Here is an 89,168-nt window from a genome sequence, read left to right as displayed (position 1 = left end):
CGCTGGTTATGGACATACAATCACGACCGGCCACACATGGCACTCGGCGGCATTACGCCGATTCAGAAATTGGCCCTCGCCGCATAGCCTCTACTTCTGGTGCGCATCATTAATGGGGGGATTACCCCATCATCTCATCATTACAGACCATAAAGAAGCTGTTGCTTTTCTCACCGCCGAGCCTGCACAGGCCACCAAAACTATTGTTGCCGTGCGCCGTACCCACCGCGATATCGATCAAGGTTTCGCAACCCGACACCGCGCCAAGCTTTCTACTCGACAGGTCTGCGCTAAATGACTGGTTGCGCGCGTTCGAGTCCCGCATCGTCAGGAGGTTGTGACGTTCTCCATTGGAGGCATAGTCTTCCAACAAGTCGACACAAAGACCGTGACATTCTTGCAGCAGCTTGGCTCTGGTTTCATATGAGCGGCGCAGGCAGGCGACGTCATCGCACAGGCCGCGAGAAGATCTCAGCCAGGATTTTTGTTCCATAACAAGTCGCTTCTTATTGACGTCATCCAGGGAGGCAAGCGTTTTCTTGTAGCTGGCGGCCAATTCCTCGTCCCTCTTCGACAATTCGGCATCCGAGCAAATGAGTCTCTCCGTGATGGCGGCGGCGGTGCCGCAGTCAAAGCTGGCGCAGGAGGCGCCTCCCGAGAACAGAACGCAAAACAAAAATGGAAAAAATGCTTTCATCGAGAGATCCCATGGTTACGAGCGCATACCCAGGCCAAGGCTGGCTCGCCGCATGCCTGATACCGGCGCAGCGTAAGTTATCATTCTTAAACCGGGATGAACGCCAGTCCAGCCGCCTGCTCGGACGACGTGGTGACGAACTACTTCGACCATCTTTTACCGGATGGCGACCCCATTCGACGACGCCTCGCCCGCGCCCGGCCGCAGCCTGCGCAAGGCCACGCCATCGCCGCCGAAGGCATGCAGCGCGGCGGCGGGTAGGGAAAACGCCACCGCATCGCCCACCAGCAAGCCATCATCCTGTGTCTTGGCGATCAAGGTCGGCTGCCCCTCGGCCCAGTGCAGGTGCACATGGCTGTGCTCCCCCAGCGCTTCAATGTGCACGATCTTCGCCCGCCAATCGCCCTGTCCCAGCACCATGTGCTCGGGGCGGATGCCCAAGGTCAGCGCGGCGCCCGGCGCCATGCCGGCGCCATCGACGGCAGCGTCGCAGCCGCGCCCTTCCAGCGTGGCGGCGATCCCGTGCGGCGTCACGCCGGCCAGGCTGGCGGTCAGAAAGTTCATCGCCGGCGTGCCGATGAAGCGCGCCGCGAACAGGTTGGCCGGATGGTGGTACAGCTCCAGCGGCGTGCCGATCTGCGCCACGTTGGAGCGCCCCGGCGCCTCGGCGGCGGGGCGCAGCAGCACGATCTTGTCGGCCAGGGTCATCGCCTCGACCTGGTCGTGCGTCACGTAAATCATGCTGGGGGAGTCGAGGTCGCGGTGCAGGCGCGCGATCTCGAGCCGGGTCTGCGCGCGCAGCGAGGCGTCCAGGTTGGACAGCGGTTCATCGAACAAAAACACCTTGGGCTTCTTGACGATCGCGCGGCCGATCGCCACCCGCTGGCGCTGCCCGCCCGACAAGGCGCCCGGCTTGCGCGCCAGCAGCGCGTCCAGTTGCAGAATGCGCGACGCCTCCAGCACGCGCCGCTCGATCTCGGCCTTGTCCAGCCGCTGCCGCGTCAGGCCGAACGCCATGTTGTCGTAAACGGTCATATGCGGATACAGCGCGTAGCTCTGGAACACCATGGCGATGCCGCGTTCGGCCGCCGGTACGTCGTTGATGGTGCGGCCATCGATGGTCAGCGTGCCGGCGCTGACCTGCTCCAGCCCGGCGATCAGCCGCAGCAGGCTCGATTTGCCGCAGCCCGAAGGGCCGATGAACACGCAGAATTCGCCGGGAGCTATGCTCAGATTAATGTCGTTCAGCACGGGCTGGCCGTTGTAGGCCAGGCCGATGTTGTGCAGGCTCACTTGCGTCATGGGGTTTCCGTTTTTACTTGATGCCGCTGGACTGGTCGTTAATGCTCAGGAAATGCCGGTTCAAGCCGACGTACATGATCAGGATCGGCAGGATGGAGATCACCGATCCGGCCATGATCAGGTTCCACGACGACGACTTGGCGTACTGCTTGGCCACCGCGTTCAAGCCTTGCGTCAGCAAATACCGGTCGACGCTGGAGATGAACAGCAACGGTTTCATGAACTCGTTCCAGATGCCCATAAAGACGAAGATGGCCTGCGTCGCCAGCGCCGGCTTGGCCATCGGCAGCACGATGCGGAAAAATCGGTGCAACGGCCCAGAGCCGTCGAGCATGGCCGCCTCCTCGATCTCGACCGGGAAATTGATGAAAAACTGGCGCATCATGAAAATGTAGGCGATCGACACGGCCGAGGTGAGGATCACCGACAGGTGCGTGTCGACCAGGCCCATGCGCGCGACGATCACGTAGGCTGGAATCATCGTCACCTGGCTGGGCACCATCACCAGCAGCATCAAGGTCTGGAACACCAGCCCCCGGCCACGGAAGCGGAAGCGCGCCAGCGCGTAGCCGGCCATGGTGTTGAACATGACGTTGAGCAGGGTGACGGCCAGCGCCACCGTGAACGAATTCCACAGCCACTGGTACAGGGGCCCGTGCAGGATCACCTCGTAGGCCGCCAGGGTCGGCGCCTGCGGCCAGATGCCATCGGCGCCGGCGATCTCGCGGGTGCTTTTGAGCGAGGTCAGGACGGCCCACGCGAAAGGTGCCAGGGTCAACAGGCTGTAGCCGGCCAGCACGGCGTACAGGGCGCCCAGCCGCAGGCGCGCGCCGGGAGAGGATGGGCGGTTCATCGGTTGGCTCCGTCCGGCGGCACGAAGCGGTTGAGGACCAGGGTGGCGCAGAAGATGATCACCGTCAGCACCACCGCCAGCGCGCAGGCCAGGCCCATGGTGTTGTAGTTCTTGAAGGCGAAGTGGTAGATCAGCAGCGTGAAGGTTAGGGTCGCGTTCTCCGGCCCGCCCTCGCCGCCGGACAGGATGAAGGCCTGGTCGAACACCTGGAAGCAGCCGATCAGACCCATGGTGACGACATAGCAGGTGATTGGCGTCAGCTGCGGCACGCTGATCTCCCAGTGGCGGCTGACGGGGCCGGCGCCGTCGAGCAGCGCCGCCTCGTACAGCGACGCCGGGATCTCCTGCAGGCCGGCCAGGAACACCACCATGAAGCCGGGGATGGTGGAGAACACGTTCATCAACATGATGATGGCCAGCGCCCATTTGGGATCGCCGAGGAAGTTGACGCTGTGGCCGAAGTGCTGCTGCACGAACTGCACCACCACGCCGTTGTTATTGAACAGCCACATGAAGATCATCGTCATCGCCGCCGACGAGGTCAAGGTCGGCAGGAACAGCAAGGTGACGAAGCTGCGCCGGAAGCGGATGCGGCTGTTGATGGCGCAGGCCAGCGCCATCGCGATCACCGTTTGCAGTGGCACCACCACCGCCACGTAGACCATGGTGTTGCGGCAGGCGGCCCAGAACTTGTCGTCCTCGACCAGATAGACCAGGTTGCGCAGGCCGACGAAGGTGTGGTGTCCGGACACCAGGTCCATCTTCTGCACCGAGACGAACAGCGCGTAGGCGATCGGCGCCAGTGTGAACAGGCTGACCAGCAGCAGCGCCGGCAAAAGGAAGGCATAGGCGCTCATGGTGGCGGCGCGCGGCAGGCGCGAGCGCCACGGCCGCGACGACGCATCGGATGTGGACGGCTTCATCGCTGGCGCTCGATTTCCCGGTTGGAGACGGTTTCGGCCTTCTCCAGCGCCTGTTGGAGCGACTTGGTGCCGTTGAACGCGGCCAGGAACTGGTTGCCGAAATTGGTGTTAAGCACCGGCAATTCGACGCCGCGCGACCACACCGTGGCATAGGCGGCGCCGGCCACATGGGCAGCCAGCACCGGCGACGCGCGCACCCGCATGGCCGCCTCCACGCTGCGCCGCGTCGGCAAGGTACCCGAGGCGCTGGCCCATAAGCGCATGCCGGGTCCGGTCATGTAGCGCGCGAAGCGCAGGCCGGCGGCCTTGTTCCTGGCGGCGCGCGGCACCGCGTAGCCGACCACGAAGGCCATGGTCTGCTTGCGCTGGTTCACGGTCGGCATCTCGCGCGCAACAAAGGGCACGTCGCCGTAGTCGTTCTTGAGGGCCGGCTGCACCCAGTTCCCCTCCATCATCATGACGGTGCGCTGCGAGCCGAAGGCGGCGCCCGGCCAATCGGCGCCCAGGTCGTCCTTGGGCGAGTACAGGTACTTCAGCACGTGGCCGGTGACCAGTTGGTTCAGGTAGGCATAGGCGCCCGGATTGCCGGTGAAGTGGGCGCGGCCGTCGACCCCGATCAGCGCCTGGCCCGACGTTTCCAGCGCCGCCAGGTGGCGCGACAGGTCCTTCTCGACGATCATCGCCGCCATGCCGCGCGGCAGGCGCGTCTGCAGGGTTTGCGCAAAACGCATCAGGCCGTTGAAGTCGCGCGGCACGTCGTCCGGACGGTAGCCGGCCTGTTTCAGCAGGCGCGGATTCAGGTATAGCGCCAGCGTCGAATAGTCCTTGGGCAGGCCGTACAGCTGACCGCCGGGACCACGGAAGGCTTGCAGAAATTGGGGATAGAAATCGGCCTGGTCGGCCGGACCCAGCTCCATCGGTTCGAGCACCCCGCTTTGGATCAGCAACTGCGCCTCCAGGGCGTCCAGATAAAACACATCGGGCGGGTTGCCGGCGGCGAAGCGCGAGCGCAGCACGTCTGGGTACTTGTCCTCGATGACCTGCTTGCGCACCACGATGCCGGTGCTGCTGGTGAAGGCGGCCGCCGCCAGGTCGAAGGCGGCCACCTCGGCGGGCGACGAGCCCCAAACGGCGACCGTGACCGCCTCGGCCGCCCGCGCCGGCGCCGTCATCGCCATCAAGACGGTGGCGCACAACACCGCCGCGCGCCGGCGGCCTGGTCGATCGTTCATAGCTTGTCTCCTGATGCTGCGGTGGCCGTGATCGGCGCATGGTGTTCGGCGGCGTGGGGGGTTACCCGGACATTGTACTTGTGCCCGGCGGCGGCCTCACCGCCAGGTAGACGGTGCTCCACAACTGGACCGCGTTCGACTCGTCCGCGGTGGCGGCGTCGGGGCCGAACGGCCGCATGCGATAGCCGCCCGCCTCCCAGGCCCAGGACCACAACTCGGAACTGCTCTGGTCCTGGGTCGGCAGGATGACGGCCCACAGCGCGGCCTGGGCCTCGGACAGCAAGGCGCGGGTGGCGGCCGGCAAATCGGCGCGCCCCAATTGCCGCGCCAGGCCGGCCGCCAGCAACGCCTGCTGCCACGACCACACCACCGCGCCGTGATAGCGGTCCGGCCCGAACAACGGCCGCAGCGCGGCGTCGGCATAGGCGCCATTGGCCACCAGCAGGCCGACGCCGGTCATCAACCCGGCCGGGAAGGGGCGCATGATGGCAGCCAGTTCGCGCTCGATCAATGCCGGCGGTGGCCGCTGCAACAACAGCGCGAAGCCAAGATCGGAATGCAGCACCGGCACCGGCCGCCCCGTCGTGTCGAGGGCGATGCCGGCGAAGGCCAGTTCGTGCCCGTCCAGGCTGGCCAGCGCGGGCGCGGCGTCCACGCCCAGTTCGGCCGCGTAGCGCTGGACGCCGGCGCGCGCCGACTCGGCGTCGCGCACCACGGTGAAGTAACCGGGGACCTGCTCTTCCCAGATTCGCGCCAGTCCGGCGGCGTGCGCCGCGCCGCCGTCCAGATACGGCGCCAGCAATCCACTGTCGCACAGCGCGGCGATGGCGCGCAGGGCCGCCGGCACCAGGATGGCGTTGACGTTGTACGAAACGACGCCACCGCCCAGGCCATCGGCGCTGTCGCGCCAGTCGCCGGTCGGATGGCCCGGCTTCAGGTGGATCAACGCGGCGATGCCGGGCCGCTGCGCGTAAGCGCCGGCCAGTTGCAGCACCAGGCGGAAATTGCGACCCAGTGCGGCGCCACGCGCCTCCCCGCCGGCGCCAGGCTCGGCCAGCCAACGCGGCGCGCGTTCGGCGCCGCCCGGTTGCTCCAGAAGATAGGCCATGACCACCGGCGCCAGCATGAAGTCGTCGTCGACCATCTTGTAGTCGTACACGGGCGCGCCGCCACCGCCGTGCAGCAGCGCGCACTCGCCGATATCCTCCTCGTGGGCGACGGCGCCTTGCGGATCGAGGCGATCCAGCACCGACGCCAGGCCGGCTTCGATGGCCTGTGGCGTCAGCGCCGGCATCAGCAACAGCAGCGACATCAGGGTGTCGCGGCCGAAGTAGGTGTTGAAGCGCCACGAGCCGGCCAGCAACTTGTCGCGGTAGCTGAGGAAGGCCAGGCCCTGGCGTCCGCGCAGGGTGCCGGCATCCGGATCGCGCAACAGTTGGGCCGGCGGCAGCGGCTCCAGCGCCGCCTCGCCCGTCAAGGCGGACAGGCGCAGTCGCAAGGTTTGGCCGGGCGCGGCGTTCAAGGTGACGCGGCCATGGACGTCGGTGTCGACCGTTCCGTTCAGCACTTGCAGCACGATGGCGTAGCCGGCGGCGCCGTCAAGCCGGTCGCGCGACCAGCGCACGCTGTCGGCGGTGAAACGCACCAGGTTATGGACGCCGGGCGGCAGGCGGCGGTCGTATTGGTAGTCACGCAGCACCCGTGCCGAGCTGAGCACCACTCCGGCCACCGTCAAGGTGGCAAGGTCGGCGCCGATATCGGTGGCGATGCCGTACAGCGGCCGGCCATGCTCGTCGTCGCCTTGCACGGCGCGCAACCGCGCGGCCTCGCTCCATTGCAGCGGCGCGGCCACCGGCTCGAACCACAGGCCGGTGGCGCTGTTCCCGGCCGGGAAGGCGGCCAGCAGCCGCGGCGTCGCGCCGGAGCTCAGCAGCAGGTGGGCGGCGACCGGCCCCTGGCGCAGGAATTCGTTGGCGACCAGGCCCTCCGGCAGGGAAAAGCGCAATGCCGGTTCGGCGGATTCGGGCAGCGGGGTTATCTGTTGCATCGTTAAGTTCCAAAAGCAGGTAACAAGTATCTTAGGGCGGGAAAATCACGGCGACGTAAATGTCGCGCGCGCGACGCCGACGCCGCGTATTTCCAGCTTCTTCCAGCGCTTGGGCAACGGCGTCTTGCGCTGGTGGATGCCCCGGTCGTCGATAGTCAAACCGCCCAGGCCGAACAGCAACGCTTGCAAGCTCCCGCCGGCCCCGGTCGCGAAATACGGGTTGCCGCCGCCAGGATACTCCTCCAGCACGCCGAACGGCGCCAGCCGCATCCCCTGGTAGCTGTGCTGGAAAGTGGCGTAGGCCTGCTCGGCCTTGCCGGCGCGGGCGTACAGGGTGGCGACGATCGCCGCCCCCATCGCCGGCCCTTCCGGCGCCAGCCGGGGTGCATAGTAGGCCAGGTCCTGGGCCACGCGCGCCTTGTCTGTGACGATATCGAGCGGATACGCCAGCAGGTTGACGTCGGCCTGCTTGATCGGCACGCCGTCATACGTCGCGTTCTCGCGCGTGGTGCCGTCCGGGAAGCGCAGGATGGGGATGTTGGCCGCCACCAGTTCCCAATCCGGATTGGGCTCGATGCCCAGCTCGCGCGCCGCCCGCGTGGCGTAGCCCAGCACGGTGATCGCCATGCCGTTGGTGAAGGCGTTGTTGTCGATGTTCTCCTGCCACTCGTTGGCGCCGATCACATTGTTGATCTCGTAGCGGCCCGGGCCCTTGCGCTCGACGCGGCTGATCCAGAAGTCGGCCACCTCCTTGAGCATCGGATAACCGCGCTCGCGCAGCCAAACCTTGTCGTGCGTGACTTGATAGTACTTCCAGAACGCCCATCCGACGCTGCCGGTGATGTGCTGCTGGAACGGACCGGTCAGCGCCCAAACCGGCGTGACCTCGGAGCCCTCGCTGGCCGACTCCCAGGGGAACATCGCGCCCTGGAAACCGTGGTTGCGGGCGTTCTGGCGCGCCGCGTCCAGGCGCTGGAAACGGTACTCGAGCATCGACTTGACCAGCTCCGGATGAAGGGCCAGCAGCGGCGGCAGCATCCACAGCTCGGCATCCCAGAACACATGGCCGTTGTAGCCCAGGCCTGACAGCCCCATCGGCGACAGGCTGAACGCCGTGCCCTCGCGCGCGAACGAATACAGGTGGTACAGCGCCAGGCGCATGTCGCGCTGGGTTTGCGGGTCGCCTTCGATGACGACGTCGCCGGTCCACAAGGCCTCCCACGCCTTGAGGTGGGCGGCCATCAGGCGTTCGCGGCCTTCGAGCGCGGCGTACACGGTCAGGCGCTCGGCCTCGTTGTGCGGGTCGCCCAGGTGCGCCGACGTCATCATCGAGCCGACCACCGAAAAGCGCAAGGTCGCGCCGGCCTTGAGCTTGTTGGTGAACTTGGTCAGGTGGGTGTTGTAGTCGGTGTCCTCGTGCACCAGCTCGGGCTTGGCGTCCTGGTCGAAGATGAAGCTGACGGCGGCGGCGATGGTGTGCTTGCCCGACGGGCTCTTGCCGACGGAACTCATCAACGGAATGCGCACGTGCGGCCGGTCGATCTGCGCGTACAGGTTTTTGACGTCGCGCAGGATATCGGGCGCCTCGATCATGGCGGCCGGGGTGACGGCGGTGTCGCGCCGCGCCGTGATCTCCACCGTGGCCAGCGCCGTGTAGGGCAGCTGGCGCAGCGCCGCGACGCTGTGGCGCACATGGACCTTGTCGCCGACGTCGAACTCGGTGACCAGCAAGGCGCGCTTCATGTCCAGCGACTGGCGCAGGCCCGTCACGTGGGCGGCGTCGACGCGCTGGCCGTCGACGTCGAGGTTGATGTTCATGAAGTTAAATCCCTTCATGATGTTGTCGACCCGGCCGCGCCCGTAGGTGTCGAAGGCGCCGTTGAGCACGACTTCGCGGATCTTCATCGGCGCCGGCGACGACACCAGGCCGATCATGCCGTTGGCCACCGTCACGCCATGGTAGCGGGCCGGATCGATCTTCGGGGCGGCGATGGTCCACTCGTCGGCGTCCTGCGCCTGGATGGCCGAACACACCAGCAGCAAGGCCATGCTTAGGTATTTTTTCATCGATAATTTTTCTTAAAAGGCGGCGCCGCGACGCCATGCCTGGCAAAAAAACCGGCCGACAATCATGTCGACCGGCAAGGGGGGACGCACCACTTAGAAGGCCGCGGTCAGGCTCAGCTGCATGTTGCGGCCCAGGATGGCGCGCGCAAAGAAGTAGTTGCCGCCGGCAACCTCGGTGAACCCGGCGCGCGGGTTGCCCTCGGTCAGGCCGATCGTGTTGGTCAGGTTCTGCACGCTGAAATTCATCGTCAGGGTCGGCGACAACTGGTAGCTCGCGCCGGCCGCCAGCGTGTGATACGCCGGCAGCACGAAAGAGTTGGCGGCGTCGGCGTAGCGCTTGCCCACCTTGTGGTAGGACAGGTAGATCTCACCCTTGTTATCCGGCAGAAGCAGGCTCGGCGTTATGGTGAAATTCTGGTCCGGCGAGCGCTCCGGGTGCGAGCCCAAGCTGGCGGTGTCGACTGTGGCGGCCGACGGTCCGTTGACGCTGCGGATGTTCATCGTCGAATGCTGGACCACGCCCGTCAGGTTGACCCGGGCGTAGCGCACCGGCTTCCATTGCAGCTCGTACTCCAGGCCCTTGACGATGATGTCGCCGCCGACGCGGGTTTCCAAGGTGTCGCCCTCGAGCAGGCGGCTGAACTCGTAGTTCTTGAAATTGGTGCGGAACGCCGTCAGCGAGGCCGAGAAGCCGCGCTGCTGGTAGCGTGCGCCGAGCTCGCCGAAGCTGATGTTGGTTACCGGATTTTCGTTGTTGGCCTGGTAGCTGCGCGAGTAGCGGGCGTAGGCGGCCAGGTTGTCGTTGATCAGGTAGTTGCCACCCGCCGTGACCGAGCTGTGGCGGAAGCCGCCGTTATCGACATAGTCATACTGGCCGTTGAAGGCCGGCATGGTGTTGTTGACCATGATGTTGTCGGCATCCGTGCCGTCCGGCTTGCTCGAGCCCGGTATCGCCACCGTCGAGCCCTGCGGACGCCATGCGCGGTAGCTGAATTTCTCCACGCGCACGCCGGCGTCCAGGCGCAGGCGGTCGTTGAACTGGTACTCGTCATTCAGGTAGAAGTTGTTCGAGGTCAGCTTCGAGCGGCTCAGGCCGACGCCCCACGGGTTGTACTCCAGCACGCTCTTGTCGGTCAACTGGCCGACCACCTTGCCGGCGCCGTCGATGGCGACGATATCCAGGCGCGACGGATTGTTGCGCACCTCGCCGAGGAAGCGGGTGTTGCCGTCGTTGCCATTCTGCTCGTCCTGGTCGATGGTCAGCAGGCCGGCCGTCAGGCTGTTGCCCGGCGTGGTCCAGGTCACGCTGACGTCGTTGACGAAGTTCTGGCGGTAGGCGCGGTTCTTGGCCGAGATGTTGTCCGTCAGCAGGCCATTGCCGCTGACCTTGGCCAGGTCGGCGCCGGCGTAGATGGTGCCGCTGGCGACGCCGCGGATGGCCGGCGTGGTGCCGGGGAAGCGCGTCAGCATGGCCCGGATGTCGCTGTTGGTGGAGGGATCGAGGCGGTCGGCGGCCGAGCGCATGCTGTTGTTGTCGAAGGTGAAGATGGCGTTGAACTCGTTCTTGAAATCGGTGTAGCGGCCCTTGGAGCGCACCGTGAAGGCATCGTTCAGGCGCTTCTCGAAGTTGTAGCCGATCGAGGTCGACTTGGTGGCGACGCCGTCGTTCAAGTCGTTGGTCTGGATGCCGTTGGAGTTGCGGCCGGCCTGGACGCCGTTGTCGGCGCTCAGCAAGGTGCCGTAGTTGCCGTTGAAGCCGGGAACCGGTTCCGGATTGTTCGGGTTCTGGAACGGCGTCGGCAGCAGGAAGGTGTTGTGATCGTTGACCAGCTTGACGTTGACGCTGAACTCGCCGTCGCTCCATTTGCGGCCGACATAGGCGCGCACCAGGCCGCCGTGGTCGGCGGTGAAGCCGATGTCGCGCACCGAGTCGGAGCTACGGTAGAAGCCGCCGAAGCCGGCATACCAGCCGTTGCCGAGCGCGCCGCCGTAGCGCAGGTCGATGCGCTTGGTGCCGTAGTCGGAACCGGTCAGGCGCAGCGCGCCCTCCGGCTCGTCCTTCGAGCGCACCGTGATGAAGTTGACGGTGGCGCCGGCGCCGTTGACCGTCAGGATGCCGGAGGTGCCGCCGCGCACCGCCTCCATGCGGTCGATCGACAGTTCCTGCTTGAGGATGGTGTCGGCCAGGCCGGGATGGTAGAACACCGGCAGCCCGTCCTCGGACAGCTGGACGAAATTCTGGCCGCCGCCGGCCAGGCCGCGCACCGTGTAGTTGTTGGACACTTCGCCGCCGGAATCCTCGACCATCATGCCGGGGATCAGTTCGAGCGCGGCGGCGGTGCTGCGCGGCGCTTTGCGGTCGAGGTCGGCGCGGTCGGCGCTGGTGACTGCCACCGAGCTTTCGCGCACCGTGCGCTTGAGCGAGGTGCTGCCGGTGACCACCACCCGGTTGAGCTTGTCGTCGCCGTTGTCGGCGCTGACGCTGGTGGCGTCGCTTGCCGGGGTGGGGGCCGGGGCGGGCGTTGGCGCCGGGGCTGCGGGCGGGGGGGCGTCCTGGGCCCGCGCCTGCTGGATCAGCGCCAGCACTGCGAGCGTGATCGTGGATAGCAAAAAGCGTTTGCGATTCTTCATTTGGTCTCCATTTATTATCTTTTTAACTACGATTTTATCTGTGGCTGCTTGCGGAGTCACCGAATATCGCCGTGATAGCCGGTGATTTTTCGATTATCCAGCTTGCGCAACCGGTAACTCTAATTTGCGCAACCGGTTGCGCATTAAATTAATTATGCAGGCTTCAAAAATGAAATGCAATTTATTCCTATCGTGCGGCGCAATATGCAACACTTGCCGCACAACGAAAAAATGGCGGTATCATGCCGCTTTTGCATAGGTCCGCAGGGGGCCGGGAGAACCGCAGTGAAGATGACGCTGGACCAACTCGCACTGAATCTTGGCGTATCGAAGGGCACCGTCAGCCGCGCCCTGAACGGCAAGGGGCGCATGGCGGAGGAAACCCGCCAGCGCATCCTGGCCGCGATGGACGCGTCCGGATACACGCCCGATCCGACGGCGCGCGAATTGAGCCGGCGCTCGCGCCACAGCGTCGGCATCTCGCTGACCAAGGGCGGTTCCGGCCCCTACTTCGCGCTGTTCTGGCGCGCGCTGGTGCAGGAGGCCGGCGAACGCGGCACCCGCTTTGTCGAGATGAGCGCGCCGCTGGAAAGCTATGCCCGCCTGCCGGATGCGGTGCTGTTGCATAACACGGAAGAAGTGCAGGAGCGCCTGGCCTTGCTGGCGCGCCGCAAGGTGCCGGCGGTGGTGCTGGGGCATCAGCCGAACGCCGCCTTTGTCGTGCCCGACGATGTCGGCGGCGGCGCGCTCGCCACCCGCTGCCTGCTCGACCTGGGACACCGCGCGGTCGGCTTCGTCGGCATGCAAACCGCGCAACAATCCGACGTCGACCGCCGCCATGGCTACCGCATGGCGCTGGCCGAAGCGGGCATCGCGCCACGTCCGGAGCTGGAACTGGACGGACAATTCACGGTGCTGGGCGGCTACCGCGCCGTGCGCCGCGCCTGGGAGGGGGGACTGCGCTTCACCGCCCTGTTCTGCGCGAGCGACGAGATGGCGATCGGCGCCATCGGCGCGCTGGAGGACCTGGGCTTGCGGATGCCCGAACAGGTATCGGTGGTCGGCTTCGACGGCCTGCCGGGCATGCCGTACGACTTGACCACGGTGGTGCAGGACATCGAGCGCATCGCCGTCGAGGCCATCACGCTGGCCGAACAATTAATCAACGGCGGACCGCCGCGCGAGATCGTCGTGCCGGTGACGCTGCAAATGGGCGCCACCACGGCGGTCTGCGCACCGGCTTGAAATCCTTGCCGCCGCCAGCGGAAACAGCTTCCCGCGGACATTCACGCCAGCATATGCCGCCCGGCATACCCCCTCCCCCCCGGTCGGCAGATTTTGTGCCTCGACAACGTCCCCATACTGTGTTCATCGGCAGCAAATCGAATGCTGCCGACAAACCTGTCCGCACGTATGGACTCAACCGTCGCACATTTGAAGGAACCACCACTATGTTTAAATCGATCCGCACCGCCGCCCTGGTCGGCGCCCTGTTCGCCACGACCGCCACCGCCTTCGCGGCCACGGCCGACACCGCCGACACCGCCAAATACGGCACCGCCGCGCCGGCGGCCAGCGCCCACCGCCAGATCGTGATCACGGAAAAAACCAAGCACGTACGCGTGGAGAATGGCGAGACCGTGGAATTCAAGGTCAACGGCACCAGCTTCACCTGGCACTTCCTGACCTTGCACCACGAAACCTCGTTCGACCTGGCCAAGATCGCGCCGGCCGGCACCTTCAAGAAAAAGGTGACGGTGTACGTCGCCTCCAACCCGCTGTACCGCAGCTAAGCGGCGGCGCGGGCCCGGCCAGGCGGCCGGGCCCGCATTCATGCCGCCTTACATCGGACGGATCAGTGCTCGCTGATCTGCGCGCCGTTGGCGCGCGGCACGTAGTGGTAGGTGCGCAGCTTGTGCTGGATATCGATGGCGGGATTCTTCAGCAGTTTCACCATCTCGGCGCCGGCCAGCAGCACCGGACCGTAGCCGTGCATCGCGTCGACGCTGACCGGGCGGTTGTAGTAATACACCTGGTCGCTGGCGAACGTGGTGCCGACGCAGGTGCCTTCCACTTGCCCCTTGGCGTTGATGCGCGTGCTCAGGCCGATCCACCCGGCCTGGGCGATCGAGCCGTAGGTCGTCGGGCTGATCCAGCCCTCGTTGATCGCGTGCGCGTAGACGTAGACGAAGATCGCGGTGGCCGACGTTTCCAGGTAGGAGTCGTTACGGTCGAGCATCTGGTGCCACAGGCCGGTGCCCGATTGCAGCTCGGCGATGCCGCGCAGGCTGGCGCGCAGCTGGGCCAGCACCTTCGGATAGGCCGGATGGTCCTTCGGCAGCACGTCGAGCAGGTCGCTCATCGACAACACCGCCCAGCCGTTGGCGCGCGCCCAGTAGAAGCGCGGCGCGTCCGGGTTGTTGGCGTTCCAGCCGTGCGTGAACAGGCCGTTGCGCTCGTTGAACAGGTGCTTGGCCATCGTCAGCACGTTGGAGGCGGCGTCGTCGAACCAGGCCTTGTCGCCGGTCAGGTGGCCCATCTCGGCCAGCGCCGGAATGCCCATGTACATGTCGTCGGCCCACAGCGACGAGGCCTGCGGACGCTGGCGCGCGAAGGTGCCGTCGTCGAGGCGGTACTGCTTCTTCTGCACATAGCCGCTGCAGGTGTCGATCATGCCCTTGAGGTCCGGGCCGACCTTGGCGAAGCGGGCGCGCACCAGCGCGGCGCACATCGAGCCGCTGTCGTCGAGCGAGCGCGGCTCCAGGAAGCGGGTGAAGCTGTTGGCGCGGCCCAGCTTGAACCGGGCCTCCTGCGCCTGGAAGTACGGCTGCGTGTCCTTGAAGAATTGCAGGTGGCGGCGGGTGACGTCGCTGTAGCGCTTGTCGCCGGTGACCTCGGCCGCCTTGAGCAGGCCCGAGTGGATCACGCCCATCTCGTACACCATCAGCCCGAAGTCGCCCGGCGACTGCTCGAACACGGCGCCCGCGACCGGCTTGTTCAGGTCGGTGATCGGCTTGCCGGTCGCCTTGTCGACGATGCGGGTCGGCGTGATGCTGTCGATGTAGCCGCGCACGCGGTCGAGCGCGCCGACGATCTCGGCCTCGGTCGGCTTTTTGTAGGGGACCGGGTAGGTCCCCTCGCCGGCGTCGTTGGCGCTCTTGTTGTCGGGATTGCGGAACGGGCCTTCGGCGTGAACGGCGCCGGCGGCGAGGACGGCGGCGACCAACAGGGCCAATCGGCGGGGCAATTGCTTCATTATCAACCTTTCTATTTATATCGGTAAATTGAATCTCCGATACGAAGGCTAGGCAAGGTCGACCATTACGTCAAGCACTTATTAAACGTTTACCTATCAGACCACAAATTGAAGTGGTCAGACCGCCTTGGGCGGCCACGCGCCCACTTGGTTCAGCATGCCGAACCAGTCTTCCAGGTGCCAGGTGCGGGTGATGCGGTCCGCCGACAGGTGGTGGAATTCGTGGATGGCGATGGCGATCGGCTTGCCGGTCGGGGCGATGCCGAAGAACTCGCCGCTGTGCGTGCCGGTGATCCGCGCGCGCACGGCGGCGCGGCCGTCGCGGCCGAAGATGTCGAGGATCGTGATCTTCACGTCCGGGAAAGCGGCGGCGAACAGTGCGATCACCGGTTTCATGCCCGCCAGACCGGGCTGCTGGTTCGGACCGAGCGGAATATCCTCCCAGTCGACCGTCAGCGCCTGGTCGAGCAGGGCCGGATTCTTGTCGTTGAAGGCGCCGTAGAGATTTTCGATGGCTTGCTGCTGGGCCCGGGTCAGGCCGTTGTCTTGCATGGTCATGGTGTGCTTTCGTGTGGTTGAGTGACACGGCCACTGTAGCAAGGCCGATCACACAACTCCAATCGATAATGGATATGCAGTAATATCCATGCCATGGATTTACATGGAATCGACCTCAACCTCCTCGTCGCCTTCGACGCCCTGATGTGCGAGCGCAATGTGACGCGCGCCGGCGTGCGCATCGGCCGAACGCAGCCGGCCATGAGCGCGGCGCTGGGGCGCCTGCGGCTGCTGCTGAAAGACGAGCTGTTCGTGCGCGGCGCGGCCGGGCTGCAGCCGACCCCGCGCGCCCTGGAACTGGCGGCGCCGCTGGGCGAGGCGCTGGCCGTCATCCAGCGCACGCTGGACTTCACGCAGGCGTTCGATCCGCCCGCCTCGACGCTGCGCCTGACGCTGGGGCTATCGGATCATCCGGCCTTCGTCGTGCTGCCGCCGCTGCTCAAGCGGCTGGCGGGGGTGGCGCCGGGCGTCACGCTGCGGGTGCGCGCCTTCACCGCGCGCGAAGACGCGCTGGCGCTGCTCGACGCCGGCGAGGTCGACGCCGCCATCGGCGTTCTGGGCGGCAGCACGCCGCGCATTCCCACCCTGCCGCTGTTCGAGGAACGCTTCGTCTGCGTGGCGCGCAAGGGCCATCCGGTGGCGAACAACAAGATCGTCCCGCTCGACGCCTTCCTGGCACACCAGCATTTGCTGGTGTCGCCGGAGGGGGACGGCGTCGGCCACGTCGACGTGAGGCTGGCGCAGCTGGGCCGCAAGCGCACCATCGCCATCGCCCTGCCGCAGATGTACGCCGCGCCCGCGATCATCGCCGCCAGCGACGTGCTGGCCACGATGATGGAGGGCGTGGTGCGGGCCAGCGGCTTGCGCGGCGCGCTGGCGGTGCTGCCGCTGCCGACCGAACTGGACCTGGCGCCGGTGCCCTTCGTGCTGCACTGGCACCGCCGCAACGACGCCCATCCGGCCCAGCGTTGGCTGCGCGAACAGATCGCGCTGGCGTGCAGCGAGCTCCAGGGCGTCAACGGCGGCCCTTGAGCTCCTGCACACGCCAGCCCTCTTCGCGTCCGCGCAGGAAGGCCAGCATCGAATCGACCGTGACCGCGTTGATGCGGTCGGCAAAGCGCAGCGCATTGGGATGGTCGTCGAAGGCGATGTGGGCCTTGAACACGCGCCCGCCCAGCCGCGTCATCGGGCCGATGCGCATCTCGGTCGGCGTGTAGCCGGCCATCTTCAGCCACGACTGCGCCTGCTCGCGGGTGCGGATGCGGAAATCGCTGGACTCGGCCGAGGCCAGCACCTCCAGCACCCACTGATTGGAGTTCTGATACTTGGTCGAGAACGGATAGGCCACCATGTTGTAGCGGCTGCCGTGTAAACCGTGCAGCGCCGCCGGATCGCGCAGGACCTCGCCGAGCTTGGCGGCCAGTTTCGGCGGCGGCACGATCATCAGCGCATCGAGCGTAAACGGATCCTCCAGGAAGAAGTTCGCCAGGCCGTCGACCCACAACGCGGAATCGGCGGTGCCGCATTCGTTGAGCAGTTCGTACACGCGCCAGGGCTGCCCCGGCGCGCTGCGGAACGCCAGGCCGGCGTGGCTGTACTTCAAGCCGTACTTGGACAGATCCTGCCCCTGGCGCGCGACCACCGCCACGTCGCTACCGGCGGCGTCCAGCGCGGCCTGCAGGGCGTGGCCGGTGGCCAGCGCATCGGTCAGCGCGACCTGCGTCACCGGATGCTCTTCGCACGGACGCCCGGCATGCGCCGGCGCGGCGGCCAGCATGGCGACCACCGAGGCGATCAACCCCGCCGCGCCCAACCGGGTCCGCGCGCTCATTGCGGCGGCAGGCGTTTTTGCGACAACAGCGCTTCGCCCAGCGCGTTGGGAATGAAGGCCACCACCTTGCCCGATGCGACCAGCAGGGTGCCGGTGGTTTCCGACACCACCTGCACCGTCGTGCCCACCGACAGGCCGATCGCGTCAACCGTCCTGCCGGCCAGCTTGACCGACAGCTTGGCCGCCGAGCTGACCGAAGTCAGCACCACCTCGACGCCGTCCGCCACGCCCTGCCCGATGCCGCTGACGACGTAGGCGCCGCCGAGGACCAGTGCGACCGATCCGGCGGCCGGGCCGCCGGAATCGCCATGGCCGGACGCGGCCACGCTGACCACCGGCGCGGCCAGGATGGACATGGTGCCGACCGAGATTTTCTCGGACGGCGTGAAGTTGGATACGCCATTCTGCGCCAGCGCCGCCGGGCTGCCCAGCGCCAGCACCAGCGTGGTGGAGGCGGCAATGATGGTACGAACTGTTGCACTTGCTGTCATGGGGAAGCTCCCGATCTGGATTGATGTCACAATATTTCCGCAGCATAACATTAAATACGAAACAACATTCAACATCGCGCAAACCCTCCGCGAGTGGGCTACACTGTCGGTCACACCTATCCGCCTGCGCTTACATGCCCGAGAAGAACCTGCCCGAACTGATCACCCTGAAACGTCTGATCGACGAAGGCGGACGCCATCTGGAAGTGAACGCCCCTTGCACGGTGGCCATGGACGGCCGCCAGTTCCCCGTCTACACGATCGCGCTGGGCAATCCGAGCCCGGACGTGCCGGCGCTGGGCTTTTTCGGCGGCATCCACGGCCTCGAGCGGATCGGCACGCAAGTCATCCTGTCCTTCCTCGAAAGCCTGCTGGCGCGGCTGCGCTGGGACAGCACGCTGCACCAGCAACTCGAGTCGATGCGGCTGGTGTTCATGCCGTTGGTCAATCCCGGCGGCATGTGGCAGGCCACCCGCTGCAATCCGCAGGGCGTCGACCTGATGCGCAACGCGCCGCTGAGCGCGGTGGAAAAAGTGCCGTTCATGCTGGGCGGCCAGCGCTATAGCCACCATCTGCCGTGGTATCGCGGCGTGGCCGGCGCGCCGATGGAGCCGGAGAGCCAGGCCGTCTGCGACCTGGTCACGCGCGAGCTGCTGACGCGCCAGTTCAGCATGGCGCTCGACTGCCACTCGGGCTTCGGCCTGCGCGACCGCATCTGGTTCCCGCACGCCCACACGGCCACGCCGATTCCGCACCTGGCCGACATCGGCGCGCTGGAACAGTTGTTCAGCCAGAGCTATCCCAACCACAATTACGTGTTCGAGCCGCAAAGCCGCCAGTACCGCACCCATGGCGACCTGTGGGACTACCTGTACCTGAACGGCACCACCGGCAGCGACCGCGCGTTCCTGCCGCTGACGCTGGAGATGGGCTCGTGGCTGTGGGTGAAGAAAAATCCGCGCCAGATCTTCGACCGCGTCGCCTTCTTCAATCCGACGGCGGCGCACCGCTTGCAGCGGGTGCTGCGGCGCCACCTGATCTGGTTCGATTTCCTGATGCGGGCCGCTAACAGCCATGGACGCTGGATGCCGGAAGGCCTGGCGCGCAAGGTGCAACACCGGCGCGCGCTGTCGCAGTGGTATCACACATGAGCACCCACGCCGGTGCCGGCACCTGGGTCCTGTTGCGCGGCCTGATGCGCGAGCAGCGCCACTGGGGGCGCTTTCCCAACCAGTTGGCCGAGACGGTGGCGGGCGCGGAAGTCGTCACCCCCGACCTGCCCGGCAACGGCCAGCGGCACGCGCTGCGCAGCCCGACGACGGTGGCGGACATGGTGGCGTTCTGCCGCCAGGATCTGCTGGCGCGCGGCGTACGCCCGCCGTATTCGCTGCTGGCGCTGTCGCTGGGCGGCATGGTGGCGGTGGAATGGGCCAGCCGCCATCCGGGCGAGCTGACCCGCTGCGTGCTGATCAACACCAGCATGCGTCCCTACAGCCGCTTCCACGAGCGGCTGCGCTGGCAAAACTATGGCGCCATCGTCAGGCAGTTGCTCGACGGCGGCGTCGAACGGCAGGAACGGCTGATCCTGCGCCTGACCAGCCGCCACGGCGACGCCGCCGAACGCGCCGGCCTGCTGAACCGCTGGCTGGGCTACCAGCGCGAATTTCCCGTCACGCGCGCCAACGCGCTGCGCCAGCTGTGGTCGGCCGCGCGCTTCCGCGCCCCGGCCGCGCGGCCCGCCGTGCCGCTGCTGGTGTTGAGCAGCGCCGGCGACCAGCTGGTCGATCCGCGCTGCTCGCGCCGGCTGGCCGAGGCCTGGCAAGCCGAGCACCGCGAGCATCCGGACGCCGGCCACGACCTGCCCCTGGACGACGGCGCCTGGGTCGCCGGCCACATCGAGAAATGGCTGGCCGCCGGCAAAGCCGGGTAAAATACCGGCCCTATGACCTCGACCACGCCGGCGATGGCATGCCGCCCGAACTGTGGCGCCTGCTGCACCGCCCCCTCCATCTCCAGCCCCATCCCCGGTATGCCCGACGGCAAGCCGGCCGGCGTGCGTTGCATCCAGCTCCAGGACGACAACCGCTGCGGCATCTTCGGCCAACCCGAGCGCCCGGCGTGCTGCGGCGGATTGCAGCCGTCGGTGGAGATGTGCGGCGGCAGCCGCGAGCAAGCCATGCTGTGGCTCGACGAGCTGGAGCACGCCACCGCGCCCTAAGTGATTCAGATCCTGTCCAAGGAACGTAGTCCCGCGCGCGCTGTCCAATCGTAGGTGCCTTGCCGCGAGAGCAGGCTCCCTCACATGCGAGCGGCGGACCACATGGACAAGAAACACGAGCAACGCAATGACGCGAGAACCGTCTTACTGGTGGCCCCGAACGGCGACATCCTGACCTGGGACCGCGCCAGCGCCGCCGCGTTCGGGTGGCCCAACGGCCGGTTAAAAAATATCGCCGATCTGCTCGCGTCGGACGCGCGCGCAGACTGGGCGCGCGACGCCGCCGCGCTGCTGTCGGAGGGCGGCCGCCGGACCATCGGCATCGCCGCCGCCGGCGCGTGCCCGCGCCGCGCCCACATACGGCTGTGGCCGCAATACTCGCCCGACGGCCAGCTCGCCGCCTGCGCCATCGATATCGCCGCCACGGCGCGGGGCGCGCACGGCAAGGCCGAGCTGCTTGGCGCCACGCCGCTCAGCGCGATCATCAAGCTGTTTCCGGGCACCTTTTATGTGATCGACCGCGACGGCCACTTCGTCCTGTGGAACACCAATATGGAACGCGTGACCGAGATGACGCCCCGGGAACTGGAACGGGTCCACGTGCCGCACCTGTTCAGCGAGCCGGAGCGCACGCGGATCGCGGACAACCTGCGCGCGGTGCTCGACGAGGATCAGGAGGCGCTGGTCGAGGCCGACTTCGTCAGCCGCAGCGGCAAGCTGACCCGGTTTCTGATGTCCGGCACGCGCATCGAGTGCCAGGGCGAGTACTATGTCTGCGGCATGGGGCTGGACGTGACCCGGCGCCATCAACAGGAAACCCTGCTGCGCCTGCGCGAGCGCGCGCTGCACGCGGCCAGCAACGGCATCGTCATCAGCCGCTGCGCCGGCAAGGACAATCCGATCGAGTACGTCAATCCGGCCTTCGAACGCATCACCGGCTACAAGGCGCAGGAAGTGCTGGGCCGCGACTCGCGCTTCATGGCGGCGCCGGGGCTCGACCAGGACGCCCGCATGCAACTGCGCGAGGCCATCTGCGAGCGGCGCGAGGCCAACGTGATCTTCCGCAACCTGCGCAAGGACGGCGCGCTGTTCTGGAACGAGCTGACCATCACGCCGGTGCACGACGACGACGGCGTCGTCACGCACTACATCGGCGTCATCAACGACGTCACCGCCGTCAAGCAGCGCACCTCGCACCTGGAGCACCGGGTCAACCACGATCCGCTGACCGGCCTGGCCAACCGCAACCTGCTGTGGGACCGGCTGGAGCAGGCGCTGCATGTCGCCCAGCGCAACAAGACGCTGGTGGCGACGATGCTGATCGACCTGAACAAATTCAAGCTGATCAACGACACCTTCGGCCACGAGGCCGGCGACGTGGTGCTGACCTCGGTCGCCAAACGCATGGAGGCGTCGGTGCGCGACAGCGACACCGTCGCCCGGCTCAGCGGCGACGAATTCGTGCTGGTGCTGGCCAACCAGCCGTCGCTGCGCTACACCTTGCGCATGCTCGACCGCCTGCGCGACGCCCTGCAGGTGCCGGTCGCCTTCGACAGCGGCGAGATCACCATCGGCGCGGCCATCGGCGTGAGCATCTATCCGCACGACGGCGATTCGCCGGTCGACCTGGTCAAGGCGGCCGACATCGCCATGTACCACGCCAAATCGGCCGGCAAAAGCGATGTGCACTTCTATTCGGCGGACATGAAGTCGTCCTCGGACGCCAAACACAAGATGGAAGCGGACATGCGCGCGGCGATCGACAACGACGAGTTCTTTTTGCTGTTCCAGCCGCGCCTGTGCACGCGGACCGAACGCTACGGCAGCGTCGAGGCGCTGCTGCGCTGGCGCCACCCCGAGCTGGGGGTGGTGACGCCGATCTCGTTCATGGCCGAGGCCGAGGAGAACGGCATGGTGCGGGCGATCGGCGCGCGCGTGCTCGATCTCGCGGTGCAGTTCCTGCGCGCCATGCGCGACGACGGCTTCGTCGATTTGGCGGTGTCCATCAATGTCGGCTACCGCGAAATCAGCCAGCCACACTATATCGCCGATATCCATCGGCGGCTGACGGACGCCGGCTTGCCGGCCGACAGCCTGGAGCTGGAAATCAACGAAAAGAATTTGGTGCGCAACCTGCAACTGAGCCAGGACGTCGCGCGGCAAATGCACGACGCCGGCATCAAACTGTCCATCGACGAGTTCGGCAACGGCTTTACCAGCTTGAGCAACCTGCCCAAGTTCGGCCCCGCGCATCTGAAACTGAACAAGACGGCGGTCAGCGGGATTTCCCAGGACGGCGACCACGGCACTTTGGCGACCATGTTGATCGACGTCGGCCACGACCTGAAAATCCAGGTCGTCGGCACCGGCGTGGAGACGGAGCTGCAAGCGGCGTTCCTGCGCGAGAATGGCTGCGACGAACTGCAGGGCAGCTTTATCAGCCACCCGCTGGCGGCCAGCGCCCTCAAACAACTGATGGGCCCGCATTGCCGGCGCCCCTAGCGCGCCGCCATCCCCGCCAACAGTTGCATCAGCTGGGCGTGGACGCGCGCATACAGTGTCGCCCGCGACGCGGACGGCGCCGGCGCCGGCGCGCAGGCGGCCATACCGTGCTGGACCGCGTGGGGGGATGTGGTGGAATGGGACATGATGCCTCCTGATCGTATCGTTGACGCCTTTCCCATCGATAAAATCTTACTCATGGAGTTTCATCGGCGTATGGGGTATATTTTCATCCCGCATGCACGCGCGATCAAACGAGTTATTTTCGATTGATGCATAAGAAAAACTTAGCCTCAGGATGTCATGAACAAACCGTTGCGCTCCCTGTCCGGCTTGGTCGATTTCGACTGCGCGGCCCGCTGGGGCAGCTTCAAGCTGGCTGCGCAGGAACTGCACAAGACGCCGGCGGCGATCAGCCTGCAGGTCAAGCAGCTCGAGGCGGCGCTCGGCTTCGAGCTGTTCATCCGCCACCCGCGCCACATCACGCTGACGGAAAAAGGGCAGGAACTGGCCGTGACGGTGCGCCGCGTGCTCGGCGAGCTGCGCACCAAGGTCGAGGCGCTGCGCGGCGGCGACGAGGAAAAAATCCTGCGCATCTCGACCACGCACTCGCTGGCGATCAAATGGCTGGTGCAACGCATCGACCGCTTCACCAAGCTGTATCCGGAGCTCGATATCCGCATCGACTCGACCGACCGGCTGGTCGACCTCAACGATGACAACACCGACGTCGCGCTGCGCATCACGACGGTCGACGACAACGATCCCGACTTCCTGTTCCACGTGCGGCTGGTGGCGGTCTACAGCCCGGCGCTGCTGGCGCCCGGCGAGACGGCGCTGACCCCGGCCGACCTGCGGCGTTTTCCGCTGCTGTACGAGGACTCCACCGATAACTGGATCAGGCTGCTGCGCGACCACGGCCTGCTCAAGGGAAAGCACGACTTCTCGCGCTCCTACACCAACGCGGCGGTGCTGGTGCAGGCGGCGCTGGCCGGCCACGGCGTCGGCCTGACCCACTACACCATCGCCTACGAGGACATCCGCAGCGGCGCGCTGAAGATGATTCCCGGTTTCACCGCCACCTACGGGCGCGGCTACCGGCTGCTGGTCAATCCCGGCAAGCGCGGCATGGCCAAGGTCGCCCACTTCACCGCGTGGCTGCGCGCCGAGATCGCCGAGGTGGAGCGGTCGTTCGCGCGGTCGTTCGATTGACGGCGCGCGGGTAATGGGCTACCTTTTGCTAAGTTAACATCTCCGGGCGCGCCGCATGACCGCATCACTCCGTGCACTACTCCCCCTCATCGCCACCGCGCTGCTGGCGGCGCAGCCGTTGAGGGTGGCGGCGGCGGAGCCGGCCAAAGGCACGCTGCGCTTCGTGCAGAAGATCGAGGACGCGCCGGCCCAGTCGGGGCCGCGCAAGGGCGGCTTCCAGGAGGCCCTGGGCAACGCGCTGGGCAAGCAGCTTGGCATGCCGGTGCGCTTCATCGGCTTGCCGCGCAAACGCATGACGAGCGCGCTCGAATCGGGCGAAGGCGACATCGTCTGCGGCTATCTGCCGGCCTGGTTCAAAGGCGACTTCAACTGGAGCCGCACCTTCATCCCCACCTCGGAAGTGCTGATAGCCTCGAAGCGGGTGCCGGCCCCGGCGTCGCTCGAGGCCGTGCGCGGCAAAACCGTCGGCACCGTGCTCGGCTTCCATTATCCGGACATCGAACAAAAACTCGGCGCCGGCTTCGTGCGCGACGACGCGCCGTCGCTCAACCTGACGGTGCGCAAGTGGCAGGCCGGGCGCTTCGACTATTTCCTGACCACGGGCCAGTCGATCGACAAGCAATTCCCCCACGGCGAGCTGGCGGCCGGCTACAACCTGCTGGTCGTCAGCGAGGTCAAGAGCGGTTGCGCGGTCTCGCGCAAGGGCCACGTCACCGTCGAACAGGTCAGCGCCGCGCTCGACGCGCTGGATAAAAACGGCGAAATGACGCGGCTGCTGCGGCTGCGCTGACCCCGAACGTTATCTCGCAGGCATCTTCGCGATGCGCTGCAACACGCCTCCAGGCTTCCCCGAACGGCCTTTTCCAGAACGCGCGTCCGCGAAGCATGCGCCCGGCGGGCTTTTTTATGCCGCATCGCACCATCCCGGATTACGGTTGAGTTAGATTACGAAAAGACAACGCCGAACATGGTAAGCTTCGACCCCGGCGGCAAGCACTTCGCAGCACTCCCTCAAACTCCCTCGCGTAAATACTTAATTACATGGATATTGTTCTCGCACTAAAAGCCATCATCATGGGCCTCGTGGAAGGTTTCACGGAATTCCTGCCGATCTCCTCCACCGGCCACCTGATCCTCACCGAGCACCTGCTGGGCTTTCAGGGCATGGAAGAGCAAATGAATGTGTTTGAAATCGTGATCCAGGCCGGCGCCATCTTCGCCGTCTGCTGGGAGTACCGCGCCCGCATCGCCCAAGCCTTCGCCGGCGTGACCTCCGACCGCGCCCAGCAGCGCTTCGTCCTGAACATCGGCATCGCCTTCCTGCCGCTGGCCGTGCTGGGCCTGATCTTCGGCAACCTGCTCAAGACCTACCTGTTCAAGCCGGTGCCGGTGGCCGTGGCGCTGATCGTCGGCGGCATCATCATCCTGCTCGTCGAGCGCCACGCGGCCGCCAACCCGGTCAGCGTGCGAGTGCACTCGGTCGAGGACATGACGCCGCTCGATGCCTTAAAAATGGGCATCGCCCAAGCATTCGCGCTGATTCCCGGCACCAGCCGCTCCGGCGCCACCATCATCGGCGGCATGATGTTCGGCCTGTCGCGCAAGGTGGCCACGGAGTTTTCCTTCCTGCTCGGCATTCCGACCTTGCTGATCGCCTCCGTCTACTCGCTGTACAAGGCGCGCGCGCTGCTGTCGGTGTCGGACCTGCCGATGTTTACCCTCGGCACCGTGTCGGCCTTTATTTCCGCTTTCTTCTGCGTGCGCTGGCTGCTGCGTTATATCGCCACCCATACTTTCACGATATTTGCGTGGTATCGCATCGCTTTTGGCCTGCTGGTGCTCATCACAGGTTACACTGGCGTGATCGTCTGGAAGGACTAACTTTTTGAGTAGTTGCAGTGGCATCATGAATCACCAGGAAAATAACGAACGCGCCCTCGATCTGCTGCAAACCGTGTTCGGCTATCCGGCATTCCGCGGCCAGCAGGCGGAGATCGTCGGCCATGTCAGCGGCGGCGGCGACGCGCTGGTGCTGATGCCCACCGGCGGCGGCAAGTCGCTGTGCTACCAAATCCCGGCGCTGGTGCGCGACGGCGTCGGCGTGGTCATCTCGCCGCTGATCGCGCTGATGCAGGACCAGGTCGACGCGCTCGCCGAGGTCGGCGTGCGCGCCGCCTTCCTGAACTCCACCCAGACCTACGAGGAAGCCCAGCGCATCGAGCGCCTGGTGCGCACCGGCGAGATCGACCTGGTCTACGTCGCCCCCGAGCGGCTCATGACCGAGCGCTGCCTGAACCTGTTCCAAGCCTCGAAGATCGCGTTGTTCGCCATCGACGAGGCGCACTGCGTCTCGCAATGGGGCCACGATTTCCGGCCCGAGTACATCAAGCTGTCGGTGCTGCACGAACAGTTCCCCAACGTGCCGCGCATCGCGCTGACCGCCACCGCCGACCCGCAGACCCGCGCCGAGATCGTCCACCGCCTGCAACTGGGCGACGCGATGCAGTTCGTGTCGTCGTTCGACCGCCCCAACATCCGCTACCAGATCGTCGAGAAGGCCAACGGCCGCAAGCAGTTGCTCGATTTCATCACCACCGAGCACGGCGGCGATTGCGGCATCGTTTATTGCCTGTCGCGCAAGAAGGTCGAGGAGACCGCCGAGTTCCTCAACGAAAACGGCGTGCGCGCGATGGCTTATCACGCCGGCATGGACCACGCCAAGCGCGCGGCCAACCAGGCCAAGTTTTTGCGCGAAGAAAACATCGTCATGTGCGCCACGATCGCCTTCGGCATGGGCATCGACAAGCCGGACGTGCGCTTCGTCTGCCACCTGGATCTGCCCAAGAGCATCGAAGGCTACTACCAGGAGACCGGCCGCGCCGGCCGCGACGGCGCCCCCGCCAACGCCTGGATGGCCTACGGCCTGCAGGACGTGGTGCTGCAGCGGCGCATGATCGACGAATCGGAAGCCGACGAAACCTTCAAGCGCGTGCTGGGCAACAAGCTCGACGCGATGCTGGGGCTGTGCGAGACCTTGAGCTGCCGGCGCGTGCGCCTGCTCGACTACTTCGGCGAGCGCTCCGGGCCGTGCGGCAACTGCGACACCTGCCTGATTCCGCCGGTGTCCTTCGACGGCACGGTGCCGGTGCAAAAACTGTTGTCGGCGGTGTACCGCGTCGACCAGCGCTTCGCCGCCGGCCATGTGATCGAAGTGCTGCGCGGGATCGAGACGGAACGCATCAAGACCTGGCACCACGATTCGCTGTCGGTGTTCGGCATCGGCGCCGACCGCAGCGAACAGGAATGGCGCGCCATCCTGCGCCAGGCCATCGCGCTGGGGCTGGTGACGGTCGACCACGAGTCATACAGCTCGCTCAAGCTGACCGACGCCGCGCGGCCGGTGCTCAAGGGCGGGCAAAAGGTGCAGCTGCGGCAGTACCAGAAACCGGTCAAGCAAAAAAGCGCCGGCCGCGCCTCCAAGGGTTATGTGGAGAGCGACCTGTCGACCGCCGAGCAAGCCATCTTCGACAAGCTGCGCTGGTGGCGGGTGGAGACGGCGCGCGCGCACGACGTGGCGGCGTACATCATCTTCAACGACGCGACGTTGCGCGAGATCGCCAAGGCGCGGCCGACCACCTTGTCGGACCTGCGCGGCATCTCCGGCGTCGGCGAGAAAAAACTGGCCTCCTACGGCGACGAGATCGTCGCCATGATCAGCGAAATGGAGTAAGGCATGCATCCGTCCGCGATTTTTCATCGTTCGCTCGCGCAGTTGTGCGGGATGCTGGGCAAGATCGAGGCGGCCGGAGGTGACGCCGGCGTTGATCTGCTGGCGGCGCGCCTGCATGAGGACATGCTGCCATTCGCGCAGCACGTGAGGGCCACCGCCAATTTCGCGCTGCGCGGCTGCTGCCCGCTGGCCGGGGTGCCGGTGGTCAGCTTCAATGGCGACGAAATCTCGTTCGCGGGGCTGCAGTGGCAGGTCGTCGAAACGATGCGCTTCATCGCCGACATCCCGCCGTCGCACTTCAACGGCCCGGCGGACCGGATCTGCCGCGACCGCGCGGGCTTCGCCGACCTGGCGCTGCCGGCCGACGAGTATCTGAATTTATATATCCTGCCGAATTTCTATTTCCACCTGAGCATGGTGTACGCCATCGCGCGCAGCCGGGGGGTGGCGATCGGCAAGGGCGATTTCGACGGGTATCATATTTACGCGCCCGGGTTTTCGTTCGAAAAACCCGCGTAGCCAGGCAGGGTCGTACCCCGTACGGGGTACGACCCTAAGAGGCGGAGCGAGCGTCGAGGGGAAAGGTAGCGGGGTTGCGCGGCCTATGCCACGATGCTCCGGTACCGGCTCGGCGGCGCCCCGACGCTGTCGCGGAAGCGGTGACTGAAATGGCTTAAATCCGCATACCCGCACGCGTCGGCGATCTGCTGCAACGGCTGGCTGGTGGTCTTCAACAACCGCCGCGCGTGCTCGATCCGCCGCTCCGCCACCCACGCCGACGGCGGCATGCCGAACGAAATCCTGAACATCCGCGCCAGGTGGTACTCCGACATGCACGCCAGCTGCGCCAACGTCCCCAGCGAAATCTGCCGCGCCAGATTCGCCTCGATGAAATCGGCCAACCGGCGCCGCACCGCCGGCGCCAGCCCGCCACGCACCCGCTGCGGAGGCGTCGGCATCGATTGCGACAGCAGCAGATGGCTCAAGGTCTCGTGCGTCACCTCGTTGGCGCGCAGCCGCGCGTCCGGCCCCTCCCAGGACATATCCGCCAGTCCCGCGCACAACGCGCCGATGCGCTCATGCTCGAAATAAGTGCGGTCGGCCAGGGTCAGCTCGCGCGGCTCGCGGTCCAGCTCCACCACCGCGCGCCGCGTGAAATGCTCGGGCAAAAAGTAGACGTGCAAGAACCGCAGCGGCCCGCGCACCATCCAGCTAGACTCGTGCCAGTCCGGCAGCGTGCAAAGCCGCTCCGGCGCGCCGTAAAGCCCCGGCAGCTCCCCGCGCTCGGTGCGATAGCCGCCGCCCATGTAGTACGACAGCGTATGGTGTCCCGGCTTGTTGTAGCTGGTCTCGGCGATCTCGGTGTCGCGCCGCCAGATGGCCACCGCCAGATCGTCCCCCAGCCACGCGAAGCGCTCCAGATGCGCATCCGTCTCCGACATCGTCCGGAACACGGCGTGCGAAATCACCCCGTCCGGCGCGGGAGCTTGCGAATTGAGAGGGGAACGTGCTGGCATGATGGGTAAAGTCTAGCACGGGCAGGTGCCACCGCCTCGCCCCCGCCACGAAATGCGCAATTTCAGACAAGCCGCCGGCATCGCCGCTCCTGCATGCTGACGGCATGAATATCTTCCTCTACCTCCTGACTGTCCTGATCTGGGGCACCACCTGGATCGCCATCACCTTCCAATTGGGCACGGTGCCGGCGCCGGTATCGATCGCCTATCGTTTCTGGCTGGCTGCCGCAGTGCTGATGGCGTTCCTGCTGGTCACCCGCAAGCCCTGGTGGCCGCCGCGCCAGGCCTGGCCCTACCTGTTCGCGCAGGGGATCGCGCTGTTTTGCCTGAACTTCCTGTGCTTCTACTACGCCAGCCAGTGGGTCGCCAGCGGGCTGGAAGCGGTGGTCTTTTCCACGGCGCCGCTGTGGAACGCCATCAACGGCCGCATCTTCCTCGGCCGGCCGATCCGCCGCCAGGTGATGACGGGCGCCCTGCTCGGCTTGAGCGGCATCGTGCTGCTGTTCGCGCCGCAGATGGCCGGCCACTGGAACGACAGCAAGGTGCTGTTCGGCCTCGCGCTGACCTTGGCCGGTACCTTGTGCTTCTCGTGCGGGAACCTGCTGTCGAGCCGAATGCAGTCGCTGGGGCTGACGCCGTGGCTGACCAATACCTGGGCCATGCTGATCGGATCGACCACCCTGGGCGTGGCCGCCCTCGCGATGGGCATGCCGTTCGCGCTCGATCCGTCGCCGCGCTATCTGGGCGCGCTGCTGTATCTGGCCATTCCCGGCTCGGTGATCGGCTTCACCGCGTATTTGCTGCTGGTCGGCCGCATAGGACCGGACCGCGCCGCCTATTCCACGGTATTATTCCCCATCGTGGCACTGACCATTTCGACCATTTACGAGGGCTACCACTGGACGCCGCTGGCCTTGAGCGGGCTGGCGCTGGTGTTGGCGGGGAACCTGCTGGCGTTTCTGCCGCTGGCGCCGCGCACCAAACCGATGGAGGCCGCATAACCCGGGGGATGCATGACCAGCAGGGCTTATTTCGCAGGACTGACACTATTGGCGGCGGTGTCTGTGCAAAACGCGGCGCACGCCGCCGAACCACCCGCCGATACCGTCTACCGCAACGGCTACGTCTACACCGTCGACGCCAAGGACAGCATGCGCCAGGCATTGGCCGTGCGCGCCGGCCGCATCGTCTACGTCGGCGACAACGCCGGCGTCCAGCCGCTGACCGGCAAAGCCACCAAGGTCGTCGACCTGAAAGGCCGCATGCTGATGCCAGGCCTGATCGACGCTCATATGCATCCGCAATCGGGCGGCAGCCGCCTGCTCAACTGCAGCCTGAATTACGAGCCCCTGACCGTCGCCCAGTTCCAGTCGCGCATCCAGGCATGCCTCGACAAGGACAAAAAATCAAAGGCCGACCGCTGGCTGGTGGTGGTCAACTGGTTCCAGCAAGGGATGCTGCCGGAGGGCGTGGAAACCAGCGCCGCCACGCTGGACGCGCTGAAGACCGACCGCCCCGTCATCGTGCGCTCGTCCTTCGGCCACTCGGTGCAGCTGAACTCCAAGGCGATCGAACTGGCCGGCATCACGCGCGACACCAAGGATCCGGCGGGCGGAAAAATCACCCGCGACGCCAGCGGCAACGCCACCGGCCTGCTGGAGGACGCCGCCCAGGACATGGCGATGAACCTGCTGCCGCCGTTGACGGTGGCCGAGAACCTGGCCGCGTCCACCGCCGCGCTGGCGGCGATGCGCAAGCAAGGCATCACCTCCTTCCTCGACGCCTACACCGATCCGGAGACGATGACCGCCTTCACCGACCTGCACAAGCAGGGCAAGCTGACCGCGCGCGCGCACTTCGCGGTGCTGATCGACCTGGACAAGGGAGCGACGCCGCAAAGCGCCGTCGCCGAGCTGCTCAAGCAGCAAAAGCAATTCGACCAGGGTCCGACCACGGTCGCGCCATCGATGCAGGTGCGCCACGCCAAACTGTTCATGGACGGCGTGATCTCGGCGCCCGCCTTCACCGGCGCCATGCTGGAGCCGTATCTGGTCAACAAGGGCACGGCCGACAAGCCGGACTGGCAGCCCGGCGCCAGCAATGGACCGGCCAGCTACTTCACGCAGGAGGCGCTGAGGACCACGCTGACCGAACTGGCCAACGCCCGCGTCGATCCGCACATCCACGTCGACGGCGACCGCGCGGTGCGCGAGACGCTGGACGCGATCGAATACCTGCGCTCCACGCCGGCCGGCAAGGACGTGCGTCCCGCGCTGGCGCACGATGAAATCGTCGCGCCGGCCGACTATCCACGCTTCGCCAAGCTCGATGTGACGCCGGTGCTGTCGTTCCAGTGGGCCAAGCCGGCGCCCGACACCGTCGGCGCGCTGAAGGATTATATGGGTCCGGCGCGCTATGCCACCGTCCAGCCGCAGGCGCTGCTGCTCGACGCCGGCGCCCGCATCGCCTATGGCAGCGACTGGCCGGTCGATCCGCTGGACGAATGGTTCGCGCTCAAAGTGGGCGTGACCCGCACCGCCGCCCCCGACGCCGGCAAGGAATACGCCGGCCGCCTCGGCCAGCAACCAGGCATGCCGCGCGCCGCCGTGCTGCGCGCCATCACCATGAACGCGGCCTACACGCTGCGGCAGGAGGCGCTGACCGGTTCCCTGGAAGTGGGCAAGCTGGCCGACATGATCGTCCTGGACCGCAATTTCTTCACCATTCCGGAGGAGGACATCGCCAACATCAAGGTGCTGCAGACCGTCGTGGGCGGCAAAATTGTGTATCAGGCCAAGGGCATGCGTTAAGATGTCGGCCTCACACGCCAGCACTTGAACAGACCCGCCATGCAATTCGCCATCTCCCTGTTGATCATCGTCGCCACCGCGCTGGTGGTCTACGCGATCATCAAGACCAATCCCGCCAAGCCGATGGTGCTGCCAGCGCGCCCGGCCACGCCGTACGAGCCGAAACTGCCGGACACGCCGGCGGCGCTGCACTGGTCCGACGATGGCCGGTTCCTGGTCGAAGTGGTCAACGAGTCGCGCTATCAGAACACGCTAAAGGAACTGGCGGGCGACCATGGCGACCAGCCGGCCAGGGTGCCGTATCTGGCCACCCTGGTGCCCGACGACGCCAATCCGTATGAAAGCGCCGCCGTCGCCGTCTTCCTCAACGACCGCATGACGGGCTACCTGTCGCCCAAGGCCTCGCTGGCCTTCCGCGCCAATTTGAAACGCGAAGAAGTTCCTGATCAAATCACCACCTGCGACGCGCAGGTGCGCGGCGGCGGCGCATGGAAGAACGGCCGCCTGTCGTATGTCGTGGTACTGGATATGGAGACGCTGGAGGCGTGATGAAGACACTGTGCGCACTGGTGCTGGTAATGGCGGGCAGCGCGGCCGCCGGACAGACCTTGATCGTGCACTACAGCGAACGGGCCGGGGTGCATTACACCACGCCGCAAGGCCAGTTGGCCGGGGACGCGGCCAAGCCGGTGACCGAGGCCCTGACCGCCGCCGGCATCGCCTACGAAATCCGCCGGACGCCGGCCAAGCGCCAGCTGGTGCTGCTGAAGGAGAATCGCGAACCGGCCTGCATGATGAGCTGGGTGGAGCTGCCGGGCCGCGACGACAGGGGAAAATTCTCGGACGTGATCCACGGAGGCGAGCACCAGCGCCGCCTCTGGTGCAGCAAGATGGTGCCGGACGATGTGATCGAGCGCTTCAACGCGGCGCTGGCCCGGCAGCCCAAATAGCCGAAATAACTACTTCCTGGTGAAGACCAGATCCCACACGCCGTGGCCCAGTTTCAGGCCGCGGTTTTCAAACTTGGTCAGCGGACGGTAGGCCGGTTGCGGCGCGTAGCCGTCGGCGGTGTTTTGCAAGCCCTCTTCGGCGCCCAGCACTTCCAGCATCTGCACCGCGTAGTCTTCCCAGTCGGTCGCGCAGTGCAGGTAGCCGCCCACAGCCAGTTTTTGCACCAGCAGCTTGACGAACGGCGCCTGGATCAGGCGGCGCTTGTTGTGGCGCGCCTTGTGCCACGGGTCCGGGAAGAAGATATGCACGCCATGCAGCGAGCCGTCCGGGATCATCTGGTTGAGCACCTCGACCGCGTCGTGCTGGATGGCCTTCAGATTGGTGAGGCCCTGCTCGTCGATCAGCTTGAGCAGGCTGCCCACGCCGGGCGTGTGCACTTCGACGCCGATGAAGTCCTTCTCCGGCATCGCGGCGGCGATGTGCGCGGTCGTGCCGCCCATGCCGAAGCCGATTTCCAGCACCACCGGCGCCTTGCGGCCGAACGCCTGCTCGTAGTCGAGCGGCGCCTTGGTGTAGCCGATCATGAACTTCGGGCCCTGCTCTTCCAGCGCGCGCGCCTGCGCGGTCGACAACCGTCCGGCGCGGGTGACGAAGCTGCGGATGCGGTGTTCGGTGGGGTCGTAGAGCATAGGCCGCGCCGGGCCGTCTTTAGGGGTTTCGGAAGACATGATGGAAGCTGGTGGATAAGCTGATAAACAATGAGGCAGCATTATATCAGTGCGCCCGAACGCGCCCCGCAGGTCGATCAGGATGGCGGGTTAGGCGCCTGCGGGCCGCCCTCAGCAAATGATTGACACTCACAGGGAGTTGAGGTCTAATCGTAAAAAGAGGCGTGAAATCGTTTTCAAACGTCAAAATGCCCTCCCCGCCCCGTATTCAACCTGCTAGAACGACAAAAATGACCGATTTCACGCAATTCCCGCCCTCGTTTACCTGGGGCATCGCCACCAGCGCCTTCCAGATTGAAGGCGGCGCGACCGCCGACGGCAAAGGCCCCTCGATCTGGGATACCTTCAGCCACACCCCGGGCAAGATCATCGACGGCACCAACGGCGACGTCGCCTGCGACCACTACAACCGCTACCCGGAAGACGTGGCCATCATGGCCAGCCTGGGCGTGGACGCCTACCGCTTCTCGATGGCCTGGTCGCGCGTGCAGCCGACCGGCAAAGGCGCGTGGAACGAGGCCGGCTTCGCCTTCTACGACCGCCTGCTGACTGAACTGGAAAGCAAGGGCATCGACGCCCACCTGACCCTGTACCATTGGGATCTGCCGCAAGGCCTGGAAGACGAAGGCGGCTGGCTCAATCGCGATACCGCCTACCGCTTCGCCGACTACGCGGCCGAAGTGGCGCGCCGTTTCGGCAACCGTCTGAAAACCATTGCGACGCACAACGAACCGTGGTGCACGGCCAACCTGGGCTACGGCAACTCGCAGTTCGCGCCCGGCGTGACCGACCTGAAAAAATCGGTGCAGGTCTCGCACCACCTGCTGCTGTCGCACGGACTGGCGATGCAGGCGATGCGCGCGGTCGGCAGCTCGGCCAAGCTGGGCATCGTGCTCAATCAGTGGACCGCCGACCCGGCCACCGACAGCGCGGCCGACATCGCGATGGCGGAATTCGAATACGCTCGCTCGGTGCAGTGGTTCATGGACCCCATTTTCAAGGGTAAATACCCGCAGTTGGCGCTCGACGTCTACGGCGACAACGGCCCGGAGATCCACGAGAACGACTTCAAGGACATCCAGCACCGCATCGACTTCCTCGGCGTGAACTACTACTTCCGCTCCTACTGCAGCGCCGAAGTGCCGCCGCGCCAGCCGGAAGCGAAACTGGGCAAGACCGACATGGGCTGGGAAATCTACCCGGACGGCCTGACCGAACTGCTGCTCAAGCTTCACGACGAATACGAGCTGCCGCCGATCTACATCACCGAAAACGGCATGGCCAATCCGGACACCGTCGTCAATGGCGAAGTGCCGGACGAGGCGCGCATCGATTTCGTGCTGCGCCACCTGAAGGCGCTCAACGACGCCCGCCTGCAAGGCGTGAACGTGCAGGGCTACTTCCTTTGGAGTTTGCTGGATAACTTCGAATGGAACTCGGGCTACGCCAAGCGTTTCGGCATCGTCCATGTCGACTACGCGACGCAGAAGCGCACCTTGAAGCACAGCGCCCTGTGGTACCGCGATTACCTGGTCCAGCAGCGCGCGCCGCAGGCCGCGCACGCGGCGTAACGTCACACCGAAGCCCCACCCCGCGCCGGCCCATGTGCCGGCGCGGCAGTATCCATTGGCCGCAGAGCCAAGTGCTACACTCCACAGAGAACAACGAGGACGACACCATGCAGACCGCACCTTCCGCCACGCCGCAAGAGCATCCGAAGCCGCCGGCGGCCCCCGACACCGGCGAGCAGAAATCGCTGCTCAGCGCCATGTTCGCGCGCGGCACGCCGATGCTGTGGGTGCCGACCGGGTACTTCTCGATGGCGCTCACGTACATGATGCTCACCAGCGTCACGTCCATCATGTTCAAGAACCTCGGCATGAGCAACGGCGAGGCGGCGCAATACGCCAGCTATCTGATCCTGGCCTACACCATCAAGCCGCTGTTCGCCCCCTTCGTTGAAATGTACCGCACCAAGAAGTTCTTCGTGCTGTGCGCGCAGCTGATCGTCGGCATCGGCTTCGGCGCCGTCGCGCTGTCGATGTCGCTGCCGAACTACCTGCACATCATGGTGTTCCTGTTCGGGATACTGTCGCTGGTCGGCGCCACCCAGGACATCGCCTCCGACGGCGTGTATGTCACCTCGCTCGACTCGAAGACGCAATCGCTGTTCTGCGGCATCCAGAGCCTGAGCTGGAACGTCGGTCCCATCGTCGCCTCGGGCGGCATGGTGTACCTGAGCGGCTGGCTGCACACCCACTACTTCCACCACGAAGCCGGCGTGTTCGGACCGGCGTGGATCGACTCGTGGCGCATCATCTTCTTCATCGCCGCCGCCATCACCGTCGTCACCGCGCTGTGGCACCTGCGCGTGATGCCGGAAGGCGCCAAGGCCGAAAACGCACCCAAGTCGGTGGCCGACGCGGCCTTCATCCTGCGCGACTCCTTCGTCACCTTCTTCCAGAAGCGCGACGTCTGGCTGATGGTCGGCTTCGCGTTCGTGTTCCGCCTCAGTATCGGCCTGCTGGAAAAAATCGGCCCGTTCTTCATGGTCGATCCGGTGGCCAAGGGCGGCCTGGGCTTGTCCAACGAGATGCTGGGCCTGATCTACGGCACCTACGGCCTAATCGCCGTGCTGCTTGGTTCCTTGCTGGGCGGCATCTTTGTCGCGCGGCGCGGCCTGCCGGCCACCCTGTTCGTGCTGTGCTGCGCGGTCAACATCCCGAACGTCACGTTCTTGCTGATGGGCATCTACCAGCCGGAAAACCTGTGGCTGATCAGCGCCGGCGTGGCGATCGAGAAGTTCTTCTTCGGCTTCGGCTCGGTCGGCTTCATGATCTACCTGATGCAGCAATTGGCGCCGGGCAAATACACGACCACCCACTACGCCTTCGGCACCGGCCTGATGGGCCTGTGCATGCTGGTCACCGGCGTCGTCAGCGGCCACCTGCAGCAGGCGCTCGGTTATGTACACTATTTCTGGCTGGTGATGGCGGCGACGATTCCATCTTTCCTGGTCACGTGGTTCGCGCCCTTCCATAACAAGGAGTAGGCTGTCCAAAAATTGACCCGCTTTTAAGTGTGTGTTGGCGCGCGCACGATTGATTCTAGTCCTCTCTGTTGAAGTTTGCGTCGGTATGATGACCCGCAAGGGAATTGATTATGCAATCGGCACAAGGACTTGCGCATGGTTACGGAAACACTGCGGTTCAACGGCATCAAGCGGGAACTCCTCGGTGATCCGCCGGAAACGGAGATCGATGACCTACGCCGCGAACTCGAGGAGCGTATCCGCTACTTTCTGCCCGACGGCGGCGTCCAGCAGGACCCGCTCACGGAGGCCATGCGCGCGGCGGCGCTGAGCACCGGCAAACGCATGCGGCCTTTGTTGCTGATGCTGGTCGCGCGCGACCTCGGCTGCTCGTCGCCGGCCCTGCTGGACGCCGCCTGCGCGGTCGAACTGGTTCACGCCGCCTCCCTGATCCTCGACGACATGCCTTGCATGGACGACGCCAAGCTGCGGCGTGGCAAGCCCACCGTGCATATCCAATTCGGTGAAAACGTCGCCATCCTGGCGTCGGTCGCACTGCTCAGCCGCGCCTTCCACATTCTTGCCCAGACACAAGACATCTCGCCGCTGATCCGCACGCGGCTGGTCGGCGCGCTGGCGGAGACGGTCGGCACGCAGGGACTGGTCCGGGGACAATTCGAGGATCTACACGGCGGCCACAAACGCTCGGTCGACGACATCGCCACCACCAACGAACTCAAAACCGGCGTGCTGCTCGGCCTGTCGGTGGAGATGGCGGGCATCATCGCGCAGGCCGACGAGCGGGTGCTGCAATCGCTGCGTTCCTTCGCCATGGCCGCCGGCCACGCGTTCCAGATCAAGGACGACCTGCTGGACGTCCCCGGCAACGACTGCGCGCTGACCGGCAAGGATGTCGGCAAGGACGCCGGCAAGGCGACTATCACCGCCACCCTCGGCATGGAAAAAACCCAGCGCCGCCTGGCCGCGCATCTACGCGACGCGGACGGCTACCTGACAGACGCCATCGGCAGCAAGCAACGCACGCGCCTTCTGGTCGGGAACCTGTTCCGCAAGGCCGGTCCGGTCGCCGATCTGCACGCGCCGTAGCGCGCGCGTCGAGAGGACATCGCATGGCCCATTTCGGCGTGGTCGCCCCGGCCTTCTACAGCCATTTCAACGCCTTGTCGGCGCTGGCGCTGGCCTTGATCGGGCGCGGACACCAGGTCACCTTCCTGCATCGGCCCGACGCCGCCGGCTGGCTAAGCAACGACCGCGACGCCCGCATCGGCTTCCACGCGCTCGGCGCCGACCGCTACCCGCCTGGGTCGCTGGACGCCTCGCTGCGGCTCGCGGCCAATCCGGGCAGCCCGCTGGGACTGCGCAAGGTCATCGTCGACATGGCCGACACCACCGACATGCTGTGCCGCGAACTGCCCGCCGCGATCGACGCGCTGGGCATCGACGCTCTGATCGGCGACCAGATGGAGGCGGCTGCCGGACTGGTGGCCGAGGCGCTGGCGCTGCCGTTCGTATCGGTGGCCTGCGCGCTGCCGGTCAACCGCGAGCCGGCCATCCCGCTGCCGGTGATGCCGTTCGCATTCGGCACCGACGAACGCTCGTTGAAAATGTATGAGGGCAGCACCCGCGTGTACGACTGGCTCATGTCCCCACACCGCAAGGCGATCGAGCGGCAGGCGCGCGCGCTGGGCATTCCGGCGCGCGGCATGCTGCACGAATGCCTGTCGCCGCTGGCGCAAATCAGCCAGACGGTGGCCGCCTTCGATTTTCCGCGCCTTCACTTGCCGGCGAATTTCCACCACGTCGGCCCGCTGCGGCACGCCGCGCCTGGCGGTCCGGCGCCCACCGGCCCGCGTATCGGCCCCGTGCCCGCCATCGCCGATGACCGCCCTTTTATTTTCGCCTCGCTGGGCACATTGCAAGGCCAGCGCTTTGCACTGTTCAAGCGCATCGCGCAAGCCTGCCGGGAGTTGAACGTTCAACTGCTGGTCGCCCACTGCGGAGGACTGAACCCGCAACAGGCGCAGGCCGTCGAGCGGGCCGGCCCCGCCAACGCCACGACTGTGTGCGCGTTCGCGCCGCAGCAAGCGGTGCTGGCCCGCGCCGACGCCGTGGTCTCCCACGCGGGCCTGAACACGGCGATGGACGCGATTGCCGCGCGCACGCCGATACTGGCGCTGCCCATCGCCTTCGACCAGCCGGGCGTGGCGTCGCGGATCTGCCATGCCGGCATCGGCCTGCGGGCGTCGCCTCGCTTCACGGGCCAGGCCCAACTGGGCACGCTTTTGCGGCGGCTGCTCGATGAACCGAAGTATGGACGGCGTCTAGCCGGACTGTCGGAGCAACTGGCGCAAGCCGGCGGCACGCCGCGCGCCGCCGACATCGTCGAGACGGCGCTAAACCTGAACCGGCACGATGACGGCGACGCCCGCCGGATGGCGACAGGCCTCGCATGAGTGCCGCGCCGTACGACGTGATCCTGGCCGGCGGCGGCCTGGCCAACGCGCTGATCGCGTGGCGGCTGCGGAGCGCGCGCCCATCGCTGCGCATCCTGCTGCTCGAACAGGGCGAGCGGATAGGCGGCAACCATACCTGGTCGTTTCATGACAGCGACCTCGACGCGTCGCAGCGGCAATGGCTCGCGCCTCTGGTCTCGGCACGCTGGCCGGACTACGACGTCATCTTCCCCGAACACGCCAGAACACTAGACGGCGGCTACGCCAGCATCGCCTCCGACGATTTCGCGCGCGTCATCGAAGCCGCGCTGGGCGACGCGCTGCGGCCCGGCGCCCGGATAGAGAATCTGACTCCGACCACGGTGCGCTTGGCCGGTGGCGAGACGCTGCATGCAGGCGCCGTCATCGATGGCCGGGGGCCGCGCGCATCCGACCGGCTGGCGCTGGGCTACCAGACCTTTCTCGGACAGGAAGTGCGCCTCGCCGCTCCGCACGGACTAACCTCGCCCATCATCATGGATGCCGGCGTCGCGCAGCAAGGCGGCTACCGTTTCGTCTACGTGCTGCCCTTCGCGCCCGACCGCCTGCTGATCGAAGACACGCACTATGTCGACACCGGCGTCTGGGAACCGGAACGGCTGCGCGCCAACATCGCCGCCTACGCCGCCTCGCGCGATTGGCGCATCGAGGAGATCATCCGGGAGGAACACGGTTCGCTGCCCATCGTGCTGGCCGGCGATATCGAACAATTCTGGCAGGACCTGGACGGGCAACCGACATCCGGGCTGCGGGCCGGCCTGTTCCACCCGACGACCGGCTATTCGCTGCCGCACGCGGTGCGGCTGGCCGAGCGGATCGCATCGCTCGACGATTTGAGCGCCCCGGCATTGTTCGACGCCATGCGCCAGACCGCGCTGCATGAATGGCGCGGGCAGCGCTTCTTCCGGCTGCTCAACCGCATGCTGTTCCTGGCCGGCGACGCCGACAGCCGCTGGCGCGTCATGCAACGCTTCTACCATTTGCCGGCGCCGCTGATCGCGCGCTTTTACGCAGGCCGTCCGACCCTCGGCGACAAGGTGCGCCTGCTATCGGGAAAACCACCGGTGCCGGTCGGCCAGGCCATATCGGCCGCATGCAAAATCCATCCCCACCAAATCAGGAAACCCGAATGAACGAAACAAAACAGGCAGTGGTTGTCGGCGCCGGCTTCGGCGGCCTGGCGCTGGCCATCCGTCTGCAAGCGAGCGGGATTCAAACTACCCTGCTCGAAAAACGCGACAAGCCGGGCGGCCGCGCCTACGTATATGAGGACCAGGGCTTCACTTTCGATGCCGGCCCCACCGTCATCACCGATCCGTCGGCGATCGAGGAACTGTTCACCGTCGCCGGCAAGCGCCTGTCGGATTACGTCGAGATGCTGCCGGTCGCGCCCTTCTACCGCCTGTGCTGGGAGGACGGCAGCCACTTCGACTACGCCAACGACCAGGAATCGCTGGACCGTCAAATCCACGCACTCAATCCGGCCGACGTGCAGGGCTACCAGCGCTTCCTCGCGTACTCCAAGGCGGTGTTCGACGAAGGCTACCTGAAACTCGGCGCCGTACCTTTCCTGTCCTTCCGCGACATGATCGCCGCCGGCCCGCAACTGGCGAAGCTGCAGGCCTGGCGCAGCGTCTACAGCATCGTCTCGAAGTTCATCGAAAACGATCATCTGCGGCAGGCGTTCTCCTTCCATTCGCTGCTGGTCGGCGGCAACCCGTTCGCCACCTCGTCGATCTACACCCTGATCCACGCGCTGGAGCGGCGCTGGGGCGTATGGTTCCCGCGCGGCGGCACCGGCGCGCTGGTGAACGGCATGGTGCGCCTGTTCCAGGACATCGGCGGCCGCATTGAGCTGAACGCCGACGTGGCGGCGATCGAGGCGAGCGGCACGCGCGTCAACGGCGTGCGCCTGGCGGACGGGCGCCATTTCCCGGCGCAAGCGGTGGCCTCCAACGCCGACGTCGTGCACACGTACGCGGACCTGCTGTCACACCATCCGCGCGGCCCGTCGAAGGCCGGTGCGTTGCGCAAAAAGCGCTTCAGCAACTCGCTGTTCGTGCTGTACTTCGGGCTCAATCACCACCATAGCCAGCTGCAGCACCACACCGTCTGTTTCGGACCGCGCTACAAGGAACTGATCACCGACATCTTCGGCGGTAAAACCCTGGCCGACGATTTCTCGCTGTACCTGCACGCGCCCTGCATCACCGATCCGTCGCTGGCGCCACCCGGCTGCGGCAGCCACTACGTGCTGGCGCCGGTGCCGCACCTGGGCAACGCGCCGATCGACTGGACGGTCGAAGGCCCGCGCTACCGCGACCGCATCTTCGAATACCTGGAGCGCCGCTACATGCCCGGCCTGCGCGACCAGCTGGTCACCAGCCGCATCTTCACGCCTTTCGATTTCCGCGACGAGCTCAATGCGCACGTCGGCTCGGCGTTCTCGCTGGAGCCCATCCTGACGCAGAGCGCCTGGTTCCGCCCCCACAACCGCGACAGCGAGCTGGCGAATCTGTACCTCGTCGGCGCCGGCACCCATCCCGGCGCCGGCGTGCCGGGCGTGATCGGCTCGGCCAAGGCGACGGCCGGTTTGATGATCGAGGAGTTCGGGCGATGAGCGAAGCCTTGCTGGATCACGTCACCCAAACCATCAAGGTCGGCTCGAAAAGCTTCGCCGCCGCCGCGAAGCTCTTTCCGGCGGATGTCAGGCGCAGCGTGTTGATGCTGTACGCCTGGTGCCGGCACTGCGACGACGTGGTCGATGGCCAGGAGCTGGGCTTCGGCGCGGTGGAATTGGCGCAGGACGACGCCGCCAAAAAACTGACGGAACTCGAAGACCAGACCCGGCGCGCCTACGCCGGCGAAAAGATGTCCGATCCCGCCTTCGCCGCGTTCCAGGAGGTGGCGCTGCGCCACAAGATAGAACCGCATTTCGCCTTCGACCATCTGGCCGGTTTCGCCATGGATGTTGAACAGGCGCGCTACGAGACCATCGAGGACACGCTGCGCTACTGCTATCACGTGGCCGGCGTGGTCGGCCTGATGATGGCATCGATCATGGGCGCCAGCAAGCCGGCGGTGCTGGACCGCGCCTGCGACCTTGGCCTGGCTTTTCAGCTGACCAATATCGCGCGCGACATCGTCGAGGATGCACGCATGGGGCGCTGCTACGTACCTGCCGCATGGCTGCGCGAAGCGGGCATCCCTGTGAACGAAGTGGCGTTGCCCAAGCACCGGGCGGCCCTGGCGGTAGTGGCGGCGCGGCTGGTCGACTACGCCGAACCGTATTACGCTTCGGCCAACCAGGGCATCATCGCCCTGCCACTGCGCTGCGCATGGGCCATCGCCACGGCGCGCAATGTGTACAGGCAGATCGGCATCAACGTCAAAGCGCGCGGTGCGCACGCCTGGGATGAGCGGGTCGGCACGTCGCGCGCGACCAAACTATGGCTGCTCGCGAAGGGAGGCGCCAGTGCGCTTACTTCGCGTCTTCGGCGGATGTCGCCGCGTCCGCGGGGGTTGTGGCAGCGTCCCGACCACGTTGGCGCAGGGGGCCATCGTGCAGCACGCGCAGTTGGCGCTTGAGTTCATCGACCGGCGGCGCGTACAGGAATCCAAACGAGACCGCGCCCTCTTTCCCCTCGACGGCGTGGTGCATGCGGTGCGCCTGGTAAAGCCGCTTCAGATAGCCGCTATGGGGCGTGTATTGAAACGGCCAGCGGCGGTGAACCAGGCCGTCGTGCGCGACAAAGTACAGGAGACCGTAGGCGGTCATGCCGGCGCCTATCCATTCGAGGGGATGATAGCCTTCGGTACCGAAATAAATCAGCGCGATTGCCACCCCGGCGAAAACCACGGCATACAGATCGTTCTTCTCGAACCAGCCGGTGCGCGGTTCATGGTGCGAGCGGTGCCATCCCCAACCGAAACCATGCATCACATATTTGTGCGCGACAATAGAAAACAATTCCATCAACACAATGGTGATCAGGACGATGAGCGTGTTCAATATCATGGGTCGTTACGATCGTCGGTCAGGTAGAAGCGGCGCTGGTGAAAACAGCGATGGACACAGCCTACCATAGCCGCTATTTCCGCAGCGCCAGCGACTCGCCTTTGCCATTCAACGCAGCCAAGAAAAGGAAACCCATGCAATCACTGATCAAGCCATCGTTGTTCATTTCCACCGTCGTGCTGGCCGCCACCGCATCGGCCGCCACGATCGAGGTGAAGGTATCGTCGGTCGTCGGCGGTAGAGGCAAAGTGAATGTCGCCGTGTGCGACAAGGAGCGATTCTTGAAGGATTGCCTGTACAGCGGCTCGGCGCCGGCGCAGGCCAACGACACCGTCGTCACGATACAGAACGTGCCGAAAGGCACCTGGGCGGTGCTCGCCTACCAGGACGAGAACCAGAACGACAAGCTGGACCGCAACCTGATCGGCATCCCCAGCGAAAACTACGGCTTCAGCCGCGACGCACGCGGCAAATTCGGCCCACCGGACTTCACCGACGCCGCCATCGACGTGCGCGACGAGACGATGGCCGTCACGATCAAACTGCGCTAGGGCAGCCGCCGGAACAAGCCGGGGTAGTCCACGACCAAGCCATGCGCATCGATGGTGAGCTCGGCTTGAAAGACGGGGGGCAAGGTTTCAAATAGAAACCTCTTCTTTTCCTCTATGCATGTGTAGCGCTGCTCTTTCTTGCTCGCGACCAGCTCCGGTACCGACACATAGGCCATGCTGAAGGTGCGGCTTAGTCCGTGGGTCCATGTGCGGCGGCGGATGGGCAGCGTATTGGTGAAGGGCGTCGCAGCAATATCGACATCGATGCAACCGTCCAGCAGCGGCAAATACTCGCCGGTGAGCGCATCGCTCCAGCGGCCCTCGCCGTCCGACAGCAGTCGCAAGCGCCGCCCGTCCGCTGGATGGGCAACCTCCACCGCCCGGGTTCGCCATTCGGCATCGGTGCGGACGGTATAGACCAGTCCGTAAGGGACGCCCTCGTCTTCGCCCACCACCACGCCGCTCGCCACAGTGCCGTCGGCGGCGAAATCGACGTCCAAATACTCGGTCCCCACCCCGTCAATCGAACTCCAGCGAAAAATATGCCGCATTGCGCCTCCGATGCGACACAGCGCCGCGACCTGGTTTCGAAGTTAGTCCCACCGAAGATATTTTAGTTCAAAAAAAAGCCCCTCGACTTGGAGGACGAGGAGCCATAAGACCACAGACAACACTGGACTACATGAAACTTTTGCATGCTGCTCAAAGACAAAATGAAAACGTTTTCAAATAAGGTGCAATCGTTTTCCTTCGCCTTGAAATCGATTTCATAATACCGAGTTATCAATCGGGATGTCAAACTAAAAATCACCCTATCGGTGTTTTTCTTGTTGATTGGCTGTTCGGAGTGGTTTCGGACGTTGTCAGGCCCGCGCGGCGCCCAGCTTGGCGCTGGCCGCGATCACCAGCATCGCGCCGCCCAAGCCGGCGAAGGCGAGGTTCAAACTGACCGCGTGGGCGACAAAGCCGATCACCGCCGGCCCGGCGAGAATGCCCGCATAGCCGAGGGTGGTGATGGCGCCGATCGCCAGCCCCGCCGGCATCGCGCTTTGGTTGCCGGCGGCGGTGAACAGGATCGGCACCACGTTCGACGCGCCCAGCCCCACCAGCAGGAAGCCCACCAGCGCCAGCGGCGCGGAGGGCGCCAGCACTGCGGCGAAGAAGCCCGCCGCGCCACACAGCCCGCCCAGCAGCAGTACGCGTTTGCCACCGAGCCGGCTGACCACGCGGTCGCCGGTCAGCCGGCCCACCGTCATCGCCGCCGCGAAGGCCGCATAGCCCAGGCCCGCGCGGGTGGCGTCCATGCCCTGCTCCGACGTCAGCAACAAGGCGCTCCAGTCGAGGATCGCCCCCTCGGCCAGGAAGCAGAGGAAGCACAGCACGCCGATGAAGATCACCGCGCCGTGCGGGACGACGACCATCGACCCGTGGCCATCGGCCGCATCGGGCTCGCGCAACAGATGCGGCGCGCCGGCCAACAGCGACAGCGCCACCAGCAACGACACCGCCACGCTGGCGCCGACCGGGGTCATGCCCGCCCACAGCATCAGCGCCATCAAGCCGGCGCCGATGAAGCCACCGACACTGAACAGTCCATGGAAGCCAGACATCAGCGCCCCGCCGCTCTCGCGCTCGACGATCACCGCCTGCACGTTCATCGCCACGTCGAGCGTGCCGAGCGCCGCGCCGAACGCGAACAGCGTGGCCCCCAGCAGCATCGGCGTGGGCGCGATCGCCAACCCTGGCAGCACCAGGCACACCAAGGCGCCCGACACCAGCACCACGACGCGGCAGCCGAAGCGCGACGCCAGCAAGCCGGTCACCGGCATCGCCATCAGCGAACCGGCGCCAAGGCACAGCAGCAGCAGGCCCAGGTCCGCCTCGCCCAGCGCCAGGCGCTCCTTGGCGAACGGCACCAACGGCGCCCAGGCCGACATGGCCAGGCCGGCGGCAAGAAAGGCAAGACGAGTGGACAGGCGCTGTTTCGGGCCGACTGAATTCATGGGGGATTTTCCGGGGTGGTGTAAGGCGATTTCAACCTTTTAGTATACGGCAAGTCACAACGGCAAGCAGCTAGCAACAAAATCCGCACGAAAACAGTGCATCAGTGCGAGTGCTCACATTGGGCTCGGGCCGGTTGGCGCATGATCGGTTCCGTGTTGTTCAACAATCATAAGGAAAAATCATGCAGACTCAACCATTCACACCAGGCGCGGTGGTCAGCCGCGATGGCGACGACGGCTACGCCTCCGGCGTCTCCTGGGGCGCCATCTTCGCCGGAGCGGCCGCAGCCGCCGCGCTCTCCTTCCTCCTGCTGATGCTCGGCATGGGCCTCGGCCTGTCGTCGGTCTCGCCGTACGAGTACAACGCCGCGCCGCTGGGCGTCGCCGCGATCGTCTGGATCGCCTTCACGCAATTGGCGGCGTCTGGCATCGGCGGCTACGTGGCCGGCCGGCTGCGCGTCAAATGGGCCAGCATCCATGGCGACGAAGTGCACTTCCGCGATACCGCGCACGGCCTGCTGGCATGGGCGGTGGCGACCTTGATCACGGTGGCGGTACTGGCGGGCGGCGCGCGCGCTGTCCTCAGCGGCACCATCGACGCCGGCGCCGCTGCGGCACCGGCACTGGCGACGGGAGCATCGGCCGTTGCCGACAACCCGCGCTCGAACGACTACTTCGCCGACATGCTTCTGCGTTCGCCGAACGGCCAGGGCGCCACGGCATCGGAACGTGAAGAGATCACCCGCATCCTGGTCGCCGACCTGGCGGCCGGCAAAATCAGCGCCGACGACCGCACGTATATGGCGCAGCTGGTGGCCAAACGCAGCGGCCTGTCGCAACCAGAGGCGGAACAGCGCGTCGATGCGATTTATGCGCAAGCCAAGCAGGCGGCGGCGGAAGTGAAAGCCAAGGCCATGGCGGCGGCCGAAGCGGCACGCAAGGCGGCAGCCCGTTCGGCACTGTGGATGACCTTCGCGCTGCTGCTGGGCGCCTTCGTCGCCAGCCTGTGCGCCACCATCGGCGGCCGCAACCGCGATCACGCGCGTGTCGTCACGCGCACCGTCATCTAATCCAAGGAGAATACTATGCGCTCGATACTGCTACTGCTGCTCGGCATCCCACTGCCCATCATCATCCTGATCGCGATACTGACGTAATCAGCGTTGGCGTGATTTGACGGCAAGGCCGGCCCCATGTGGCCGGCCTTGTTTCGTTTGGGGGCCGTCCCATAGGTCTCTTCAGCGCAATTAAAGTTTTCTTTAATACCGTGGCATCATATTAAAGACTGCTTTGATGTGATGCGCAACGTGCGAGAAGTTCTCGTTCACTACTTACGCCATGTTCACGTTTCGTGAAACGATGAATAGTATGAACACCCGTGGCGAAGCAGCCTTGGGCGTATTGGAGAGGCAATCAGTGGGGACGCAATGGGATCTGGAGCGGGTGAAGGGAATCGAACCCTCGTCGTAAGCTTGGGAAGCTTCTGCTCTACCATTGAGCTACACCCGCGTTGGCCGTATTCTACGCGGCTTTACGCACTGTTGACAACTTCCCAAACTAATCACGTGGATTCGACTGGATAGTCCGTGGACCACTCATCTGAAACTGGTGACCGAATCATTTGCGTGGCTGCGAATGATTTCCGTGACCTTCGGGTCATTCTTGTATTTTTCAGTAAGTCGCTTGAGCTGTTTTTGAGCAGGTTGACAGTACCGAACCACACCGCGCTCAATTTCCTTTTGTCGCTGCTTACTAAGGCCACCATCAAATTCCCCGGCGAAGTGCTCGCACGCCTCGGCGTTCTCGATGAAGGCTCGCACATCTTTCGGTATTGGTCCCTTGGCGAGCGCCGCAGTGGACACGAAAAAACAGGCAACCAATGCCACTGTCTTCATTCCCATAATCGCTCCCTCAACTAGCGTCCATTGTTAGACCAATGCGGCACGTCCTTACTACCGCCCACGTATTTCTTCACACCATAGGTAGCACCGATTTCGATCAGTTGTCGATTCATGCCGGTGCGTGGCAAGCTGGCGATGTGAATGAGTCTGCGGCTCGCATCCATCACCGATACCGTCCCGCTCCAAGACAGCGACATGTCGATGGCCAAACGCAAATTGTGTTGAGATCGAAGAGCCGGTTGAGTTCGAAGTCTGCGTATAGACAACGCGTCTACCATGTCATTCGCTGCTTTCAGCGAGGCCGCAGAAGTTGGGTGTTGCCATTCGATTTCCACACCTGCCATTGCCGGTATCGTCGCCGGATCAACCCCGTCGTTCACTATTCGCCAGGACCAGTGCATCATGTATGAGCGCGGGAAAGGCCGGTATGTCGCATCAATTTTCACTTTGATACCTGCTTCAGTCATGGCACAAACGAAATCGTCTACTGCATGACGGAAAGTACCAGCCAGGTCGCTAATACGAGTCCCGCCGGGGAACTGTTGCGCCCATTTTGCGCCACTTAGTTCTTTGTCGCTCCGCGGCAGACGCGTGTGGTCGGGCTTGTGTATGAAATTGGCTGCAGTCATTGAACCTCCTTTGTTGCGACTTGCCTTCTGGAAACCGCCAGAATTCAAAGCGTAGGTCAGACTGTTCGGGCCAGTATTGATTTAGACCTAGGAGCAGGAAGTTACTCCGGCTTCTGCACCACATACCCCTTCGCCTCCAGCGCCGCGACAAATCCCTTGGGGTCCAGCAAATCCTTCACCGGCAACGTCGCGAAAGTGGAGGCGTTGGCCGCCAGCGATTTCTCGGCGGCCGCCACCCAGCTATCCTGAATCTTCTGCTGCACCGACTTCAACCCCGGCCGGCTTTGGAGCAAGGCGCTGTTGAGAACCGCCGAATCGCAGGCGCCGTCGCGGTCCGCGTAGCTGATCTTCTGGATCGCCTCGAGATCGCCCTTGGCCCAGGCGTTGGCGCGCACGCGCATGGCGTCGATGTCGTCTTCCAGCCGCGCCATCGTGTTGGAGAAACAGGCGACGTCGTCCAGCGGCACCTTCTTGAACTCCCTGAGCATCTTGACCGGATCGTCGATCTCCAGCTTGGCCTCGGTCGACGTCATCTTGATCTTGTTTTTCTTGACGAGCTTTTCGATCGTCTCGCGCACCTCGCGTCCGCCCGAGCCCAGGCCGGCCTGCTCCAGGCCCTTGCGGAACAAGGTGTCGGCGGCGAAGATCGGCCGTTCGCGCTCGATGCCGTCGTCGTCGCCGATGTACTTTTTCTTCAGCACCAGCCAGCGCGCGTAGACCGGCGCCGGCAGCAGATCCTTGAGCTCGGCGCCATCCGGATTCTTCTTGAAGCCGATCGCGAACGGCAGCAGCGTCATCTGGCGGAAAAATCCCACGTCGGCCGTCGCGCCAGGCGGCCGCAGATATTCCTGCGACTGCGCCAGAATGGTTTCCACTTCCTGCGAGCGCCATTCCATTTTCTTCGGCAGCGGCGAGTAGGTGCCGAACACCCAGAGCACATGATCGCCCTTCGACACTTTCCACAGCCCCGGACCGGGCCGCTGCCCCGCCACCAGGATGGTCTCCGCAATGACGCCCTCACCCGCGACGGCCTCGACCTGCTCAGCCGGCGGCGCCGATTCGGTTTGCGACCACGCCGGCGCGACGCTTAGCGCGCACAGCGACAACACGACCAGACTACGGCCTACGGTGAACCGGAACGAAGGGCTGTTCATGACTATCCTGATGTGGGGAAATTGTTGTCGATTATATATATCGCATGCGGCGGGCGGTGGGCCGCAAAGCGCCAGCAACGCGAGTATCATGTGGCGCCCCCCAAGGCACAGCGGAACGCGCCGCGTTAAACATGCGCGTCATCTCGGCTAAACAAGCACCCAAAAACCTGTCCCGGTTGAAATGCTCCCCAGGCGCGGCTACATTGTGGGCTGACCACTCAACCAACAGGAACTCCGATGCCATCTTCCGCCACCGCGGCCATCAAACTGCTAGCCCTGTCGGCGATGCTGACGTTGTCGGGCGCCGCCGCCGCCGCGGAAAGCTGCACGATCAACGGCAAATCCTGGCCCCTGTGCGGCAACGACAACGGCCGCTGGTCGTTCGAGAAAGGTCAATACTGCGTGGCGCGCAATTTCTGTCCGGACAACCGCACCAGCGCGCCCACCGTCGCCACCCGGGAGGCGCCGGTCGATCCCGATGCCAACGCCAAGACCCGCGCCACCTATGCCTGGCTGCGCGGCATCTGGGGCAAAAGCATCATCGCGGGGCAAACCGACCTGTCCTGGAACGATTCCATCGACATGGCCGAACGCGTCCACGCCGACACCGGCAAATACCCGGCGCTCATGGGTTTCGACTTCATGGACTACGGCATGACCGCCCCGCATGCGGGCCAGCGCCAGACCGAAGAGGCGATCGCCTTCGCCAACAAGGGCGGCCTGGTGACCTTCCACTGGCACTGGCGCGATCCTTCGCTGCTGAAGACCGCACAGGTCGATAAGGCGCGCTTCTATGTGCGCGAGCCGGACACAAGCAAGAACACCACATTCACCATCCCGGTCGCCAACGGCGCGCTGGACACCGCCAGCCCTGCCTATCAGCAGATCAACGATGGCATCGACCTGGTGGCGGTGCAGCTCAAACGCCTGTCCGACGCCAACGTGACCGTGCTGTGGCGTCCGCTACACGAAGCCTCGGGCAACAACGGCGACGGCTGGTTCTGGTGGGGACGCGCGCGCGCCGACGGCGTGCCGCAGGCCTACGCCAACATCCTGCTTTGGCGCCACATGTACGACCGCCTGGTCAAGGTGCACGGCATCCACAACCTGATCTGGGTATGGAACGGCCAGGACCCGGCCTGGTATCCCGGCGACGACGTGGTCGACATCGCCAGCTTCGACATCTACGACGACACAGACAACAAGACCTACGGCTCGCAGATCGCCAAGTACCGGCAAACGGCGCAAGTCTCGGCCGAGCAGAAACCAATCGCGCTGACCGAGAACAGCTACATCCCGGACCCGGACAAGATGCGGGCCGACGGCGCGTGGTGGCTGTGGTTCATGACCTGGAACGACGGCGACGGCCCGGCCGGCGTGAGCTCGCCGAACAATTTCTGGACCGGCGAACACTTCAACACCAACGCCCACAAGCGCAAGGTCTACAACCATCCGGACGTCATCACGCTGGACAAGCTGCCACGGTTCCAAGAGAGATAACTTCTCAAATCCTGCGGTGTGATGCAGAATGGCAGAGCTTATTGACCCTGCCGAGAGGAAATCCATGAAACCAGTAGTAGCATTGAGCATGGCGCTGGCCTGCGCCGGGTGCGCCGCCCAAGCCCAGGCTCCGGCTCCAGCCCCGACGGCGGCCGCCGCCGACCCGATCTCCTCGCTGGTGGGCCAGCTCGATCTGGAAAAATACAAGGCCACCATCAAAGGCCTGACCCGCTTCGGCGACCGTCGCCAGGGGACGGAGCGCAACCGCCAGGCGCTCGACTGGATCGAGGCGCAGCTGAAGTCCTACGGCTGCGCCAACACCGAACGCCTGCAATACCAGTACACGCAAGCGGCGCCCGGCGCTCCGGCGCCCAAGCGGCCGCCCGGCATTCCGAGCGGCGGCGCCGGCGGCCCACCGGGCCAGGGCGGCAGCACCTTGTTCGGCAACCGCATCGCCACCGGCGTCAACACCGATCCGATGGCCCAGCCCGACGAGAAGCTGCGCGCCCTGAACGCGGAACAAACGCCGGTCGGCACCTCGCAGCGCGAGAACGTCTACTGCACCAAGGTCGGCAGCAAGCACCCGGAGGAGATGTACATCGTCAGCGCGCACATGGACGGCATCGGCTTCGGCGAGGCCGCCAACGACGACGGCTCCGGCACCGCGCTGGTGATGGAACTGGCGCGCATCTTCAGCGCGCCCGGCGTCGAGACCGACCGCTCGATCCGCTTCATTTTGTGGAACAACGAGGAGACCGGCTTGAACGGCGCGACCGCCTACGTCAACCAGCGCAAGGACTTGCAGGGGATCGAATCGCCCAAGGGATCGGGCAAGTATCCGGAGCCTAAATGGCTGGGCATGATCCAGCACGACATGATGCTGTTCGATCACGGCATGCCGTTCCAGAAGATCGACGGCTACGGCAAGCCGGTGGTCGACGAGCATGGCAAGCCGGTGTTCGTGGCACCGCCCGAACAGCGCCTGGAGGCCGACGTCAACATCGAATACCAGTCGGTGTCGAAGCAGGCCGATGCCTCGGCCAAGCTGGCCTGGGCCTTCCGCGCCGCCAACGACAAGTACGCGACCCACTATCCGGCCGCCGTCGGCTTCCACATGACCAACACCGATTCGACGCCGTTCATGGATCTGGTGCCGTCGATTTCGCTGCGCGAGAACGAGCGCGGCCAGCAGATCGGCTCCGGCTGGGACCCGCACTGGCACCAGCCGACCGACCTGTACGCCAACTTTTCGGACAAGGACTTCCTGCTGGGCTTGAACGCGGCGCAGACCACCCTGGCGGGCGTGGCCCAGCTGGCCGGGGTGCGGATCAAAAAGTAACTACCCGAAGTAATTACTGCGCGAAGTAATTACTGCGTCGCGTAGTTCTTCGAGCGCGGTCCGTACAGCAGACCGTTGCTGTAGCCCGCGCTCAGCAGGCGGGCGTTGGCCACGCCCGCCACCGGGTGCGACGCGTCGGTGGTGGTGTTGATGATCTGCTTGACGGCCGCCGTGATCAGCGCGCCAATCAGGCCGCCGCCGCTGTTGTTGCCGCCTTCGTTGTCCGACGCGCTGGCCGAGCCCGTCCACAGCACCGTGCCGGTTTTCAGGTCGACCAGCTTGGCGTCGACCGCGACCACCGCCACACTGTTGATGACGTTGTAGGTGGAGCCGTACTTGGAAATGGTCATGTACAGCCCGGCATCGGCGCCGAAGATCTCCTGCAGCTTCTTCGGATCGACGCCCTGGATGTCGGCGGCGCCGGTCAAACCGTTCTGCTTGAAGGTCTCCGCCACGACTGCCACCGGCAGCACGTAATACCCGGCCTCGGCAAGCGGATACGTCACCTGCGCGTACACGCTGTTGCCGGCGTTGACCTCGGGCGAATTGTTCAGCGGCGGCAGCACCACGATCGAGCGCGGCTTGGCCGCCTTGAACGCGGTGTAGTCATACGACGGCGCCTTGGTCGCGCAGCCGAACAGGAAGACCGCCGGCGCCAGGCAGGCGGCCAGTTTCAGGAAACGCGACATCATAATTTCTCACCCTTTTTCATTTTACCCAGCAGGAAGTCCATATACGCGGCCGATTCCGGGAACAGTTTTTTCTCGTCCTCGAACTGCGTCACCACCTGGTCCGGCTTGCCCGCCACCGAGTACAGCATGCCCAGATGGGCGTGGAAGCCCGGCGGCACGTTGTTGCCCTTGGCGCTGATGGTTTGCAAGTCCTTTTCCATCGCGGCGATTTGCTGCTCCGGGCTCTCGCCCTTCAGGTATTGGTACACCTGCGGCTGGTAGCCTTCCCACTGGTACATGGTCTTGGGCGGCGTGGCGCAGCCGGTCAGCACGGCGGCGGCCAGCGCCAGCATCGCCGCGCGCTTGAAGTTCTTCGTCGGTTTCATGGCGGTCCTTATTGTTTCGGCAGGGTCAGGGCGCCGGCTTCGACGCCGGAGACCAGGCGGTCGACCGCCTCGCGCATCGCCAGGTCCAGCACCTTGCCGTTGAGCGTGGCGTCGTAGCTGGCGGTGCCGCCGAAGCCGAGCACTTCGCGGTTCGACAGGCTGAATTCGCCAGCGCCCTGGGTCGAGTACACCACTTCCGACGTCGCGATATTGACCACGTTGAGCGTCACCTTGGCGTAGGCGACCTGGGTCTTGCCGCGGCCGGCGATACCGAACAATTGATGGTCGCCCACTTCCTTGCGGCCGAACTCGGTCACGTCGCCGGTGATGATGAAATCGGCGCCCTTGATGTTCTGGCCCTGCTTCTTGTACTCGGATTCCTGCTTGAGCTCGGACATATTGTCGCGGTCGAGCACGTTGAAGCGGTTGGTCTGCTGCAGTTGCGCGATCAGGATGGTTTTCGACTGGCTGCCCAGGCGGTCGACACCGTCCGAGAAGATGCCGCGCATGAAGCTGGAGCGGTTGTCGAATTTGCCGACGGCGACCAGGGTGCGCGGGCCGGCGTACGGGCGCGCGGCGCTGGCGGCGGCTGGCACGGCGATGGCGCGCGACGATTCGGTGGCGCAGCCGGCCAAGGCCGAAACGATCAGCGCGGCGGCCAGCAATTTGCCGGAATTGAGAGTGTTCATGTTGCCCCTAAGTGGTGGATGGACCAAAGTCATCTGCAAATTAATATTTTGCAAGTAAATTTCTTCGCGGCAATTATAGGGGTTTGTGGCGCGGGAAATCTCTCCAATAGTCACGCTACGTGATATAGAGATCCGTAGGGCGGATTAGCGAAGCGTAATCGGCCACGGATGCTCCGTCGGCGACGCATACATGGCCGATTAGGTGTTCTCGCGGTCTCCAGGGTCAGCCCAATGCCGGGGCCACCGCTTCCAGCACGATCTCGCGCAAACGCTGCGCCACCGGCTTGAGCTGCGCCTCCGATTGCAGCAGGCTCAGGCCGATATGGGGCAAAGGCGGCAGCGACGCCGGATCGAGCAGGCGCAATCCGGCCGGCATGCCGACGGACGTGCGCACCGTCACGCCCAGGCCCGCCGCGACGGCCGCCCAGATACCCGACAGGCTGGTGCTGGTGAAAGCGATGCGCCAGGCGATGCCGGCCCGGTCCAACGCGTCGATCGCCGCCGACCGCATCAGGCAAGGCGCGTCGAGCATCACCAACGGCAGCGGCGTGCCGTCGTCACGCGCCGGCAGCTCGGCATGCGCGCCGGCCAGCCAGCGCATCGGCAGCTGCCCCAGGCGATGCGCGTACGGCCAGTCGCCGACGCGGTCCCAGACCAGCGCCAGATCGAGCTGGCCGGCCCCCACTTGTTCGATCAATTGCGCGTTGCGCCCGACCCGCGCCTCGATGCTGATCTGCGCGTGCGCGCGGGCGAAACGACCCAGCACCTCGGTCAGCAGATGCTCGCCGAAGTCCTGCTGCATGCCCAGCCGCACGCTGCCCGCCAGATCGGCGCCGCGCAACGCCGTCACCGCCTCATCGTTCAATTCCAGCAGGCGACGCGCGTAGGCCAGCAGCATCTCGCCCGCCGACGTCAACCCCATGCCGCGCCCGGCCTTGCGCAGCACCGGCGCGTCGAGCTGGTCCTCCAGTTTTTTCAACTGGGCGCTGACGGCAGAGGTGGACCGCCCCAGACGGTCGGCCGCCTTGGCGAAGCTGCCCAGCTCCACACCGGTGACGAAGGTGCGCAGCACATCAAGGTCGAAGGTGATCTTTCGCATAACCATCCTGATTTATCGAACTATTCATCAAAATATTCCTGATTTTCAGTACTAAATTAGTCCTGTATCGTGAAGCTGTCAATCAAACAAACGGAGGACACCATGCCGATGAGCCGCATCTCCCTGCTAAAAGGAAAATCGCCCGACTATTTGCGCGCGCTTGGCGACAGCCTGCACGCCGCCATGGTGGAGGCATTCAACGTGCCGCCAACGGACCGCTTCCAGGTCATCCACCAGCACGAGCCGAACGAACTGATTTTCGACCGCGATTATGAAAGCGAGGGCGGTCCGCGCTCGGACGACTTCGTTCTGATCGCCATCACCGCCGGCAAGCCGCGCAGCACTGAGCTCAAGCAGGCGTTCTACCGCAGGCTGGTGCAGCGGCTGGCCGAGACGCCGGGGATCAACCCGAGGGATGTGATGGTGGTGATCACCACCACGCTCGGCGACGAGTGGTCGTTCAGCGGCGGCGCGCCGGCGGCGCCGCTGCTGCGGGGAGTTGGATCGTGATCGCGATGCAGTACAGCTTCGTGCTGCCGGCCGACTACGACATGGCGATCGTGCGGGGGCGCATCGCCACCAAGGGACCGCTGCTCGACGATCTGCCGGGACTCGCGTTCAAGGCCTATCTGCACTCGGAGCGCGGCGAGTCGGCCGAGAACCTGTACGCGCCGTTCTACCTCTGGCGCGACGAAGAGTCGATGCATGGTTTTCTTAACGGTCCGGGATTCGCCGGCGTGGCGCGGGCCTTCGGCTGGCCCTCGGTGCGCACCTGGACGCCATGGCATGCCAATGTGGGCGCCGAGGTGCGCGCGGCACGTCATGCGACGCGCAGCGTGCAGACGATCGCCCCGTACAGCAATCTGGCCATCCTACGCGAACAGGAGGAAGGGTGGGCGCGGGACGCGCGCGAACGCGGCGCGCTGGCGGTGGTGATCGGTTTCGAACCGGTGGCGTGGACCGTCGTGCGGTTTTGTTTGTGGCGCGATGCGCAACCCATCGACGTCAGACCGGGAGAACAGCATTACCGGGTAGGCCACATGTCTGCGAGTAGCTGCCCCGGCACTAGTCTATAAGCCGCAGCAGGCCTTATACTTTTTCCCGCTACCGCAAGAGCAAAGCTCGTTGCGGCCAACCTTTTCGTTGGCGATTCGCTGTTTGACAGACGCTGGCAACCCGCTTGTTTCTTCCTTGACGTTGTTGCTTTTGATTTGAGACAACGATATTGCGTTGGTGACGAAATCACGCACGCGCTGTTCGCGGTTCGGGTACGGCCGTCCCAGTTCGTCGAACAAGAGGCGCGTCAACGCGAAATTCTCGAGCTCTTTAACGGACATCCTGGCTCGCGCCGCCATCAGTCCGTCGATCAAAGGCGGTGCCATCTGAAGCGCTTGACTGGTGGTCGCCTCGTCGTTGTCGCCGACCGCGATTTCGAAAGCTTTCTGTACCAGCGCGAGCGCTTCGATCCATCTCCCCGGCTCCTCCCGCGACATATACAGGTCGGCTAGGTCCAGGTGGGCCTGGTTGACCTTAGGCATAGCGCGTTGAAGGAACTCTTCCGCCCTGGAGAATCCTCCCGGCAATGAACCTTTGCGGATGAGGACGCCAACCGCACGCTGGGCGATGTGAAGGCCAGCATCACTTGCTCGTTGTAGCCAGGTGAGCGCCGCAGCTTCGTTCGCCGCCACCCCTTCGCCGTGATACAAAGCCTGGCCCGCTTGATATTGGCCGATGGGGTAGCCGGCTTCCGCGGCGCGCAACGTCAAATCAAACGCGGTCTTGGCGTTGGCCGCCACGCCCAGCCCTTCCCGATAGATCGTCGAAAGGAGAACGAGTGCCAGTGGATGGTCTTCAGCGGCCGCGCGCTCTAAATAGTCCCTGGCCCGCTCATGGTCAACCGGTTCGTCATGCAGGCCGAGCAGCGCCGAGCGGCCGCACCATGCGAGCGCGTCTATGTCGCCATCCTGGCTGGCCATCGCGATCAGATGGACGCCCCGCCCAATATTCTCTTTTCCGTCTTTTCCCTCTGACAATGCGAGGCCATATTGGTAGCGCGCCGGGGCGTAGCCAGCATCGCTGGCGTAGCGAAGCAGGTCAAGCGCCCGGTCCTTCATCGCGTCGACTTCCGTTTGCGTCGCTTCGGCGAACTTGGACGTCGACCGCTTCAGCAGCAGCATGCCGGCCCGGTACTGGTCTGTGGCGCGGTTTTCAAACAAGGCCCGGTAGCACACCTCGCCCACTTCGTCCGGGCTTTCATCGACGATAAGGTAGTCAGGTACTGTAGCCCCGCGATTCTTCTGACGAAATACAACCTCAATCAGCGCCAACACGTCGACGAGCGCCTGATTGGCCATGGCTTGCAGTTGCTCCTCACTCCGCAGGCTTTCCTCCGGATGCGCTGCCGAGTTCCCCCAACGCCGTAACTTGTGCAGCAGTTCTTGAATGTCCGGGTTGATCAGATGCGACTTGACGAGCACATTGATCTTTCCCTCCAGGCCCAGCTTCCAATCGCCGTCGTAAGGATAGAGCATGTCGCAGCACAAACTGGCAAGCGCCCGCGTCTGAATGAGCGCGTGCGCCGGGAATTGATGCTGGCTGCGTTTGGCGACGCCGTATAGCGACGCGATGCGGGCGGAGGCTAGCTCGGCAAATTCGAGATCGTTCATGGTCGCCAGCTTACGTCAGGCGCCGCGCCGTCGCAAGCTTACGTGAGGTGCGGCGCCTGCAACCGCTGGCGCGCCTGCGCCAGCTGTTCGCTGTCCATGCGCGACGCCGCCGTTTTCAAATACCGCTCGGCGGCGCCGAAGCCGCCGCGTTCCGCCATCGCCAGCCATAACCACGCCTGCGTGACATCGGCCCGTACGCCCTGCCCCACCAGATACATCAACCCGAGATTGAACTGCGCGCGCAAGTGCCCCTGCCCGGCCGCCTGCGAGTACCAATGGTGCGCCTGCGCGTAATCCTGCGGCATGCCCTGGCCATTGTCGTAGCGCAGACCGAGCGCGAACTGGGCCAACGTATGTCCCTGCGCCGCCGCCTTCGCATACCAGCCGTTGGCCTGCGCGCTGTCCGGCTGCGGCCCCTCGTCGTTATCGAACAACAGCGCGAGGTTGTACTGCGCCGCCGCGTAATCCTGTTCGGCCGCGCGCCGGTACCACAGCATCGCCTTGCGCAGATCCTTCGGCACGCCGCGGCCCGTCTCGTAGCGCAGGCCCAAATCGAACTGCGCCCGCAGGTGGCCCTGGTCGGCCGCCTTGCGATACCAGAAAATCGCTTCCTGATGATCCATCGGCACGCCATGCCCGGCGTCGTACAGCAGGCCGAGATGGTACTGCGCGCCGGGATAGCCCTGCTCCGCCGCCTTGCGGTACCAGCGCTGCGCCTGATCGTAATCCTGCGGCACGCCCTGGCCGTGGTCGTAGCGCAGCCCCAGGTTGTTCTGCGCCCCGGCGTGGCCCTGCTCGGCCGCCTTGCGGTACCAGTCCAGCGCCTTCTGCTCGTCGCGCGGCACGCCCTGGCCGTTGTCGTAGATCAGACCCAGATTGAACTGCGAGCTGGCGTGATCCTGTTCCGCCGCGCGGCGATACCACAGGATCGCCTTCTGGCTGTCCTGCGCGATGCCGTCGCCCTTGTCGAAGCGCAGCGCCAGATTGAACTGCGCCGGCGCGTAACCCTGGTCGGCCGCCTTGCGATACCACGACATCGCCTGGCCGACATCCTGCGGCACGCCCTGGCCATTGTCGTAGCGCAGGCCGAGGTTGAATTGCGCGCGTGCATAACCCTGCTCCGCCGCCTTGCGGTACCAGGCGATGGCCTGCTTGAAATCCTGCGGCACGCCCTTGCCGGTGTCGTACATCATGCCCAGATTGTTTTGCGCGCCGGCGTCGCCCTGCTCGGCGGCCTTGCTGAACCAGTGCATGGCTTTCTGCGCGTCCGCCTCCAGGCCCTGGCCCTTGGCGTACAGCCAACCCAGGTTGTATTGGGCGGCGGCGTAGCCTTGCTCGGCGGCCAGCTTGTACCACGCCGCCGCTTCCTCGTAATTCTGCTCGACGCCTTGGCCCTTCTGGAACATCACGCCCAGGTTGTACTGGGCGTGCTCCAGCCCCTGCATGGCCGCCTGGCGGTACCACACCACCGCCAGCTCGAAGCTCTGCGCCACGCCCTGGCCGTTGAAGTACATAAAGCCCAGGCTATGCTGGGCGTTGGCGATACCACGTTCGGCTTGCTGCTTCACGCGCAGGAACTCGGCTGTGTAAGTGCCGCTTTTATTGGCATCGGGTCCGTCAGGCGTGTATTTCGTCATACTGCTTCACTGATTGTTCAAGCCTGGATTGCGACCATGGCCGGTTGGGTGTCTGGAGCCGGCGCAAGGTTAGCGTTGGGGGCGTTGGGCGACGGCGAGGAAGAAGCCGACAAGCGGTTCTGGTCCTGCAGCACGTCGATGAAACTGAGCAGCGAGATCGGGCGGTGGTACAGATAGCCCTGCATCGTGGTGCAGCCGTTGGCCTGCAGGTAGCGCGCCTGCACGTCGGTCTCCACGCCTTCCGCCACCAGGTGCAGGCCGAGGCCGCGCGCGATCGAGATGATCGCCAGGATCACGGGATAGTGGCCGTTCTCGTCGTGGATCTCCTTGACGAACGACTGGTCGATCTTGATGGTGTGGATGGGGAAGCGGTGCAGATACGACAGCGACGAATAGCCGGTGCCGAAATCGTCGATCGCCACCGACACGCCCAGTTGGCAAAGCTTGTTCAACTGCTCGATCGCGTACTGCGGATTGCGGATGCAGATGTTCTCGGTGATCTCCACTTCGATCTGCGCCGGCGAGATGCCGTAGCGCGTCAGCGCGCCGCGCATCTTCTCGAAGAAGTCGCCCCGGTCCAGGTATTGCGGCGACAGGTTCAGCGACAGGCGTATCGCCTCGCCGCCGGCGGCGTTCCATTGCAGCAGGTCGCGGCACAAGGCGCCCAGCATCCAGTCCGAGATCGGCAGCATCAAGCCGTTTTCCTCGGCGAACGGCAAGAACTCGCCGGCCGACAGCAAGCCGCGCTGCGGATGGTTCCAGCGCATCAGGCCCTCGGCGCCGATGATGCGGCCGGTGGCCACGTCGAGCTGCGGCTGGTAGTACATTTCCAGCTCGTTGAGCTCCAGCGCCTTGCGCAGGCTTTGTTCCAGCGCGATCTTCTGGTGCGACACGTCGAGCATCGAGTCGTGATAGAAGCTGTGGCCGTTCTTGCCCAGCGCCTTGACCTGGTACATGGCGATGTCCGCGTGGCGCAGCAGCTCGTCGATGGTCTCGCCGTCGCCCGGATAGATGGCGATGCCGATCGAGGCCGAGATGTGCACCTCGTGGCCATCGAGGTCGAACGGCTCGTGCAGGCTTTCGAGGAACTTGTCGGCGATAGCCTTGGCGTCCTGGCGGTCGCGCAGCTCCGGCAGCACGATGGTGAACTCGTCGCCACCCTGGCGCGCCAGGGTGTCGCCCCGGCGCAGGCAGACCTTCAAACGCTGCGACACCTGCTGCAGCAGTTCGTCGCCCTTGACGTGACCCAGCGTATCGTTGACCAGCTTGAAGCGGTCAAGGTCGATGAACATCACCGCCAGCTCGGTCAGTTTGCGCTTGGCCTGGATCACGGCCAGCCCCAGACGGTCCTTGAACAGCATGCGGTTCGGCAGGTCGGTCAGGATATCGTGGTAGGCCTGGTAGGAGATCACTTCCTCGGCGCGCTTGCGGTCCGTGATGTCGCGCGCGACGCCGTAGGTGCCGAAGAATTCATGTTTCTTGACGCTGTGGTCGGGGACGTGCATGCCGATCGCGTTGAGCGAAATCGTCATCAAGGTGTTGTTGAAGGTGCGCTCGATGCCGCCGCCGGTGTTGCACTTGAGGCGCAGTTCGACGTTGCGCGAGGCCCGTTCGTCGACGCGGCGCTCGTTGAAGGCGTAGCGGGCGCGCTCCTGGTCCTCGTCGTGGACCACGACCGAATAGTGCTTGCCGATCAGCTCTTCGCGGGTGAAGCCCAACAGCTGCTGCACGCGGTCGTTGATGAAGGTGAACTTGCCTTCGTGGTTGAGCGTGTAGATGATGTCCGGCGAGCTGTCGACCAGGTAGCGGTACATCTTCTCCGAGTTTTCCAGCTTGGAGGCGATGCGCTCGTTGTCGACCGCCAGGCGGCGCTTCTGCAGCGCGTTCTCCACCGTCTTGAGCAGCTCCTCGCGGCTGTAAGGCTTGCGCAGGTAGTCGTAGGCGCCGCGTTTGAGCGCGCCGATGGCGGCGTCGATGCCGACCTCCCCGCTCATGACGATGACGTCGCCGTCGATGCCCTTGGCGTTGATGAAGTCCATGATCTCGTGGCCGCTCATGTCGGGCAGGCGCAGGTCGAGCAGGATCAGATCGAATTTCAGCTTGGTCAGCTGGACCAGCGCCTCGCTGCCGCAGGTCGCGGTCACCAGCTGGTAGTCGCGGTCGCGCAGCAGTTCGTACAGCGACGACAGCAGGCGGGGCTCGTCGTCCACCAGCAGGATGCGTGGCCAATTGTCGGTGGCGTGGGCGACGGGGGTCAGGTCGTCCGAACTCGTTTCTGGGGCGGCGTGGCCGGCGGGAGTCAGGTTCATCATGGCCTTAAACTGAATCCATCAACCGCGTTTGCACGCCGCCGACGGGACTGGGGCTGCTACGGGCAGGCAGCAAAATTTCGAAAGTGGTTCCCGCTTTGCCGGAACGGCAGGTGATCAGGCCCTGCATCTTCTTCACCAGGCCGTGGACGATGGACAGGCCCAAGCCATGGTGCGGGCCTTCCTTGGTGCTGCGCACCTGGGAGAACAGGTTGGCCAGCACGTCGGCCGACAGCCCCGGGCCGGTGTCGCCGACGACCAGCTCCAGATACAGCTTGCGCTCTCGGTTGACGTGGCCGCGGTTGGCGATTTCGATCTTTCCGCCGTCGGGCATAGCCTCGACCGCGTTCTTGATCAGGTTGACCAGGATCTGCTTGAGCAGGTCGGCGTCGCCCTCGATGTCGGCAGGCTCCTCCTGCATGCGCACCACGATCTGCACCGACGCCGGCACGAAGTCGGTGGCGCGGAACAGGCGCAGCACGTCGTCGACCACGCGCGCGACATCGGTGGCGCGCGTCGTTTCGGTCGGCTGCAGATCGGCCAGGCCGTTGATCAGTTGTCCGACACGGTCGATCTCCTCGTTCAGGATCGACATCTCGCCGACCACCGGCTCGCGCCTGGCCAGCTTGCTGTCCAGGACCGACAGGTAATTCTTGATGATCGACAGCGGGTTGTTCACCTCGTGCACCACGCGGCGCGACGCCTCGCGGTACTCCTCGGCGACGTGGGCGATCTGGCGCTTGGCGTGACCGCGCTCGCTGATCGCCGTCTCCAGCGCGGCCGCCGCCTGGGTGCCGAACGACTGCAGGAAGCGCGCGCGCTTCTGGTAGCTGGCCATCTGCCAGGCCGGCGCGCCGCCGATCAGCACACCGAGGCAGCGCTGGTTGGCCACCAGCGGCAGGCATACCATGCACTCGGTGCCGAGGATGCGGAACAGCTGGTCCTCGGCCACGCTCAATGGCGGCTGCTGTTGGCCATCGCGGCTGATGATGGCCAGCTTGCGCTCCAACGCGCACGCCGCCACCACACCGCCCTTGTTGAGCGGGATGATGAATTCGGAAAAACGCAGTTGCTGGTCGCCGGTCGCGGTGCCGTGCAGCGCGTGGCCGGTCGGATTCTCCAGCAACACCAGCGCGTTCTCGAAATCGAACAGGATGCGCGCCGAACGCGTCATCGATTCGAGCAGGCCTGCCTCGCCGTTCTGGCGCGCGAAGGACTGGCCCATCTCGGACACCAGCACCATGTTGCGCACCTCCTCGGACAGGCGCTGCTGCACCGGATCGACCACCGGCGGCGCGTAGGCGGGCGGCACCGGCACGTCGTCGACGCCGGTCAAATCGATGCCGAGGTAATCGGCCGACTTTTCCACCTGGCGCGCGGCGTTGTTGACGATTTGCTCCAGCACCTCGCCATCGAGCCCGCACAGATGCGCGCCGTTCTCGATCGCCTCCTGCTGGTCGTCGTGGCTGCACAGCAGGTGCGCCAGGCGCACGATGCGGATCAGCGGATGCGAAGACTCCAGGCGCGCCAGCGGCTCGTGGTGATACAGCACGCTGTCGGCCAGGAAGGAGTCCAGGTGCCAACGCTCGATCAACCAGGCGCCCGCCTCCGAGTGCGTGATCTGCAAGGTGCGCTGCTCGACGGCGCACAGGTCCTCGTCGTCGCGCGCCATGAAGTTAAAGCCGTATTCCTTGGGCGCGGTCGCCAGCAGCGCCAGGCGCCCGACGTTGTGCAGCAGGCCGGCCAGATAGGCTTCCTCGACGTGCGGATACTCCATCTTGCGGGCGATGTCGCGCGCGATGACGGCGGTCGTCAGCGAACCTTTCCAGAAGCCGCGCAAGTCGGTGCTGCCGGAATGGGGGAAGCTGTTAAAGGTCTGGAACACCGATTCGCTGATCACCAGCGTCTTGATCATGTCGGTGCCGAGCGACACCAGCGACTGCTCCAGGCCGACCGTGCGGGCGTTGCGGTGGAAGGCCGAGCTGTTGGCGACGGTGAGGATCTTGCTGGTCATCGCCGCGTCCTTGGCAATCAATGCGGCGAGCTCCGGCATGCCGGCGTCGTCCGCCTGCAAGTGCTCGATCAACTTAATGAGTATCTGCGGCATGGCCGGCAGACGGGCAATCAGCAATCGATTGCGAATATCATGGTCAGGTTGATGCATCGTATCCAGCTTTGCCGCCAGTGGTCGTCGAATAAGGGGAGGTACTCAACGGCTCAGTACCGCAAAAAGTTATTTTTTCATCAGTATTTCAGGCAGGTTTTTGGCTTGAAATTACGTCTGGAAAAGTTATATTAGCATAAAGTATCATGATAACTTAGCAGCTATCAAGCAGATATCAATCTTTCATTCTAAACTAATTCAATTTCCCACAGTAAATAAGTGTTAACCTGGATGGCGTAGAAGCATGCGCCGGTAATGGCGCGACGTCAACCACAAAACGAGAGCAGAGGCACTAAAAGCCAGCTGTCCGGCGGCTAACCAGAGCACGGAGTGTGATAGGAACGGCGCGATCACGCCCGCCACCAGCGCGCCGAGCAAGGTCAGCGCGAACGATTGGCACGAGGCCACGGTGCCCCGGATGTGCGGGAACAGGTCCATCGCCAGCAGGGTGGCGGCGGGCGCCACGACCGACATGCCGAAGTTGTAGAACAGCAGCGGCGCCACCGACCAGGGCAGGGCCGGCGGCAGCCACAGATGGTACAAAACGTTCACGACCGGGGCCGCGATCAGGAAACAGAAGCCGATGCCGATCTGTCGCGAAAATGTCATCTTGCCGGCCATGCGGTTGGCCGCCAGTGCGCCCAGGAAGATCCCGGACACCGCCGGAATGAACAGCCAGCCGAATTGCGACGGTCCCAGACCGAGGTGCTTGGGCAGGAATTCCGGCGCCGCCGCGATATACACGAACAGACCGGCGAAGTTGAGCGCCACCACGCCGGACTTCATGTGGAACAGCGGCGAGCGCAGGATGTCGCCATAGTTGCGCACCAGGTAGCGCGGATTGAACGGCTGGCGCTTGTGCGGCGGCAGCGTCTCCGGCAGGCGCCGGTAGCAATAGATGAACAGCAGGATCGTGTAGCCCAGCAGCGACAGGAAGATCGCGCGCCAGTCGAACAAGGTGACGATCCAGCCGCCGAGGATGGGCGCGATGGCCGGCGCGATCGAGAAGATCATCGTCACCATCGACAGCAAGCGCGCCGCGGCGGCGTCATCGTACAGGTCGCGGATGATGGCACGCCCCACCACCACCCCGGCGCCGGCCGACACGCCCTGCATGACGCGGAACACCCACAGGTAATGCACCGTGTGCGCGGAGGCGCAGCCCAGCGTGCCGATGGCGAACATCACCAGCGACACCAGCACCACGTTGCGGCGCCCGAAGGCGTCGGCCAGCGCGCCGTGCCACAGCACCATGGCGGCGAAGGCCAGCATGTAGAACGTCAGGCTTTGCTGCACCTCCAGCGGGGTGGCGCCCAGCGAGGCCTGGATGTTGGGGAAGGCCGGCAGGTAGGCGTCGATCGAGAATGGCCCAAGCATCGACATCGCGGCCAGCATGGTCGCCAGCCCGGCGGCGCTGAGCACCTTCATGTGCGACGGCGGCGGCGGCGGGATCTCCGCGACGGGATCGGGCGGGAGATTGGCGGGAGGTGTGGGGAACATGCGGCGCTTTCCGGGTGAGGCGCCGGCTTGCACCCCACCCCGCTGCTCACACCTGCGGGTTCAGTGCCGCATCGACGCGGACTTCTTAAACTTCTTTAGGCTTGGCTGCTTCGCGGCGGTTGAAGCCCGCCACCATATCGAAGCGGAACAGACGGCATTCGAGCGCGCCGTTGAAGAACGGCGTCTTGCGCGATTCCTTCAACCGCAGCATCTTCGGCAGCCCCAGGTCGGCGGTGAACAGGAACACCGTCCAACCGGCGAAGCGCTGTTTGAGCGTGGTGCTCAACGCCGAATAGAAACCGCTGGCCAGTTCGTCCTCCGGCAGCGAGCTGTCGCCGCGCACGCCGATACGCTCGCCGTACGGAGGATTGGTCAGCAGGATGCCCGGCTGCTCGGTCGGCGCCTTCACTTCCTGCGCCTCGATCTGCTTGAGCGGCACGTCGAACATGATGCCGGCGCACTTCAGGTTATGACGGGTCATCGCTACCATGTCACCCGAGATGTCGGAGCCGAAGATGGTCGGCGATTCCGGCAGCGGATTGGCCTTGATCGAATTCTTCATCTCGTTCCACGGCGCCGGATCGAAGTCGTTGAAGGCTTCGAAGGCGAAACGGCGGCGCGCGCCCGGCGGGATGCCCTGCACCATCTGCGCCGCTTCGCACAGGATGGTGCCGGAGCCGCACATCGGGTCGAACAGCGGCATGCCCGGCTTCCAGCCCGACACGCGCAGCAGGCCGGCGGCCAGGTTCTCGCGCAGCGGCGCGTCGCCGGTCTCCTCGCGCCAGCCGCGCTTGAACAGCGCCTCGCCCGAGGTATCCAGATAGATGATGAACTGGCGCGCGTCGAGGAAGCCGACGATGCGCATGTCCGGCTCCTTGGTGTTGACCGAAGGACGCTTGTCGAACTGGTCGCGGAAGCGGTCGCAGATCGCGTCCTTGATTTTCAGCGTGGTGAACTCCAGGCTTTTCAGCGGGGATTTGACGGCGGTGACGTCGACACGGATCGTGTGGTCGTAGGTGAACCAGTCTTCCCACTGCTGCGCCAATACCAGGTCGTAGATGTCGTTCTCGTTCTGGTAGCCGGTGACGGCCATGCGCATCAGCACGCGCGAGGCGATCCGCGAGTGCAGGTTGATGCGGTAGGAATCAAGCAGGTCGCCGGAGCAGTGCACGCCGCCGGGGACCTGGTTGTGCACCTTCATCGTGGTGCTGAGGAGGGCGATTTCGCCCAGTTCTTCGGCCAGTGCCGCTTCCATGCCGCGCGGGCATGGGCAAAAATAGGATGCCATAGGTGTACCTTTTGTCCGTTGAAAAACCAAAACTCTTTACTGCTTTACTTCTGCATTGCGCGCTCGAGGAAGTCCAGGCGATCCTGGCCCCAGAAGCTTTCTCCATCGAGCACATACCACGGCGAGCCGAATACATTGGCTGCGGTGGCGTCCTCGGTATTGCGGTCGTATTCGGCCTGCACGCTGGCCGTCTCCGACGATTTGATCAGCGCGCGGCCATCGAGGTCGCAGCCGCCGGCGATCTGCGCCAGCGTGTCCTCGTCGCCGATGTTCTTCTCCTCTGCCCACAGACCGCGCATGATGGCGCCGGCCAGTTCGAGCGCGACGTCGACGCCGTGCGTCAGGCGCGCGGCGATCACCATGCGGTTGGCCAGATCCGGCGACACCGGGAAGAACTTCGGCTGCACGTTCATCGGCACGCCGAGGAACTCCGACCAGCGCGTCAGTTCGACCAGGCGGTAAGCCTGGCGCTGCGGTGCGCGCTTGGCCAGCGGCAGGCCGCCGGATACACCGAACACCTTGCCCAGATCGAAGGGACGCACCTCGATCTGCACCGCGTGCCGGCGCGCCATGGCGACGAAACGCTCATGTCCCAGATAGGTCCAAGGCGAATGGATGGCGAAAAAATACTGACAGACTTTGCTCATGATGCTCCGATCAGAACGGTTTGACGACAACCAGGATCACGATGGCCAGCAACATGAACACCGGTACTTCATTAAAGACGCGGAACCACTTGTGGCTGCGCGTGTTGACGCCCTTTTCGAACTTCTTCAGGATCGAACCGCAGGCGTGGTGATAGCCGATCACCAGCACCACCAGCAGCAGCTTGGCGTGCATCCAGCCCGGCATTTTCGCGCCGTACTGCATGTAGACCAGGATCGCGCCGAACACCACCGCGAACACCGACAACCACATCGAAAAACGATACAGCTTGCGCGCCATGAGCGTCAGGCGCTCGGTGGAGGCGGTGTTGGTTTCCATCGCCAGGTTGACGAAGATGCGCGGCAGGTAGAACACCCCGGCCATCCAGCAGATGACGAAGAAAATGTGCAGCGCTTTAATCCAGAGCATAGCTATCCTTTATTGACGAACTTCACCGTGACCGAACACCACATACTTCAACGACGTTAAACCTTCCAGTCCGACCGGGCCGCGCGCGTGCAGCTTGTCGTTCGAGATGCCGATTTCGGCGCCGAGACCGTACTCGAAGCCGTCCGCGAAGCGCGTCGAGGCGTTGATCATCACCGACGCCGAATCGACCTCGCGCAGGAAGCGCATGGCGTCGCTGTGATCCTCGGTGATGATGGATTCGGTGTGCTTGGACGAGTACTGGTTGATGTGCTCCATCGCCTCGTCGATGCCGTCGACGATTTTCACCGACAGGATCGCGGCCAGGTACTCGGTCGACCAATCTTCTTCGGTGGCGGCCGCCAGGTGCGGGTAGCCCGCCGCCGACAGGATCGCCAGCGCTTCCGGATCGGCGCGCAGCTCGACCTCCTTGGTCGCGTACAGCGCGGCCAATTGCGGCAGCACGGTCGGTGCGATCGCGCGCGCGACCAGCAGGGTTTCCATCGTGTTGCAGGTGCCGTAGCGGTGGCACTTGGCGTTGAAGCCGATGTCCAAAGCCTTCTTCAGATCGGCCTTGGCGTCGATGTAGACGTGGCAGATGCCGTCCAGGTGTTTGATCATCGGCACGGTCGCCTCTTCCATCAGGCGCGCGATCAGGCCCTTGCCGCCGCGCGGCACGATCACGTCCACATACTGCGGCATGGTGATCAGCGCGCCGACGGCGGCGCGGTCGGTGGTATCGACCACTTGCACGCCGTCCTCAGGCAGGCCGGCACCCGCCAATCCTTCCTTGACCAGCTTGGCCAAGGCGCGGTTGCAGTGGATCGCCTCCGAACCGCCGCGCAGGATGGTGGCGTTGCCGCTCTTGATGCACAGCCCCGCCGCGTCGACGGTGACGTTGGGACGCGATTCGTAGATGATGCCGATCACGCCCAGCGGCACGCGCATCTGGCCGACCTGGATGCCCGACGGGCGGAATTTCAAACCGGAGATCTCGCCGATGGGATCGGGCAGCGCGACGATCTGGCGCAGGCCTTCGACCATCGTGGCGATGGCCTTGTCCGACAGCGCCAGGCGGTCCAGCATGGCCGGCGCCAGGCCGTTGGCGGCCGCCGCGTCCATGTCCAACTGATTGGCCGCGCGCAGCTGGTCGGCGTCGCGTTCGATGGCGTCGGCGATCAGGGTCAGCGCGCGGTTGCGCGTGGCGCTGTCGGCGCGGGCCATCGCGCGCGATGCCTTGCGCGCCTGCTGGCCCAGTTGTTCCATGTAGTGCTTGATATCCATGTTCATTCCACGATGTCCGTTACATTCTTAGGCGACAAACTTCAACCGCGCGCCACTTTCAATGCCAGCTGCAGCATGGCGTCCCAGGCGTCGCCGTTGTGCGCCTTGGCGCGCAGGCCCTTGATCATCTTGTCCACCTGCGCCGCGTCCTTCATCGCCGCCTCCAAGGTCGGCAGCGAGATGCGGCGCAGCGCCGGGTCCATCATGCGCTCTTTCGGCCCCCAGATGCGGTATTCCTTGAGCAGCGCGCCGAGCGGCCTGCCCTGCGCCATGCCCGACTTCAGTTTCAATAGCGTGCGGATCTCCTCCGACACCGCCCACAGCACCAGCGGCAGCGCCTCGCCCTCGCCTTTGAGGCCTTCGAGCATGCGCACCAGCCGCGCCGGATCGCCAGACAGCATCGCCTCGCTGAGCTTGAACACGTCGTAGCGCGCCACGTTGAGCACCGCGTCGTGCACCTGCTCGTAGGTCAGCTTGCCCGGCTCGTGCAACAGGGCCAGCTTCTGGATCTCCTGGTGCGCCGCCAGCAGGTTGCCCTCGACGCGGTCGGCGATGAAGTCGACGCTTTGCCGGTCGGCGCTTTGCCCTTGCGCGGCAAGGCGCTGGCCTATCCAGTTGGGCAACTGCGCCCGTTCGATCTGGGCGATGTCGATATACACCGCCGCCTGCTGCAGCGCGGCCACCCAGGCCGCCTTTTGCGTCTGCCAATCCAGCTTGGGCAGGGTGATCAGGGTCAGGTTGTCCGGACTCAGATCCTTGACGTAGTTCTGCAGCGCCGCGCCGCCATCCTTGCCGGGTTTTCCGGTCGGGATGCGCAGCTCGATCAGCTTCTTGTCGCCGAACAGCGACAGCGCCTGGTTGGCCGCCAGCAGCTCGCCCCACTTGAAGCTGCGCTCGACGGTCAGCACGTCGCGCTCCGAATAGCCCTGCGCGCGCGCGGCGCGGCGGATCTTGTCGGCCGCCTCCAGCGCCAGCAGATGCTCGTCGCTGGTGATGACGTACAGCTGGGACAACGACTTCGTCAAATGCCCGTCCAGCGCTTCCAACCGCAATTGCATAAACGCGCCCTTACAGGATCGGCACGGCCGGTGCCGATTGGGTCGGCGCCGGATTTGGCGTAGATGCGGGCGTAGATGCGGGCACCGACATGCGCGTCATTTTGATGGCGGCGATACGGCGCATCATCTGCTGCACCAGGTCGGTCTGCATATCCTTGTACAGCAAGGCCTCTTCCTGCTCCTTGGCCAGCAGCTGGGTTTCGTTGAAGTCGATCGGGCGGCTCAGCGCGATCGCCGTCGGCGGCAGCAGCACGGCGCCCTGCTTGTCCAGCACGCGAAACACGATGCTGTACTGAAGCAGGTACTGCCGCACGCGGCCATTGCTGTTCAGCGACAGGATGGTTTTGCTCTTGGTGTGCTCCGGATTGGAAATCACCTCGATGATGCCTTCGGCCTCTTTCGCCGTCTTGACCACGGTGGTGCTGCCGTTGGCGTTGATGTTGCGCTTCAAATCGACCGCCAGCGGGGACGACTCGGGCAGCCCCACATACATCGTCGGGAACGGCAGCGTGTAGTGGCCGCCGTCGCCGCGCAGGTGGAAGCCGCACGCCGACACTGTCAGCGACACCGCCAGCACAATACCGCACAGGCGCGCGCGCTGGAACAACCGGGACCTGCTTGCCATGTTAGTCATCCGAGATCCGTCCGCTAATCTATTAAACAACGATGTTGACCAATTTGCCCGGCACGACGATGATCTTCTTCGGCGTGCCCTCGATGAATTTCCGTACCCCTTCGCTGGCCAGCGCCGCCGCCTCGATGGTGGCCTTGTCGGCGCCCTTGGCGACAACCACGCTGCCGCGCAGTTTGCCGTTCACCTGGATCATCATCTCGATCTCGGCCTGTTCCAGCGCGGCCGGGTCGACCTGCGGCCACTGGACGTTGAGGATGTCGCCGTGCGCCTTGCCATAGCCCAGTTCCTCCCACAGCACGTGGGTGATATGCGGGGCGACAGGGTTCAGCAAACGCAGGAAGATCGAGAAGCCCTCGGCCACCAGCGCGTTCGATTCGGCGCTGTCGTCCAGCTTTGCCGATTCGATCGTGTTGAGCATCTTCATGCAGGCCGAAACGACGGTGTTGTACTGGATGCGCTTGAGGTCATAGTCGGCCTGCTGCAGGATCTTGTGCAGTTCGCGGCGCAGGGTTTTCTGCGGCTCGGTGGCGACGGGCGCGGCCGGACCGTTCAACGCCGCTTCGATCCGCGACGCCTGGGCGTAACCGAACGCCCACACGCGGCGCAGGAAGCGGTTGGCGCCTTCGACGCCGCTGCCCGACCATTCCAGCGTTTGCTCCGGCGGCGAGGCGAACATCGTGAACAGGCGCGCGGTGTCGGCACCGTACTGGCCGATCTGCGCGGCCGGGTCGATGCCGTTGTTTTTCGACTTCGACATCTTCTCGGTGCCGCCGATCTGCACCGGCTGGCCGTCGTCCTTGGACACGGCGCCTTGCGGGCGGCCCTTGTCGTCCAGGGTCACTTCAACATCGGCGGGGTTGAACCAGGTCTTCTTGCCCGCGTCGTCCTCGCGGAAGTAGGTCTCGTTCAGGACCATGCCCTGCGTCAGCAGGTTGGTGAACGGCTCGTCGAACTTGACGATGCCGAAGTCGCGCATCACCTTGGTCCAGAAGCGCGCGTACAGCAGGTGCAGCACGGCGTGCTCGATGCCGCCGATGTACTGGTCCATCGGCATCCAGTAATCGTTGCGCTCGTCGACCATCGACGCGTTCGCGCCCGGCGACGTATAGCGCATGTAGTACCACGACGAATCGACGAAGGTGTCCATGGTGTCGGTCTCGCGGCGCGCCGGCTTGCCGCACTGCGGGCAGTCGCACTTGAGGAAGGCTTCGTACTTGTTCAGCGGATTGCCGCTGCCGTCCGGCACGCAGTCTTCCGGCAACACCACCGGCAGGTCTTTTTCCGGCACCGGCACCGAGCCGCAATCGGCGCAGTTGATCATCGGGATAGGCGTGCCCCAGTAGCGCTGGCGCGAGATGCCCCAGTCGCGCAGGCGGAAGGTGATCTTCTTCTCGCCCAGTCCCTTGGCGGCCATGTCGGCGGCCACCGCGTCGACCGCGTCGGCGTAGGACAAGCCGTCGTACTTGCCCGAGTTGGTGACGATCGAGACGGCCTTGTCGCCGTACCACTCCTGCCATGCCTCGGTCGAGAATTCCTGGCCTTCGGCCTTGATCACCTGCTTGATCGGCAGGTTGTATTTTTTGGCGAAGGCGAAATCGCGCTCGTCATGCGCCGGCACGCCCATGACGGCGCCGTCGCCGTAGGTGATCAACACGTAGTTGCCGACCCAGACCTCGACCTGCTCGCCGGTCAGCGGATGGGTGACGAACAGGCCGGTCGGCATGCCCTTCTTCTCCATCGTCGCCATGTCGGCCTCGATCACGGAACCCAGTTTGCACTCGGCGTTGAAGGCCGCCAGCTCGGGATTGGTCCGCGCGGCGTGGATCGCCAGCGGATGCTCGGCCGCCACGGCGCAGAAGGTCACGCCCATGATGGTGTCCGGGCGGGTGGTGAAGACGTACATTTTGCCGTCCTGGATCAACCGGCCGTCGGCGTCCTTGATCTCATGCGGGAAGGCGAAGCGCACGCCGGTCGACTTGCCGATCCAATTGGCCTGCATGGTGCGCACGCGCTCCGGCCAGCCGGGCAGCTTGCTGTCGACGTGCTCCAGCAGCTCGTCGGCGTAGTCGGTGATGCGGGCGTAGTACATCGGGATCTCGCGCTTTTCGATCAGCGCGCCCGAACGCCAGCCGCGGCCGTCGATGACCTGCTCGTTGGCCAGCACGGTCTGGTCGATCGGGTCCCAGTTCACGGTGCCGGTCTTTTTGTAGATGATGCCTTTTTCGAGCATCTTCAGGAACATCCACTGGTTCCACTTGTAGTATTCCGGCTTGCAGGCGGTCATCTCGCGCGACCAGTCGATCGCCAGGCCCATGGACTCCATCTGCTCGCGCATGTGGGCGATGTTCGAATAGGTCCACTGCGCCGGCGGCACGTTGTTGGCCATCGCCGCGTTTTCCGCCGGCATGCCGAATGCGTCCCAGCCCATCGGCATCAGCACGTTGTAGCCGTTCATGCGCAGGTAGCGATACATCACGTCGTTGATCGTATAGTTGCGGACGTGGCCCATGTGCAGTTTGCCCGACGGGTAAGGCAGCATCGAACAGGCGTAGTACTTCCCTTTCGGGAAACGCGGGTCGTGCTCGACGGCTTTATAGGCGTCGATGGCCTTCCAGTGGGATTGCGCGGCTTGTTCTACGTCGGCGGGACTATATTTATCTTGCATGGTGGTGTGCGGCCGGCGTGGCCCGGCAAAAAAGGAATATGAACCGGACATTATACTGGCTCAACCGCCTCCAGCGCACGAGAGTGGCCCCTTGGCGCCGTCCAGACGGTAAGATAACCGTATGCTTTACCGCGAATACCCTCCCCACCCGGCTTTGAGCGCCCATGTCGACTGCATGTGGACGGCGCGCGTGCTCTCCGTCGCGCCCGGGCGGGCGCATACGCACCGGGTGCTGCCCGATAACTGCGTCGACATCCTGTGGCAGGACGGCGGCCAGCCGGCTTTCGCCGTCGGCATGATGAGCACCGCCATCCAGGTGGCCAGCGCCGGGCCGGTGGGCACGGTGGCGGTGCGCTTCAAGCCGGGGGCTGCCGGGACGTTTCTGGCCACGCCGCTGCACGCGCTGACCGATCAGCGGGCCGATATCGACCTGCTGTGGGGTCGGAGCGACGCCGACCGGCTGGCCGACGCGTTGTGGACCCGTGAGCTCTCCGACCGCGAACGTATTGCATTAATTGAAACGCAGTTGTTGCGGCGGCTGCGCGATGTCGACCCAATGGCCGGCGGCGGAGCGCTGATCCGGAGCGCCCTGGGTGTGCTCGATGCCAGTGCCGGCGCCGTGCGGATCGACGATCTGGCGACGCGATTGGGCGTATCGCGCCAGCACCTGGCGGCGCAGTTCCGCGCGCGGGTCGGACTGTCGCCCAAGTTGTATGCCCGCATTTGCCGCTTCCGCCGGGCGGCGGCTGCGCTGAAAGCGTCGCCCACGCCGGATTGGGCGCGGCTGGCGCTCGAATGCTGCTACTTCGACCAGTCGCACCTGATCCACGATTTCCAGGAATTCGCCGGCAGCGCGCCGGAGCGCTTTTTAAGCGCCGCCTAGTCATTCAGCTTCCATTTTTACAATCGCCGGCGCCGCGCATATGCCAAGATGGTGTTTTAGACATCGCTATGGAGACTATCATCATGATCAAGGGACTGCGCACGTTGGTTTACCCGGTGGCCGATCTGGCGGCCGCCAAGGAGTGGTATGCGAAGGTGTTCGACACCGCGCCCTACTTCGACCAGCCTTTTTATGTCGGTTTCAGCGTCGGCGGTTTTGAACTGGGATTGATTCCGGATGGCCGGGCGGCCACGGCCGGCGGCATGGTGTACTGGGGCGTCGACGACATCCAGGCGGAGGCCGACCGCATCGTGGCGCTGGGCGCGACCATCCACGGCGCCATCCAGGATGTCGGTGAAAATATCAAGACCGTCGAATTGGCGGACCCGTTCGGCAATTTATTGTGCCTGATTTACAACCCGCATTTCGACGTGAAAGAGGTACGCTAACGCCTAGGATTGGCGGTTTGTGGCAAACTACGCCCCTTCGAAAAGAAAGAGGTAGTCCATGTCCCGCCGCAACGCCAATATGATCAAGTCGCCCGAGCAAATCGTCATGGCGCGCGTCGCCGCCCAGCTGGCGGCCGACGTGCTGACGATGATCGGCCCGCACATCAAGGCCGGCGTGACGACGGCCTACCTCGACCAGCTGTGCAACGACTACATCGTCAACGTGCAGAAGGTCATCCCGGCCAACGTCGGCTACGGCGGCTTCCCGGCCACCGTGTGCAGCTCGATCAACCACGTGGTCTGCCACGGCATCCCCTCGCCCGAGGAAGTGCTCAAGGGCGGCGACATCATCAACATCGACGTGGCCGTCATCAAGGATGGCTGGCACGGCGACACCAGCCGCATGTACTACGTCGGCGAACCGTCGAAGGCGGCGCGCAAGCTGGTCGAGACGACCTACGCGGCGATGTGGGCCGGCATCCGCGCCGTCAAGCCGCGCGCGACCCTGGGCGACGTCGGTTTCGCGATCCAGACGGTGGCGGAAAAGGCCGGCTTCAGCGTGGTGCTCGATTATTGCGGCCACGGTATCGGCCAGGTCTACCACGAGGAGCCGCAGGTGACGCATTACGGCCGCCCGGGCCAGGGCGTGGTGCTCAAGCCGGGCATGCTGTTTACGATCGAGCCGATGATCAATGCCGGCCGCGCGGCCACGAAGGAGCTGGACGACGGCTGGACCGTCGAGACACGCGACAAATCGTTGTCGGCGCAGTGGGAACACATGGTGCTGGTGACCGAGACCGGGTTCGAAGTGTTGACCCTGGCGCCCGGCGAGACCGGCGCCAAGGCGCAGATCCCGATCGTGGGTTAATTCCCGTTATTTCAACGTCAGCTTCAACGCCGGCTTCTCGCCGTAATCCTCATACCGCTCGTTGATGCCGGCCACGCAGTACGTCACCTCTTCCAGGATATCCGGCGCGGCGGCTTTCATCGCGGCGGCGTCCTTGATGACGATCTCCAGCACCTCGTTGGGCTTGAGGCGGAATTTACTCATGCCGTCGTCGTCGCGCAGATAGCTCAGGCAATCGACCCACGCGTCCATCGTCGCGCCATACGTGTCGGGAAAGCCCATCGCCGCCTTGCAGGCCGCGTGGAAGCTGCTCATATCGGTGATCGCCGCGCCGTTCAATTCTGCGGTTGCCATTATTTTTGCTCTTTCTTCGGGTCCGTGACGAACCCCAGTTTCGTTAATCCATTGGTCTGCGCCGCCGCCATCACCTGCGCCACCACTTCGTAGCGGGTGTCCTTGTCGGCGCGCAGCTGCAGCTCCGGCTGCGGATCCTGCCTGGCCGCTTCGACCAGGCGCGCCTCCAGCGCCTCCCGCGCGATCGGCTCGTTGTTCCAGAAGATCTTGCCCTTGCCGTCGATCGCCAGGGTGACGGTGGCCGCCTCGGCCTGCTGCTGGCTGGTGGGCGCCTGCGCCTTCGGCAGGTCGAGCTTGACCGCGCTGGTGAACATCGGCGCGCTCAGGATGAAGATCACCAGCAGCACCAGCATCACGTCGACCATCGGCGTGACGTTGATGTCGGACATCGGTCCCGGCTGGCGGTGGTGGTTGAATGCGCCAAAGCTCATGTTTGCTCCAGGCTCAGAGTGAGTAGGTACTTACTTAACTATTTGCCGGCGCGCGCGCCGGTCGTCAAATAGGCGTGCAGGTCGTGCGCGAACGCGTCCAGCTCCGCCAGCGTCAGGCGGTTGACGCGGTTGAAGGCGTTAAACGCCAGCACCGCCGGAATCGCCACCGTCAGGCCGATCGCGGTCATGACCAGCGCCTCGCCGACCGGGCCGGCCACTTTGTCGATCTGCACGGTGCCGTTGGCCGAGACGTTGGCCAGCGCGTGGTAAATGCCCCAGACGGTGCCCAGCAGGCCGACGAACGGCGCGGTCGCGCCGATCGACGCCAGCACGGTCAGGCCGCCTTCGAGGCGGTTGGTCGAGCGCTGGATCGCCACGCGCAGCACGCGCGTGACCTGCGCGGCGCGGTCCATCTCGCCGCCCAGCGACGGCCGCTCGGCCACCTTGATTTGCGCGGCGCCTTGCTGCGCCAGCGGCAGGTAGATTTTTTCCGGGTCGGCCAGCTCCAGCGTGGCGACGCCGTCCTGCATCGTCGGCGCGTCCCAGAAAGCCTGCACGGCCGGGGAGCTGCGGCGCACGCGCCAGGCCGCGAAGGCCTTCGACAGGATGAAGAACCAGCTCACCAGCGACATCGCCAGCAGCACGAACGCCACCGCGTGGCTGATGCCGTCGCCCTGTTCCCAGTAATGGGCCAGGGTGAACTGGTTGGCGACGGCGGGCGTCATCCGTTCAGCGACAGCACGTCATACATGTCGAACAAACCGGTCGGCTTGTCGGCCAGGAAGCGGCAGGCGCGCAGCGCGCCGTGCGCGTAGGTCGCGCGGCTGCTCGATTTGTGGCTGATTTCGATGCGCTCGCCGATGCCGGCGAACAGCACGGTGTGGTCGCCGACGATGTCGCCGCCACGGATGGTGGCAAAGCCGATCGACGACGGATCGCGCTCGCCGGTCACGCCTTCGCGCGCGTAGACGGCGCACTCCTTCAGGTCGCGGCCCAGCGCGCCGGCGATCACTTCGCCCATCTTCAGCGCGGTGCCGGACGGGGCGTCGACCTTGAAGCGGTGGTGCGCCTCGATCACTTCGATGTCGTAGCCGGTCGACAGCGCCTTGGCGGCCTGCTCGAGCAGCTTCATCGTGACATTGACGCCGACGCTGAAGTTGGGCGAGAACACGATCGCGGTTTTCTTGGCCGCTTCGGCGATGGCGGCCTTGCCGGCGTCGTCGAAACCGGTGGTGCCGATGACCAGTTTGATGCCGTGCTCGGCGCAATAGGCCAGATGCTCGAGCGTGCCCTCGGGACGGGTGAAGTCGATCAGATACTGGGCGCCGGCCAAGCCTTGCGACAGGTCCGATTGCACCAGCACGCCGCCCGGCTTGCCGAGGAAGGCGGCGGCGTCGCTGCCGACGCTGGCCGAACCGGCGCGGTCCAGGGCGCCGGCCAGGCGCGCGTCCGGCGCGTTCTCGACGGCTTCGATCAGGATGCGGCCCATGCGGCCACTCGCGCCGGCGATGGCGATATTCATTGCGGTCATGCGTGCTTCCTTAATTTTTCTGGTTACCCACCGTCACGCCCACCGGCGCGGGCGCGGCGTTGTCGCTCCCCGTCGTCGTAGGCGGCGGCACGCTCGACGCAGGCTTGTTGTCGGGGGCGTCGGGATTTTTCTTGATCTTCGGCGCCGGGCCGGCGATGCGGGCGATGTATTCTTTTTCGGTCGGCAGGTTGCCGCCTTCCCAGCGCGCGACCTTGCCGTCGTTGTCGAAGAAGACGATGACGCGGCTGGTGGTGACCTCGCCGTTGCCCTTGGCCATGCGGAACGCGTAGTCCCAGCGGTTGGCATGGAACGGGTCGGTCAGCAGCGCGGTGCCGAAGATGAAGCGGACCTGGTCGCGCGTCATGCCGACTTTCAATTGCGCCAACATTTCTTCGGATACAAAGTTACCTTGCTGGATGTCGGGACGGTATGGCGAGAAGAACCACATGAACTTTTGCAGCGGCGTGATGGTGGTCGTTTGCGCGCCTTTGCTGGCGTCCAGGGTGGTCCCGGTTTCCTTGACCTCGTTCGATTTCTCGCCCAGGGTGGTGTTGGAAGCACAGCCGCCGGCGGCCAGCGCGACGCAGACGGCGCCTGCGAGCAACGGAGCACGGCGGGTAAAACGGTGCGACAAAGACTGCAATAAAGCCGGGGTGACGCGCATAAGTGTCCTCAATCTGGTCAAGCGGAAATGCCGAAAAACGCTATATCATAAAGCACATGGTGCGAGATGGGGCCGCGCGGGCACGCGAAGTGACAGCATTATCCTGTAAAACAGGGCTTATGTCCTTGTTTTGCAAGGCGCAAGTGTAAATGTTTGCAAACGCCGACGGGGCCGCCGCCGCAAGGAGGCGGCGGCAATTAGGTGGCGACAATCAGTGCGGCGGGTCGCGGAGTGCGTTAAACTGTGGGTTAGCTATCGCCAACCAGAATAAGAGTGTCCACCATGGGTAACAATCCAACCGATCTGAAGGCCAGCGGCCTCAAAGCCACGCTGCCTCGCCTTAAAATCCTGGACATCTTCCAGAACAGCGAGGTTCGCCACCTGACGGCCGAGGATGTCTACAAGATCCTGCTGGCCGACAATATGGACGTCGGCCTGGCCACCGTCTACCGCGTGCTGACCCAGTTCGAGCAGGCCGGCCTGCTGAACCGCAACCACTTTGAAACCGGCAAGGCCATCTTCGAGCTCAACGAGGGATCGCACCACGACCACCTGGTGTGCCTCGACTGCGGCCGTGTGGAAGAGTTCTTCGACGAAGAGATCGAAACGCGCCAGCAGATGGTCGCCAAGGAGCGCGGCTTCAAGATCGCCGAACACGCGCTGGCGATCTACGGCAACTGCATCAAGACCGCCTGCCCGCACCGGCCATAGGCCGCCATGCCGCGACCTGATTGCGGCTAATTATGGCTCAACGCGTTCGATAACAATTTGGCCGTGATATCGACGATCGGTATCACGCGCTCATAGGCCATGCGGGTCGGGCCGATCACCCCCAAGGTGCCGACGATCTTGCCGTTGGCCATGTACGGCGCGGTCACTACGCTCATCTCGTCCATCGGCACCAGGCTCGATTCGCCGCCGATATAAATCTGCACGCCGCTGGCCTTGCTCGACACGTCGAGCAGCTGCATCAAGCCCGTCTTTTGCTCGAACATGTCGAACATCTGCCGCAGCGACGTCATGTTCGACGACAAATCGCTGACCGACAGCAGGTTGCGCTCGCCGGCGATGACCATGTCGTCCGAGTTGTCCGCCATCGCCTCGCTGCCCGCCTCCACCGCCGCCTGCATCAGCCGGCCCATATCGTCGCGCAACTGCCGCACCTCCGTCTGCAGGCGCGTGTGCACCTCGTCGAAGGCCAGGCCGCCGTAGTTCTGGTTGATATAGTTGGCCGACTGGATCAGCTGGGTGGGGCTGTAGTCGACATCGGTCAACAGCAGGCGGTTTTGCACGTCGCCGGTAGGACCGACGATCACCAGCAGGATGCGCTTCTCGCCCAGCCGCAGGAATTCGATCTGCTGGAACACCGATTCACGGCGCGGGCTGAGCACGACGCCGGCGAACTGCGACAGCGACGACAGCATCTGGGCCGCGTTGGAGATCATCTTCTGCGGCTGCGGCGCCTGCAGGCGCATGCGGCCCTCGACCGATTGCTCGTCCAGATGCTGCACCGTCAGCAGCGTGTCGACAAAGATGCGGTAGCCGCGCGGCGTCGGCACCCGGCCGGCCGAGGTGTGCGGACTGGCGACATAGCCGAGCTCCTCGAGGTCGGCCATGATGTTGCGGATCGTCGCCGGCGACAGATCCAGCCCGGAGATCTTGGAGAGCGCGCGCGAGCCGACCGGTTGGCCGTCCGCGATATAGCGTTCCACCAGGGCTTTGAGCAGGGTTTGAGCGCGTGTGTCGAGTTGCATACTGTATATCTTATTTGCCGAGAGTTGCCGTATTTGCCTATTATGCACGCTCCGCGCCGGCCGGGGGCTGTCGTGTGACAGCAATCCGGCATCTAGACCGGCGGCCGGTCCTTCGCTTGCGCCCCCAGTTGCTCCTTCAGCCACGCCAGCAGGTCGTGGAAATCGGCGCAAATGGCGTCGGGCACGATGCCGGCGTCGAGGTGGGCGGTGCTGCCGGTGCGGTTCATCCACACCGCCCGCATGCCCACCGACTGCGCGCCGCGCACGTCCAGCCGCAGGTCGTCGCCGACATAGACGGCGTCGGCCGGCGCCACGCCCATCGCCTCGCACGCGGCCAGGAAGATGGACGGGTCGGGCTTGGCGCGGCCGAAGCGGGCCGACGCCAGCGCCACTTCGAAATGGTGGTGCAAACCGATGACTTCAAGGTCGGCGTTGCCGTTGGTGATCACGCCCAGGCGCAGCATGCCGCCCAGCTCGGCGAGCACCGGCGCCACGTCGTCGAACAAGGTGACCGCGTTGCGCAGCACGTTGAAGTGTTGCATCGCGCCGTCGATGTGGGACGCATCCTCGCCGGTTTCGGCGAACACGGCCTCGAGCGCGACGCGGCGCAGCCGGTACAGGTCGGCCGTCAGCTCAGGCTGTTTTTCCAGCAGGGCCAGGCGCAGCGCGCGCAGCGCCTCGACCGAATACTTGCTTGTCACGGCGGGCGCGCGCTCGGCCAGCCACGCGTGCCAGCCGGTTTCAGCGGCCGCGATGACCGGGCCGATCGGCCACAGGGTGTCGTCGAGATCGAACAGCAGGGCTTGCGGTGGGCGTGGCGTCATGGGTGGCAAAAAAAGAGTGGAGTCCGGGCTATTGTCGCACCGATCGCGCTCTGGTCGCACGCCGCCTTGCGCCAGTCCCTAACAAGCTGTTACATCCATTGGGGGGACTGGTGTTACCAAATGCACTAAAATACGGGGCAAATCCGTGTAAGATGCTGCACCCGTGCGTGCTGCCGGCCCTATTCGTTTTGGAGAAGATTTTATGAAAAGTGTGTATCCGCGTGCGGGCCTGGCCCTGCTGTGTGCCGTTGTCCTGAGCGCCTGCGGCGGCGGTAGCGACGGCAGCATGCTGCTGCAAGGCAGTATCAGCGGTCTGACCAAGCCCGGTCTGGTGCTGATCAACCGGCCGACCGGTGAAAAGATCACCATCGCCGCCAACGCGAGCTCGTTCCAGTTCACCCGCCTGATCGCGGTCGACGAATCGTTCGACATCCAAATCGACACCCCGCCCACCGGCGCCACGTGCAAACTGACCGATAACACCAACAAGGCCAACTCCTTCACGTCCTATCGGACCGTGGTCAGTTGCACCACCAATCCGTGGGTGCTTAGCGGCAAAGTGCAGGGCCTGGCCGACGACGGCGTGGCCGGCACCAACGACGGCGTCACCCTGGCGAACGGCCCCGACACCGTGTACATCGCACCGCCCCCGACGGCCGGCGCCGAGGTCACGTTCTCCTTCGCCAATACGGTCGGCGAGGGCTCGCCCTACGGCGTGACCGTGCTGGCGCAGCCGTCCAATCGCACCTGCTCGCTCACCGCGCCCGTCACCAACTCGGTGCCCGGCGCCGGAGTGATGCCGTCCGGCAATGACAACCGGTTGGTCGTCAATTGCGTCGCAAAATAACTACACCGCGGGCGTCAGCTCGATCTTTGGAGAATTACATGAAATTATCGTATCTGGGCGCCATCGTGGCGGTGAGCGCGGCGGCCCTGCTGGCCGGCTGCGGCGGCAAGGCGCAATACACGGTGCAGGGCACGATCAGCGGACTGGCCACGCCCGGCCTGCAGTTGAGCAATGGCGGCGAGACCATTTCCATCCCGGCCGGCGCGACCACCTTCGCGTTCCCGCGCCAGATCGGCTACGGCACCAGCTACAACGTCACGTTCGCCCAGCAGCCTGAACATATGATCTGCCAGTTCACCTCCATCAACACCGGCTCGGCCGGCCAGACGGTGGCGATCTCGGTGGGCATCTCGTGCGCGCGCAGGGCGTATTCGCTGGGCGGTCAGTTCACCGGCCTGTCCCAGGTGCAGGCGAACGGCACCACCGCCGCCGCCGCACGCACCGTGACCCTGTTGAACGGTTCGGCCGGCGGCCAGGTCACCCTGACCAGCCCGGCCGACGGCAGCGGCGCCGGCGATTTCGCGTTCAGCGCCGCCGTGGCGGACGGCCAGTCGTATGGCGTCACCATCCACCCGGACGCCACCCTCAGCTCGACCGACATCACCTGCACGGTGAAAAACGGCGTGGGGGTCATGGGCGAGGCGGCCGTGACCAACCTGCTGGTGGAATGCAAACTGAAGTAAACGCAGGAGGGGAGACGAGATATTCACATATCTGATGTTTGATATGTGAAAAATAAAGTGGCGTGATATACCGCGACGCACCATACTGTACTTGTCTCCTCCACTTCTTGCAAAGGAATTGGATTTAGCCCGCTTTAACCAGCGGGCTTTTTTTTGCCTGTCGCTTTTAAAAAGGAATAACAGCGGGGGTCAAGTCTGACATTCGGACACCAGCTCAACAGTACCGCTGGCTTCAAAGACGAGGTCGTGTCCGAATGTCAGACTTGACCCCACGGGTTGGTGGGGTTATTTGAGGAGGTTGGCGAGGGCGACGTACTGGGCCAGGCCGACCGTTTCCGGACGGTGGGTCGGGTCGATGCCCGCTTCGACGATCTGCGCTTCCGTGAACATGCCGGCCAGGCAGTTGCGGATCACCTTGCGGCGCTGCGAGAACGCCTTCAACACCACCGCCTCCAGCGTGGCGCCGTCGCACAGCAGCGGGTTGGCCACCGGGATCATGCGCACGATCGCCGATTCGACCTTCGGCGGCGGATCGAACGCTTCCGGCGGCACCACGAACAGCAGCGACATGTCGTAGCGCCACTGCAGCATCACGGACAGGCGGCCGTAGGTCTTGCTGCCCGGCTCGGCCACCATGCGCTCGACCACTTCCTTTTGCAGCATGAAGTGCTGGTCCTTGACCAGCGGCGCGAACGTGGCCAGGTGGAACAGCAACGGGCTGGAGATGTTGTACGGCAGGTTGCCGACGATGCGCAGCTTCTGCCCTTCCGGCACCGGGATCGTGCCGTAGTCGAACTTGAGCGCGTCGCCGGCGTGGATCGTCAGCTTGGCCGGGTTGTAGGTCTTTTCCAGACGCGCGACCAGGTCGCGGTCGAGCTCGACGACGTGCATCATCTTGAGCGTGCGCATCAACTGCTCGGTCATGGCGCCCAGGCCGGGGCCGATCTCGACCATGGCGTCGTCCGGCGCCGGCGCGATCGCCTCGGTGATGCTCGACAGGACGTACTTGTCGTGCAGGAAGTTCTGGCCAAAGCGTTTGCGGGCTACGTGTTTCATGGTTGTTCTTTTATTGAGTGAATTTTAAAGGCCGGCGACGGCGTCGGCCATCGCCAGCGCGGTGGCGATGGCCGCTTCCATGCTGCCGCAGTCGGCCAGGCCGAGGCCTTGCGCGGCCAGGTCGAGCGCCGTGCCGTGGTCGACCGAGGTGCGGATCAGCGGCAGGCCGAGCGTGATGTTGACGCCCTGCCCGAACGTGGCGTATTTCAGCACCGGCAGGCCCTGGTCGTGGTACATGGCCAGCACGCAGTCGGCGTCCTTCAGGTACTTGGGCTGGAACAGCGTGTCGGCCGGATACGGGCCGCGGGCGTCGATGCCGCGCGCCCGGGCCGCCGCGATGGCCGGCGCGATGACGTCGATGTCCTCGCGCCCCAGGTAGCCGCCCTCGCCCGCGTGCGGGTTCAGGCCGCACAGCAGGATGCGCGGGGCGGCGAGGCCGAATTTGGTTTGGAGGTCGTGGTCGATGATGTCGAGCACGCGCGCCAATCCTTCCCGCGTGAGGGCGGCGGCGACGTCCTTGAGCGCCAGGTGGGTGGTGGCGAGCGCCACCCGCAGCGGCGGCGGCAGGGTTCCGCCGGCCGGGGCCGGCGGCTGGCCGGCCAGCATCATCACCACTTGCGCGGTGCCGGTGCGGTCGGCGAAGTATTCGGTGTGGCCGGAGAAGGGGACGCCGGCATCGTTGATGGTGCTCTTTTGCAGCGGCGCGGTGACGACCGCCTCGAACCAGCCGGCGCGCACGCCTTCGATGGCCGCGTCCAACGTGGCCAGCACGGCGCGGCCGTTGGCCTTGTCCAGTTGGCCCGGCACGACGTGGGCGTCGAGCGGGACGTCGATCACGCTGATCCGTTCGGGGCCGAAATGCGGCAGGCCGCCGTTGCGCACCGCCTGCAGCGACAGCGCCGACAGCCGGATGGCCGGGTCGATGTCGGCGGCGATCATGGACAGAAACGCGGCGTCGCCCAGCAGCACGCAATCGACCTCGCGCCGGCGCGCCCAGGCGGCGCGGATCGAGATTTCCGGGCCGATGCCGGCCGGCTCGCCGACGGTGACGGCCAGCACCGGCCGCCCCCGGCGGGCGCGGGACACGGGGGCCGCCTCTGGGCGCCCGGTGGATGAAGTGGCGCCCATGCGTGCTCCCTTGATCGGCGGATTACTGTTTCGCGGCCGCCGCGGCGGCGGCGCCCTCTTCGGTGCGGAACTCGACGTAGGCGCGGTCGCGCACCTCGCGCTGCCAGCTCTCGGCCGCCTCCTCCATCTTGCGTTCGCGGATGGCCTGGCGCGCGTTGTTGCGCTCGCGCTCCTTGGAGACGTCGTCGCTCTTGCGCTCGAGCACCTCGATCAGGTGCACGCCGAAGCTGGTCTCGACCGGCTGCGACACCTCGCCGATCTTGAGGTTGTTCATCGCGGCCTCGAACTCGGGCATCGTGTCGCCCGGATACAGCCAGCCCAGGTCGCCGCCCTTGGCGGCCGAGCCGTCGTTCGACACCAGCCGCGCCAGGTCCTCGAACTTGGCGGCGTTGTTGTCGAGGCGTTCCTTCAGTTCGGCCAGCTTGCGCTTGGCGTCGGCCGCGCTCATGGTCGGCGTGACCTTGATCAGGATGTGGCGCGCGTGGGTTTGCTGCACCGACTGGGCGGCCTGCGCCTCGGCCACGCTGCGGCGGTCGACCGCCTTCAGGATGTGGAAGGCGCCGGTGCTTTTGATGATCGGCGTGACCTGGCCCGGTTTGAGCTTGCCCAGCGCCTCGGCGAACACCGGCGGCAGCCGCTCGGGCAGGCGCCAGCCGACCGCGCCGCCCTGCAGCGCGTCGCTGGCGTCCGAGTAGGTGGCGGCCATCTTGGCGAAGTCGGCGCCGGTGCGCAGCTGGCGCATCACTTCCTCGGCGCGCGCGCGGCGCTGGGCGATCACCTCGGCCGTGGCGTTGTCCGGGATGCGCACCATGATTTGCGCGATGTTGATCTCGAACTGCTCGGCGGCGGCGGCCTTCTCGGCGGCCAGGAAGCTGTCGACCTCGGCGTCGGAGATCTGGATCTTGGAGTCGACCTCGTGCTCGCGCAGGCGCTGCATGATGATCTCCTCGCGGATATCCTCGCGGAACGACGCGAACGGCGTGCCATCCTTTTCCATCTGGTTGCGCAAGTCCTGCACGCTGAGCTTCTGCGCCTCGGCGATGCGGCCGATCGCGCGGTCGAGCTGGGTGTCGTCGACGCGCACGCCCATCTCCTTGGCCATCTGCAACTGGGCGCGCTCGACGATCATGCGCTCGAGCAGCTGGCGCTGCAGGTCGGCGGCGGCCGGCATCTGCACGTTCTGCGCCTTCATGCGGGCGGTGACGCTCTTGATGCGGTTGGCCAGCTCGCGCTGCGTGATGACGTCGTCGTTGACGACGACGACGATGGAGTCGATGGCGACGTTGCTCGACGAACCGGGCGGAATGAAGCCCTTGCCGTCGGCCCTGGCCTCCGTCTTGGCGGCGGCCGCGCCGGTGGCGGTGGCGGCGTTGGCGGCCGGGGTGGTGACGGCCGGGGCGGCCGGCGCCGGCGCCGGTTTTTTCGAGAACAGGCTGCAACCGCCGAGGGCGGTGGTGCACAACAGGACGGCGAGTAGCTTCATTTGGTACATACTGGCATTACGCATGGTAGAACGCTCATGAGTCAGGTGTAAAAAAAATCAAAAGGCGCGCGCCCCGGCCAGGGGACGGCGGCGCGCGCCCGGATGCCTTGCTTTAGCGGCCGTAGCCCTCGTTCAAACGCTGATACCCCGGAATACTGTTTTTCATCGCCTCGATCGGGCTGCCCACGCCCAGGTGCGACAGGCCGTTGAGCTCGAGCTGGAAGAAGATCGGCGTCGACGTCGTCGTCGACGTCGTCACGAAGCGCTGCCCGCCGACCCGGAACACCCAGCAGTCGGCCTTGTATTCGAGACCGATCAGGCTCTCGAGGATTTTGCTGTCCTGCATGGAGTAGCTGACCCGGCCGACGCCGTACCAGCGCTTGAAGATCGGCCACTGGCTGGAGATCTCGATGTTCTTGAAGCTGTCGCGCAGGTAGCGGTAGCCGACGTTGAGCACTTTTTTCGGCGCCGGGATCCATTGCGCCGTGTAGCTTTGCGACACCACCCGGCTCTGGCTCGGATTGTACTGCAGCGCGCTGTCGAAGCCCCAGTGTTCCGAGATGCGGCCGTTGGCGGCGAGCAGGATGTCGGAGCGGGCCTCGCTCACCGGCGTGCTCGAGGCCAGCTGCACGCGCTGGTCCTCGAAGTAGAAGCGCTGGCCGAACGCCAGGCGCAGCTGCTCGGCGCCGGCGGCGTCGAGGAAGCGCGACACCAGCGCGGCGGTGAGCTGGTTGGCGTCGCCGATGCGGTCCGAGCCGACGAAGCGGTTCTCGCTGAAGATCTGGCTGAAGTTGAACGTGGCCGCGTCGGTGTCGAAGGTCGGGAACTGGCTCTGGTCGCGGTACGGCGTCTTGACGTAGAACAGCCGCGGCTCGAGCGTTTGCGTCATCTCCTTGTTCTGGAACTTGACGTCGCGCTCGAACACCAGGCCGGAGTCGAGCGAGACGGTCGGCACCGCGCGCGACAGGTTGCGCGACGACTGCGCGCCGTAGCTGTCGAGCGAGTAGCTGGCCAGGTTGACCATGACCTTGGGCGTGATGAAGTAGCTGGGGCCGACGATCGGATAGCTCAGCTGCGGAATGCCCACCAGGCGCGTGCCGTTGATCTGGGTCGGGTGGCTAAATCGCGTCAGCTCGCTGTCGAAGGCCCAGTCGAAGCCGCCGAGCACGTCGTACTGGCCGGCGTGGAAGTTGATCGCCGGCAGGCGGTCGTACGGGCGCGTGACGAACAAGGTTTTGTCGGTCACCGAGGCCGGGTCCTGCAGCACCTGGTATTTCTGCACGCGCGCGGTCAGGGTCCAGATGTCGCCGTGGTAGTCGGTGCGCAGCTCGCGCAGCAATTGGCGCTCGGTCGAGCTGGAAACGGTCTTGGAGAAGTCGTTCGGGTAATTGTTGTCCGACGACGCGCGCAGGTTCCACGAGAACGCCCAGTCCTCGGTGATGTCCTGTTTGTGGCTCGACCGGACGGTCCAGCGGTCGGTCGAGCCGCCCGGTTTCTCGGGCACGTATTTCTTATCGTGCGGCAGGTACTCGGCGTAGGTGTCGCCCTGGTACAGGCCGCCATCGGTCTCGCCCAGGTAGCGCCCGTGCGCGCCGAGCTGGAAGCCGCGCCGCGCGATGATCTTGGGGAACAGGGTCAGGTCGCGGTTGGGGGCGATGTTGAAGTAGTACGGCACCACCAGCTCGGGGCCGGTGCGCGAGCCCACGCCCGGCGTCGGCGAGAGCCAGCCGGAGCGGCGCGCGCCCGACAGCGAGAACGACAGCGCCGGCGTGCCCAGGATCGGCACGTCCTTGAAATACACCACCGTGTGGCTGGCGGTGCCGACGTCGCGCCCGGAATCCAGGTCGAGCGTGCTCGAACGCAGGTACCAGTCCGGGTTGGTGCCCTCGCAGGTGCTGTAGGTGCCGTTGACGACCTGCGCCTCGTCCTCGTTGATGAAGTTGATGCGCTCGGCGCTGCCCTGGGCGTTGTTGGCCTGCATCCGGTAGGTCGGCTGCAACATGAAACCCTTGCCGGTGTCCATGTTGAGCTTGAGCTCGGTGCCGGTGTAGTAGTCGCCGTAGCGCCAGATCTTGACGGCGCCCTTGGCCTCGACCTCGTTCTCGACCTGGCGGTAGCAGACGTAGTCGGACTGGACCTTGGTCTGGTCCTTGACGATCTCGGCGTTGCGTTCGAGCACGACCTCGCGCTCCGGGCGCCCGCTGATGTCCTCGGCCATGACGGTGGTGACGGCGTTCGGGTCCTCCACCCGCGGCGCGCGCGGCTTGGGCGCGGCGGCCTGGGCGTGGGCGTACGTCGGCACCGCCGAGACGGTGACGATGGCGGTCAGGGCGGTCGCCCAGCGGTGCGAAGTGGGGGGGGCCAGTAGCCAGCGCATGCAGCTCATGAAAAGAAGGGGGATAACACCATGACAGGCGATTTTTTGATTTGAATCCCTTATTATATGGGAATCTTCACCTTACGCCGGTTTCCACGGTTCGCTTAATGTCTTTATTACAGAATTTAACTTCAGATACATCTGGAGCAACCCCGTCCACCGCAATCGCGGCCGATCCCCGCCTGGCGCAGCTGACCGCCTGGCTGTCCACCCTGGACGTGGTCGATGTGGCAACGGCCCGTCCGGCCTCGGCCGACGCCAGCTTCCGCCGCTACTTCCGGGTCGACGTGCTGCCGGCGCACCGCGCGTCGCTCGGCGCCACGCTGATCGTCATGGACGCGCCGCCGGAGCGCGAAAACGTCTTGGCCTTCGTCAAGGTTGACGAAATGCTCACGCACGCCGGCGTCACGGTGCCGCGCATCGTCGCCACCGACTACGAGCGCGGCTTCATGCTGATGTCCGACCTCGGCGTGACGACCTACCTGCAGGTGCTCGACCACGACAACGCCTCGACCATGTACGCCGAGGCGCTCGAGTCGCT

85 protein-coding genes and 1 tRNA gene (1 of these 86 running past the window's edge) are annotated in these 89,168 nt (G+C 65.0%); 37 read left to right on the top strand and 49 right to left on the bottom strand.

The genetic code is table 11. The annotated features are described in order from the left end of the window. Positions 1-87 (top strand): integrase core domain-containing protein (locus MRBLMU1_RS09665; protein WP_161051113.1); only part of this gene is annotated, 87 nt, incomplete at its 5' end. Positions 88-121: 34 nt separating this feature from the next. Here the strand turns inward: MRBLMU1_RS09665 and MRBLMU1_RS09660 are convergent. The 8 genes from MRBLMU1_RS09660 to MRBLMU1_RS09625 all read right to left on the bottom strand — a co-directional run bounded on the left by MRBLMU1_RS09660 (position 122) and on the right by MRBLMU1_RS09625 (position 11,752). Next, positions 122-697, bottom strand: a complete 576-nt coding sequence (locus tag MRBLMU1_RS09660) for a lysozyme inhibitor LprI family protein (RefSeq protein WP_363500142.1) — start codon at positions 695-697, stop codon at positions 122-124. Positions 698-853: 156 nt separating this feature from the next. After that, positions 854-1,999: an ABC transporter ATP-binding protein gene (locus MRBLMU1_RS09655; protein ID WP_363500139.1), complete on the bottom strand. Its 1,146-nt coding sequence runs from the start codon at positions 1,997-1,999 to the stop codon at positions 854-856. Between the two features lie 13 nt (positions 2,000-2,012). Next, complete coding sequence (locus MRBLMU1_RS09650; protein ID WP_363500136.1) at positions 2,013-2,852, bottom strand: carbohydrate ABC transporter permease; 840 nt, start codon at positions 2,850-2,852, stop codon at positions 2,013-2,015. Further along, positions 2,849-3,775 carry a carbohydrate ABC transporter permease gene (locus tag MRBLMU1_RS09645; protein WP_363500134.1) on the bottom strand — a complete coding sequence of 309 codons (927 nt, stop codon included), beginning with the start codon at positions 3,773-3,775 and terminating at the stop codon, positions 2,849-2,851. Before MRBLMU1_RS09645 ends, MRBLMU1_RS09650 begins: the two co-directional genes overlap by 4 nt. After that, complete coding sequence (locus MRBLMU1_RS09640) at positions 3,772-5,007, bottom strand: ABC transporter substrate-binding protein (RefSeq protein ID WP_363500132.1); 1,236 nt, start codon at positions 5,005-5,007, stop codon at positions 3,772-3,774. The genes MRBLMU1_RS09645 and MRBLMU1_RS09640 overlap by 4 nt, the downstream gene beginning before the upstream one ends. Positions 5,008-5,068: 61 nt before the next feature. Beyond that, positions 5,069-7,054 carry a hypothetical protein gene (locus MRBLMU1_RS09635; RefSeq protein WP_363500129.1) on the bottom strand — a complete coding sequence of 662 codons (1,986 nt, stop codon included), beginning with the start codon at positions 7,052-7,054 and terminating at the stop codon, positions 5,069-5,071. A gap of 45 nt (positions 7,055-7,099) precedes the next feature. Beyond that, positions 7,100-9,121, bottom strand: coding sequence for a glycoside hydrolase family 65 protein (locus MRBLMU1_RS09630; RefSeq protein ID WP_363500126.1), 2,022 nt, complete (start codon positions 9,119-9,121; stop codon positions 7,100-7,102). Between the two features lie 93 nt (positions 9,122-9,214). Further along, a complete protein-coding gene (locus MRBLMU1_RS09625; protein WP_363500123.1) occupies positions 9,215-11,752 on the bottom strand; it encodes a TonB-dependent receptor in 2,538 nt (845 codons plus the stop codon). A gap of 291 nt (positions 11,753-12,043) precedes the next feature. On the opposite strand from MRBLMU1_RS09625, the gene MRBLMU1_RS09620 reads away from it, so the two are divergent. Further along, positions 12,044-12,997, top strand: a complete 954-nt coding sequence (locus tag MRBLMU1_RS09620) for a LacI family DNA-binding transcriptional regulator (RefSeq protein ID WP_363500120.1) — start codon at positions 12,044-12,046, stop codon at positions 12,995-12,997. Between the two features lie 206 nt (positions 12,998-13,203). Continuing rightward, positions 13,204-13,545: a CzcE family metal-binding protein gene (locus MRBLMU1_RS09615; RefSeq protein WP_363500116.1), complete on the top strand. Its 342-nt coding sequence runs from the start codon at positions 13,204-13,206 to the stop codon at positions 13,543-13,545. A 62-nt stretch (positions 13,546-13,607) separates the two neighbouring features. Here the strand turns inward: MRBLMU1_RS09615 and MRBLMU1_RS09610 are convergent, their stop codons facing one another. Further along, entirely contained in the window at positions 13,608-15,008 is a 1,401-nt protein-coding gene (locus tag MRBLMU1_RS09610; protein ID WP_363500113.1) for a glycoside hydrolase family 88/105 protein, read from the bottom strand. A gap of 117 nt (positions 15,009-15,125) precedes the next feature. Beyond that, the gene (locus MRBLMU1_RS09605; RefSeq protein ID WP_363500110.1) at positions 15,126-15,566 is read right to left on the bottom strand and encodes an ester cyclase; all 441 of its coding nucleotides are present in this window, start codon (positions 15,564-15,566) and stop codon (positions 15,126-15,128) included. Positions 15,567-15,659: 93 nt separating this feature from the next. On the opposite strand from MRBLMU1_RS09605, the gene MRBLMU1_RS09600 reads away from it, so the two are divergent. Then, positions 15,660-16,598 (top strand): LysR family transcriptional regulator, encoded by a 939-nt coding sequence (locus tag MRBLMU1_RS09600; RefSeq protein ID WP_363500107.1) that lies wholly within the window; start codon positions 15,660-15,662, stop codon positions 16,596-16,598. Here MRBLMU1_RS09600 and MRBLMU1_RS09595 read toward each other — a convergent pair. After that, positions 16,582-17,397 carry a DUF2145 domain-containing protein gene (locus MRBLMU1_RS09595; protein WP_363500104.1) on the bottom strand — a complete coding sequence of 272 codons (816 nt, stop codon included), beginning with the start codon at positions 17,395-17,397 and terminating at the stop codon, positions 16,582-16,584. The two genes, MRBLMU1_RS09600 and MRBLMU1_RS09595, sit on opposite strands and share 17 nt — an antisense overlap. Next, the gene (locus tag MRBLMU1_RS09590) at positions 17,394-17,888 is read right to left on the bottom strand and encodes a hypothetical protein (RefSeq protein WP_363500102.1); all 495 of its coding nucleotides are present in this window, start codon (positions 17,886-17,888) and stop codon (positions 17,394-17,396) included. Before MRBLMU1_RS09590 ends, MRBLMU1_RS09595 begins: the two co-directional genes overlap by 4 nt. A gap of 134 nt (positions 17,889-18,022) precedes the next feature. On the opposite strand from MRBLMU1_RS09590, the gene MRBLMU1_RS09585 reads away from it, so the two are divergent. The 4 genes from MRBLMU1_RS09585 (at position 18,023) to MRBLMU1_RS09570 (ending at position 22,608) form a co-directional block, all read left to right on the top strand. After that, positions 18,023-19,039, top strand: coding sequence for a M14 family zinc carboxypeptidase (locus MRBLMU1_RS09585; protein ID WP_363500100.1), 1,017 nt, complete (start codon positions 18,023-18,025; stop codon positions 19,037-19,039). Beyond that, on the top strand, positions 19,036-19,818 hold the full coding sequence (locus MRBLMU1_RS09580; protein WP_363500098.1) for an alpha/beta fold hydrolase: 783 nt from the start codon (positions 19,036-19,038) through the stop codon (positions 19,816-19,818). Before MRBLMU1_RS09585 ends, MRBLMU1_RS09580 begins: the two co-directional genes overlap by 4 nt. 12 nt (positions 19,819-19,830) lie before the next feature. Then, positions 19,831-20,106 (top strand): YkgJ family cysteine cluster protein, encoded by a 276-nt coding sequence (locus MRBLMU1_RS09575; RefSeq protein ID WP_363500096.1) that lies wholly within the window; start codon positions 19,831-19,833, stop codon positions 20,104-20,106. Between the two features lie 102 nt (positions 20,107-20,208). Further along, on the top strand, positions 20,209-22,608 hold the full coding sequence (locus tag MRBLMU1_RS09570; protein ID WP_363500094.1) for a sensor domain-containing protein: 2,400 nt from the start codon (positions 20,209-20,211) through the stop codon (positions 22,606-22,608). Here the strand turns inward: MRBLMU1_RS09570 and MRBLMU1_RS09565 are convergent. After that, on the bottom strand, positions 22,605-22,754 hold the full coding sequence (locus MRBLMU1_RS09565) for a hypothetical protein (RefSeq protein ID WP_363500092.1): 150 nt from the start codon (positions 22,752-22,754) through the stop codon (positions 22,605-22,607). The genes MRBLMU1_RS09570 and MRBLMU1_RS09565 overlap by 4 nt on opposite strands. Positions 22,755-22,911: 157 nt before the next feature. Here MRBLMU1_RS09565 and MRBLMU1_RS09560 point away from each other — a divergent pair, with 157 nt between their 5' ends. From MRBLMU1_RS09560 to MRBLMU1_RS09540, 5 genes are all read left to right on the top strand, one after another. Continuing rightward, positions 22,912-23,820, top strand: a complete 909-nt coding sequence (locus tag MRBLMU1_RS09560; RefSeq protein WP_363500090.1) for a LysR substrate-binding domain-containing protein — start codon at positions 22,912-22,914, stop codon at positions 23,818-23,820. Positions 23,821-23,875: 55 nt separating this feature from the next. After that, entirely contained in the window at positions 23,876-24,610 is a 735-nt protein-coding gene (locus MRBLMU1_RS09555) for a substrate-binding periplasmic protein (protein WP_363500088.1), read from the top strand. 251 nt (positions 24,611-24,861) lie between these two features. After that, positions 24,862-25,701, top strand: a complete 840-nt coding sequence (locus MRBLMU1_RS09550; RefSeq protein ID WP_363500085.1) for an undecaprenyl-diphosphate phosphatase — start codon at positions 24,862-24,864, stop codon at positions 25,699-25,701. Positions 25,702-25,726: 25 nt separating this feature from the next. Next, the gene (gene recQ / locus MRBLMU1_RS09545) at positions 25,727-27,550 is read left to right on the top strand and encodes a DNA helicase RecQ (RefSeq protein ID WP_363500083.1); all 1,824 of its coding nucleotides are present in this window, start codon (positions 25,727-25,729) and stop codon (positions 27,548-27,550) included. 3 nt (positions 27,551-27,553) lie between these two features. Beyond that, positions 27,554-28,069 carry a DUF1993 domain-containing protein gene (locus MRBLMU1_RS09540; RefSeq protein ID WP_363500081.1) on the top strand — a complete coding sequence of 172 codons (516 nt, stop codon included), beginning with the start codon at positions 27,554-27,556 and terminating at the stop codon, positions 28,067-28,069. An 83-nt stretch (positions 28,070-28,152) separates the two neighbouring features. On the opposite strand, the gene MRBLMU1_RS09535 is transcribed toward MRBLMU1_RS09540, so the two are convergent. Next, positions 28,153-29,067, bottom strand: a complete 915-nt coding sequence (locus MRBLMU1_RS09535) for an AraC family transcriptional regulator (RefSeq protein ID WP_363500079.1) — start codon at positions 29,065-29,067, stop codon at positions 28,153-28,155. Positions 29,068-29,171: 104 nt separating this feature from the next. Here MRBLMU1_RS09535 and MRBLMU1_RS09530 point away from each other — a divergent pair, with 104 nt between their 5' ends. The 4 genes from MRBLMU1_RS09530 to MRBLMU1_RS09515 are packed head-to-tail and all read left to right on the top strand — an operon-like array spanning position 29,172 to position 32,827. Beyond that, positions 29,172-30,068 (top strand): DMT family transporter, encoded by an 897-nt coding sequence (locus MRBLMU1_RS09530; protein WP_363500077.1) that lies wholly within the window; start codon positions 29,172-29,174, stop codon positions 30,066-30,068. 12 nt (positions 30,069-30,080) lie between these two features. After that, positions 30,081-31,877 (top strand): amidohydrolase, encoded by a 1,797-nt coding sequence (locus MRBLMU1_RS09525; RefSeq protein WP_363500075.1) that lies wholly within the window; start codon positions 30,081-30,083, stop codon positions 31,875-31,877. A 39-nt stretch (positions 31,878-31,916) separates the two neighbouring features. Next, entirely contained in the window at positions 31,917-32,426 is a 510-nt protein-coding gene (locus tag MRBLMU1_RS09520) for a hypothetical protein (RefSeq protein ID WP_363500073.1), read from the top strand. Beyond that, a complete protein-coding gene (locus MRBLMU1_RS09515; RefSeq protein ID WP_363500071.1) occupies positions 32,426-32,827 on the top strand; it encodes a hypothetical protein in 402 nt (133 codons plus the stop codon). The genes MRBLMU1_RS09520 and MRBLMU1_RS09515 overlap by 1 nt, the downstream gene beginning before the upstream one ends. 9 nt (positions 32,828-32,836) lie before the next feature. Here MRBLMU1_RS09515 and trmB read toward each other — a convergent pair whose 3' ends face one another. Then, complete coding sequence (trmB, locus tag MRBLMU1_RS09510) at positions 32,837-33,517, bottom strand: tRNA (guanosine(46)-N7)-methyltransferase TrmB (protein WP_330922633.1); 681 nt, start codon at positions 33,515-33,517, stop codon at positions 32,837-32,839. Positions 33,518-33,786: 269 nt separating this feature from the next. Here trmB and MRBLMU1_RS09505 point away from each other — a divergent pair, with 269 nt between their 5' ends. The 7 genes from MRBLMU1_RS09505 (at position 33,787) to crtB (ending at position 42,688) form a co-directional block, all read left to right on the top strand. After that, positions 33,787-35,127 (top strand): GH1 family beta-glucosidase, encoded by a 1,341-nt coding sequence (locus MRBLMU1_RS09505; protein WP_363500068.1) that lies wholly within the window; start codon positions 33,787-33,789, stop codon positions 35,125-35,127. Positions 35,128-35,234: 107 nt separating this feature from the next. Continuing rightward, positions 35,235-36,608: an MFS transporter gene (locus MRBLMU1_RS09500; protein WP_414646054.1), complete on the top strand. Its 1,374-nt coding sequence runs from the start codon at positions 35,235-35,237 to the stop codon at positions 36,606-36,608. Between the two features lie 135 nt (positions 36,609-36,743). Continuing rightward, complete coding sequence (locus MRBLMU1_RS09495; RefSeq protein WP_363500064.1) at positions 36,744-37,694, top strand: polyprenyl synthetase family protein; 951 nt, start codon at positions 36,744-36,746, stop codon at positions 37,692-37,694. A 23-nt stretch (positions 37,695-37,717) separates the two neighbouring features. Continuing rightward, the gene (locus MRBLMU1_RS09490; protein WP_363500062.1) at positions 37,718-39,061 is read left to right on the top strand and encodes a glycosyltransferase; all 1,344 of its coding nucleotides are present in this window, start codon (positions 37,718-37,720) and stop codon (positions 39,059-39,061) included. Further along, positions 39,058-40,233: a lycopene beta-cyclase CrtY gene (crtY, locus tag MRBLMU1_RS09485; protein WP_363500060.1), complete on the top strand. Its 1,176-nt coding sequence runs from the start codon at positions 39,058-39,060 to the stop codon at positions 40,231-40,233. Before MRBLMU1_RS09490 ends, crtY begins: the two co-directional genes overlap by 4 nt. Continuing rightward, the gene (locus MRBLMU1_RS09480) at positions 40,230-41,720 is read left to right on the top strand and encodes a phytoene desaturase (RefSeq protein WP_363500058.1); all 1,491 of its coding nucleotides are present in this window, start codon (positions 40,230-40,232) and stop codon (positions 41,718-41,720) included. Before crtY ends, MRBLMU1_RS09480 begins: the two co-directional genes overlap by 4 nt. Next, positions 41,717-42,688, top strand: a complete 972-nt coding sequence (crtB, locus tag MRBLMU1_RS09475) for a 15-cis-phytoene synthase CrtB (protein ID WP_363500056.1) — start codon at positions 41,717-41,719, stop codon at positions 42,686-42,688. The genes MRBLMU1_RS09480 and crtB overlap by 4 nt, the downstream gene beginning before the upstream one ends. Here the strand turns inward: crtB and MRBLMU1_RS09470 are convergent. Beyond that, positions 42,582-43,118, bottom strand: a complete 537-nt coding sequence (locus MRBLMU1_RS09470) for a sterol desaturase family protein (RefSeq protein WP_363500054.1) — start codon at positions 43,116-43,118, stop codon at positions 42,582-42,584. The genes crtB and MRBLMU1_RS09470 overlap by 107 nt on opposite strands. A 134-nt stretch (positions 43,119-43,252) precedes the next feature. On the opposite strand from MRBLMU1_RS09470, the gene MRBLMU1_RS09465 reads away from it, so the two are divergent. Next, positions 43,253-43,669 (top strand): DUF2141 domain-containing protein, encoded by a 417-nt coding sequence (locus tag MRBLMU1_RS09465; protein ID WP_363500052.1) that lies wholly within the window; start codon positions 43,253-43,255, stop codon positions 43,667-43,669. Here the strand turns inward: MRBLMU1_RS09465 and MRBLMU1_RS09460 are convergent. After that, positions 43,666-44,220, bottom strand: coding sequence for a putative glycolipid-binding domain-containing protein (locus tag MRBLMU1_RS09460; RefSeq protein ID WP_363500050.1), 555 nt, complete (start codon positions 44,218-44,220; stop codon positions 43,666-43,668). The genes MRBLMU1_RS09465 and MRBLMU1_RS09460 overlap by 4 nt on opposite strands. 312 nt (positions 44,221-44,532) lie before the next feature. Continuing rightward, positions 44,533-45,672, bottom strand: coding sequence for an MFS transporter (locus tag MRBLMU1_RS09455; RefSeq protein WP_363500048.1), 1,140 nt, complete (start codon positions 45,670-45,672; stop codon positions 44,533-44,535). 182 nt (positions 45,673-45,854) lie between these two features. On the opposite strand from MRBLMU1_RS09455, the gene MRBLMU1_RS09450 reads away from it, so the two are divergent. Continuing rightward, on the top strand, positions 45,855-46,742 hold the full coding sequence (locus tag MRBLMU1_RS09450; RefSeq protein WP_363500046.1) for a hypothetical protein: 888 nt from the start codon (positions 45,855-45,857) through the stop codon (positions 46,740-46,742). Between the two features lie 365 nt (positions 46,743-47,107). On the opposite strand, the gene MRBLMU1_RS09445 is transcribed toward MRBLMU1_RS09450, so the two are convergent. The 4 genes from MRBLMU1_RS09445 to MRBLMU1_RS09430 form a co-directional block, all read right to left on the bottom strand. Continuing rightward, positions 47,108-47,181 (bottom strand) — tRNA-Gly (locus tag MRBLMU1_RS09445). Positions 47,182-47,267: 86 nt separating this feature from the next. Further along, entirely contained in the window at positions 47,268-47,573 is a 306-nt protein-coding gene (locus tag MRBLMU1_RS09440; RefSeq protein WP_363500044.1) for a hypothetical protein, read from the bottom strand. A gap of 14 nt (positions 47,574-47,587) precedes the next feature. Then, positions 47,588-48,202 (bottom strand): hypothetical protein, encoded by a 615-nt coding sequence (locus MRBLMU1_RS09435; RefSeq protein ID WP_363500042.1) that lies wholly within the window; start codon positions 48,200-48,202, stop codon positions 47,588-47,590. Between the two features lie 101 nt (positions 48,203-48,303). Further along, positions 48,304-49,356, bottom strand: a complete 1,053-nt coding sequence (locus MRBLMU1_RS09430; RefSeq protein WP_363500040.1) for a TraB/GumN family protein — start codon at positions 49,354-49,356, stop codon at positions 48,304-48,306. A gap of 237 nt (positions 49,357-49,593) precedes the next feature. Between MRBLMU1_RS09430 and MRBLMU1_RS09425 the strand changes: the two genes are divergently transcribed. Together MRBLMU1_RS09425 and MRBLMU1_RS09420 are read left to right on the top strand one after the other, a co-directional pair. Then, positions 49,594-50,856: a glycosyl hydrolase gene (locus MRBLMU1_RS09425; protein ID WP_363500038.1), complete on the top strand. Its 1,263-nt coding sequence runs from the start codon at positions 49,594-49,596 to the stop codon at positions 50,854-50,856. A 64-nt stretch (positions 50,857-50,920) separates the two neighbouring features. Then, on the top strand, positions 50,921-52,195 hold the full coding sequence (locus MRBLMU1_RS09420; RefSeq protein ID WP_363500036.1) for a M28 family peptidase: 1,275 nt from the start codon (positions 50,921-50,923) through the stop codon (positions 52,193-52,195). Positions 52,196-52,224: 29 nt separating this feature from the next. On the opposite strand, the gene MRBLMU1_RS09415 is transcribed toward MRBLMU1_RS09420, so the two are convergent. From MRBLMU1_RS09415 to MRBLMU1_RS09400, 4 genes are all read right to left on the bottom strand, one after another. Then, complete coding sequence (locus MRBLMU1_RS09415; RefSeq protein WP_363500034.1) at positions 52,225-52,887, bottom strand: DUF799 domain-containing protein; 663 nt, start codon at positions 52,885-52,887, stop codon at positions 52,225-52,227. Next, positions 52,884-53,252, bottom strand: a complete 369-nt coding sequence (locus MRBLMU1_RS09410) for a DUF4810 domain-containing protein (protein WP_363500032.1) — start codon at positions 53,250-53,252, stop codon at positions 52,884-52,886. The genes MRBLMU1_RS09415 and MRBLMU1_RS09410 overlap by 4 nt, the downstream gene beginning before the upstream one ends. An 8-nt stretch (positions 53,253-53,260) precedes the next feature. Next, the gene (locus tag MRBLMU1_RS09405) at positions 53,261-53,941 is read right to left on the bottom strand and encodes a CsgG/HfaB family protein (RefSeq protein ID WP_363500030.1); all 681 of its coding nucleotides are present in this window, start codon (positions 53,939-53,941) and stop codon (positions 53,261-53,263) included. Between the two features lie 223 nt (positions 53,942-54,164). After that, the gene (locus MRBLMU1_RS09400; protein WP_363500028.1) at positions 54,165-55,040 is read right to left on the bottom strand and encodes a LysR substrate-binding domain-containing protein; all 876 of its coding nucleotides are present in this window, start codon (positions 55,038-55,040) and stop codon (positions 54,165-54,167) included. 102 nt (positions 55,041-55,142) lie between these two features. Between MRBLMU1_RS09400 and MRBLMU1_RS09395 the strand changes: the two genes are divergently transcribed. Together MRBLMU1_RS09395 and MRBLMU1_RS09390 are read left to right on the top strand one after the other, a co-directional pair. Further along, entirely contained in the window at positions 55,143-55,550 is a 408-nt protein-coding gene (locus tag MRBLMU1_RS09395; protein ID WP_363500026.1) for a tautomerase family protein, read from the top strand. 5 nt (positions 55,551-55,555) lie between these two features. After that, on the top strand, positions 55,556-56,116 hold the full coding sequence (locus MRBLMU1_RS09390) for a DUF4865 family protein (protein ID WP_363500163.1): 561 nt from the start codon (positions 55,556-55,558) through the stop codon (positions 56,114-56,116). Here the strand turns inward: MRBLMU1_RS09390 and MRBLMU1_RS09385 are convergent. The 12 genes from MRBLMU1_RS09385 to leuS all read right to left on the bottom strand — a co-directional run bounded on the left by MRBLMU1_RS09385 (position 56,111) and on the right by leuS (position 73,316). After that, the gene (locus tag MRBLMU1_RS09385; protein WP_363500024.1) at positions 56,111-57,706 is read right to left on the bottom strand and encodes a DUF4145 domain-containing protein; all 1,596 of its coding nucleotides are present in this window, start codon (positions 57,704-57,706) and stop codon (positions 56,111-56,113) included. The two genes, MRBLMU1_RS09390 and MRBLMU1_RS09385, sit on opposite strands and share 6 nt — an antisense overlap. A gap of 38 nt (positions 57,707-57,744) precedes the next feature. After that, positions 57,745-59,343 (bottom strand): SEL1-like repeat protein, encoded by a 1,599-nt coding sequence (locus MRBLMU1_RS09380; RefSeq protein WP_363500022.1) that lies wholly within the window; start codon positions 59,341-59,343, stop codon positions 57,745-57,747. 17 nt (positions 59,344-59,360) lie between these two features. Continuing rightward, positions 59,361-61,652 carry an EAL domain-containing protein gene (locus MRBLMU1_RS09375; protein ID WP_363500160.1) on the bottom strand — a complete coding sequence of 764 codons (2,292 nt, stop codon included), beginning with the start codon at positions 61,650-61,652 and terminating at the stop codon, positions 59,361-59,363. Between the two features lie 7 nt (positions 61,653-61,659). Further along, on the bottom strand, positions 61,660-63,759 hold the full coding sequence (locus tag MRBLMU1_RS09370; protein WP_363500157.1) for an HDOD domain-containing protein: 2,100 nt from the start codon (positions 63,757-63,759) through the stop codon (positions 61,660-61,662). A gap of 279 nt (positions 63,760-64,038) precedes the next feature. Continuing rightward, positions 64,039-65,316, bottom strand: coding sequence for a multidrug effflux MFS transporter (locus tag MRBLMU1_RS09365; RefSeq protein ID WP_363500020.1), 1,278 nt, complete (start codon positions 65,314-65,316; stop codon positions 64,039-64,041). An 85-nt stretch (positions 65,317-65,401) separates the two neighbouring features. Continuing rightward, positions 65,402-66,604, bottom strand: a complete 1,203-nt coding sequence (locus MRBLMU1_RS09360) for a THUMP domain-containing class I SAM-dependent RNA methyltransferase (protein WP_414646052.1) — start codon at positions 66,602-66,604, stop codon at positions 65,402-65,404. 44 nt (positions 66,605-66,648) lie between these two features. Further along, positions 66,649-67,251: a 2-hydroxychromene-2-carboxylate isomerase gene (locus tag MRBLMU1_RS09355; protein ID WP_363500018.1), complete on the bottom strand. Its 603-nt coding sequence runs from the start codon at positions 67,249-67,251 to the stop codon at positions 66,649-66,651. Positions 67,252-67,261: 10 nt separating this feature from the next. Then, entirely contained in the window at positions 67,262-67,678 is a 417-nt protein-coding gene (locus MRBLMU1_RS09350) for a CopD family protein (RefSeq protein ID WP_363500016.1), read from the bottom strand. A 9-nt stretch (positions 67,679-67,687) separates the two neighbouring features. Further along, complete coding sequence (locus tag MRBLMU1_RS09345) at positions 67,688-68,959, bottom strand: glutamate-5-semialdehyde dehydrogenase (RefSeq protein WP_363500014.1); 1,272 nt, start codon at positions 68,957-68,959, stop codon at positions 67,688-67,690. A 41-nt stretch (positions 68,960-69,000) separates the two neighbouring features. Beyond that, positions 69,001-70,017 carry a DNA polymerase III subunit delta gene (gene holA / locus MRBLMU1_RS09340; protein ID WP_315220164.1) on the bottom strand — a complete coding sequence of 339 codons (1,017 nt, stop codon included), beginning with the start codon at positions 70,015-70,017 and terminating at the stop codon, positions 69,001-69,003. Positions 70,018-70,027: 10 nt separating this feature from the next. Next, entirely contained in the window at positions 70,028-70,642 is a 615-nt protein-coding gene (gene lptE, locus MRBLMU1_RS09335; protein WP_363500011.1) for an LPS assembly lipoprotein LptE, read from the bottom strand. Positions 70,643-70,673: 31 nt separating this feature from the next. Further along, on the bottom strand, positions 70,674-73,316 hold the full coding sequence (leuS, locus tag MRBLMU1_RS09330; RefSeq protein ID WP_363500009.1) for a leucine--tRNA ligase: 2,643 nt from the start codon (positions 73,314-73,316) through the stop codon (positions 70,674-70,676). A gap of 121 nt (positions 73,317-73,437) precedes the next feature. Here leuS and MRBLMU1_RS09325 point away from each other — a divergent pair, with 121 nt between their 5' ends. The 3 genes from MRBLMU1_RS09325 (at position 73,438) to map (ending at position 75,516) form a co-directional block, all read left to right on the top strand. After that, on the top strand, positions 73,438-74,199 hold the full coding sequence (locus MRBLMU1_RS09325; protein ID WP_363500007.1) for a helix-turn-helix domain-containing protein: 762 nt from the start codon (positions 73,438-73,440) through the stop codon (positions 74,197-74,199). Positions 74,200-74,267: 68 nt separating this feature from the next. Continuing rightward, positions 74,268-74,648, top strand: a complete 381-nt coding sequence (locus MRBLMU1_RS09320) for a VOC family protein (protein WP_363500005.1) — start codon at positions 74,268-74,270, stop codon at positions 74,646-74,648. A gap of 58 nt (positions 74,649-74,706) precedes the next feature. Then, positions 74,707-75,516 carry a type I methionyl aminopeptidase gene (map, locus tag MRBLMU1_RS09315; protein WP_363500003.1) on the top strand — a complete coding sequence of 270 codons (810 nt, stop codon included), beginning with the start codon at positions 74,707-74,709 and terminating at the stop codon, positions 75,514-75,516. Positions 75,517-75,522: 6 nt separating this feature from the next. Here the strand turns inward: map and MRBLMU1_RS09310 are convergent, their stop codons facing one another. Genes MRBLMU1_RS09310 through MRBLMU1_RS09290 form a run of 5 tightly spaced genes read right to left on the bottom strand, consistent with a single transcriptional unit; the run spans position 75,523 to position 78,475 of the window. Continuing rightward, positions 75,523-75,849, bottom strand: a complete 327-nt coding sequence (locus MRBLMU1_RS09310) for a barstar family protein (protein WP_315220154.1) — start codon at positions 75,847-75,849, stop codon at positions 75,523-75,525. Next, positions 75,849-76,280: an ExbD/TolR family protein gene (locus tag MRBLMU1_RS09305; RefSeq protein ID WP_363500000.1), complete on the bottom strand. Its 432-nt coding sequence runs from the start codon at positions 76,278-76,280 to the stop codon at positions 75,849-75,851. Before MRBLMU1_RS09305 ends, MRBLMU1_RS09310 begins: the two co-directional genes overlap by 1 nt. Before the next feature lie 38 nt (positions 76,281-76,318). Beyond that, positions 76,319-77,005, bottom strand: a complete 687-nt coding sequence (locus MRBLMU1_RS09300; RefSeq protein WP_363499998.1) for a MotA/TolQ/ExbB proton channel family protein — start codon at positions 77,003-77,005, stop codon at positions 76,319-76,321. Beyond that, on the bottom strand, positions 77,002-77,811 hold the full coding sequence (gene dapB, locus MRBLMU1_RS09295; protein WP_363499996.1) for a 4-hydroxy-tetrahydrodipicolinate reductase: 810 nt from the start codon (positions 77,809-77,811) through the stop codon (positions 77,002-77,004). Before dapB ends, MRBLMU1_RS09300 begins: the two co-directional genes overlap by 4 nt. 10 nt (positions 77,812-77,821) lie before the next feature. Continuing rightward, positions 77,822-78,475 carry an outer membrane protein assembly factor BamE gene (locus MRBLMU1_RS09290; RefSeq protein ID WP_363499994.1) on the bottom strand — a complete coding sequence of 218 codons (654 nt, stop codon included), beginning with the start codon at positions 78,473-78,475 and terminating at the stop codon, positions 77,822-77,824. Positions 78,476-78,757: 282 nt separating this feature from the next. Between MRBLMU1_RS09290 and fur the strand changes: the two genes are divergently transcribed. Further along, the gene (gene fur / locus MRBLMU1_RS09285) at positions 78,758-79,186 is read left to right on the top strand and encodes a ferric iron uptake transcriptional regulator (protein ID WP_315220147.1); all 429 of its coding nucleotides are present in this window, start codon (positions 78,758-78,760) and stop codon (positions 79,184-79,186) included. Positions 79,187-79,212: 26 nt separating this feature from the next. Here the strand turns inward: fur and hrcA are convergent, their stop codons facing one another. Both hrcA and MRBLMU1_RS09275 read right to left on the bottom strand, forming a co-directional pair. Then, positions 79,213-80,229 (bottom strand): heat-inducible transcriptional repressor HrcA, encoded by a 1,017-nt coding sequence (gene hrcA, locus MRBLMU1_RS09280; protein ID WP_315220145.1) that lies wholly within the window; start codon positions 80,227-80,229, stop codon positions 79,213-79,215. Positions 80,230-80,321: 92 nt separating this feature from the next. Next, positions 80,322-81,053: an HAD family hydrolase gene (locus tag MRBLMU1_RS09275; RefSeq protein WP_363499991.1), complete on the bottom strand. Its 732-nt coding sequence runs from the start codon at positions 81,051-81,053 to the stop codon at positions 80,322-80,324. A gap of 202 nt (positions 81,054-81,255) precedes the next feature. Between MRBLMU1_RS09275 and MRBLMU1_RS09270 the strand changes: the two genes are divergently transcribed. Together MRBLMU1_RS09270 and MRBLMU1_RS09265 are read left to right on the top strand one after the other, a co-directional pair. After that, positions 81,256-81,900 carry a hypothetical protein gene (locus MRBLMU1_RS09270; protein WP_363499989.1) on the top strand — a complete coding sequence of 215 codons (645 nt, stop codon included), beginning with the start codon at positions 81,256-81,258 and terminating at the stop codon, positions 81,898-81,900. 38 nt (positions 81,901-81,938) lie between these two features. Further along, entirely contained in the window at positions 81,939-82,583 is a 645-nt protein-coding gene (locus MRBLMU1_RS09265; protein ID WP_363499987.1) for a hypothetical protein, read from the top strand. Positions 82,584-82,868: 285 nt separating this feature from the next. Here the strand turns inward: MRBLMU1_RS09265 and rsmA are convergent, their stop codons facing one another. The 4 genes from rsmA to MRBLMU1_RS09245 form a co-directional block, all read right to left on the bottom strand. Next, a complete protein-coding gene (gene rsmA, locus MRBLMU1_RS09260) occupies positions 82,869-83,639 on the bottom strand; it encodes a 16S rRNA (adenine(1518)-N(6)/adenine(1519)-N(6))-dimethyltransferase RsmA (RefSeq protein ID WP_363499985.1) in 771 nt (256 codons plus the stop codon). Positions 83,640-83,663: 24 nt separating this feature from the next. Further along, positions 83,664-84,767: a 4-hydroxythreonine-4-phosphate dehydrogenase PdxA gene (pdxA, locus tag MRBLMU1_RS09255; protein ID WP_363499983.1), complete on the bottom strand. Its 1,104-nt coding sequence runs from the start codon at positions 84,765-84,767 to the stop codon at positions 83,664-83,666. A gap of 22 nt (positions 84,768-84,789) precedes the next feature. Beyond that, positions 84,790-86,250 (bottom strand): peptidylprolyl isomerase, encoded by a 1,461-nt coding sequence (locus tag MRBLMU1_RS09250; RefSeq protein WP_363499981.1) that lies wholly within the window; start codon positions 86,248-86,250, stop codon positions 84,790-84,792. Between the two features lie 112 nt (positions 86,251-86,362). Then, positions 86,363-88,627: an LPS-assembly protein LptD gene (locus MRBLMU1_RS09245; protein ID WP_363499979.1), complete on the bottom strand. Its 2,265-nt coding sequence runs from the start codon at positions 88,625-88,627 to the stop codon at positions 86,363-86,365. Between the two features lie 107 nt (positions 88,628-88,734). Between MRBLMU1_RS09245 and MRBLMU1_RS09240 the strand changes: the two genes are divergently transcribed. Beyond that, positions 88,735-89,168, top strand: the beginning of a protein-coding gene (locus MRBLMU1_RS09240) for an aminoglycoside phosphotransferase family protein (protein WP_363499976.1). It continues 649 nt past the right edge of the window; only the first 434 of its 1,083 coding nucleotides appear in the window; its start codon is at positions 88,735-88,737; its stop codon lies off the right edge, out of view.

This window comes from Burkholderia sp. LMU1-1-1.1 (assembly GCF_040675865.1).
Taxonomy (GTDB): Bacteria; Pseudomonadota; Gammaproteobacteria; order Burkholderiales; family Burkholderiaceae_D; genus Rugamonas.
Note: the sequence above shows the minus strand (reverse complement) of the source record. Positions and strands in the feature narration are given on the sequence as shown.

Excerpts from the sequence above, each read along its gene's own strand:
- MRBLMU1_RS09570 (WP_363500094.1), top strand. The coding sequence starts at position 20,209 with ATGGACAAGAAACACGAGCAACGCAATGACGCGAGAACCGTCTTACTG.
- MRBLMU1_RS09435 (WP_363500042.1), bottom strand. The coding sequence starts at position 48,202 with ATGACTGCAGCCAATTTCATACACAAGCCCGACCACACGCGTCTGCCG.
- fur (WP_315220147.1), top strand. The coding sequence starts at position 78,758 with ATGGGTAACAATCCAACCGATCTGAAGGCCAGCGGCCTCAAAGCCACG.
- MRBLMU1_RS09410 (WP_363500032.1), bottom strand. The coding sequence starts at position 53,252 with ATGAAACCGACGAAGAACTTCAAGCGCGCGGCGATGCTGGCGCTGGCC.
- MRBLMU1_RS09650 (WP_363500136.1), bottom strand. The coding sequence starts at position 2,852 with ATGAACCGCCCATCCTCTCCCGGCGCGCGCCTGCGGCTGGGCGCCCTG.
- MRBLMU1_RS09455 (WP_363500048.1), bottom strand. The coding sequence starts at position 45,672 with ATGAATTCAGTCGGCCCGAAACAGCGCCTGTCCACTCGTCTTGCCTTT.
- MRBLMU1_RS09365 (WP_363500020.1), bottom strand. The coding sequence starts at position 65,316 with ATGTTCCCCACACCTCCCGCCAATCTCCCGCCCGATCCCGTCGCGGAG.
- MRBLMU1_RS09585 (WP_363500100.1), top strand. The coding sequence starts at position 18,023 with ATGCCCGAGAAGAACCTGCCCGAACTGATCACCCTGAAACGTCTGATC.
- MRBLMU1_RS09375 (WP_363500160.1), bottom strand. The coding sequence starts at position 61,652 with ATGAACCTGACTCCCGCCGGCCACGCCGCCCCAGAAACGAGTTCGGAC.
- MRBLMU1_RS09325 (WP_363500007.1), top strand. The coding sequence starts at position 73,438 with ATGCTTTACCGCGAATACCCTCCCCACCCGGCTTTGAGCGCCCATGTC.
- MRBLMU1_RS09385 (WP_363500024.1), bottom strand. The coding sequence starts at position 57,706 with ATGAACGATCTCGAATTTGCCGAGCTAGCCTCCGCCCGCATCGCGTCG.
- lptE (WP_363500011.1), bottom strand. The coding sequence starts at position 70,642 with ATGGCAAGCAGGTCCCGGTTGTTCCAGCGCGCGCGCCTGTGCGGTATT.
- MRBLMU1_RS09470 (WP_363500054.1), bottom strand. The coding sequence starts at position 43,118 with ATGATATTGAACACGCTCATCGTCCTGATCACCATTGTGTTGATGGAA.
- MRBLMU1_RS09275 (WP_363499991.1), bottom strand. The coding sequence starts at position 81,053 with ATGACGCCACGCCCACCGCAAGCCCTGCTGTTCGATCTCGACGACACC.
- MRBLMU1_RS09555 (WP_363500088.1), top strand. The coding sequence starts at position 23,876 with ATGACCGCATCACTCCGTGCACTACTCCCCCTCATCGCCACCGCGCTG.
- MRBLMU1_RS09540 (WP_363500081.1), top strand. The coding sequence starts at position 27,554 with ATGCATCCGTCCGCGATTTTTCATCGTTCGCTCGCGCAGTTGTGCGGG.
- crtY (WP_363500060.1), top strand. The coding sequence starts at position 39,058 with ATGAGTGCCGCGCCGTACGACGTGATCCTGGCCGGCGGCGGCCTGGCC.
- MRBLMU1_RS09515 (WP_363500071.1), top strand. The coding sequence starts at position 32,426 with ATGAAGACACTGTGCGCACTGGTGCTGGTAATGGCGGGCAGCGCGGCC.
- MRBLMU1_RS09390 (WP_363500163.1), top strand. The coding sequence starts at position 55,556 with ATGCAGTACAGCTTCGTGCTGCCGGCCGACTACGACATGGCGATCGTG.
- MRBLMU1_RS09425 (WP_363500038.1), top strand. The coding sequence starts at position 49,594 with ATGCCATCTTCCGCCACCGCGGCCATCAAACTGCTAGCCCTGTCGGCG.
- MRBLMU1_RS09360 (WP_414646052.1), bottom strand. The coding sequence starts at position 66,604 with ATGGCATCCTATTTTTGCCCATGCCCGCGCGGCATGGAAGCGGCACTG.
- MRBLMU1_RS09460 (WP_363500050.1), bottom strand. The coding sequence starts at position 44,220 with ATGCGGCATATTTTTCGCTGGAGTTCGATTGACGGGGTGGGGACCGAG.
- MRBLMU1_RS09395 (WP_363500026.1), top strand. The coding sequence starts at position 55,143 with ATGCCGATGAGCCGCATCTCCCTGCTAAAAGGAAAATCGCCCGACTAT.
- MRBLMU1_RS09600 (WP_363500107.1), top strand. The coding sequence starts at position 15,660 with ATGGATTTACATGGAATCGACCTCAACCTCCTCGTCGCCTTCGACGCC.
- MRBLMU1_RS09580 (WP_363500098.1), top strand. The coding sequence starts at position 19,036 with ATGAGCACCCACGCCGGTGCCGGCACCTGGGTCCTGTTGCGCGGCCTG.
- holA (WP_315220164.1), bottom strand. The coding sequence starts at position 70,017 with ATGCAATTGCGGTTGGAAGCGCTGGACGGGCATTTGACGAAGTCGTTG.
- MRBLMU1_RS09380 (WP_363500022.1), bottom strand. The coding sequence starts at position 59,343 with ATGACGAAATACACGCCTGACGGACCCGATGCCAATAAAAGCGGCACT.
- MRBLMU1_RS09560 (WP_363500090.1), top strand. The coding sequence starts at position 22,912 with ATGAACAAACCGTTGCGCTCCCTGTCCGGCTTGGTCGATTTCGACTGC.
- trmB (WP_330922633.1), bottom strand. The coding sequence starts at position 33,517 with ATGCTCTACGACCCCACCGAACACCGCATCCGCAGCTTCGTCACCCGC.
- MRBLMU1_RS09320 (WP_363500005.1), top strand. The coding sequence starts at position 74,268 with ATGGAGACTATCATCATGATCAAGGGACTGCGCACGTTGGTTTACCCG.
- MRBLMU1_RS09250 (WP_363499981.1), bottom strand. The coding sequence starts at position 86,250 with ATGAAGCTACTCGCCGTCCTGTTGTGCACCACCGCCCTCGGCGGTTGC.
- pdxA (WP_363499983.1), bottom strand. The coding sequence starts at position 84,767 with ATGGGCGCCACTTCATCCACCGGGCGCCCAGAGGCGGCCCCCGTGTCC.
- MRBLMU1_RS09495 (WP_363500064.1), top strand. The coding sequence starts at position 36,744 with ATGGTTACGGAAACACTGCGGTTCAACGGCATCAAGCGGGAACTCCTC.
- MRBLMU1_RS09305 (WP_363500000.1), bottom strand. The coding sequence starts at position 76,280 with ATGAGCTTTGGCGCATTCAACCACCACCGCCAGCCGGGACCGATGTCC.
- MRBLMU1_RS09655 (WP_363500139.1), bottom strand. The coding sequence starts at position 1,999 with ATGACGCAAGTGAGCCTGCACAACATCGGCCTGGCCTACAACGGCCAG.
- MRBLMU1_RS09465 (WP_363500052.1), top strand. The coding sequence starts at position 43,253 with ATGCAATCACTGATCAAGCCATCGTTGTTCATTTCCACCGTCGTGCTG.
- MRBLMU1_RS09350 (WP_363500016.1), bottom strand. The coding sequence starts at position 67,678 with ATGCTCTGGATTAAAGCGCTGCACATTTTCTTCGTCATCTGCTGGATG.
- MRBLMU1_RS09480 (WP_363500058.1), top strand. The coding sequence starts at position 40,230 with ATGAACGAAACAAAACAGGCAGTGGTTGTCGGCGCCGGCTTCGGCGGC.
- MRBLMU1_RS09440 (WP_363500044.1), bottom strand. The coding sequence starts at position 47,573 with ATGGGAATGAAGACAGTGGCATTGGTTGCCTGTTTTTTCGTGTCCACT.
- MRBLMU1_RS09660 (WP_363500142.1), bottom strand. The coding sequence starts at position 697 with ATGAAAGCATTTTTTCCATTTTTGTTTTGCGTTCTGTTCTCGGGAGGC.
- MRBLMU1_RS09420 (WP_363500036.1), top strand. The coding sequence starts at position 50,921 with ATGAAACCAGTAGTAGCATTGAGCATGGCGCTGGCCTGCGCCGGGTGC.
- MRBLMU1_RS09525 (WP_363500075.1), top strand. The coding sequence starts at position 30,081 with ATGACCAGCAGGGCTTATTTCGCAGGACTGACACTATTGGCGGCGGTG.
- MRBLMU1_RS09625 (WP_363500123.1), bottom strand. The coding sequence starts at position 11,752 with ATGAAGAATCGCAAACGCTTTTTGCTATCCACGATCACGCTCGCAGTG.
- MRBLMU1_RS09565 (WP_363500092.1), bottom strand. The coding sequence starts at position 22,754 with ATGTCCCATTCCACCACATCCCCCCACGCGGTCCAGCACGGTATGGCC.
- rsmA (WP_363499985.1), bottom strand. The coding sequence starts at position 83,639 with ATGAAACACGTAGCCCGCAAACGCTTTGGCCAGAACTTCCTGCACGAC.
- MRBLMU1_RS09630 (WP_363500126.1), bottom strand. The coding sequence starts at position 9,121 with ATGAAAAAATACCTAAGCATGGCCTTGCTGCTGGTGTGTTCGGCCATC.
- MRBLMU1_RS09550 (WP_363500085.1), top strand. The coding sequence starts at position 24,862 with ATGGATATTGTTCTCGCACTAAAAGCCATCATCATGGGCCTCGTGGAA.
- MRBLMU1_RS09535 (WP_363500079.1), bottom strand. The coding sequence starts at position 29,067 with ATGCCAGCACGTTCCCCTCTCAATTCGCAAGCTCCCGCGCCGGACGGG.
- crtB (WP_363500056.1), top strand. The coding sequence starts at position 41,717 with ATGAGCGAAGCCTTGCTGGATCACGTCACCCAAACCATCAAGGTCGGC.
- MRBLMU1_RS09370 (WP_363500157.1), bottom strand. The coding sequence starts at position 63,759 with ATGCCGCAGATACTCATTAAGTTGATCGAGCACTTGCAGGCGGACGAC.
- MRBLMU1_RS09270 (WP_363499989.1), top strand. The coding sequence starts at position 81,256 with ATGAAAAGTGTGTATCCGCGTGCGGGCCTGGCCCTGCTGTGTGCCGTT.
- MRBLMU1_RS09500 (WP_414646054.1), top strand. The coding sequence starts at position 35,235 with ATGCAGACCGCACCTTCCGCCACGCCGCAAGAGCATCCGAAGCCGCCG.
- MRBLMU1_RS09430 (WP_363500040.1), bottom strand. The coding sequence starts at position 49,356 with ATGAACAGCCCTTCGTTCCGGTTCACCGTAGGCCGTAGTCTGGTCGTG.
- MRBLMU1_RS09310 (WP_315220154.1), bottom strand. The coding sequence starts at position 75,849 with ATGGCAACCGCAGAATTGAACGGCGCGGCGATCACCGATATGAGCAGC.
- MRBLMU1_RS09345 (WP_363500014.1), bottom strand. The coding sequence starts at position 68,959 with ATGGATATCAAGCACTACATGGAACAACTGGGCCAGCAGGCGCGCAAG.
- MRBLMU1_RS09635 (WP_363500129.1), bottom strand. The coding sequence starts at position 7,054 with ATGCAACAGATAACCCCGCTGCCCGAATCCGCCGAACCGGCATTGCGC.
- MRBLMU1_RS09620 (WP_363500120.1), top strand. The coding sequence starts at position 12,044 with ATGACGCTGGACCAACTCGCACTGAATCTTGGCGTATCGAAGGGCACC.
- MRBLMU1_RS09615 (WP_363500116.1), top strand. The coding sequence starts at position 13,204 with ATGTTTAAATCGATCCGCACCGCCGCCCTGGTCGGCGCCCTGTTCGCC.
- MRBLMU1_RS09520 (WP_363500073.1), top strand. The coding sequence starts at position 31,917 with ATGCAATTCGCCATCTCCCTGTTGATCATCGTCGCCACCGCGCTGGTG.
- leuS (WP_363500009.1), bottom strand. The coding sequence starts at position 73,316 with ATGCAAGATAAATATAGTCCCGCCGACGTAGAACAAGCCGCGCAATCC.
- MRBLMU1_RS09505 (WP_363500068.1), top strand. The coding sequence starts at position 33,787 with ATGACCGATTTCACGCAATTCCCGCCCTCGTTTACCTGGGGCATCGCC.
- MRBLMU1_RS09575 (WP_363500096.1), top strand. The coding sequence starts at position 19,831 with ATGACCTCGACCACGCCGGCGATGGCATGCCGCCCGAACTGTGGCGCC.
- MRBLMU1_RS09265 (WP_363499987.1), top strand. The coding sequence starts at position 81,939 with ATGAAATTATCGTATCTGGGCGCCATCGTGGCGGTGAGCGCGGCGGCC.
- MRBLMU1_RS09415 (WP_363500034.1), bottom strand. The coding sequence starts at position 52,887 with ATGATGTCGCGTTTCCTGAAACTGGCCGCCTGCCTGGCGCCGGCGGTC.
- dapB (WP_363499996.1), bottom strand. The coding sequence starts at position 77,811 with ATGACCGCAATGAATATCGCCATCGCCGGCGCGAGTGGCCGCATGGGC.
- MRBLMU1_RS09355 (WP_363500018.1), bottom strand. The coding sequence starts at position 67,251 with ATGAGCAAAGTCTGTCAGTATTTTTTCGCCATCCATTCGCCTTGGACC.
- MRBLMU1_RS09450 (WP_363500046.1), top strand. The coding sequence starts at position 45,855 with ATGCAGACTCAACCATTCACACCAGGCGCGGTGGTCAGCCGCGATGGC.
- MRBLMU1_RS09605 (WP_363500110.1), bottom strand. The coding sequence starts at position 15,566 with ATGACCATGCAAGACAACGGCCTGACCCGGGCCCAGCAGCAAGCCATC.
- MRBLMU1_RS09640 (WP_363500132.1), bottom strand. The coding sequence starts at position 5,007 with ATGAACGATCGACCAGGCCGCCGGCGCGCGGCGGTGTTGTGCGCCACC.
- MRBLMU1_RS09300 (WP_363499998.1), bottom strand. The coding sequence starts at position 77,005 with ATGACGCCCGCCGTCGCCAACCAGTTCACCCTGGCCCATTACTGGGAA.
- MRBLMU1_RS09645 (WP_363500134.1), bottom strand. The coding sequence starts at position 3,775 with ATGAAGCCGTCCACATCCGATGCGTCGTCGCGGCCGTGGCGCTCGCGC.
- MRBLMU1_RS09290 (WP_363499994.1), bottom strand. The coding sequence starts at position 78,475 with ATGCGCGTCACCCCGGCTTTATTGCAGTCTTTGTCGCACCGTTTTACC.
- MRBLMU1_RS09405 (WP_363500030.1), bottom strand. The coding sequence starts at position 53,941 with ATGAACACTCTCAATTCCGGCAAATTGCTGGCCGCCGCGCTGATCGTT.
- map (WP_363500003.1), top strand. The coding sequence starts at position 74,707 with ATGTCCCGCCGCAACGCCAATATGATCAAGTCGCCCGAGCAAATCGTC.
- hrcA (WP_315220145.1), bottom strand. The coding sequence starts at position 80,229 with ATGCAACTCGACACACGCGCTCAAACCCTGCTCAAAGCCCTGGTGGAA.
- MRBLMU1_RS09245 (WP_363499979.1), bottom strand. The coding sequence starts at position 88,627 with ATGCGCTGGCTACTGGCCCCCCCCACTTCGCACCGCTGGGCGACCGCC.
- MRBLMU1_RS09595 (WP_363500104.1), bottom strand. The coding sequence starts at position 17,397 with ATGAGCGCGCGGACCCGGTTGGGCGCGGCGGGGTTGATCGCCTCGGTG.
- MRBLMU1_RS09490 (WP_363500062.1), top strand. The coding sequence starts at position 37,718 with ATGGCCCATTTCGGCGTGGTCGCCCCGGCCTTCTACAGCCATTTCAAC.
- MRBLMU1_RS09400 (WP_363500028.1), bottom strand. The coding sequence starts at position 55,040 with ATGCGAAAGATCACCTTCGACCTTGATGTGCTGCGCACCTTCGTCACC.
- MRBLMU1_RS09590 (WP_363500102.1), bottom strand. The coding sequence starts at position 17,888 with ATGACAGCAAGTGCAACAGTTCGTACCATCATTGCCGCCTCCACCACG.
- MRBLMU1_RS09530 (WP_363500077.1), top strand. The coding sequence starts at position 29,172 with ATGAATATCTTCCTCTACCTCCTGACTGTCCTGATCTGGGGCACCACC.
- MRBLMU1_RS09610 (WP_363500113.1), bottom strand. The coding sequence starts at position 15,008 with ATGAAGCAATTGCCCCGCCGATTGGCCCTGTTGGTCGCCGCCGTCCTC.
- recQ (WP_363500083.1), top strand. The coding sequence starts at position 25,727 with ATGAATCACCAGGAAAATAACGAACGCGCCCTCGATCTGCTGCAAACC.